Origin of the sequence: Tardiphaga sp. (genome assembly GCF_044336785.1) — a bacterium.
In the GTDB taxonomy this organism is placed as follows: domain Bacteria; phylum Pseudomonadota; class Alphaproteobacteria; order Rhizobiales; family Xanthobacteraceae; genus Tardiphaga.
Window position 1 is genome coordinate 1 of record NZ_JBIIOT010000003.1, and the last position, 115,343, is coordinate 115,343.

100 protein-coding genes and 1 tRNA gene (1 of these 101 running past the window's edge) are annotated in these 115,343 nt (G+C 63.1%); 48 read left to right on the forward strand and 53 right to left on the reverse strand.

Annotated features, from left to right (window positions below; all coding sequences use genetic code 11):
- Positions 1–143: 143 nt before the first annotated feature.
- Positions 144–1,037, forward strand: a complete 894-nt coding sequence (locus ACIQ2A_RS01515) for a YihY/virulence factor BrkB family protein (RefSeq protein WP_398475000.1) — start codon at positions 144–146, stop codon at positions 1,035–1,037.
- Here the strand turns inward: ACIQ2A_RS01515 and ACIQ2A_RS01520 are convergent.
- The 3 genes from ACIQ2A_RS01520 to ACIQ2A_RS01530 all read right to left on the reverse strand — a co-directional run bounded on the left by ACIQ2A_RS01520 (position 961) and on the right by ACIQ2A_RS01530 (position 3,879).
- A complete protein-coding gene (locus tag ACIQ2A_RS01520; protein WP_398475002.1) occupies positions 961–2,223 on the reverse strand; it encodes an ATP-binding protein in 1,263 nt (420 codons plus the stop codon). The genes ACIQ2A_RS01515 and ACIQ2A_RS01520 overlap by 77 nt on opposite strands.
- Before the next feature lie 91 nt (positions 2,224–2,314).
- Positions 2,315–3,202 carry a tRNA glutamyl-Q(34) synthetase GluQRS gene (gene gluQRS / locus ACIQ2A_RS01525; protein WP_398475004.1) on the reverse strand — a complete coding sequence of 296 codons (888 nt, stop codon included), beginning with the start codon at positions 3,200–3,202 and terminating at the stop codon, positions 2,315–2,317.
- A gap of 95 nt (positions 3,203–3,297) precedes the next feature.
- Positions 3,298–3,879, reverse strand: a complete 582-nt coding sequence (locus tag ACIQ2A_RS01530) for a L,D-transpeptidase (RefSeq protein ID WP_398475203.1) — start codon at positions 3,877–3,879, stop codon at positions 3,298–3,300.
- Positions 3,880–4,438: 559 nt separating this feature from the next.
- Between ACIQ2A_RS01530 and ACIQ2A_RS01535 the strand changes: the two genes are divergently transcribed.
- The 4 genes from ACIQ2A_RS01535 to ACIQ2A_RS01550 all read left to right on the forward strand — a co-directional run bounded on the left by ACIQ2A_RS01535 (position 4,439) and on the right by ACIQ2A_RS01550 (position 9,160).
- A complete protein-coding gene (locus tag ACIQ2A_RS01535) occupies positions 4,439–5,326 on the forward strand; it encodes a cation diffusion facilitator family transporter (protein ID WP_398475006.1) in 888 nt (295 codons plus the stop codon).
- A 195-nt stretch (positions 5,327–5,521) separates the two neighbouring features.
- Complete coding sequence (locus ACIQ2A_RS01540; protein ID WP_398475008.1) at positions 5,522–5,902, forward strand: DUF2946 family protein; 381 nt, start codon at positions 5,522–5,524, stop codon at positions 5,900–5,902.
- Positions 5,903–5,972: 70 nt separating this feature from the next.
- Positions 5,973–8,156 (forward strand): TonB-dependent receptor family protein, encoded by a 2,184-nt coding sequence (locus ACIQ2A_RS01545; RefSeq protein WP_398475010.1) that lies wholly within the window; start codon positions 5,973–5,975, stop codon positions 8,154–8,156.
- A 44-nt stretch (positions 8,157–8,200) separates the two neighbouring features.
- Positions 8,201–9,160, forward strand: a complete 960-nt coding sequence (locus ACIQ2A_RS01550) for a DUF1775 domain-containing protein (RefSeq protein ID WP_398475013.1) — start codon at positions 8,201–8,203, stop codon at positions 9,158–9,160.
- A 51-nt stretch (positions 9,161–9,211) separates the two neighbouring features.
- Here the strand turns inward: ACIQ2A_RS01550 and ACIQ2A_RS01555 are convergent, their stop codons facing one another.
- From ACIQ2A_RS01555 to ACIQ2A_RS01565, 3 genes are all read right to left on the reverse strand, one after another.
- Entirely contained in the window at positions 9,212–9,427 is a 216-nt protein-coding gene (locus ACIQ2A_RS01555) for a hypothetical protein (protein ID WP_398475015.1), read from the reverse strand.
- 283 nt (positions 9,428–9,710) lie between these two features.
- On the reverse strand, positions 9,711–10,682 hold the full coding sequence (locus ACIQ2A_RS01560) for a S1C family serine protease (RefSeq protein ID WP_398475017.1): 972 nt from the start codon (positions 10,680–10,682) through the stop codon (positions 9,711–9,713).
- Positions 10,683–10,771: 89 nt separating this feature from the next.
- Complete coding sequence (locus tag ACIQ2A_RS01565) at positions 10,772–11,839, reverse strand: phospholipase (RefSeq protein WP_398475019.1); 1,068 nt, start codon at positions 11,837–11,839, stop codon at positions 10,772–10,774.
- Between the two features lie 209 nt (positions 11,840–12,048).
- Here ACIQ2A_RS01565 and ACIQ2A_RS01570 point away from each other — a divergent pair, with 209 nt between their 5' ends.
- Positions 12,049–13,476: an outer membrane beta-barrel protein gene (locus ACIQ2A_RS01570; RefSeq protein ID WP_398475021.1), complete on the forward strand. Its 1,428-nt coding sequence runs from the start codon at positions 12,049–12,051 to the stop codon at positions 13,474–13,476.
- Between the two features lie 51 nt (positions 13,477–13,527).
- Here the strand turns inward: ACIQ2A_RS01570 and ACIQ2A_RS01575 are convergent, their stop codons facing one another.
- Positions 13,528–15,672, reverse strand: a complete 2,145-nt coding sequence (locus tag ACIQ2A_RS01575) for a hypothetical protein (RefSeq protein WP_398475023.1) — start codon at positions 15,670–15,672, stop codon at positions 13,528–13,530.
- A gap of 302 nt (positions 15,673–15,974) precedes the next feature.
- Positions 15,975–16,532: an HNH endonuclease gene (locus ACIQ2A_RS01580; protein ID WP_398475025.1), complete on the reverse strand. Its 558-nt coding sequence runs from the start codon at positions 16,530–16,532 to the stop codon at positions 15,975–15,977.
- A 225-nt stretch (positions 16,533–16,757) separates the two neighbouring features.
- On the opposite strand from ACIQ2A_RS01580, the gene ACIQ2A_RS01585 reads away from it, so the two are divergent.
- Positions 16,758–18,512, forward strand: a complete 1,755-nt coding sequence (locus ACIQ2A_RS01585) for a chloride channel protein (protein WP_398475027.1) — start codon at positions 16,758–16,760, stop codon at positions 18,510–18,512.
- Between the two features lie 7 nt (positions 18,513–18,519).
- On the opposite strand, the gene ACIQ2A_RS01590 is transcribed toward ACIQ2A_RS01585, so the two are convergent.
- Together ACIQ2A_RS01590 and ACIQ2A_RS01595 are read right to left on the reverse strand one after the other, a co-directional pair.
- Positions 18,520–19,614, reverse strand: coding sequence for a DUF2855 family protein (locus ACIQ2A_RS01590; RefSeq protein WP_398475029.1), 1,095 nt, complete (start codon positions 19,612–19,614; stop codon positions 18,520–18,522).
- 93 nt (positions 19,615–19,707) lie between these two features.
- Positions 19,708–20,358: a DNA-3-methyladenine glycosylase family protein gene (locus tag ACIQ2A_RS01595; RefSeq protein ID WP_398475031.1), complete on the reverse strand. Its 651-nt coding sequence runs from the start codon at positions 20,356–20,358 to the stop codon at positions 19,708–19,710.
- A 242-nt stretch (positions 20,359–20,600) separates the two neighbouring features.
- On the opposite strand from ACIQ2A_RS01595, the gene ACIQ2A_RS01600 reads away from it, so the two are divergent.
- Positions 20,601–20,816 (forward strand): hypothetical protein, encoded by a 216-nt coding sequence (locus tag ACIQ2A_RS01600; protein ID WP_398475033.1) that lies wholly within the window; start codon positions 20,601–20,603, stop codon positions 20,814–20,816.
- A gap of 96 nt (positions 20,817–20,912) precedes the next feature.
- On the opposite strand, the gene ACIQ2A_RS01605 is transcribed toward ACIQ2A_RS01600, so the two are convergent.
- From ACIQ2A_RS01605 to ACIQ2A_RS01625, 5 genes are all read right to left on the reverse strand, one after another.
- Positions 20,913–21,584 (reverse strand): DsbA family protein, encoded by a 672-nt coding sequence (locus ACIQ2A_RS01605; protein ID WP_398475035.1) that lies wholly within the window; start codon positions 21,582–21,584, stop codon positions 20,913–20,915.
- Positions 21,585–21,617: 33 nt separating this feature from the next.
- Positions 21,618–22,397, reverse strand: coding sequence for a sulfite exporter TauE/SafE family protein (locus ACIQ2A_RS01610; RefSeq protein ID WP_398475037.1), 780 nt, complete (start codon positions 22,395–22,397; stop codon positions 21,618–21,620).
- Between the two features lie 106 nt (positions 22,398–22,503).
- Positions 22,504–23,226: an LrgB family protein gene (locus ACIQ2A_RS01615; RefSeq protein ID WP_398475039.1), complete on the reverse strand. Its 723-nt coding sequence runs from the start codon at positions 23,224–23,226 to the stop codon at positions 22,504–22,506.
- The gene (locus tag ACIQ2A_RS01620) at positions 23,223–23,609 is read right to left on the reverse strand and encodes a CidA/LrgA family protein (RefSeq protein WP_398475041.1); all 387 of its coding nucleotides are present in this window, start codon (positions 23,607–23,609) and stop codon (positions 23,223–23,225) included. Before ACIQ2A_RS01620 ends, ACIQ2A_RS01615 begins: the two co-directional genes overlap by 4 nt.
- Positions 23,610–23,690: 81 nt before the next feature.
- Entirely contained in the window at positions 23,691–24,173 is a 483-nt protein-coding gene (locus ACIQ2A_RS01625) for a hypothetical protein (RefSeq protein WP_398475043.1), read from the reverse strand.
- A gap of 223 nt (positions 24,174–24,396) precedes the next feature.
- On the opposite strand from ACIQ2A_RS01625, the gene ACIQ2A_RS01630 reads away from it, so the two are divergent.
- Together ACIQ2A_RS01630 and ACIQ2A_RS01635 are read left to right on the forward strand one after the other, a co-directional pair.
- Positions 24,397–25,467 (forward strand): AbrB family transcriptional regulator, encoded by a 1,071-nt coding sequence (locus ACIQ2A_RS01630; RefSeq protein ID WP_398475045.1) that lies wholly within the window; start codon positions 24,397–24,399, stop codon positions 25,465–25,467.
- 205 nt (positions 25,468–25,672) lie between these two features.
- Positions 25,673–27,946, forward strand: coding sequence for a TonB-dependent siderophore receptor (locus ACIQ2A_RS01635; protein ID WP_398475047.1), 2,274 nt, complete (start codon positions 25,673–25,675; stop codon positions 27,944–27,946).
- A 29-nt stretch (positions 27,947–27,975) separates the two neighbouring features.
- Here the strand turns inward: ACIQ2A_RS01635 and ACIQ2A_RS01640 are convergent, their stop codons facing one another.
- Entirely contained in the window at positions 27,976–28,530 is a 555-nt protein-coding gene (locus ACIQ2A_RS01640; protein ID WP_398475049.1) for a disulfide bond formation protein B, read from the reverse strand.
- Positions 28,531–28,695: 165 nt separating this feature from the next.
- Between ACIQ2A_RS01640 and ACIQ2A_RS01645 the strand changes: the two genes are divergently transcribed.
- A tRNA-Leu gene (locus tag ACIQ2A_RS01645) sits at positions 28,696–28,780 on the forward strand.
- Positions 28,781–28,969: 189 nt separating this feature from the next.
- Here ACIQ2A_RS01645 and ACIQ2A_RS01650 read toward each other — a convergent pair.
- Positions 28,970–29,179: a cold-shock protein gene (locus ACIQ2A_RS01650; RefSeq protein WP_398475051.1), complete on the reverse strand. Its 210-nt coding sequence runs from the start codon at positions 29,177–29,179 to the stop codon at positions 28,970–28,972.
- Between the two features lie 317 nt (positions 29,180–29,496).
- Between ACIQ2A_RS01650 and ACIQ2A_RS01655 the strand changes: the two genes are divergently transcribed.
- Both ACIQ2A_RS01655 and ACIQ2A_RS01660 read left to right on the forward strand, forming a co-directional pair.
- The gene (locus ACIQ2A_RS01655; RefSeq protein ID WP_398475053.1) at positions 29,497–30,771 is read left to right on the forward strand and encodes a hypothetical protein; all 1,275 of its coding nucleotides are present in this window, start codon (positions 29,497–29,499) and stop codon (positions 30,769–30,771) included.
- 62 nt (positions 30,772–30,833) lie between these two features.
- Positions 30,834–31,757 carry an alpha/beta fold hydrolase gene (locus ACIQ2A_RS01660; RefSeq protein ID WP_398475055.1) on the forward strand — a complete coding sequence of 308 codons (924 nt, stop codon included), beginning with the start codon at positions 30,834–30,836 and terminating at the stop codon, positions 31,755–31,757.
- Between the two features lie 130 nt (positions 31,758–31,887).
- Here ACIQ2A_RS01660 and zigA read toward each other — a convergent pair whose 3' ends face one another.
- Positions 31,888–33,099 (reverse strand): zinc metallochaperone GTPase ZigA, encoded by a 1,212-nt coding sequence (gene zigA, locus ACIQ2A_RS01665; protein ID WP_398475057.1) that lies wholly within the window; start codon positions 33,097–33,099, stop codon positions 31,888–31,890.
- Between the two features lie 187 nt (positions 33,100–33,286).
- On the opposite strand from zigA, the gene ACIQ2A_RS01670 reads away from it, so the two are divergent.
- Positions 33,287–34,297, forward strand: a complete 1,011-nt coding sequence (locus ACIQ2A_RS01670) for an LLM class flavin-dependent oxidoreductase (protein WP_398475059.1) — start codon at positions 33,287–33,289, stop codon at positions 34,295–34,297.
- 175 nt (positions 34,298–34,472) lie between these two features.
- Here the strand turns inward: ACIQ2A_RS01670 and ACIQ2A_RS01675 are convergent, their stop codons facing one another.
- From ACIQ2A_RS01675 to ACIQ2A_RS01735, 13 genes are all read right to left on the reverse strand, one after another.
- Positions 34,473–35,834 (reverse strand): carbohydrate porin, encoded by a 1,362-nt coding sequence (locus tag ACIQ2A_RS01675; RefSeq protein WP_398475061.1) that lies wholly within the window; start codon positions 35,832–35,834, stop codon positions 34,473–34,475.
- 5 nt (positions 35,835–35,839) lie between these two features.
- Entirely contained in the window at positions 35,840–36,868 is a 1,029-nt protein-coding gene (locus tag ACIQ2A_RS01680; protein ID WP_398475063.1) for a transporter, read from the reverse strand.
- Between the two features lie 128 nt (positions 36,869–36,996).
- Positions 36,997–38,625, reverse strand: a complete 1,629-nt coding sequence (locus ACIQ2A_RS01685; RefSeq protein ID WP_398475065.1) for an inorganic phosphate transporter — start codon at positions 38,623–38,625, stop codon at positions 36,997–36,999.
- 122 nt (positions 38,626–38,747) lie between these two features.
- A complete protein-coding gene (locus ACIQ2A_RS01690) occupies positions 38,748–39,410 on the reverse strand; it encodes a hypothetical protein (RefSeq protein WP_398475067.1) in 663 nt (220 codons plus the stop codon).
- A 116-nt stretch (positions 39,411–39,526) separates the two neighbouring features.
- Positions 39,527–39,796 carry a hypothetical protein gene (locus tag ACIQ2A_RS01695; RefSeq protein ID WP_398475069.1) on the reverse strand — a complete coding sequence of 90 codons (270 nt, stop codon included), beginning with the start codon at positions 39,794–39,796 and terminating at the stop codon, positions 39,527–39,529.
- Positions 39,797–39,983: 187 nt separating this feature from the next.
- Complete coding sequence (locus tag ACIQ2A_RS01700) at positions 39,984–42,041, reverse strand: ATP-binding protein (protein WP_398475071.1); 2,058 nt, start codon at positions 42,039–42,041, stop codon at positions 39,984–39,986.
- Entirely contained in the window at positions 42,038–43,519 is a 1,482-nt protein-coding gene (locus tag ACIQ2A_RS01705) for an ATPase domain-containing protein (protein WP_398475073.1), read from the reverse strand. The genes ACIQ2A_RS01700 and ACIQ2A_RS01705 overlap by 4 nt, the downstream gene beginning before the upstream one ends.
- 93 nt (positions 43,520–43,612) lie before the next feature.
- Positions 43,613–44,386, reverse strand: coding sequence for a thioesterase family protein (locus ACIQ2A_RS01710; protein WP_398475075.1), 774 nt, complete (start codon positions 44,384–44,386; stop codon positions 43,613–43,615).
- A 110-nt stretch (positions 44,387–44,496) separates the two neighbouring features.
- Entirely contained in the window at positions 44,497–45,465 is a 969-nt protein-coding gene (locus tag ACIQ2A_RS01715; RefSeq protein ID WP_398475077.1) for an NAD(P)H-dependent flavin oxidoreductase, read from the reverse strand.
- A 150-nt stretch (positions 45,466–45,615) separates the two neighbouring features.
- Positions 45,616–46,176 (reverse strand): hypothetical protein, encoded by a 561-nt coding sequence (locus tag ACIQ2A_RS01720; RefSeq protein ID WP_398475079.1) that lies wholly within the window; start codon positions 46,174–46,176, stop codon positions 45,616–45,618.
- 54 nt (positions 46,177–46,230) lie between these two features.
- Entirely contained in the window at positions 46,231–46,812 is a 582-nt protein-coding gene (locus ACIQ2A_RS01725) for a YqaA family protein (RefSeq protein ID WP_398475081.1), read from the reverse strand.
- A gap of 78 nt (positions 46,813–46,890) precedes the next feature.
- Entirely contained in the window at positions 46,891–47,280 is a 390-nt protein-coding gene (gene hisE / locus ACIQ2A_RS01730; protein ID WP_398475083.1) for a phosphoribosyl-ATP diphosphatase, read from the reverse strand.
- A gap of 95 nt (positions 47,281–47,375) precedes the next feature.
- Positions 47,376–47,798 (reverse strand): hypothetical protein, encoded by a 423-nt coding sequence (locus ACIQ2A_RS01735; protein WP_398475085.1) that lies wholly within the window; start codon positions 47,796–47,798, stop codon positions 47,376–47,378.
- A gap of 236 nt (positions 47,799–48,034) precedes the next feature.
- Here ACIQ2A_RS01735 and ACIQ2A_RS01740 point away from each other — a divergent pair, with 236 nt between their 5' ends.
- From ACIQ2A_RS01740 to ACIQ2A_RS01765, 6 genes are all read left to right on the forward strand, one after another.
- Positions 48,035–49,087: an ABC transporter substrate-binding protein gene (locus tag ACIQ2A_RS01740; protein WP_398475087.1), complete on the forward strand. Its 1,053-nt coding sequence runs from the start codon at positions 48,035–48,037 to the stop codon at positions 49,085–49,087.
- Positions 49,088–49,250: 163 nt separating this feature from the next.
- A complete protein-coding gene (locus ACIQ2A_RS01745) occupies positions 49,251–51,017 on the forward strand; it encodes a glucan ABC transporter ATP-binding protein/ permease (RefSeq protein ID WP_398475090.1) in 1,767 nt (588 codons plus the stop codon).
- A gap of 353 nt (positions 51,018–51,370) precedes the next feature.
- Positions 51,371–52,822: a D-alanyl-D-alanine carboxypeptidase family protein gene (locus ACIQ2A_RS01750; protein WP_398475092.1), complete on the forward strand. Its 1,452-nt coding sequence runs from the start codon at positions 51,371–51,373 to the stop codon at positions 52,820–52,822.
- A 289-nt stretch (positions 52,823–53,111) separates the two neighbouring features.
- Complete coding sequence (locus tag ACIQ2A_RS01755; RefSeq protein ID WP_398475094.1) at positions 53,112–54,800, forward strand: long-chain fatty acid--CoA ligase; 1,689 nt, start codon at positions 53,112–53,114, stop codon at positions 54,798–54,800.
- Between the two features lie 104 nt (positions 54,801–54,904).
- A complete protein-coding gene (locus ACIQ2A_RS01760) occupies positions 54,905–55,444 on the forward strand; it encodes a DUF924 family protein (protein WP_398475096.1) in 540 nt (179 codons plus the stop codon).
- Positions 55,445–55,659: 215 nt separating this feature from the next.
- Positions 55,660–56,145: a peroxiredoxin gene (locus ACIQ2A_RS01765; protein ID WP_211910427.1), complete on the forward strand. Its 486-nt coding sequence runs from the start codon at positions 55,660–55,662 to the stop codon at positions 56,143–56,145.
- Positions 56,146–56,324: 179 nt separating this feature from the next.
- Here ACIQ2A_RS01765 and rnhA read toward each other — a convergent pair whose 3' ends face one another.
- Genes rnhA through ispH form a run of 3 tightly spaced genes read right to left on the reverse strand, consistent with a single transcriptional unit; the run spans position 56,325 to position 58,718 of the window.
- Complete coding sequence (gene rnhA, locus ACIQ2A_RS01770; protein ID WP_398475099.1) at positions 56,325–56,774, reverse strand: ribonuclease HI; 450 nt, start codon at positions 56,772–56,774, stop codon at positions 56,325–56,327.
- A complete protein-coding gene (locus tag ACIQ2A_RS01775) occupies positions 56,771–57,751 on the reverse strand; it encodes a homoserine kinase (RefSeq protein WP_398475101.1) in 981 nt (326 codons plus the stop codon). Before ACIQ2A_RS01775 ends, rnhA begins: the two co-directional genes overlap by 4 nt.
- A 4-nt stretch (positions 57,752–57,755) precedes the next feature.
- Entirely contained in the window at positions 57,756–58,718 is a 963-nt protein-coding gene (ispH, locus tag ACIQ2A_RS01780; protein ID WP_398475103.1) for a 4-hydroxy-3-methylbut-2-enyl diphosphate reductase, read from the reverse strand.
- Positions 58,719–58,977: 259 nt separating this feature from the next.
- Between ispH and ACIQ2A_RS01785 the strand changes: the two genes are divergently transcribed.
- The 3 genes from ACIQ2A_RS01785 (at position 58,978) to ACIQ2A_RS01795 (ending at position 60,227) form a co-directional block, all read left to right on the forward strand.
- Complete coding sequence (locus ACIQ2A_RS01785) at positions 58,978–59,676, forward strand: DUF1013 domain-containing protein (RefSeq protein ID WP_398475105.1); 699 nt, start codon at positions 58,978–58,980, stop codon at positions 59,674–59,676.
- A gap of 150 nt (positions 59,677–59,826) precedes the next feature.
- Entirely contained in the window at positions 59,827–60,021 is a 195-nt protein-coding gene (locus ACIQ2A_RS01790) for a type II toxin-antitoxin system HicA family toxin (protein WP_398475107.1), read from the forward strand.
- A complete protein-coding gene (locus tag ACIQ2A_RS01795; RefSeq protein WP_398475109.1) occupies positions 60,021–60,227 on the forward strand; it encodes a type II toxin-antitoxin system HicB family antitoxin in 207 nt (68 codons plus the stop codon). The genes ACIQ2A_RS01790 and ACIQ2A_RS01795 overlap by 1 nt, the downstream gene beginning before the upstream one ends.
- 185 nt (positions 60,228–60,412) lie before the next feature.
- Here the strand turns inward: ACIQ2A_RS01795 and ACIQ2A_RS01800 are convergent, their stop codons facing one another.
- The 6 genes from ACIQ2A_RS01800 to ACIQ2A_RS01825 all read right to left on the reverse strand — a co-directional run bounded on the left by ACIQ2A_RS01800 (position 60,413) and on the right by ACIQ2A_RS01825 (position 65,615).
- Positions 60,413–60,631 (reverse strand): alkylphosphonate utilization protein, encoded by a 219-nt coding sequence (locus ACIQ2A_RS01800; protein ID WP_299806192.1) that lies wholly within the window; start codon positions 60,629–60,631, stop codon positions 60,413–60,415.
- 129 nt (positions 60,632–60,760) lie between these two features.
- Positions 60,761–61,432 (reverse strand): OmpW family protein, encoded by a 672-nt coding sequence (locus ACIQ2A_RS01805; RefSeq protein WP_398475205.1) that lies wholly within the window; start codon positions 61,430–61,432, stop codon positions 60,761–60,763.
- A 327-nt stretch (positions 61,433–61,759) separates the two neighbouring features.
- A complete protein-coding gene (locus ACIQ2A_RS01810; protein WP_398475112.1) occupies positions 61,760–62,026 on the reverse strand; it encodes a hypothetical protein in 267 nt (88 codons plus the stop codon).
- 152 nt (positions 62,027–62,178) lie between these two features.
- Positions 62,179–64,080 (reverse strand): propionyl-CoA synthetase, encoded by a 1,902-nt coding sequence (locus ACIQ2A_RS01815; protein ID WP_398475114.1) that lies wholly within the window; start codon positions 64,078–64,080, stop codon positions 62,179–62,181.
- 66 nt (positions 64,081–64,146) lie between these two features.
- Positions 64,147–64,659, reverse strand: coding sequence for a tetratricopeptide repeat protein (locus ACIQ2A_RS01820; protein WP_398475116.1), 513 nt, complete (start codon positions 64,657–64,659; stop codon positions 64,147–64,149).
- Positions 64,659–65,615 (reverse strand): TAXI family TRAP transporter solute-binding subunit, encoded by a 957-nt coding sequence (locus ACIQ2A_RS01825; RefSeq protein ID WP_398475118.1) that lies wholly within the window; start codon positions 65,613–65,615, stop codon positions 64,659–64,661. Before ACIQ2A_RS01825 ends, ACIQ2A_RS01820 begins: the two co-directional genes overlap by 1 nt.
- Before the next feature lie 192 nt (positions 65,616–65,807).
- On the opposite strand from ACIQ2A_RS01825, the gene ACIQ2A_RS01830 reads away from it, so the two are divergent.
- From ACIQ2A_RS01830 to ACIQ2A_RS01860, 7 genes are all read left to right on the forward strand, one after another.
- On the forward strand, positions 65,808–67,838 hold the full coding sequence (locus ACIQ2A_RS01830; RefSeq protein ID WP_398475120.1) for a TRAP transporter permease: 2,031 nt from the start codon (positions 65,808–65,810) through the stop codon (positions 67,836–67,838).
- 71 nt (positions 67,839–67,909) lie between these two features.
- Complete coding sequence (locus tag ACIQ2A_RS01835; protein WP_398475122.1) at positions 67,910–68,866, forward strand: TAXI family TRAP transporter solute-binding subunit; 957 nt, start codon at positions 67,910–67,912, stop codon at positions 68,864–68,866.
- A 40-nt stretch (positions 68,867–68,906) separates the two neighbouring features.
- Positions 68,907–69,878: a TAXI family TRAP transporter solute-binding subunit gene (locus ACIQ2A_RS01840; RefSeq protein WP_398475124.1), complete on the forward strand. Its 972-nt coding sequence runs from the start codon at positions 68,907–68,909 to the stop codon at positions 69,876–69,878.
- A 226-nt stretch (positions 69,879–70,104) separates the two neighbouring features.
- A complete protein-coding gene (locus ACIQ2A_RS01845; RefSeq protein ID WP_398475207.1) occupies positions 70,105–71,358 on the forward strand; it encodes an MFS transporter in 1,254 nt (417 codons plus the stop codon).
- A 109-nt stretch (positions 71,359–71,467) separates the two neighbouring features.
- The gene (locus ACIQ2A_RS01850) at positions 71,468–72,469 is read left to right on the forward strand and encodes a Bug family tripartite tricarboxylate transporter substrate binding protein (RefSeq protein ID WP_398475126.1); all 1,002 of its coding nucleotides are present in this window, start codon (positions 71,468–71,470) and stop codon (positions 72,467–72,469) included.
- Positions 72,470–72,473: 4 nt separating this feature from the next.
- A complete protein-coding gene (locus ACIQ2A_RS01855) occupies positions 72,474–73,454 on the forward strand; it encodes an NADPH:quinone oxidoreductase family protein (protein ID WP_398475128.1) in 981 nt (326 codons plus the stop codon).
- 364 nt (positions 73,455–73,818) lie between these two features.
- A complete protein-coding gene (locus ACIQ2A_RS01860) occupies positions 73,819–74,820 on the forward strand; it encodes a Bug family tripartite tricarboxylate transporter substrate binding protein (protein WP_398475130.1) in 1,002 nt (333 codons plus the stop codon).
- Between the two features lie 106 nt (positions 74,821–74,926).
- Here ACIQ2A_RS01860 and ACIQ2A_RS01865 read toward each other — a convergent pair whose 3' ends face one another.
- The gene (locus tag ACIQ2A_RS01865) at positions 74,927–75,412 is read right to left on the reverse strand and encodes a hypothetical protein (protein ID WP_398475132.1); all 486 of its coding nucleotides are present in this window, start codon (positions 75,410–75,412) and stop codon (positions 74,927–74,929) included.
- A gap of 190 nt (positions 75,413–75,602) precedes the next feature.
- Here ACIQ2A_RS01865 and ACIQ2A_RS01870 point away from each other — a divergent pair, with 190 nt between their 5' ends.
- The 3 genes from ACIQ2A_RS01870 to ACIQ2A_RS01880 all read left to right on the forward strand — a co-directional run bounded on the left by ACIQ2A_RS01870 (position 75,603) and on the right by ACIQ2A_RS01880 (position 77,807).
- The gene (locus ACIQ2A_RS01870; RefSeq protein WP_398475134.1) at positions 75,603–75,917 is read left to right on the forward strand and encodes a hypothetical protein; all 315 of its coding nucleotides are present in this window, start codon (positions 75,603–75,605) and stop codon (positions 75,915–75,917) included.
- 247 nt (positions 75,918–76,164) lie between these two features.
- Positions 76,165–77,412 (forward strand): bifunctional glutamate N-acetyltransferase/amino-acid acetyltransferase ArgJ, encoded by a 1,248-nt coding sequence (gene argJ, locus ACIQ2A_RS01875; protein ID WP_398475136.1) that lies wholly within the window; start codon positions 76,165–76,167, stop codon positions 77,410–77,412.
- Positions 77,409–77,807, forward strand: coding sequence for a (deoxy)nucleoside triphosphate pyrophosphohydrolase (locus ACIQ2A_RS01880; protein WP_398475138.1), 399 nt, complete (start codon positions 77,409–77,411; stop codon positions 77,805–77,807). The genes argJ and ACIQ2A_RS01880 overlap by 4 nt, the downstream gene beginning before the upstream one ends.
- A 122-nt stretch (positions 77,808–77,929) precedes the next feature.
- Here ACIQ2A_RS01880 and ACIQ2A_RS01885 read toward each other — a convergent pair whose 3' ends face one another.
- Positions 77,930–78,802 (reverse strand): methyltransferase domain-containing protein, encoded by an 873-nt coding sequence (locus tag ACIQ2A_RS01885; RefSeq protein ID WP_398475140.1) that lies wholly within the window; start codon positions 78,800–78,802, stop codon positions 77,930–77,932.
- A 177-nt stretch (positions 78,803–78,979) separates the two neighbouring features.
- Here ACIQ2A_RS01885 and ACIQ2A_RS01890 point away from each other — a divergent pair, with 177 nt between their 5' ends.
- The 9 genes from ACIQ2A_RS01890 to ACIQ2A_RS01930 all read left to right on the forward strand — a co-directional run bounded on the left by ACIQ2A_RS01890 (position 78,980) and on the right by ACIQ2A_RS01930 (position 89,397).
- Positions 78,980–79,789 carry a ComF family protein gene (locus tag ACIQ2A_RS01890; protein ID WP_398475142.1) on the forward strand — a complete coding sequence of 270 codons (810 nt, stop codon included), beginning with the start codon at positions 78,980–78,982 and terminating at the stop codon, positions 79,787–79,789.
- 40 nt (positions 79,790–79,829) lie between these two features.
- Positions 79,830–80,105: a glutaredoxin 3 gene (gene grxC, locus ACIQ2A_RS01895; protein WP_398475144.1), complete on the forward strand. Its 276-nt coding sequence runs from the start codon at positions 79,830–79,832 to the stop codon at positions 80,103–80,105.
- Complete coding sequence (locus tag ACIQ2A_RS01900) at positions 80,102–80,986, forward strand: carbon-nitrogen hydrolase family protein (protein ID WP_398475146.1); 885 nt, start codon at positions 80,102–80,104, stop codon at positions 80,984–80,986. Before grxC ends, ACIQ2A_RS01900 begins: the two co-directional genes overlap by 4 nt.
- Positions 80,983–81,444: a DUF1178 family protein gene (locus tag ACIQ2A_RS01905; RefSeq protein WP_398475148.1), complete on the forward strand. Its 462-nt coding sequence runs from the start codon at positions 80,983–80,985 to the stop codon at positions 81,442–81,444. The genes ACIQ2A_RS01900 and ACIQ2A_RS01905 overlap by 4 nt, the downstream gene beginning before the upstream one ends.
- Positions 81,445–81,787: 343 nt before the next feature.
- Positions 81,788–83,731, forward strand: a complete 1,944-nt coding sequence (locus ACIQ2A_RS01910; RefSeq protein ID WP_398475150.1) for a PrkA family serine protein kinase — start codon at positions 81,788–81,790, stop codon at positions 83,729–83,731.
- 138 nt (positions 83,732–83,869) lie between these two features.
- A complete protein-coding gene (locus ACIQ2A_RS01915; protein WP_398475152.1) occupies positions 83,870–85,138 on the forward strand; it encodes a YeaH/YhbH family protein in 1,269 nt (422 codons plus the stop codon).
- Entirely contained in the window at positions 85,135–86,685 is a 1,551-nt protein-coding gene (locus ACIQ2A_RS01920; protein WP_398475154.1) for a SpoVR family protein, read from the forward strand. The genes ACIQ2A_RS01915 and ACIQ2A_RS01920 overlap by 4 nt, the downstream gene beginning before the upstream one ends.
- Before the next feature lie 117 nt (positions 86,686–86,802).
- Positions 86,803–87,726: a CDF family Co(II)/Ni(II) efflux transporter DmeF gene (gene dmeF / locus ACIQ2A_RS01925; RefSeq protein ID WP_398475157.1), complete on the forward strand. Its 924-nt coding sequence runs from the start codon at positions 86,803–86,805 to the stop codon at positions 87,724–87,726.
- Between the two features lie 93 nt (positions 87,727–87,819).
- Entirely contained in the window at positions 87,820–89,397 is a 1,578-nt protein-coding gene (locus tag ACIQ2A_RS01930) for a class I adenylate-forming enzyme family protein (protein ID WP_398475159.1), read from the forward strand.
- Between the two features lie 134 nt (positions 89,398–89,531).
- Here ACIQ2A_RS01930 and ACIQ2A_RS01935 read toward each other — a convergent pair whose 3' ends face one another.
- From ACIQ2A_RS01935 to ACIQ2A_RS01970, 8 genes are all read right to left on the reverse strand, one after another.
- Positions 89,532–91,121, reverse strand: coding sequence for a gamma-glutamyltransferase family protein (locus tag ACIQ2A_RS01935; RefSeq protein WP_398475161.1), 1,590 nt, complete (start codon positions 91,119–91,121; stop codon positions 89,532–89,534).
- 190 nt (positions 91,122–91,311) lie between these two features.
- On the reverse strand, positions 91,312–92,508 hold the full coding sequence (locus tag ACIQ2A_RS01940) for an amidohydrolase family protein (protein WP_398475163.1): 1,197 nt from the start codon (positions 92,506–92,508) through the stop codon (positions 91,312–91,314).
- A gap of 134 nt (positions 92,509–92,642) precedes the next feature.
- The gene (locus ACIQ2A_RS01945; RefSeq protein ID WP_398475165.1) at positions 92,643–94,040 is read right to left on the reverse strand and encodes a VWA domain-containing protein; all 1,398 of its coding nucleotides are present in this window, start codon (positions 94,038–94,040) and stop codon (positions 92,643–92,645) included.
- A 114-nt stretch (positions 94,041–94,154) separates the two neighbouring features.
- The gene (locus tag ACIQ2A_RS01950; protein ID WP_398475167.1) at positions 94,155–95,105 is read right to left on the reverse strand and encodes an AAA family ATPase; all 951 of its coding nucleotides are present in this window, start codon (positions 95,103–95,105) and stop codon (positions 94,155–94,157) included.
- A gap of 202 nt (positions 95,106–95,307) precedes the next feature.
- A complete protein-coding gene (locus ACIQ2A_RS01955) occupies positions 95,308–96,066 on the reverse strand; it encodes a thermonuclease family protein (RefSeq protein WP_398475169.1) in 759 nt (252 codons plus the stop codon).
- A 34-nt stretch (positions 96,067–96,100) separates the two neighbouring features.
- A complete protein-coding gene (locus ACIQ2A_RS01960) occupies positions 96,101–97,000 on the reverse strand; it encodes a DMT family transporter (RefSeq protein ID WP_398475171.1) in 900 nt (299 codons plus the stop codon).
- Positions 97,001–97,095: 95 nt separating this feature from the next.
- Entirely contained in the window at positions 97,096–103,125 is a 6,030-nt protein-coding gene (locus tag ACIQ2A_RS01965; RefSeq protein WP_398475173.1) for an autotransporter-associated beta strand repeat-containing protein, read from the reverse strand.
- Positions 103,126–103,427: 302 nt separating this feature from the next.
- Positions 103,428–104,351, reverse strand: coding sequence for a LytTR family transcriptional regulator DNA-binding domain-containing protein (locus tag ACIQ2A_RS01970; RefSeq protein ID WP_398475175.1), 924 nt, complete (start codon positions 104,349–104,351; stop codon positions 103,428–103,430).
- 209 nt (positions 104,352–104,560) lie between these two features.
- On the opposite strand from ACIQ2A_RS01970, the gene ACIQ2A_RS01975 reads away from it, so the two are divergent.
- On the forward strand, positions 104,561–105,379 hold the full coding sequence (locus tag ACIQ2A_RS01975) for an MBL fold metallo-hydrolase (RefSeq protein WP_398475177.1): 819 nt from the start codon (positions 104,561–104,563) through the stop codon (positions 105,377–105,379).
- 846 nt (positions 105,380–106,225) lie between these two features.
- Here the strand turns inward: ACIQ2A_RS01975 and ubiG are convergent.
- Positions 106,226–106,984: a bifunctional 2-polyprenyl-6-hydroxyphenol methylase/3-demethylubiquinol 3-O-methyltransferase UbiG gene (ubiG, locus tag ACIQ2A_RS01980; protein WP_398475180.1), complete on the reverse strand. Its 759-nt coding sequence runs from the start codon at positions 106,982–106,984 to the stop codon at positions 106,226–106,228.
- Between the two features lie 9 nt (positions 106,985–106,993).
- Positions 106,994–107,455, reverse strand: coding sequence for a PH domain-containing protein (locus ACIQ2A_RS01985; RefSeq protein ID WP_398475182.1), 462 nt, complete (start codon positions 107,453–107,455; stop codon positions 106,994–106,996).
- A 155-nt stretch (positions 107,456–107,610) separates the two neighbouring features.
- On the opposite strand from ACIQ2A_RS01985, the gene ACIQ2A_RS01990 reads away from it, so the two are divergent.
- From ACIQ2A_RS01990 to ACIQ2A_RS02010, 5 genes are all read left to right on the forward strand, one after another.
- On the forward strand, positions 107,611–108,864 hold the full coding sequence (locus ACIQ2A_RS01990) for an aspartate kinase (RefSeq protein WP_398475184.1): 1,254 nt from the start codon (positions 107,611–107,613) through the stop codon (positions 108,862–108,864).
- Positions 108,865–109,129: 265 nt separating this feature from the next.
- Positions 109,130–111,397, forward strand: a complete 2,268-nt coding sequence (gene ptsP, locus ACIQ2A_RS01995) for a phosphoenolpyruvate--protein phosphotransferase (RefSeq protein WP_398475186.1) — start codon at positions 109,130–109,132, stop codon at positions 111,395–111,397.
- A 55-nt stretch (positions 111,398–111,452) separates the two neighbouring features.
- Entirely contained in the window at positions 111,453–112,535 is a 1,083-nt protein-coding gene (gene prfA, locus ACIQ2A_RS02000) for a peptide chain release factor 1 (RefSeq protein WP_398475188.1), read from the forward strand.
- Complete coding sequence (prmC, locus tag ACIQ2A_RS02005; protein ID WP_398475190.1) at positions 112,532–113,425, forward strand: peptide chain release factor N(5)-glutamine methyltransferase; 894 nt, start codon at positions 112,532–112,534, stop codon at positions 113,423–113,425. Before prfA ends, prmC begins: the two co-directional genes overlap by 4 nt.
- Positions 113,426–113,975: 550 nt before the next feature.
- The gene (locus tag ACIQ2A_RS02010; RefSeq protein ID WP_398475192.1) at positions 113,976–114,740 is read left to right on the forward strand and encodes a DUF4167 domain-containing protein; all 765 of its coding nucleotides are present in this window, start codon (positions 113,976–113,978) and stop codon (positions 114,738–114,740) included.
- 38 nt (positions 114,741–114,778) lie between these two features.
- Here the strand turns inward: ACIQ2A_RS02010 and ACIQ2A_RS02015 are convergent, their stop codons facing one another.
- Positions 114,779–115,343 carry the final stretch of a hypothetical protein gene (locus tag ACIQ2A_RS02015; protein ID WP_398475194.1) on the reverse strand. The gene runs 659 nt beyond the window's last position, so 565 of the gene's 1,224 nt are visible here — the last part of the coding sequence; its start codon lies off the right edge, out of view; it ends in the stop codon at positions 114,779–114,781.

Genomic DNA, 115,343 nt, shown 5'->3' on the forward strand with positions numbered 1-115,343 from the left:
CCGGGCGCTGGTGGTGATGGGTATCGCTGCGCTCAACCCATCCTACGCGACAGCGCTTATGCAACGTTCTGGCTTTTGCGCGTTATATATCCGAAGCTCGCGCGCGGCCGGCCGATGTGGCGAAGGCTCTGACCAGGTGGACTGTGAGGCAGATACGCATCGCCTTCGATATCGGCCTCGACGCCTTTTACCGCTTCCTGGCCGATGACGGCTGGGCAATCGCCAGCCATATTGCGCTCTCCACGCTGATGGCGCTGTTTCCGTTCCTGATCGTGCTGGCTTCCCTCGCCGGCTTTTTCGGCTCCAAGGATCTCGCCGACCAGGCGGTAAACCTGCTGCTTGAGGTCTGGCCGGATCAGGTCGCCGGCGCGCTGTCATCCCAGATTCACGATGTGCTGACGACCACGCGCGGCGATGCGTTAACCATTGGCCTCGTCCTCGCCGTCTATTTCGCCTCCAACGGCGTCGAGAGTCTTCGCGTGGCCTTGAACCGCGCTTATTCGGTGGTGGAGCCGCGACGCTGGTATTGGCTGCGGCTGGAATCCATCGGCTATACGCTGATCGCTGCCGTCACCGCGCTGCTGCTCGCCTTCCTGATCGTGCTCGGCCCGCTGGTGCTGGAAATCGTGCGCCGCTATGTGCCACTCGTGATCGAGAGCAACGAGCGGCTGCTGACGGTGGCGCGCTACGGCATCACCATCGTGGCGATGATCATCGCGCTGGTGATCCTGCACACCTGGCTGCCGGCGGGGCGACGCACATTGCTGCAGATCCTGCCGGGCATCATCTTCACGATGCTGGCCTCATTGGCTTCGGGCATCGGCTTCGGTCTCTATCTCGCGCGCTTCGCCACCAATTACGTGACGATGTATGCGGGCCTCGCCTCGGTCATCATCGCGCTGGTGTTTCTGTATTTCATCTCAGCGATCTTCGTGTTCGGCGGCGCGCTGAATGCTGCAATCATTCGCTCGAAACTGCCACACGGCGTTTCGCAGCAAGAAGCGCAGTCGCTAGAGCCCGCGGGGAAACCGGCTTGACCAGGAAACTATCAGCGCCGGCCTGACGCGCTGCCGCCTCGTCCTCGCCACGTCCGGAGACGCCGATGATGGCGATCTTGCCATGTGGCTTCTTCAGCGCGCGGATCTGCCGGATCGCTTCGACGCCGCTGATATCGGGCAGCACCATATCCATCAGTACCGCATCGAATTCGCCCTGCGACACGCGCGTAGCGGCATCCTCGCCGCGGCCGATGAATTCGGCGTTGTGGCCGAGCTCGGTGAGAATGGCGTTCAGCACCACACGGCCGAACGGATTATCCTCGACGCTGAGGATCCGCAGCGCCTCGGCCGCCGCCATTTCCTCCACCGATTGCGCCATCAGCGCAATCTCACCGCGCACCTGATCCAACGCCACAGTGAGCGTAAAGGTGGTGCCGCCACCGCGGCGCTGGGTGGCCGCGACATCACCGCCCATGGCCTTGGCCAATTGCCGGACCGAGAACAAGCCGAGCCCGGCGCCGCCGAAACGCGCGGCGATGGAAACATTCGCCTGCGAGAATGGCCGGAACAGTTTTTTGGTTTCCGCCAGCGTCAGGCCTATGCCCGAATCGGACACCGCGAAGGACACACCAATCTTGCCGGCGATGCGGGCCGGCGCGACCTTCAGCATGACATTGCCGCGCTCGGTGAATTTCACCGCATTGTCGATCAGGTTTTCCAGCGCCGCACGCAGCCGAACGGGATCACCGACGGCGAAATTCGGCAGCTTGTCTGAAATGGTAACGACAGCCTGCAGCCCCTTCGCCGTCGCGCGGCCAGCCAGCGAATCACCAACGGCCCGCGTCAGCGTGCGCAGGTCGAAGAAATCCTGCCGCAGGTCGAGCCCGGCCTTGTGGCTTCGCGCGGCATCGACGAACAGGGTCGCGAGGCCGGCGAGATGTTCGGCGCCGGTCTTGATGGTTTCGACCCAGCGCCGCTCGCGTTCGGAGAGTTCGGAGGTGGCGAGCAGATCGCTGACCGCGAGAATGCCGGTGAGCGGCGTGCGTACCTCATGGGCGAACATCGCCAGCGCCTGCTCGACCATGGCATCCGCGCGCATCGCCGCCGGCGCAATGCGTGGCTTGCGCGCAACCTTCTTGGCAACGCGCCCCTTCACGGTCTTCGGCTTTGCGATTGTCGTGCTACGCTTCCGCGGTTTGCGCGGTGCGCGCGATGTCAGCGCCATTGGATGCCCACTCGTCTTGCGCAGCATGGCATGCTGGGCGGGCCGGAGTCACGCCACCGGCCCCAGCGACGTCTGGATAACCTTACCGGGGTCACGGATGTGACGGCAGTCCGACCAGACGGCGAATATCGACAGGCGTGGCACCTTCCGCGCGCAGTTCGCGCAGGCTGGTGGAGGCGAGTGATTTCGCGAGTTTCGCCCCCGTCTCGTCGCGCAGCAGCCCATGGTGACGATAGGCGGGCACCGGCAGGCCGAGCAGCTCCTGCAACAAGCGATGCACACTGGTGGACCAGAACAGGTCCTGACCGCGCACCACATCGGTCACGCCCTGCAACGCGTCGTCGATCACCACCGAGAGGTGATAGCTGGTGGGCACTTCCTTGCGGGCAAGGATGACATCACCCCAGACTTCCGGATGCGCGGCAACAGCGCCGGTCTCGCCGTCCGGCCCGGTGCCGCGTTCCTGCCAGAACAGCGCGCCGACACGCCTGATGGCTTCGGCCATATCGAGCCGCAGCGCCATCGGCGCGCCGGATCGCTTCAGCGCCGTGACCTCTGTCGCCGACAAAGACTTCCCCGCGCCTGGATAGATCGGCGCGCCATCAGGATCGCGCGGCCACGAGCCTTTCGCTTCCTCTGCCGCAACCAGCCGCGCGATCTCGGCGCGGCTTTCGAAACTGGGATAAAGCACCCCCATCGCCGCCAACCGGTCGCATGCAGCAATATAAACATCGAGATGGTCGGACTGCCGGCGTACCGGTGTTTCCCAAGCGATACCGAGCCAGGCGAGATCGTCATAGATCGCCTGTTCGTATTCCGGCCGGCACCGCGTGACATCGATATCTTCGATTCGCAGCAGCAGGCGGCCATCGGCCTGCCGGGCGAGATCGAAGTTCAGCAACGCCGAATAGGCATGGCCGAGATGGAGATAGCCATTCGGGCTGGGCGCGAAGCGGAAGACAGGGTGTGCGGATATCATCGTTCAAGCAGTTGATGGCTCGAACGGACAATTATCAATAAAAATCCCGATCGGGAACAAATCCCGGGATCGTCCCGATCGGGAATATTCTGCTCTTACGACTCCGCCGCGCGGCCGCCCTGGATCACCACCACGCGGCTGCCGATCTTCACGCGGTTGTAGAGATCGACGACGTCCTGGTTCATCAGCCGGATGCAGCCGCTGGAGACGGCGGTGCCGATGGTCTCGGGCTCCGTCGTGCCGTGGATGCGGAACATGGTGTCGCGGTCGCCCTGATAGAGATACATCGCGCGCGGACCGAGCGGATTCTCGATGCCGCCGGCCATGCCGCTGGCGAGATGGCGATAACGTGCCGGCTCGCGGTTCATCATGTTTTCGGTCGGGCTCCAGTGCGGCCATTCCGCCTTGCGCTTGATGGTGGCGCTGCCCGCGAAAGCGAGGCCGGCCTTGCCGACGCCGATGCCATAGCGCATCGCCTTGCCATCGCCTTCGACGAGATAGAGATGACGCGCGGCCGTATCGACCACGACGGTGCCGGCCGGCTCGCGCGTGCGATAATCGACGCGCTGGCGCAGCATGGCCGGATCGATGCCGGAGACATCGATGGCCGGCAGCGTGTGGCCACCGTCGATCACTTCGGCATATTTCGAGGACGAACCACCAAGGCCCGCAGACATCATTCCGCCGCTGCCGGCGCAACCCGCCAGCAAAGCCGGCAAAACCAAGAGCGCCACGAGACGCGGCCAGCGCGCTCCACCCAAACCTGTCATTTCCATTCCCGTCTTCACCTCGCCCGATCGGGGCGACGCATTGGTCATACAGGGCGCGTTTGGCATTCCGGGCTCAACAGCGCGTCATCTGGCGATGGAACCGGTCAGGAAGGGCATTTTGCTGATGGCTGTGACGAGAGCGCCACAGAGGCGGGGCGATCTCAGGCTGTGAATGGAGGCAGGGGGTCAGATGACGCGAGCGAGCGTCATCAATGCGCAGCCGTAGGATGGGTTGAGCGGAGCGAAAACCCATGCAGACCATCGCCCGCCGCAACCTCCGCAGATGGGTTGTCGCTCCGGCGCTGCCGCGCCTCCGCTCAACCCATCCTACGGCTACTACACTTCTGTCTTGCGCATCATAATGCGAGGCACTTGCAGCTGCTTGTCATGACTTGCATCAACCCGGCGCGCAGTCTAGAGGACAGCCGCGCCGCCGCCGCACTTCCAATCACAACGAGACTTTCACATGACAAGCGTTCGCAATCTTGCGCAAGGCAGCATTGCTATTGGCTTGATCGTGCTCGGTTTGAAATACTGGGCCTATCATCTCACCGGCAGCGTGGCGCTGCTGTCGGATGCGATCGAGAGCATCGTCAATGTGGTGACGGCGATCGTCGCCTATCTGGCGATCAGCCTGAGCGCGAAACCGGCCGACGACGAACATCCCTACGGGCACCACAAGGCCGAGTATTTCTCGGCCGTGCTCGAAGGCGTGCTGATCGTGCTCGCGGCGATCCTCATTTTGCGCGAGGCTTATTTCTCCTATCTCGCGCCGCGCCAGCTCGATACGCCCTGGCTCGGGCTTGCCATCAATGGCGTGGCCACCGTGATCAATCTGAGCTGGGCCTCGCTGCTCATCAATCGCGGCCGGGCGCGACGCTCACCGGCGCTGATCGCCGATGGCCGCCATCTCATGACCGATGTGGTGTCCTCGCTCGGCGTGCTGGCCGGTGTTGCGGTCGCGGCACTCTCGGGCATCGCGGTGCTTGATCCGATCCTCGCGGCCCTCGTGGCGCTCAACATCCTGTGGGCCGGCTGGGGGCTGATGAAGGAGTCGCTCAGCGGATTGATGGACGAAGCGTTGGAGCCGGCGATGCTGGCCACCATCAAGCAGACCATTTCGGCCCATGCGGTCGGCGCCATCGAGGCGCATGACCTGCGCACCCGCCGTGCCGGCAGCATGACCTTTATCGATTTCCACCTCGTGGTGGCAGGATCCACCACCGTGAGCGCCGCCCACGACATCTGCGACAATCTGGAACAGGCGATCCGTGCCGAGATCGGCGAGGCGCTGATCACCATCCATGTGGAGCCGGATGACAAGGCGAAGCATTCCGGGATCGTGGTGCTGTGACATTCCGCCCTCATCCTGAAGAGCCGCGCAGCGGCGTCTCGAAGGATGGCCACAAGCTGGGAGCCAAGCCATCTCATGGTTCGAGACGGCGCTGCCGCGCCTCCTCACCATGAGGGACGCGTTCTCGGCCGCATTTGATCCACCACCTTTGACAGTTCCCTCCCTCATGCTAACCATGGGGTGAGGATTGCACCCGTGACACATGGATCGCGCAAAGGCTGGTTCGGCGCCGTGGCTTCTTTGGCCGCGGTCTACGCGCTTGTGCTCAATGTGGTGCTGTCGAGCCTGTTGCTGGCGTCGATCCCGCCAGCGGCGCAGGCTGCGGCTCTCGAGCTGTGTCTCACCCATCCCGATCTCGCCGCCACGCCGGACGGCAGCGGCAAGACCACTGCGCCGGCGGTGCATTGCCCGATTTGCGTGGGCACCCACGCGCCGGGCGCGCCGCCCTCTGTCGCAATTATCTCCATCTCGCGCGTCGCGATTGCGATCGCGCCGATTGCCACGCCTGATGCGCGCGTCGTCGCCAAACAGGCAGCTTCCGACCACCGGGCCCGCGCACCGCCGCAACTGAGCTGACGTCCCTACGACGCCTGACGCAGCGCATTGCGCCTGCGTGCTCAGTTCAATCCCGGTGGAGTTTCACCTCATGCACTCCGTTTCCATGCGGCTGCGCGGCGCTATGCTCGCATCCGCGGCCACGCTCTTGCCGAGCGTGGTGTCGGCCCAATCGGCCCCGTTCACGTCGCTGCCCGCAGTCACTGTTGACGCGCCCGCACAACAGCGCACAACCCCACGCAAGCCGCGCCAGACCACGCCCAATGCCCGCGCGGCACGCAGCATCGCCGCGTCTGTCGCAACGCCGGCAGCCAGCGCGGCCGCTGTGCCGGGCTCCCTGACGGTGCTCACCGCGCAACAGGCGCTGCGCCAGATCCAGCAGACGCCGGGTGGCGTTGCACTGGTGACCGCGGATCAATGGAAGAATTCGACGCCGTCGAACACTATCAAGGATATCCTCGATTACGTGCCCGGCGTGATCGCGCAGCCGAAATGGGGCGATGACACCCGTCTGTCGATCCGCGGCTCCGGACTGTCGCGCAACACCCACCTGCGCGGCCTGCAGCTCTATATGGACGGAATCCCGATCAACACCGCCGACGGCTACGGCGATTTCCAGGAGATCGACCCCACCGCCTATAAATATGTCGAGGTGTTCAAGGGCGGCAACGCGCTGCGCTTTGGCGCCAATTCGCTGGGCGGCGCCATCAATTTCGTGACGCCGACCGGGCGTGATCCCTGGTTGAACGCCGTCTCGCTCGACATGGGCGCGTTCGGTTTCCGCCGCCTGCAGGCATCGACGGGCGGCGCCAACGGGCCGTGGGATGGTTTCATCACCGCATCGACCCAATCGTCGGACGGCTATCGTGATCACAGCTATGGCAATGCCACCCGCGTGAGCGGCAATGTCGGCTACCAGTTCTCGCCGGATTTCGAGACCCGCTTCTATCTCAACGCCAACACCGTGCAGCAGCGCATCCCCGGTTCGGTGAGCAAGACCTCCGCACTGAATTCGCCGCAGACAGCCGCAGCGGGCAACCTGACCAACGACTACCAGCGCAATATCGATACCGTGCGCCTTGCCAACAAGACGACGATCCGGCTCGACAACACCACCATCGATATCGGCGTGTTCGGCGTCGACCGGCATTTGATGCATCCGATCTTCGCCTATCTCGACTACAGCTATCAGGACTATGGCGGCTTCGCGCGCGCCACCGACGATCGCGAGATCGGCGGCTATCGCAACGTCTTCGTCGCTGGCGTCAACCTCATCAACGGCCGCATCGACAACAAGCAGTATGTCAATCTGGCCGGGCAGCGTGGCGCGCTCACTTATTCGTCGATCGACCGTTCAGAGAACACCTCGGTCTATGCCGAGAACTCGCTCTATGTGCTGCCGAATGTCGCGCTGATCGGCGGCACGCAGTTCCTCTATGCCACGCGTAAGCGGGAGGTGTTGCTGGGCACCGGCTCCGGCGAAACGGAGTTCAACCTGTGGAGCCCGAAGGGCGGCGTGTTGTGGAATATCGATCCGACCTGGCAGGCCTATGCGAATGTCTCGCGTAGCGCCGAATTGCCGAGTTTCGGTGAAAGCGTCTCCGGTACCGGCAATCCGGTTATTCCCTTCACCAGCATCCGCCCGCAGCGCGCGACGACCTATGAGATCGGCACCCGCGGGCGACGTCCCGACCTGACCTGGGAACTCACCGGCTACCGCGCCAATATCTCCGACGAATTGCAGTGCCTGTATAGTTCGAATGGCAGCTGCAACGTCTCGAATGCCGACCGCACGATTCATCAGGGCATCGAGGCCGGTCTCGGCATCGCGGTACTGAAGGGCATGTTCGATGCGGGGCCGCAGCCGGACCGGCTGTGGCTCAACATGGCCTATACGCTGAACGACTTCCGCTTCGACAATGATGCGATCTATGGCAACAACGTGCTGCCGGGCGCGCCGCGGCACTATCTGCGCGCGGAGCTGCTCTACAAGCATGCCAATGGTTTCTATCTCGGCCCGAATGTCGAATGGGTGCCGGAATCCTATTATGTCGACAGCGCCAACACGCTGAAGACCGAGCCTTACGCACTGCTCGGCCTGAAAGCCGGCGTCGACAATGGCGGCACTTATTCCGGCTATATCGAGGCGCGCAACATTTTCGATACCCGCTACATCGCCTCGGCCAGCATCATCAACCAGGCGGCGGCAAACGCGACACTGTTTGAACCCGGCACCGGCCGCGCCATCTATGCCGGCATCAAAGCGAGGTGGTGACCATGACGATTCACGCTAGACTGCCATTCGCGAAAGGACATTCCATGATCGATCACTCGCTGTTGCTCGTTGCTGCACTCGGCACGGCCGCCATGCCCGCCTCCGCTCATGTCTTCGTGCAGAGCGGCACGGCCACCGTCGGCGGTTCCTATCGCGCTGTGCTCGCCGTGCCGCATGGCTGCGGCGCCTCGCCGACGACCAAGATCACCGTGCAGATTCCCGAAGGGATGATCGCGGTGAAGCCGATGCCGAAGCCGGGCTGGCTGATCGAGACCAAGAAGGGGCCGTATGCACAGAGCTACGACTTCATGCATGGCAAGAAGGCGTCCGAAGGAATCAAGCAGATTTCGTGGACAGGCAAGCTCGACAACGATTTCTATGACGAGTTCGTGTTCTCGGCCTATCTGCCGGCATCGCTGAAAGCCGATGCGCCGCTCTATCTGCCGACGCTGCAGACCTGCGAGAACGGCTCCGAGGACTGGGCGCAGATCCCGGCCGCAGGGCAGGATTCGCACAGCCTGAAATCACCGGCGCCGGCGGTGCGCCTTGCCGCCGCGTCGCCGAAGGATGCGATGGCGCAAATGGCCGGCATGGTGCATGCGGGCGACCTGATGATCTCTGTGCCATGGACGCGCGCGACGCCGCCAGCCGCCAAGGTCGCCGGCGGCTATCTCACCATCACCAATAACGGCAAGACGAGCGACAAGCTCCTTGGCGGCTCGTTCGCCGGCGGCAGCCGCATCGAGGTGCATGAGATGAGCGTGACCGATGGCGTGATGCGCATGCGCCCGCTCAATGACGGGTTGGAGATCAAGCCCGGCGCCACCGTGAAGCTGGAGCCCGGCGGCTATCACCTGATGCTGATGGACCTGAAGAAGCCGTTCACCAAAGGCGACAAGGTGAAGGCGCAGCTGCAATTCGAAAAGGCGGGGAAGGTCGATATCGATCTCGACGTCAACGCGGTCGGTGCGTCGGCCCCGGCGGGCGGAGGTCACGCACACTAATCGCGTGCTGATCGGGATCGCGGCGGCGCGGTCCCGATCGACTGATGCCGGTCAGCAGCTGGTGTGATCGCCAACCCGCTGCTGCCACAGCGGCAATGGCTGGTCGACGCGGACAAGTTTGACAGCACCGCAATGATCGCATGAGAACGAACGCGTCTCGAAGCCGTCGAACTGATCGATCGCCTTGAGTTTGATACGCGTGCGGCAGCGATCGCATTTGAGATGGCTGGTGCGGATATTGTCATTGCCGTGCCGACGATGCGACATCTTAGACCTCTATAGAGCATGGCGCTCTTCCGGCGACCATGAAGACGAAATAGCTCGTTGCGAAATTCAAGAACGCGGACTCAAATACGAATCACAGGCACGTCTGTTTCAAACTATTTGTCTTTTCTCGATAGCTTGCAACGATAGCTAACTGCAGTGCAGTCACAATCGCTTCATCCGCCACGCGAACGGCCGTCGATGGTACCGATGCTGCACGAAATCCGATCAATTAGCTACACAACAAAAGGCTGATCGGTCACTTTCGAACAGCCCCCTGCCAGCCTCAATGTAGCCGCGGCGCCTTTAACATTCGGACACGATCGGTCGAGACGAGTTCCACATCGAAGGTATCACCGCCCCGATAGAGCGTGAGCGGGACGTCGCAGCCGGCCGTGCCGAGATCCCACAGCGCGCGGTAGAATTCGGCGGAGTCACGCACCTCCTCGCCATTGACGGCGAGAATGACGTCGCCGGTCCTGAGCTCGGCGCGTGCCGCCGGGCCTCTCTTGGCAATGCCGACCACCACCACCTTGTCCTCGACCTCGGCTGCATAGAGCCCCAGCCATGGCCGTGGCGGCTTGTTGACGCGGCCGAATTTGCGGAGGTCTTCGAGCACCGGCTTCAGCAAATCGATGGGCACGATCATGTTGAGATGCTCGTTCTGCCCGGCATGCTCGCGCTCGATCTGCAGCGAGCCGATGCCGATCAATTCACCCTTGCTGTCGATGAGTGCCGCACCGCCCCAGTTCGGATGCGCCGGGTGCGTAAAGAAGGCGTCGTCGATGAGATATTCCCAATAGCCGGCAAATTCCTGCACCGCGGCGATCTTGCCTGCGACCGAGCGGGTCCGCCCGCCGGCGCCGCCGATCAGGACCCGATCGCCGAATTTCGCCGCGCTGGAACTGCCGAGCTTGAGAGGGGCGACATCGATATCGCCAAGCACCTGGACCAGGCCGAAACCGGATTCCTGATCGACGCCAAGCACGGTGCCCGGCACGACATTGCCATCGCCGAGATGAACCCAGATGGTCTCGGCTTCGGTAATCAGATAGCCGATGGTGAGGATGAGCCCGTCATCGATCAGCACGCCGTTGCCGGCGCGCTCGGTGCCCAGCGTTTCCGCCGTGAAGGCATCTTCGGGAATGATGCAATGGAGGCCGACCACCGCATCGAGCGCGCGATCGAGATCGAAACCGAAATCCTCCGCGCGCGGCTGCACGCCCTGCGGCACTTTCCATTCGGTCAATGACGGCATCCAAATCTCCTCGTCCGTATCGCCCGCCTTGCGAGCATATAGGAACCGATCGGCGATGCAAAAGTCCGGCGCTGGACCCGAATCACAGTCTAACCACCATCCAGCCAATCGAGCAGCACGGAATTGATCTCGCGCGGGTAGCAGTGGCTGAGATCGTCGAGCTCGCGATAGGTGACATTTGCGCCCGCCACGGTGAGCGCATCTCGCGCGTCGCGTGCAGTCTGCACCGGAAACATCCAATCCAGACGCCCGTGGGTGAGATGGATCGGCAGGCCGCGCAGGCGATCGGCATCGGCGAACTGCGCCATGAGGGGATGAAAGGTCGCGGAGACCGGGGCGAGATGCGTGAAGGGCGAATCAGCGCGCAGGCCGCTGACATGGCAGAAGGTGCCGCCATCGCTCATGCCGGTGAGGAGTTGGCGCGAGGTATCGATATTGTAGCGCGACTGTACGATGTCGAGGACGCGCGCAATATTGGGCGTGTCGGGATCGTCGCCCATTAGCGCCCATGTATTGCCGACGGCGGTCGGCGCAATCAGGATCGCGCCGCGGGCGCGGGCATCGGCGAGCCAGCTCCAGAGAAACGCGCGGCCATTGCCGCTGCCGCCATGCAGCGCGACCACCAGCGGCCAGGCGCGATCGGGCGTGTAGGTTTCGGGCACATAAAGCGCGAAGCTGCCGCGCGCACCGGGCTCGCCGCCATGAATGACGCCGGTGCCTTCCGCGGCCGGCTGAGCCAGCCGCTCGGCCAACGCAACATCCTCGCGTAGCTCCGGCGGAAGAAAGAAGCTGCTGACCGGCGGCAGCCGCGCCACCGTCGCATAGAGCGCCTCCTGCGCGCGCGGTGCATGGCGCAATGCGCGGAACACCGTCGTGATATCGCCACCGGGTTGCTGCGCGATGCGAAGGCCTGCGATGCCGGCGAGAACTGCATCACTTGCCGCATCGAGATGATGGCGCAGCTCAGCAAAGTCTTCCGGCCATGCGCCGACATTTTCGCGCGCCGCTTGCAGCGCGAGCTCCGGCTGGCCGACGGCTTCCATCACGGCATCGAAGGCCGGCGGATGCAGATTACGCGCGACGAATTGCAGTGCTTCCAGCCCCTGCAGCAATGGCGGCAGCACAGCCACGATGTCATCGACCATTCTGTCGCTCATCATTTCCTCCGGTCCGGTCGCTTGTCGCATGGCATAGGTAGTTGCGCACGCCTGCGAGCGAATTCTGATCGATCCATAAAATTATTCGCAAATTGGCGAAAGGCTTCATTGGCTTTGATTCTGTTTTCTGGTGCTCGCATCAGTGAGTACTGCTGCGGCGCCTGGCGGATGACGCGGCAGCCGCGGCGCAGCGGCGTGGAGTATCAGTCATGCGTTCGGCCTTGTTCGTATTGTCGTTGGCCGTGGTCGTCACCCCCGCGCTCGCACAAAGCATCGACAATTCCGCCGCACTCGGCCTGCGCGGCAGCGACAGCAGCATTGCCGGACAAGGCCGCCAGCAACCCAACATGCAGCCGAGCGCCGCATCGCGGCCATTCGATGGCACGGTGATCGCCACGCCGGCAGCGACGGCGCCCTATAAGGGGCACGACTTCGCCGACGGCACGCTGCGGCTCGGAATCACAGCAGCAACCTTGTATGACGACAACGTGTTTGCGGGACGGACCCAACGACTTTCCGATACTGTTTTCATCGGGCGTCCGGAGTTCTCCTGGGTCAAGCAAGGCAGCGGCTATGGCGTCGGCATCGATGGCTATGTCGAAGGGCGGCGCTACGTGAAATACAATTCCGAAGACCAGCTGAACGGCTCGGTCGGCGGCACCTTTACTGTCATGCCTGACAGTGACACGCAGGTGATCGGCAATGCCCGCTACATTCGCGGCCATCTCGAACGTGGCACGTCCGAGATCGTCGGGCCCGGCGGCTTTCTGCTCAGCACCGCATTCGATGCGCCGATCGCTTATGACCAAGGCGCGGGCTCGCTCGCGCTCAACAAGCGTTTTGATCGCTGGTGGACATCGGTCGGGGTCGCCGGCTCTGCGGTGGCCTATAAGGATCCGACCATCGGCGACGTCAATATCGACCTCAGCTATGCCGAGGGCGTCATCAGCGTCGTCAATGGCCGACTCGGCTATGTCGTGGCACCGCAGACCAGCGTGTTCATGGAGGCTGCGGGCAATCGGCGCGACTGGAAAGTCGGCATCTTCGATTCGACCGGCTATCGCACGGTCGGCGGCGTGCTTTTCGAGCAGGGGCCGAATGCGCGGATCAAGGGCGAGGTCTGGGCCGGCTATATGAGCCAGGCCTATAGCGGCATCAGCTTCCAGAACATCTCGAGCTGGACCTATGGCGCGTCGCTGGCTTTCCTGTTTACCGACCAACTCACCGGCACCATCGAAGGCCGGCGCGAGGCGAAGGAATCCGCGCTCAGTCTCGGCGTGATCGGCCCGACGACGCTTGGCGTCAATGCAGCGGCGTGCTCGTCGGGCGCATCCTGCGTCAGCGCGATCCAGTCGTCGGTGAGCGGGAGGCTGGATTACAGGCTGATGCCCAATCTCGTCATCGGTGCCGGCGCGTCCTTCGTGGTGGATGAATATCTCGGCACAGCCGCAGGCGGACGCATCGATCGCACGATCAGCCCGCTCGCCTCGGTGAAATATTTCCCGACCGACCAGTTGAGCTTCGGCTTCGACTATCGCCGCGTGAACTACGACCCGACCGGCGGCTGGTCTGCAGGCGTCGGTGCGCTGTCTTACTATCGCAACCTGTATCTGGTCTCGGCGAACGGCAAGTTCTGATCGCGCAAAGAGAAGGCCGCTCGACAGCGGCCTTCTCGCGCAGTTGTCTACTCAGCGCGTCGATGCCGCCTGTTTGCCACGGATGCGATCAACCAGCTTGCGACACTGGGTGAGAATGCTGCGGCGATAGAGGGCTGGCTCGCGCAGGATGACGACACAGCGATTGGCGGCAGCATCACTGTTACCATCACCGGCGATCAGCGAGGTGAAGCCGCCGATGGCGATGCTGCCACCACCGCCGCCGCCACCACCATTTCCGTTATTGTTCGCGATGTTGCTGCCTCCGTTGCCCGGATCACCGGCGGTCGGGCCACCATCGCCCGGCGAACCGCCGGGCGGATTGTTACCGGGCGGATTGGTGCCAGGAGGGTTGCTGCCCGGCGGATTCCCACCCGGAGGATTGCCCCCGGGAGGATTGCCACCCGGTGGATTGCTGCCTCCACCTCCGCCGCCATTGAGAATATTCAACGTCGCCAACGTACCGGACGGACCAGAGCCCGCATTCAGCACATTGGCAGCCACGCCGCCGCCCGAGGCCGGTGTTCCCGACGTCGTTCCACCGCCCGCATTGCCATTGCCGATATTGACGGTGCCGAGCGTCCCCGACGGGCCAGACCCGGCATTCAGCACATTCGCCGCGAGCGCTCCGCCATCGCCACTTATCCCGCCCGATGGCGAGCCGGCAGCCGGCGCCGCGCCGTTCAGCGCATTGACGCTTGCCAGACCGCCCGATGATCCCGGCGTTGCGTTCAGCACGCTGGCCGAGACGAGACTGCGCGATCCCGTGCCGCTGCCGGTCCCCGTCGAGGGGGTGCTCGCCCCGGCACCATTCAAGGCGTTCACCGTGGCGAGTCCACCGGATGGACCGGGCGTTGCGTTCAGGACATTGGCGGCGACTGCTCCGCTGCTGCCTGCGCTCGTGGACGGCGTGCCAGCGCCCGCCCCATTCAGCGCATTCACCGTCGCAATCCCGCCGGACGGGCCAGGTGTCGCGTTCAACACATTGGCCGTGATCGCACTTCTGCTGCCGCCCGTGCCGGCGGATGGTGTGCCAGATCCGGTGCCTGCACCATTCAATGCGTTCACCGTTGCCACACCGCCCGACGGCCCCGGGGTCGCATTCAGAATATTGGCCGTCACGGCGCTACCGCTGCCCGTGCCGGCAGATGGTGTGCCCGCGCCATTCAGCGCGTTCACCGTGGCAAGCCCGCCTGACGGACCAGGTTTTGCGTTCAGCACATTGGCGGTGACAGCGCTTTGCCCACCAGCTCCCGAAGAGGCCCGTTGACCATTGAGCGCATTCACTGTCGCGAGCGATCCCCGCGATCCCGGCGCCGCATTGCCGACATTGACTGCGGCCAGCGGCGCGCGACTGCCCTCCGGCGCTGCCTTGCTGCCGTTACGGTTCAGGACATTGACATTGGCGAGACGGCCGCGCGTGGTGGAACCTGCGCTCAGCGCATTGGCCCCGACGAGCGGACGTTCGCCGCGGGCGCTGGTCGTGCGCGATCGCCCCACCGAGATCTCGGCCGCACGCGCCGCGCGCGCTGCCGCGCGTGCCTGGCGTGGACTGAGATAGATCGATTCGCCTGCATAGAGACCCGTTTGCGGCCGGGCTCCGCCGCCATCGCCCATCTGGGCGCCGCCCGAAAAGAAACCGGCACCGCCGCCAAATCCGCTGCCGCTGCTGACCGGACCTGCGCCGACGCGAACACCCGTTGCATCGACGCCGCTGCCGCCGACGCCGGCGCCGAGGCTGCCAGCCTGGACCGCCACACCACTGACACCGATGCCAGAAGCACCGACACCGACATTGCCGACACCAACGCCCACGCTGCCGACATTCGCGCCCACGCCACCGACACCAACGCCGCCCGCGCCGACACCCACATTGCCAACACCCACACCGACACTGCCCGCATTGACGCCGACACCACCGACACTGACACCGCCCGCACCGATGCCAACACTGCCGACACCAACATTGGCGCCGCCGACGGCCACGCCGGTCGAGCCGACACTCACGCCACCCGGCCCGACACCCACGCTGCCGACATTGACGCCAAGGCTCCCGGCATTGATGCCGATCGACGGCAGGCGAATGCCTTGCGCACTCGCGCCTGTCGCTGCGCCGAGCGCCGCCAGGGCCACGCCTGCGAGAAATGCGCGATGAATGTTATGAATGCTGGACCGCATGGCCTCGCTCCGAACCCGATCGCATGAGTGCGACAGGCGGATTAAAGCGCGCGAGATTATCGACGTTCCTAACGCGAAGAGATCACCGACAATCGGTATCAATGCTTCGTTACTTATGGCGATTATTTACCGCACAAAGACAAATCGATGTGGACTGGTAGTTAGCTGCGCGCTTTCATTTTAGCGATAAACGCATGCGCAAGCTTCTGCATCAGTTATTCGGTAGATGCGTATTCGCGCAAAGACTTCGATTCGAAGTAGGCAGCGTAGCGCACATCGGTAGATGGCAACGCATCACGCTGCTACGGATCGAGCTCCGTATCCCAATAGAGATAATCCAGCCAGCTTTCATGCAGGTAGTTCGGCGGAAACAGCCGGCCATTGCGATGCAGTTGATGCACCGTGGGCGCGAACGCCGTCTGGCGCGGGAACATGCCGGCCTGGTGCGTGGTCAGGTTGCCCTTGCGCAGATTGCACGGCGAGCAGGCTGCGACGACATTCTCCCACGTCGTCTGGCCACCCTTGGAGCGCGGAATGATGTGATCGAAGGTGAGATCATCCCGCGAGTTGCAATACTGGCAAGAGAAGCGATCGCGCAGGAACACATTGAAGCGCGTGAAGGCGGGATGAGTCGTCGGCTTCACGAACGACTTCAGCGACACCACACTGGGCAGCTGAAAATCGGCCGACGGGCTTCGTACCGCGTGATCGTAGAGCGCTACGATATTCACACGGTCGAGAAACACCGCCTTGACCGCGTCCTGCCACGACCAAAGCGATAAAGGATAATAGCTCAGCGGCCGGAAGTCCGCATTGAGTACAAGAACCGGCCAGCCGCCTTGCGAGACATGTGCGTTCAAGTAACGCTCCTGACTCCACAATTCGACTGCGCGAAGCAGCCTGTGTTTCACATACTACAGGCAGCGTGACAGGGTTGTGAAGGGCATAGCTCTGGTCTATCCCCTCCGCAAAAGCATGCCGCAATCCCGGCTTTTTCCGCTACATCGGGTGGCCTCACGAGAGGGCTGCCGCTAGGCGCGGGACGCGTGCCTTGCTCGAGGCTTGCCACGTCCGGACGCTGCCTGATGGTCACTTCGTCACGATATCTTGAGGCCCCGCAATGGCTGCGCGTCTTCGTCCGCGCGCATGAAACCAGCCTTGCGCTGCTGGCGGCGATGATCGGCGTGATCGGGGGCCTCGTGGTGGCGGCCATGAGCGCCATGGTGAGCGTGCTGCACGCCCTTTTGTTCAATCTGGAATGGGGCCAGCGGCTGTCGAGCCAGTACTGGATCGATCCGGTCCGGGCTCTTCTGGTTCCCACCCTTGGCGGGCTGGTGCTCGGCATCGCCTTTTTGCTGCTGATGCGCTGGCGGCCGGCGCGCGAGATCGATCCGATCGAGGCCAATGCGCTGTATGGCGGCCGCATGTCGTTTCGCGGCAGCATCATCGTCTCGCTGCAGACGGTGTGGTCGAGCGGTGTCGGTGCCTCGGTGGGGCTGGAGGCCGGTTACACCCAGCTCGCCAGCGGGCTCGGCGCCTCCATCGGCCGCGCGTTTCATCTGCGCCGGGCGGACCAGCGCGTGCTGGTGGGCTGCGGTGCCGCCGCAGCCATTGCCGGCGCCTTTGGCGCGCCTCTCGCGGGTGCCTTCTACGCCTTCGAGCTGGTGATCGGCGCCTACAGTTCCGCCAGCCTGATGCCGGTCGGAGTTGCCGCCGTGACCGGCTATTTCGTGGCGCACTCCTTCTCGCCGCTGACGCTTGGCGTCGTCGCCGGCCGGTTCGGCGATGTGCAGGGGCAGGACCTCGCCGTCGCCGCTTTGCTCGGCATCTGCGCGGCGACCTATGGCATCGGCATCATGCGCGTGGTCACCTGGTGCGAATGGCTCCTCGCCAAGATCAAGCTGTGGCCGCCTTTGCGCCCGGCGCTCGGCGGGCTGGGCGTCGGCGCGCTGGCGCTGCTGACACCCCAGGTGATGGCATCCGGCCATGGCGCGCTGCATTTCGGCGGCATGACGGCCTATCCGATCGCGCTGGTCGCCTTCGTGATGATCCTGAAAACCATTGCCTCGATCATCTCGCTGGGCACAGGTTTCCGCGGCGGCCTGTTCTTCGCCTCGCTGTTCATCGGCGCGCTGGGCGGCCATCTGTTCGCCACCGGCCTGAACATCCTGTGGCCGGAGCTCAATCTCGATCCGAACATCTATACGATCATCGGCATGAGCGCCCTCTCCGCCTCGGTGATCGGCGGCCCGCTGACCATGAGCTTCATCGCGCTGGAATCCACCGGCAATCTCTGGCTCACGACGGCGGTGCTGGTGGCCGTGATCATCTCCACGCAGATCACCCGCGAATTGTTCGGCTATTCCTTCGCCACCTGGCGACTGCATCTGCGCGGCGAGACCATACGTTCCGCCGCCGATATCGGTTGGATCCGCGATCTCACCGTGCAGCGCCTGATGCGGCCGGATATTTCCATGGTGGAATCCACCATGCCGCTCGATGAATTCCGCGCGAAATTTCCACTGGGATCGAAGAACCAAGTCGTCGTCGTGGATTCTGAAGGCAGCTATGTCGGCCTCGCCAACGTACCGGAGGCGCATTCGCCTGACGTCGCCGCCTTCCGGCTCGACAGCCTGCTGCATTGCCGCAACGTGGTGCTGCATCCCGAAATGAACATCCGCGACGCCATGGTGGTGTTCGAAGGCAACGAAGCGGAATCGCTGGCCGTTGTTGAAGCCGAGAGCCATCGCGTGGTCGGCACGCTGTCGGAAGCACATGCCACGCGCCGCTATGCGGAAGAATCCGAACAGCGGCGGCGCGAAGCCCTCGGCGAAATGTGAGCGCGTATCAGCGCGCGAACAGCGACAGCATATGGCCCTCGCTTGGCGAGACTCGCCCGGCCAGCGTTTCGCGATAGATCCGCTCGACGGCGTCCACGCCAAATCCCTCGACGATGGTGAGGGATGTCTCGAGCATCGGCACGAAGCCGGCCCAGGCCGCGCCAAACCGCTGGTCGATGCCGCCGGGGCCCCACTCCTTGGCGCGCTTGCGGATCTGATCCGGCGCGAAGAACCATGATGGTTTTGCACCGGGAAGATCGCCGGCGTCGGTCATGTCCTGATGGGTCATGCCGACACGGCCGCTATAGACGAGACGATCGCCGAAATGCCGATGCAGCCGACCACGCAGATCGGCATTGCCGGCCATATCGACAAAGGCCGTCACCTGTTCCTGCGGCAGAGTGTCGATGCAATCATAGGGCACGACCTCGTGGTAGCAGCCAAGCGAGGCCGTGAAGTCGGCATTGCCCGGCGACGTCAGGCCGATGACACGGACCGGTTGGCGCTTGCTGTGCAGCAGATGCGCAAGACCGAACGCCGTTTTGCTGGAGGCGCTCGACAGGATCACTTGCCTGGCGCCGAAGAACTCCGCCTCAGCCAGATAATCATCGACGAGGAAGGACAACATGAACAGCGCGCGCAGCAGCGCCTGGTAGTCGCCATTCCGACCTGTGAAGGCAGGATTGTCGCTCACGCGCGCATAGGCATTGTAAACAGGCGCGACGTTTTGCCGATGCACGGCACGATCGCGCAGGCCACGTTTGCTGACATCCCCGGCCTCGATCACCAGATGCGTCGCCATCGGGAAATAGCCGAACAGGCGTTCTCCTTCCTCCATTTGCGGATGTCTCGAGGCGACGACCTCGCCAAAGCCCCAGACCGGGATATTGCCGAAGCCGTCCGGCGCAGGAAACAGCTGCCAGTATTTCATGGCATCGCCGAGCATGGCGTAAGTGATATTGTTGGCGGTGAAAGCGAAGCGATCGACTTTCACCAACAGCCCATCTTCCGGCAACGTGTCGCGCGATGGCAGCGGCGCTTCCATCAGCGATGTTGTCGCAAGATCGGCTTTGCTGACATTGAATTGCTTGATCGTGTCCATCCCTGGCTCCTCTTTGCGAGAAGTCTCGCCACAGGCGATGTCGGTTTTGCGACAGGCGCAGTGTTTAAAACGACGTTCGTTTCAAACCGCGTTTCATGCGCCCGCGATCACGCCCTCGCGCTTCTTGATCGCGTGATAATAGGCCCACCACAGATGCGCGGCTGCGCCACGCAGCGGACGCCAGGGTTCGGCGAGCGGCGCCATTTGCTTGACGGTCGGGCGTTCCTCCAGTCCGAGGCCGACCTTGATCGCTTCCTGCAAGGCGACATCGCCGGCCGGCCAGGCATCGCCATGGCCGAGGCAGAAGAGGAGATACACATCCGCCGTCCACGGCCCGATGCCGTGCAGCGCGATGAGCGTGTTATGCGCGGCATCGGCGTCTTCTTCGGCGAGCACATCGAGATTGAGGCGCTCATCGACCAGCTCCCTGGCGATCGCCTTCAGGGTCTTGATCTTTGCCGCGGACAAACCGAGCCGGCCGAGCCGATCGGTGCGCGCCTTGCGGATCGCGTGATGATCGAACGGCACATAGGCGGCCGACACCCGTCCCCAGATGGCAGCCGCCGCGGCGACGGAGACCTGCTGTCCACACACGATCTGCGCCAGCCCCTCAAAACCCGGCGCGCGCTGGCGCAGCGCCGGCATGCCGGCCTTGGCGAGGACCGGCTTCAGGCGCGGATCGTCCTTCACCAATTGCCGGATGGCGTCTTCGAGAACGGATTGATCGGAGAGATGGATGGTCATGGTGATTGAAGGATCATCATGAGGACAGTCCGAGATCAATCCCACCCATTCTCCGTCCCTCATGGTGAGGAGGCGCGAAGCGCCGTCTCGAACCATGAGATGAGACGCGCCGGCGCTTGCGGCCATCCTTCGAGACGCGGCCGAAGGCCGCTCCTCAGGATGAGGGGTGGAGTATGTGGCTGCCTCCCGCGGAACCAAAGCCTTTCCTACCGCGTTGTCGGGGCTCAATGGAGATTTTTGTCATGCGGACGTTGTTCGGAATGATCTTGGGTGCGCTGATCCTGGGCATTGGCGTCTATATGCACGACTCGATGGCAACGTCGACGGTGGCCAATGGCCAGACCGCGCAGGAGCGTCGCACCATCGTGAACTGGGATGTGGCCCAGACCAATTGGGAAGCCCTGAAGACGCGGACCAAGGAAGACTGGGCCAAGCTGACGGCACAGATGAAGTCGTAAGCCGGGCTGCGGAGGAAACGTAAGAGGGATCAATCAGACCGGTTCAAGCCGGCTTTCAAAAACGCTCCCGTTTTCGAACGGAAGCGTTTTTCTTTGTTACTTCTTCTCGGCCGCCGCCTTGCGCGCATCGGCGATCGCGAGCTTGAAATGCTCCTTGCTGATCGGGCCGGGAATGCGGAATTTGCCGACGATGAAGGATGGCGTGCCGCGGAAACCGAACGCGGTCGCCTGCTTGTCGATCTGCTTGAGCTTGGCGGCGATGGTGTCCTTGTTGGTCGCCAGATCCGCCAGCATGCGATCGACATCGATGCCGGCCTTGGCCAGCGTGTCGCGCGCGACCTGTTCGGTCAGCTTGGTGTTGAGGCTGATCAGCGCGTCCTGCGCCTCGATGAACTTGTTCTGGTAGCGCGTGGCCAGCACGAGGCCGGCGGCATAGACCGAGACCGGTCCGAGGATCGCCCAGTCTTTCGAGACGAGCCGGACATTGCCGTCTTCTTTCACCACGGCGCGAAGATCCGGCGCCAGCTTGCGGCAATACGGGCACTGATAGTCGAAATATTCAATGATGGTGACATCGCCCTTGGGATTGCCCGAGGCCGGAATATCGGGATCGCGCAGCACCAGGGATTCCTTGAGAACTTCGTCGTCCTCATCGGCGCCCGCTGCCGCCATGGCACGACCATTGGCGCCAAGCAGCATGGCGCCGCCAAACAGGCCAAGCGCGGCCCGGCGCGTCGGCTGGAACGTGGGGAAGTTAGGGTGGCTCATGATGTTCTCCGCAGACGCATCATGCGCCAATCGTCACGTCACATAGATATTGCGGGCCAACATATAGAGCGCCACGAGGATAATGATAATCGCAAAAACGACGTTCAGCGCCCCGCGCCGGACCGACAGCGACCGCGCCGTTGCGGTTCCGGCCAGCCCGCCGACGATGCCGCCGATGATGAACACCAGCGCCAGCGTCCAGGAAATCAGCCCCGACCACGCATAACTCAGCGCCGTCGTGAGGCCGAAGGCGGTGACGGCCACGAGGGACGACGAAATCGCGCTCATGATCGACATACCAGTCGCCAGCATCAGGGCCGGCACGATCAGGAAGCCGCCGCCGATGCCGAAAAAGCCGGACAAGGTGCCGGTCACCAGCCCGAGCCCCAGCAGCGCCGGTGTATTGGCCGAGCTGATCGCCACGCGATGTTCGCCGAGGCGCGACCGGGTCTTCAGCATCAGAAGCGCGATCATCAGCATCAGCACGGCGAACCACGCCAGCAGGTTCTGCCCGTCCATCTGCTTGCCGAGGATGGAGCCGCCGAGCGCACCGACGATGCCCGCCCCCGCAAACACCAGCGCGCAGGACCAGTGCACATTGCCACCGCGCGCGTGATTGCCGAGATTGATCGCCGCATTGGCAGCGACCGCGATGGCGCTGGTGCCGATGGCCACATGCGGATTGTTGACGCCGACCACATAGACCATCAACGGCACGGCGAGGATCGACCCGCCGCCACCGACGAGGCCGAGTGAAAACCCCACCAGTGCACCGGAGCCCAGCCCCAGCACGCCTTGCATCACCGTGATCATGATCCGCCGATTCGCGATTGCTACGGCCGCGACCTTAGTGGCGTTTTTCCCGCACCTCCATGCAGGGAAGCGCATGGTTCAGCGGTTTGTGAATTTTCGTGTGCACTCAACGCACCAGCAGCGTGACCGCAATCGGCACCAGCAGCGAGGTGACGAGCGCATTCAGGCTCATGGCGATGCCGGCGAATACGCCGGCCATGGCATCGACCTGAAACGCCCGTGCAACGCCGATGCCATGCGAGGCAAGGCCCACCGCAAAGCCGCGAGCACGATAATCGGTGATGCGCATCCGGTTCATCATCGGCGTGACGATGATGGCGCCCATGATGCCGGTGAGCACCACGGAGACGGCCGTCAGCGATGCATCGGCGCCGAGGGATTCGCTGATGCCCATGGCCACGCCGGCAGTGACCGATTTGGGCGCCAGCGACAGCGTGATCTTGTCGGGCAGGCCGAACGCCTTCGCCAGCGCCACCACCGAGACAATGGCGGTGATACAGCCGACCACCAGCGCCCCGAGCATCGGCACGATGGCGGCCAGCACCGTCTTGCGGTTCTCATAAAGCGGGACAGCCAGCGCCACCGTAGCCGGGCCGAGCAGGAAATGCACGAATTGCGCACCGCTGAAATAGGTGGTGTAGGACGTGCCCGTCAGCAGCAGGAAGACGGCGAGTATCCACATGGAGTGGAAGACGGGATTGGCGAAGGGATGCCGGCCTGTCGCCAGCGATAGCGCGTCCGCCGAGGCATAGACGAACAACGTCACCGTCAGCCACAGCAGCGGTTGCTGGGAGAGATAGACCCAGAGCGCGAACGGATTGCCGGTCATGACGCCTGCCGGCCCCGCGTCATCATCCGGCTGATGACCAGAAACGTGCCGACGGTGACCAGCAGCGTGATGACGACGGAGATCACCAGCACGCCCGCGATGGCGGCGCCATGCTCGGCGAGCAGATCGAGACGCTGCACCACGCCGACGCCCGCGGGAATGAACATCAGCGACAGATGCGCGAGCAACCCCTTCGACGCCGTCTCGACGCCGCCGCCTTGCAGCGGGCCGATCGCGAACAGAGCCGCACGGTCGCGCAGCAGCAACAGGATGAACAGCAGCAACATCCCGAAAACGGGACCGGGGATCGGCCAGGCCAAGCTACGCACGACGATCTCGCCGGCAAGCTGGCACAGCAGGATCAGACAAAGACTGGCAATCATGATGGCTCCGCGGGGGGTAACGAGGCGTTATCGCCCGCGGAGCGGAATATGTCGATCAGCCGAGCTGCACAGCAGGTCTGATTACGCGGCGCCCTTCAAGCGCTTGGTGCATTCGCTGTAATAGCCGCCACCCTTCTGGATCCACTTCAGGCCGCCATTGGCATTGCCGGTCTTGTTGGCGTTGTACTGGTCCACGCAAGTGTGCAGCCGCTGCTTGCCGGCGGTCTCCTTGGCGTATTTCGGATCGATCGCCGTTGGGAAAGTCGCGGGGACGGACGGAGCGGCGGGTGCCGCTGCCGGAGCTGCGGCAGCCTTGGGCGCGGCTGCCGGTTTGGCTTCGGCGGGAGCCGCAGCCGCTGTCGTGGCAGGTGGTGCGGCCGCGGCCGTAGCGCCGCATTCGGCCTTGCGGAAGTCATTCCATTTCTGGCCATTGAGCGTGCCGGCGGTCTTTGCCGCCTGATATTTTGCACTGCATTCTGCGGCGGTGAGCGCGCTGGCCGGCGAGGCCAACAGCGCCATTCCGCATATTACGAAGGCACTGGCAATTGCGGTGTGTTTGGTCATGTCGTGTTCTCCCTGGATACGAGAATGACGGAACTATCCTAGCCCAGCGGCCGCCCATCGCAATGACATCGCGGTGTCCGGCGAAAATTTTATCGTGACAGTCAAGTGTAGTTCATTCACGTCCCGTTCAGCCGCCGCGCCGGGCGAAGGACAGGTAGACCGAGTTGCATTTGTCGTCAGCCACGGACTTTGCCATAAAGCGAATTCCTCGAGCCGCCGCCGAATGTCCCCGCACATCGCTTTTCCCAGCCTCCTCCAGATCCGCACCACCATCGAAACGCTGATCGTCGGCACGATCGGCGGTGCGCTGTTCTATTGGGCAGAGTTGCCGGGCGGGCTGATCTCCGGCGCGATGGTGGCGGTCGCCGCCTATGGCATTGGCGGCCGTCCCGTCGGCCTGCCCCAGCCGCTTGCCCATGTGATCCTGATGACGCTGGGCCTGTCGCTGGGCTCGATGGTGTCGCCGGAGATGGTGCATAATCTCGCCGCCTATCCGGTGACCATCGCATTGCTGGCGCTGGCGACGTTCTGCGCCACCTTCGGCAGCAGCATCTATCTGCAGCGCGTCCATGGCTGGGATCGCACGTCGGCGCTGCTGGCGGGCAGCCCCGGCGCGCTGTCGCAGATCATCATGCTGGCCACCGAGCGCAATGCCGACGTGGCGGGCATCGCCGTGGTGCAGATTTTTCGCGTCATCATCCTCACCGGCATGGTGCCGCTGCTGCTCGCCGCCACCGGGCTTATGGGGCACGGCCCGCTGCCGTCGCGGGGACCGGAGGCGACACCGCTGGCTTTGCTCGAACTCGCCGCAGCGGCCGTCGTCGTTTCGCTGGTCATGAAGTGGATCCGGTTCCCGGCCAGCTGGATGTTCGGCGCGATGATGGCGTCGTCGGTGCTGCACGGCACCGGCGCCATCCATGGCACGCTGCCGCAATGGGCCTATATCGCGGCGCTGGTCGGCATCGGCACCCTGATCGGTTCGCGCTTCGGCAAGATCTCGCCGCGCACGATCCTCAGCCATGTCTGGGCTGCGCTTGGATCGTTCTCGGTCGCCATCGTCATCTCGGCAGTGTTCGTGACCATCATTGCACTGACAACCAATGTGAAACTCAGCGATGTCGTGGTCGCTTTCGCGCCGGGTGCGATGGACGCCATGCTGGCCTTGGCGCTGACACTACACATCGATCCGATCTTCGTCGGCGCGCATCATCTGTCGCGTTTCATCTATGTGTCGATCGTTACACCCGGCATCGTGCATCTGTTCGGCAAGGCACAGGACGACATCGACGACTAGGTCAGTCGCCTGATCACGGCGGCCGCAGACACATCGCGACATGATCGCGGCGCCATCCACAGCTCGCTGTGTGAAATGCGCAACGCCGTCGGCGAAATATCGCCCTCACAATGCAGCTTAGACCAATTCCATGGTCCGCGGTGTCGCGATACCAAATCGATCCAGCTAGACGCTCCGAGATCCAGACTCGCATTAAGGAACGGTCATGAATCTCGCCATCGGAAAAGCCACCAAGCAGGCTACGCTGCTTTGTACGGTCAGCCTCATCGCTTTGGCGATCGACCTTCCGCAGCAGGCATCAGCGCAGTCGACTCTGCCCGCCGTCACCGTCGATGCACCCAAGCCGCAGCAGCGTGCACGCAACACCACGACGACGTCCTCACGCACGGCCACGCGTGCACCCCGACGCGCTGCCGCGCGTCCCGCCGCAGTTCAGCCTGCGCCCGTCCCCTCCATCAATGAGCGCGCCTATGCCGGCAATTACGGTTATGTGGCCGGCACCGCGAGTTCGGGATCGAAGACCGATACCCCTTTGATCGATACGCCACGCTCGATCAGCGTGATCGATCGAAAGGAGCTCGATGATCGCGGCGTCAGCAATGTCGTCGAAGCCGTGCGTTACACCGCGGGCGTCGCCACCGGCACCTTCGGCTTCGATCCGCGCTTCGACTCGATCATGCTGCGCGGCTTTCCGGCCGTCACTTTCGGCGACTACCGCGACGGACTGCGCCAGCACGCCAGCAGCTTCGCGGCCTATCGCACCGAGCCATTCCAGTTGAGCAGCATCGAGGTGATCAAGGGGCCGGCTGCCGTGCTCTACGGTCAGTCGGTGCCCGGCGGCCTCATCGATCGCCGCTCCAAACTGCCTGTCGACAACCAGGTCAACGAAATCCATCTGCAGGCCGGCACCTATGGCCGCATGCAAACCGCGTTCGATGTCGGCGGCACCAATCCCGACAAGTCGCTGCTGTTCCGCCTGGTCGGCCTCGGCCGCGGTGGCGACACCAATTATGATATCGCCGACCAGCGTCTGATGCTCGCCCCCTCGATCACCTGGCGACCGAATCTCGACACCACCTTCACCGCCTATGCGCTGGTGCAGAAGGACGAGACTGACGGCAGCGTGGCGATGATCAATCGCGACAATGCGTTGCTGAAGATCAATGGCGAGACGGTGAAGCTGCGCACCAGCGATCCGAAATACGACTATATGCGCGTCGAGCAGGCCCAGGTCGGCTACAAGCTGGAACATCATCTCAACGACGTCTTCACGTTCCGCCAGCACACGCGCTTCAACACGCTGCATGCGGAGACCCGCTATCTCGCCGGCAGCTTTGCGACCCCCACCGCGACGACCTTCGACCGCTATGCGGTTTCGATCGGCGACGACCAGCACAGCATCCAGACCGACAACACCTTGCAGGCGGATTTCACCACCGGCCCGATCGTTCACAAGACCCTGTTCGGCGTGAACTACGACCAGAATACGTATAATTTCAAGCTGGGCTTCGGCAGCGTGGATCCGAGCTATGCCCTCAACATTCTCAACCCGGTCTACGGCCTGACCGGCACGACCCCCGCCTATGCGTCCGACACGCGTACCAAGCAGGACCAGGTGGGTGTCTATCTGCAGGACCAGATGCGCCTCGGAAACTGGCACCTGTCGATCAGCGGCCGCCAGGACTGGGCCGATCGCACACAGACCAATGCCTTGACGGGCGCCGTCACCGGCACTCAAAATGACAGTGCATTCACCTACAGCGCCGGCCTGCTCTATCACTTCGACAACGGCATCGCGCCCTATGTGAGCTACGCCACCTCGTTCCAGCCCGTCACCAATCTCGGCATCAACAACACCTTGCTGGCACCTGCCGAGGGCGAGCAGATCGAAGGCGGCATCAAGTATCAGCCGCAGCCGGACGTGCTGCTCACCGCATCGGTCTATGACCTCAAGGAGAAGAACGCCGCCAAGCTGGCCGGCGTCTTCAACGGCGTCCAATACTACGCTTCGGTGGGCGAGATCCGCGTCCAGGGCTTCGAGTTCGAAGGCCGTGCGCGCATCACGCCGGAGCTCGAGACGGTCACGACCTACACCTATTCCGACGCGCAAATCACCCAGACGACCATCGCTTCGGAACTTGGCAAGACGCCCGCAGTGACGCCGAAGAACATGGCATCGAGCTGGATCAACTACACCTTCCTGAACGGCCCGCTCGAAGGCCTCGGTCTCGGCGCCGGTGTCCGCTTCGTCGATTCGACCTGGACCACGAACGACAACACCTCACGCAACAGCGGCTATACGCTGTTCGATCTCGCGGCGCGTTACGATTTCGCCAAGCTGGGACCGAAGTTTGCGGGCTATCAGGCGTCGATCAATGCCAACAATGTTGCCGACGAGCAGGTTGCCGTCTGCAATGCCGGGTATTGCTATCTCAGCCAGGGACGCACGGTGATCGGCACGCTGCGCTATCGCTGGTAAGCCAAGCGACGGGCGGGGCCGCCGGCGGATCAGCGCCGCGCGGCCTTGCCCGCGCCCCACAGGGCGATGGCAGCCATCAATAGCGAGATCAGCACATTGTAGCCGGCCAGCGACAGGCCGAGAAAACGCCACTGCACATCGTCGCAGCGAATCACCTTCACGGTGTCGAGCTGTTGCAGCAGGCCACCGGCCTTGCCGAAATCGACGATCGGCCCGGAGCAATCCGTCGGCCCCTGCCAGAATTTCCACTCCACACCGGCGTGGTAGCCGCCAAGCACAGCATTGGCGAGCGCCGCTAGCGCCAGGATCACAAGACCCGCGACCAGCACGCCGCGCGGCGCACCGCGCGCGGCGGCGATCGCCACCAGCACGGCCAGCGGGATCGACAGATAATAGGCATAACGCTGTTCGAGGCAGAGCGGGCACGGGCGGATATCGAGCACCAGCTGGAAGAACCAGGCGCCTGCGATCGTGGCAATGGCGATGACAGCCACTGCAACCGCTGAGGTCAATGCGGGGTTCGAGCCGGACAACGAAGCGGGTGAGGAGGAAACGGCGGTCACATGGCTCTCCAGGGTGGTCATCGCCTCCTATCGCGGGCCCGCAGGACTGTCGAGACATCAGGGATCACACTGGCGGCATCACACCGGCTGTGCGGAGCGCCTTCTCCCGCCCATTCATCGGTTGACCCGCGGATCGTCCCGGTTATATTCCGCCCACTTCGCGGCGCCGGCATCCGGCGTCCGATGGCCCCTGTGGTGGAATTGGTAGACGCGCTCGACTCAAAATCGAGTTCCGAAAGGAGTGCTGGTTCGATCCCGGCCAGGGGCACCAATTCAGGCTTGTAAGCCCCTGAATGTCGGTGGCTATCGTCATTTCCATCGTGCGGCCCTACACAATCCACGACGTGGTGGCCTACACGCATGTCGTTCAGCGCTTGCGCCGACCAAAGAAAAACCCGCCAGTTAAGGCGGGCTTTCATAAAACGGTGCAGCCGTTTGTATGCTTTGTAGCTTCGTCCGCTTACATCGCGCGGAGATTATCGGCAGACGACTTGCCCGAACGGCGGTCGGCGACGATTTCGTAGCTGATCTTCTGGTTTTCGTTCAGCGTACCGAGGCCAGCGCGTTCAACTGCGCTGATGTGAACGAATACGTCAGCACCACCTTCATCCGGTGCGATGAAGCCGAAACCCTTGGTGCTGTTGAACCACTTAACTGTGCCGATAGCCATCTTCAGTTTCCCTTTGAACTGGGATCAGCGTTATCACGCGTTTGCGATTAAGCAAATGCATAATCGCTGCCGGGGAGGTCGAAAGCGGCTTAAACCGCGCGGATTGTGCTGATGGCGCCTGGCATGGCGGCGAAAAAGCCGTCAAATCAACGGCGAGCGGTTCCGCAGGGAGCGAGACGCGCCAGCCAAGGGTACCAATTCACGGCAGGCAGCCGCATCGCGCGTCCCGCCGTTAACAGCAATCCCTACCACGCCTTGATTGCACTGCCCGTTTCTGATGCGTTGGCCCGACGAGACCGACCCATCGGGAGGCCGAGATGACCATGCTCGATCGGCGAGCATTTCTTGCAAATGGTGCTGCGGCCGTGCTGCTGCAGCCATGGTCGGCCGCCGCCGCACCGCTTCCCGGACCATCGGATCTGTTTACCGACAGCGTAGGTGTCAATGTCCATATCAGCAGCGAGCCCTACGCTTCCAATTTCGATCGCTTTCACGATCTGCTGGCGACATCAGGCATCCGCCATCTCCGCGACGAATTGCGGCCGAGCAATGACCTCGCCCGCTGGCGGCTGCTGAACGAGCGCTCGAATATCCTGTTCAATATTCTGGTATCGCCCGCCACCAACACGGTGCCGGAGATGATGGCCTATATCGATGCGCTCGGCATCCAGCGCATCACCAGCATCGAGGGACAGAACGAAGGCGACAGCCCGTGGTTCATGTCGCTGCCGCTGGCAAAGCCCGGCTGGAGCAATGTTGTCGTCGACTATCAGCGCGAGGTGCATCGCGCGCTGCGTTCACGCTACAGCGTCGAGCAATTGCCGCTGATATCGCCGAGCGTGCTGAACTGGAAGCCCGCAGATGTGGCGCTGATACGCGGCGCTGCGCAATATAGCGATGCCGTCGCGATCCACTCCTATGTACAGAAGGCACAGGAGCCGGAAACGACCGACGACTACGCCGCCGTCTCCTGGTATCTTCAGAACATGCGCGACGCCTTCAAGGCCGGCGCGCCCGCGCTCGTCACCGAAATCGGCTATTGCAATGTGGTGAAGCCCGGCATTGCCGGTGTCGGCGAGGTCGCCGCGGGCATCTATTTTCCGCGCATGCTGCTCAACAATTTCCGTCTCGGTATTCTGCGTACCTTCATCTACGAATTCTGGGACGGCGGCACCGATCCCAATGAAGGCGAGCATCACTGGGGGCTGCTCCGCAATGACGGCACGCCGAAGCCGAGCTATCACGCGATCCGCAGCCTGCTGATTGCCCTGCAGGGCGCACGGCGCACCAATGACAGCCAGCTTCTGCGCGTGGCGACGCGCTCGCTCGAACTGAAACATCTCGCACTTCAGGATGCCCAGGGGCGGCCGATCCTCGTGGTCTGGCGCGCCGTGCGCTGCTGGGATGTCGCCGCGGCGGAAGACATCAATGTCCCGATGCTTCCGGTGGAAATTGCCGTCGATAGCCGCATCGCCTCGCTTACGCTCAACCGCCCCAATGACGGCAATGGTTCGCAGCGCATACCGGTGACGAATGGCATTGCCACGATCCCGCTCGATGGCCGTGTCGCCATCCTGCGCCCGACGGCTTGAACCGCACTGCCGCGCTAGGTAAGACGGCCCGTCTCTCCCCGAAATGACGGACTCTCCGGTAAATGACTGACGCGCCAACGGCCCCGGCCCTCCCCGCCGCGAAGCATGCATTCGACGTTCAGCTCGAAGATGGCGCCACCGCCAGCGTCCGTGTCTATGGCCAAAAATCCGGCAACAACCCGCGCGTGATCAGCAGCCACGGCAACGGCCTTGCGGCGGACGCTTTCCAGAGCTTCTGGCGGCTATTCATTCCGGATTACGAGACGGTCGTGTTCGACTTCCGCCATCACGGCCGCAGCAGCCCGTTCACCAAGCCGGTTGCAAACGTCTGGCCCCAACTGGTCCGCGACTATGATGCGATCATGCAGGGCATCACGCGCGAGCTCGGCGCAGCTCCGAGTCTCGGCGCCTTTCACTCCATGAGCGCACTGACGACGCTGCTGCACGCCTCCGAATATGAATCGCCCTGGATCGGCATCGTCGGCTTCGAGCCGCCGGCCACACCGCCCAGCCACTATCCGGAGTTCCAGCTCTTCCGCGCCGACAACAACCGGCTGGCCGATCGCACCATCAAACGCCGCTTCGAGTTCAACGCCGTCGAAGAGCTGTTCGACTCCTATCGCCGCAGCTCGGCGTTCGCCGGCGTGGACGATGCAGGCCTGCAGGCGCTCGCGGCATCGACGCTGCGCTGGAACGCTGACAAGCAGCTCTATGAACTCGCCTGTGCACGCGAATTCGAAGCGAGCATTTTCGCGATGCAGGATCTTCAAGGCGCGTGGGAGCGGATGTGCAAGATCGAGATTCCCGTGCAGCTCGTGGCCGGGCAACCGATGACCGGCACCAGCCCGTTCATCGCGATTGAAAGCGCTTTTGCGCGCGATGGCGGCTTCGATTTCGCAACCATCGATGACGCATCGCATTTCATGCAGATGGAAAAACCTGAAGAATGCGCAGCGATCGTGCGCAACTTTCACGCCGGGCTTTGATCGTCGGGCGGATGAGCCGAAGGCGTAATCCGCCGGCCGAGGTTCATAGCCGAAACTCCGCGGCGGATTACGCGAAGTTTATCATCGGGCGCGCTTCGCGCGAGCCGTCGGCTCATCCGCCCGACAAGTCTCACGCCAGTTCCATCTCGTCTGCACGTTTCCACGTCGGAAACGGATCAGGCAGCTTGGCCCAATCGTTGATCGCCATGCCGGGCTTGCCGTCCACCAGGCATGCATCAAGTCGGCTGCGTAGACCAGCTTCGTCCATTCCCGTGCCGATGAAGACGATCTCCTGGCGGCGATCGCCATAGATGTCGTTCCAGTTCTTCTTCAGCGACTGCCGCCAGGTGGGATCGTTCGGCCAGCGCTCCGCCGGGATATTGGCCCACCAGAAGCCCATGCCTTCGGTGCGCACGATGGCGCCGGCCTGGCTGAGTTCGCCGACCCATTGCGGTCGCGTCGCCAGCCAGAAATGGCCTTTGCTGCGGATCACCCCGCCCCAGCTCTCGCGCAGGAACGCCTGGAACTTCACGGGATCGAACGGCCGCCGCGCGCGATAGACGAAATTGCTGACGCCGTATTCTTCGGTCTCCGGCACATGATCGGCAAAGCCATAGAGTTCCTTGTACCAGAGCGGATGCTGTTGCGCCCGCTCGAAGTCGAACAGCCCGGTATCGAGCACGCGATCGAACGGCACATCGGCAAATTGCGCCTCGATGATCTCCGCTTCCGGATTCAGTGCGCAGATAATCTTTCGCGCGGCATCGCATTGGGCGGGGGTCGCGTCATTGACCTTGTTGAGCACGACGACATCCGCAAACTCGATCTGCTCCACCAGCAGATCGACCAACCGTCGCTGATCATTGTCGAGCGCTTCGCCGCGGTCCTCGAGCAAATCCGTCGACGAATAGTCCTTCAGCAGATTCACGGCATCTACCACGGTCACCATGGTGTCGAGCTTCGCCACATCGGAGAGACTGTCGCCGTTCTCGTCACGAAAATCGAAGGTCGCCGCCACTGGCAGCGGCTCGGCGATGCCCGTGGATTCGATCAGCAGGTAGTCGTAGCGTCCGCCTTCGGCCAGCGCGCGCACTTCCTTCAGCAGGTCATCGCGCAGCGTGCAGCAGATGCAGCCATTGGTCATCTCGACCAGTTTCTCATCCGTCCGCGAAAGATTGGCACCGCCATCCCTCACCAGATCCGCATCGATGTTCACTTCGCTCATGTCGTTCACAATCACTGCCACTTTCAGCCCGTGGCGATTGTTCAGGATGTGATTGAGCAAAGTGGTCTTTCCAGCCCCGAGGAAGCCGGACAGCACTGTGACGGGGAGTTTTCGCATCGAGATCAAACAGCCTGTTGAGGGCGGCGAAGCAGTGGGGTGTGTCGATTTCCATGAGCGCCGTCGATTTATGTTATGTTATAACGTTACATATTTGACGATCGCTTTGTCAAGGCGGTCCTGCGTCCTGCGCGGTGGCGCAAATAGATGCGAATGCATAGATGTCGGGTCCAACTGGAGCCTGCCCATGACCGCCTTGTCGATCCTCGATCTCGTCCGCGTCACCGAAGACACCAATGCGCGCAGCGCGCTGGACAATTCGAGGGATCTGGCCGGCCATGCGGAGCAATGGGGCTACCAGCGCTTCTGGGTGGCCGAGCATCACAACATGATCGGCATTGCCTCTGCCGCCACATCGGTGGTCATCGCCCATATCGCGGCAGGGACGAAGACAATCCGTGTCGGCGCCGGCGGCATCATGCTGCCGAACCATGCGCCGATCGTGATCGCCGAGCAGTTCGGCACGCTGGATCGGCTGTTCCCCGGCCGTATCGATCTCGGCCTCGGCCGCGCCCCCGGCACCGACCAGATGACCATGCGGGCGCTGCGCCGCTCGCTGCAGAATTCCGACAATTTTCCGCAGGATGTGCAGGAGCTGCAGGCCTATTTTGCAGAGGCCGGCCCCAACCAGCGACTGCAAGCCGTGCCCGCCGCCGGCACCAATGTGCCGCTGTGGATTCTCGGCTCCAGCAATTATGGCGCCCAGCTTGCCGCCGTGCTCGGCCTGCCCTATGCGTTTGCCTCGCATTTTGCGCCCGAGATGCTGCTGCAGGCGCTCGAGATCTATCGCACGCATTTCGAGCCGTCGGAGCAGTTGGCCAAACCGCACACGATGGTCGGCGTGAACATCATCGCGGCCGATACCGATGCGGAGGCCAAGCGACTTTGGACCACGCAGCAAATGTCCTTCACCAACATGTTCCGCGGCACCCGCGGCCTGAGCCAGCCGCCCATCGACGATATCGAGACCTATTGGTCGCCGGCCGAGAAGATGCAGGCCATGGGCATGCTGCGGCGTGCCATCATCGGCTCGAAGGAGACGGTCCGCGCAGGCATCGCGGCGCTGGTGGAAGAAACGAAGGCGGACGAGTTGATGATCGTGTCGGACGTCTATGAGCATCCGAAGCGGCTGAAGTCGTATCAGATGATTGCAGAGGCGGCCGCTGGCCTCGTCGAAGCGCCTGCAGCGGTGGCGTGAAGTAAGAGCCCCCTCACCCGCCGCGAAGACGCGGCGACCTCTCCCCGGTGGGGAGAGGTGAAGATCGAGCGTCAAATTAAACCCAGTGTTTGATAGTCGCATCGACGCTCAGATCACCTCTCCCCACCGGGGAGAGGTCGGATCGCCCTTGCGATCCGGGTGAGGGGGCTCTGCGCTAGAATGTGATCGTCGTGCGGACGCCAAACACTGCAGCGTCCTTGATTCGTTGCGTCTGTGTCGGATCGTTCGGATTCACGACACCGCCGCCGGGATGGATCACATATTGAAACACCGGCTGCACCGCGACGCCCGGCGCTGCCATGGCGATGTAGGTCGCCTCGAACACGGCTTCGAAATCGCGGATCGGCGTTTGAATGCCAGTAAAGCGCTGCACATCGCGATCGAACCCGCGGGCGCCGTCCGAGATCCGTCCATAGGTCATGGCGATGCCGAAACGGTCATCGGGGCGCGCGGCCGAGAAGCCCGAGACCTGGATGCCACCATCGAGATAGAAGCTGATCAGGTTGCGATCCGACGGGCTGAACGACGCCCGCGCGAAGAAACCGATCCCCTTGTCGCGGCCGAGGTCGCTGAAAGCGAGCCGCTGTTCGTAGACAGCGAAGATGCCGCGATTGCCACGCCGCATCAGCGGCTCGCCTGACCCCAGCGGATCGGCCTGGGAGAGGCCCTGCGCCGTCCAGCGCTCGTCGTCGAACTCATCGAAATGATACCAGCCGCCACCAGTGATCGCGCCGGGCAAGCCGGATGCGCCGATGCGATAATTGTAACGCAGCTGCCCGATTACCCATGGCGGATCATTGACGCGAAAAGCGAGACCGTTCGGATTGGTCCGCTGCGGATCGTCCGGCCCCGGCGCGCCCGCGCTGCCATTGAACACCGCGAGATAGGCGGTGAAGGCATCGGACAACAGTGCCTTCACGCGCACGCCCGGCACCGCGAGCGGCGGGGACGGTCCGCCCGCCGGCAGGATCACGCCGGTGATGCCGGGCCAGCCGAGGGCGGAATTGACGAAGATGTCATCATATTTGCTGTCGATGAATTCCGTGTCCGACGGTTGCTGGCCGACCTTCACGAAGAGTCGTCCGCCGAGCAGCGACTGCTCGATCCAGAATTCGTAGAGCCGCGTCGATGGCAGCGCCTCGATGCCGCTGACCAGCATGAGATTGCCGATATAGTCGCGCGACAGGCCCTGACCGTGAATCTGGAAAACGTTGCCGTGGAAGGTCGCGCCCTGCCAGCCCACAGCGCGGTCGAGATCGACATCCACGCCGAGATCGAGGCGCCCGTCATAAATGGTACCGCGCCGGATGCCGCCCGACGCATTCCCCAGCGTCTCGCCGATATAGGCCGCAGAGAATGCCACGCCCCAGTCATCAAGGCGTTCGTTGAGCGCTTTGAGCCCGCCATCGCGCCAGTCGCCGCCATGCGCGGAGGACAGCTGCATGCTGCAGCAGACCGCAAGGCCAGCAACGGCTTTCACAACGCGCGGCATCCAGCTTCGCAACACGCTGAGCATGACGCTTACCTGATGATGCCGATGCGCTTCATGATGAAATAGGCGGTCGCCGAGGACAGCATCAGAATTGCACACACCCAGATGAAGCCATTGTCGCCATCGACCAGCGGCATTGCCTTAATGTTCATGCCGAAGATGCCGGCCGCCAGCGTCGGCGGCATCAGCAGGGCCGTGAGCACGGACAGCACCCGCAGTGCTTCATTGCCGCTTTCGGCGATCTGCAGATGCAGCTCTTCCTGCAGCAACCGGCTGCGCTCGCGCAGTTCGACGATAATGCGATCGAGACCGTCCAGGCGCTGTGCCAGCTTGCCCGCACGCAGCTGCAGCGTCGGTTTGAGATCGACGCCCCCCTTTTGCTCGAAGCGCTGGAAGACAAGTCGCAGGCCCGACAGCTGACGATGCAGACGCACGCAGGTGCGGCGCTGCCGGCCGAGCGTTTGCAGCAGGTGGCGGGACTCGCCGGACACGACCTGTTCCTCGACTTCGTCGAGCGCAAGTGCAAGCTTATCGGCGACGCCGTCCATGGTATCGGCGACATTCTCGATGATGGTCTCGAACAGCGCCGCCATGCTGTCGATCTTCAGGCCCTGTTCGAGCGAGCGCCGCGTGGCATCCACCGCGCACAGCGCATGATGCCGACCACTGATCAGCAGGTGCTCGGTCATGGCGAAGCGCAGATAACCGGTGTCGTCATCGACGTCATGGATCTCGCGCAGCAGGTCCGAGATGACGCCATAGACGGTGTCATCGGCCGTATGCAGTTGCTGAAAACTGTCTTTCGACAACAGCAAGGCGCGCGCTGCGTCCGGCGCCTGCAGCGGCGCGTGCGTGATCCACTTCAAGGCACGCGCATCGGCGAGATTGAAATGCAGCCAGAGCAGCCCGTCGCGGGTAACGTCGATGCCCCGATCGATCGGCAGCGCCTCGGGCCGGCCATCCGCATGGATGCGAAAAGCCCAGACAAGGCCGGGAATGGCATCGTCCGGCGCCGGGGCAGCAATCTGCGTCGTGAAAATCGGCGTGTCTAACGACATCGGTAAATCAACAAAATTGCGAGTGAAAGGACGCCGATCTCTGCACGACGGATTTGAAGGCCGGATGACAGCGATCCCGCGTCATGCGCGGATGCGCCGCCACAAGGCGACGCATCCGCACGCACGGCTCAGAAGATGTGGGCGAAGATGAAATACAGCGCCGCCGACAGCGCGATGGCGCAAGGCAGCGTCAGCACCCAGGCCATCAGCAGGTTGCGGATGGTCGCCATCTGAAGGCCCGAACCATTGGCCGCCATGGTGCCGGCAACGCCCGACGACAGCACATGCGTGGTCGAGACCGGCAGACCGAACACATCGGCCGCACCAATGGTCGCAGCGGCCACGAGTTCGGCGGACGCACCCTGCGCATAAGTGAGATGCGTCTTGCCAATCTTTTCGCCGACGGTGACGACGATGCGCTTCCAGCCCACCATGGTGCCAAGGCCGAGAGCGATGGCGACAGCGATCTTCACCCAGTCCGGGATGAATTTGGTCGCCGCATCGAGCGAGCCTTTATAGGCATTGAGAGTTGCGACATCGTCCTTGCTGAGGTCGTTCTCCTTGTCCTTCATCAGAAAGCGGATGGCTTCCGATGTCAGATACATGTCGTTGCGGGTGTTGCCGACCTTCTCCGCCGGGACCTTGTCGAGGGTGCCATAGGTGCGGACCTGATCGCCGACATCCTTCACCAGCACCGCCAGCGATGGATAGGTACCCTCGGTGATCTTGCGAGCAGCCACATATTGCGTCACGGCCGGACGGGGATCGCCGATCACGCTGTGGCCAGCGCCCTTGGCGGCGATCACCTGCGACGCCTTCAGCGACGTCTGCTGGAATTGCTCGATGCGCGATTCCGGCAGCGCCCGGTTCAGCGCATAGGCGGTCGGCACGGTGCCGATCAGCACCAGCATGATCAGGCCCATGCCCTTCTGGCCGTCATTCGAACCATGCGCGAAGGACACGCCGGTGCAGGTGGCGATCAGAATGCCGCGGATCCACAGCGGCGGCGCCTTGTTGCCTTCCGGCGCTTCGTAAAGCGCTTTGTTGCGCACCAGGAATTTCAGCACCAGCAACAGGATTGCGGCACAGGCGAAGCCGAAGAGCGGCGACAGCAGCAGCGCGTAGCCGATTTCGGTCGCCTTGCTCCAGTCCACGCCCGACGTACCATCGCGGCCACGCATCAACGCATTGGCAATGCCGACGCCGATAATCGAACCGATCAGCGTATGCGAGGAGGATGCCGGCAAGCCGAGATACCAGGTGCCAAGATTCCAGATGATCGCGGCAATGAGCAGAGCGAACACCATCGCAAAGCCGGCGGATGAGCCAACCTGCAGAATGAGCTCGACCGGCAGCAGCGAGACGATGCCGAAGGCGACCGCGCCCGAGGAGAACAGCACGCCGAGGAAATTGAAGAAGCCCGACCAGACCACCGCGATCTCGGGCTTCAGCGAGTGGGTGTAAATCACCGTCGCCACCGCATTAGCGGTGTCGTGAAAGCCGTTAACGAATTCGAAGCCGAGCGCGATCAGCAGCGCCACGAACAGCAGGATGTAGGGCAGATAGCTGGTGACGCGCGTGCCGGTCGCCGCGACATCCGCATAGATGCTGTAGGCAACGAACAGCAGGCCGCCGGCCAGAACACCCAGAAACAGGATCAGGGCGAGCGGATTGAAGCCCTTGTCGAGATTGGGCCGCGATGCCGGCTCGATCGAACCGGATCCTGAAATAGGTTGGTTGAGTGTGAAATCGGTCATGCAACGCCCCTGCAGTTAACAGGCGTTAAGTTCTGCATGCCGTGTGCGAAGCGCGGATGACATCCGCGACAATCTGTCATGTCGCGACCGAAGCGCACATATAATTGGTAATTTGGTAGCGCCTAGATGGCCGCTGCGACCTTTTCCAGCCCGATGATCCGGGCCAGCGCACGCACTTCGCGCTTCTGGTCTTCACGCAGCTTGAACAGCAACGGCATTGCGGCCGCCTTCAGCTGCTGAACCTCGGTGCTGTCCGGGTCGATCGGCGGCGCATTGCCGGCGGCAGGCTTGCTGTCATGCATCTTCCGGGCGATGGCCCGCAGCGCGATCTCGATATCCGGCCAATGCGGCTCCTGCGACGCCGTCAGGTTAAGACGGCCCTTGATCGCTGCAATCTGCGCATCGCTGAGCAGCGTGTAGTTCTTGTGGCCGGCATTCTTGGCTGCAGCCGCCTTGGCCCGTGGATTCGGCTGCGGCACCACGATCGGCGGCAGGGCGGTCGCATTCTGCGGCAGGTCGACCGTTCCTTCGGTGGCGAAGGCCTGGCGCAACTGGTCCGCGGCCGGCCCCGCGTCGGCGGGCGCCAGCGATGCCATCATCGCAGCGGGCAGCCGATCCTTCTTGCCCTCGCGATTGGCGACGGGCCCGCGTGATACCGGCACCGTGCTCTGCGCGACATCGGATGACGACAACATCGGCACGCTGTCGCGGCCCAGAATGCTGGCCACGGCGACGCCGGTCAGCAACAGGCAGCCCAGGACCAGAAAGGTCAGCGTGCGCGTCAAGCCAGTCTCCGTTTGCGATGTCCCGGGGGGCTGTTCCAGCCCCCGTGGCCATCCTCCTCACAAATGGAGATTAATTAAGGCCTAACCATACCGCCCGAAGACGGCCGACCACCGGTTCAGGCGGCGTGTGACAGAATGCTGTATTTGTCCAGGAGGTAATAGGCGTCCTGAATATCGGACACGATCTCGGAAGCTTCCCACAGCGCATCCGGCCCCACCTGCTGCATGCTGATGGTCCAGTTGGCGCCCTGGCCGAGGCGTGGCGTCGAGATCACGTCGAACTGGACGCCGCGGCAGAGAAAACTGCGGCTGAAAGCCGTGGCGACGCGGGCGCGAATGTCGTCGAGCGTGGACGGAGTCCGGGGCAAACGGATGTCGCTATTCATGGTCGGTCCCGCAATTGGGTCGAATCAGCTGCTCCCAATGGTGCGTTAACGCCAGTTAGCGGAACGTTAATCTGCTGCAATTGCGATTAACGATTCCCGGAGGGAGCAGACACCGGGCTGGCATAGTCAGAATATGCCGACCGGGATTGTGCGAAGCTGACTATGCACAATCCGTCCTCGCTTCCGATCAGCCCAGCAATTGCTCCAGCCGATCTCGCAACTGGTCCTGATGATAGGGCTTCGCCAGCCGCGGCAGATCGAGATGGGCGCCTTCCGGCAGATCGGCATAGCCGGTCGCCAGCAGGATCGGCAGCATCGGTCGCACTTCACGCGATTGCGCCGCGAGTTCGATCCCGGTCATGCCCGGCATCATGTGATCGGTCATCATCAGGTCGATCGGCTGCGCGCTGCGCAGGATGTCCAGCGCATCGCGGCCGGAATTGGCGGGAATGACCTTGTGCCCGAGATCCTCCAGCATTTCTGCCGTGGACATGGCGATCAGCGGATCGTCGTCGACGAACAGGATCACGGCCGACCGTGCTTCCTGCCGTTCCGGCTCGACCTCCTCGGTGATGACAGGCGCGGCCGTCGTGGCCGGCACGATCAGCGTGGCCGTGGTGCCCTGCCCGACCTTGCTGGTGAGTTCGAGCGTGCCGCCGAGTTGCTCGGCGAGGCCGTGCACCATCGACAGGCCGAGCCCGGTGCCCTTGCCGACTGGCTTGGTCGAGAAGAATGGCTCGATGGCCTTTTTCAAGGTCTCCGGCGACATGCCTTCACCATTGTCGATGATCGAGACCTTGAGATAGTCACCCGCTTTCAAGGCGCCGACACTGCGCTTGATGGAGTGGCTGGCGAGCTTGATGGCGATGGCGCCGCCATCTTCCATCGCGTCACGTGCATTGATGACGAGATTGAGGATCGCCAATTCGAGCTGATTGGCGTCGATCCGCGCGGGCGGCAGGCCTTCCGGTATATCGAATTCAAGCGCAATGCGCGGCCCGAGCGAACGGTCGAGCAGATCGCTCATGCCACGCACCAGCGTACCGAGATCGACAGCTTCTGCACGCAAATCCTGCTGGCGCGCGAAAGCGAGCAGGCGTTGCGTCAGCGAAGCGCCACGTTCGGCGCCTTGCATGGCCCCATCCACCAGACGCTTCAGGCGCGGATCATCCGGCATGCGCTTGCGCAGCAATTCGAGATTGCCCATCACAGCCATCAGCAGATTGTTGAAGTCATGGGCCACGCCGCCGGTGAGCTGGCCGATGGTCTCCATCTTCTGTGCCTGGCGCAGCTGTTCCTGTGCACGTTCGCGTGCTGCGGATTCCTTCACCAGCTCGACAGTGCGTTCCTCGACGCGCTGTTCCAGCGTCGCGGTCAGTTCGGCCAGTGCGGCGCGCTCGAAGGTGAGCTGATTGAAGAGCTTGTCACGCTCGATATCGGCGGTCTTGCGGGTGGTGATGTCCACGGACACGCCAACCAGCGTTTTCGGCCGACCATCCGGCCCGCGCACGATGCGCGCCCGCGTCTCCACCCAATGTACCGATCCATCGGCCCAGACGCAGCGATACTCGACATTGTAATCGACACCATCCGTCAGCGTTGCGTCGAGTGCGCGCTGACGCTGCGCGCGATCTTCCGGATGGATGGAGGCCTGCAACTCGGCGAATGTGAAACTGTCATGCGGCTGCCTGCCAAAGCAGGCTTTGGTGGTCTCCGAGACTTCGAGGCGCAATTCGGGCAAATGAAGTTCAAGCGTGCCGAGGCGCCCCGCATCGAGTGCGGTCTGCAACTGCGCTTGGCTGTCGCTCAGATCTTCAAGGATTTCGCGCGTCTGGTACTGGCGACGACGCCCGCGCACGGCAGAGCCGACCAGGCTGATCAGCGTGGTCGGATGAAACGGTCGTTCGAGAAAAGTGACATTACCGAACACCTGGCGCAGCCGGGCAGCATCCGGATTGCGCTCGGGCCCACCGCCCTGCCGCGTCAGCAGCACGATCGGAAAGTCGGACCAGACCGGCTGATTGTGCAGCCAGCGATCGAGGTCGCGCAGATTGACGCTCTTGATCGCTTCATCGGCAATGACGGCGATGCCTGCACCGGACTCAACCTCACTGACGAGCTGGGCAAAGTCAGCACACACCGTCGCGAAATAGCCGGCCTCGCGGATTAGAGCTTCCGCAACGGTCGCGTCTCTTCCATTTGGCGCCAGAATGACCGCTCGTTCGGATGAACGGCCGGGCTTCACGACTTCTCTTCTTCCATCATCAGCGTATTGCCGGAATAACTCGGCACGCCGCGCAGCACCCCATGGAATGACGTCAACGGCTCTCCGATGGTGAGCCCACGATTATCGATCCGATATTCGCGAATGGTCGCTTCATGCGAGCCGGTGCGCTTCTTGATAATGGAAATGGCGCGACGCACGGAGCCGAATGCCTCGAAGTAGCGCAGCAGGATGACGGTATCGGCGAGATAAGTGACATCAACCGGCGCCTTCATGTCGCCGACCAGACCATGCTGCGCGACCGTCACAAAGGTCGATGCGCCGCGGCGGTTCAGATATTGCAGAAGCTCGTGGATATGGAGAACCAGCGAGTTCTCGTGCGGCATGGCCGCCTGGTAGCCGTTGAGGCTGTCGATCACGACGGTCTTGATATCCTTCTCATCGACCTGCCTGCGCACACGATGCGCAAATTCGCCTGGCGACAGTTCGGCCGCATCGACCTGCTCGATGATGAGCTGCCCGCTTTTCTGCAGCGCCGCGAGATCGATGCCCATTTTCAGCATGCGATTGAACAAGAGGCCAAGCTCTTCGTCGAAGGCAAAGAAAGCCGCCTTCCCGCCGCGCTTGATCGCCTCCAACATATTGACGATGGTCAGCAACGACTTGCCTGTGCCGGCCGGGCCAAGCACGAGTGTACTCGATCCGTTTTCGATACCGCCACCGAGCAGAGAGTCGAGTTCATGATTTCCCGTCGATTGCGTGACGCGCACGAGCCCGATTTTATGCTCGGATGCAACAAGGCGCGGAAAGACGTTCAAGCCGCCATGCGTAATCGTCGCATCGTGGAAGCCGCCGCGAAATTTCGAACCGCGATATTTGATCACACGCACCCGGCGGCGTTCGGCGCCATAGTCCGGCGCGAGTTCTTCCAACCGAAACACACCATGGGCAACACTGTGAACGGTTTTGTCGGCGACTTCAGCCGTCAGGTCGTCCAGCAACATCACCGTCGTGGCATAGCGCGCAAAGTAATGTTTGATGGCCAGGATCTGGCGTCGATAGCGCAGCGAACTCTGTGCCAGGAGTCGGATTTCCGACAGACTGTCGAGCACAAGCCGTGCGGGCTTCAGGCGCTCCACGGCGTCGAAGATTTGCCGGGTGGTTTCGCCAAGCTCGAGATCAGATGAATATAGAAGGCTCTGCTGCTGCTCTTCATCGAGCAGGCTTTCCGGCGGCAGCAATTCGAACACGTCGATCTTGCCGTCGATGTCCCAGCCATGGGAGGCAGCGCCATCGCGCAATTCCTCTTCAGTCTCGGACAGGGTGATGTAGAGCCCCTTTTCGCCGTTCCGCGCGCCTTCAAGCAAAAATTGCAGCGCCACGGTGGTCTTACCGGTACCGGGAGCGCCTTCCAGCAGGAATATGTGTCCTTTGGAAAGACCACCGCTAAGGATGTCGTCCAATCCCCAGATGCCGGTTTTCGCCCTATCAACCATCATGATTACCCATACGTCAGCGCAACGAATAATAACCCGGCTGGATCAGCCGGGTTCCAATTGCGCGACTGTAACACGCAAGCAGGTTGCGTCACCCTAACGGCGTTCGATCACGAGCGTCTGTACCGCCCTACCGAAGTAGCCATTTTTATCGGCCAGCTTGGACGCAGCCAATCCGCTGCCGTCCGGGCCGATCCAGCTTTCGGAATCCAGCAGGATCCAGTCGCCGACCGGCTGTCGCGCCAGCGACACCGTGAGATCGGCATTCATGAACATCCAGTCCTTGAAGCTGAGTACCGAGGACGAGCCATTGCTGAAATCCGACGCGATGACCGCGCGCATGGCCTGCGAGATCGGCTGTCCCTCGACGATCGCCCGGTTGGCGCGATACCAGATCGCGCCCGGCCCGAGCTTGAGGAAGCCGCCATGGACGGCGCGGATGCTCATCCCGGAGACGAAGGCGCTGCTGTGGTCTTTCGGCTCTGACAGGCCAGGTGCGTCCGGCAGCGGCACTGTGAGCGGTGCGTCCTGGATATCAGCCGGCAGAGGCTGTTCGTCCACGCGCACCTTGAGCACCGTCGCATTGGTAACCACGGTGCCGTTCGACAGCAGGCGGATGCCGACGAGCTGGATCTTGCGACCCTCGCGCAGCACCTCGATCTCATAAGTGAGCGGCGCCACCGGCACCGGCCGCATCAGGTCGATGGTGACCCGCGACACCGCCATCGGCGATGACGTCGGCAACTGCTCCGCCAGCCACGTCACCAGCGCCGATGGCGCCGAGCCGTGCTGCATATGCGGATTCCACGGGCCGGCGGCATGTGGGCTGGAGATGACGTGATTGCCGTCAATACGGTAGATGGCGTCCATGGGATTTCCCGCAGGGTGTGCAAAGGCGCCCTTGCGCCGTGCCCACCATCAAATTGCTCAGCGCGCGATGGTGGGCACGCTGCGCTTTGCCCACCCTACTAGCCCCAGGCTCACAGCGCCGGATCGATCGCTTCGTCATATTCCTTCTTCAGGCGCGCCACGAGCTCGGCCACCGGCACGATCTTCTTGACGCTGCCGATGCCCTGGCCGCTGCCCCAGATTTCCTTCCAGGCCTTCGGCTTCGCGCGCTCACCCGACGCATCCGTGCCGAAATTCATCGCGGAGGGATCGGAAACCGGCAGATTGTCCGGGTCCATGCCGGCGGCGACGATGGACGGCTTCAGATAGTTGCCATGCACGCCGGTAAAGAGGTTGGAATAGACGATGTCTTCCGCAGCCGAGCCCGCGATCATGTCCTTGTAGCCCTGCACCGCATTGGCTTCTTCGGTGGCGATGAAGGCCGAGCCGATATAGGCGAAGTCGGCCCCCAGCACGCGCGCCGCCTTGACGGCGCGGCCATTGCCGATGGCACCCGAAAGCGCGATCGGGCCATCGAACCACGCGCGCGTTTCGGCAACGAAAGCGAGCGGCGAGAGTTCGCCCGCATGTCCGCCTGCGCCGGCAGCGACGAGGATGAGGCCATCGGCCCCCTTCTCGATGGCCTTGTGCGCGAAGCGCTGGTTGATGACGTCGTGAAACACGATACCGCCCCAGCCATGAGCCGCCTGGTTCAGCTCCTCACGCGCACCGAGCGAGGTGATGATCATCGGCACCTTGTGCTTCTCGCACAGCGCCAGATCCTGATCGAGGCGGTTGTTGGACTTGTGGACGATCTGATTGACCGCGAACGGCGCCGACGGGCGATCCGGATTCGCTTTGTCATGAGCTGCAAGTTCTTCCTTGATCCGGTGCAGCCATTCGTCGAGCAGCGCGGCAGGGCGCGCATTCAGCGCGGGAAACGAGCCGACGATGCCGGCCTTGCACTGCGCGATCACGAGATCGGGCCCCGAAATGATGAACAGCGGGGAGCCAATCACGGGCAGCGACAGGCGGTTCTTGAACAAAGCCGGCATGGACATTGGGGAGAATTCCTCGAACACGTTTCTTATGAAAACGGCCCGCAAAACGGGCCGGTGATGCAGCGCAAACATGCCAGAAAGGACGCCGACAAGGCAAATCTGTTGAGGCAACACGGAGGCAGACTTGCGGCACCATGTGGGGGAATAAGCCTACTGGCACATGGCCTGAGTGACGTAATTATCGGTCCGGCAATCGCCCGGCTCGGGCTGCCGGCCGGGGATCATCGCCTTCGGCGAACAGGTCTGCGCAGCGTCGGTATCGAGGCTCTTGCCTTCTTTATAGCCCTTGCTCTGGCAGAGCTTGTCGGAGGCCGCCTTGCAATCCGGCGCGCCATTGGCGGCCAGCGGGCAGACCACGCGGCCTTTCACCACCGTATTGAGGTTGTTGGTCCCGAGCGAGGGCAGCGACCAGGACGGGACCAGCGACGGCGTATCTTTGAAGAGCTTGTTGATCTCGTTGAAAAGACCGGGATTTTCCCGCTCCACCGGTGCAGGCGGCGGGGCCTGCTGGGCCATCGGGGCCGGCGAGAGGGCTGCCGGAGGTGGCGGCGCCTGGGTTGCCGGGGCCGGCGCGACCTGGATGACGATGGATTTCTGCTGCGGCAAGGTCTGCTGCTGCATGGCTTGCGACCAGGCCGAAGCCGGTAGCAAAGCCAGCGTCATCGCCACGATGGCGACACGCAAATCAGACCGCAGCGGATTCGCAGGCATGGACATGTCCGGAAACGTACCCCGGCACCCTTGCCGGGGGAAGTCCATCGCGGATTAGAACAAGCGGAAAGCGACGATGAAGCCGAGCACGACGAGACCGACCGCGAGGCCGACCCAGAGGCCGAGGCGCTTCTCGATGGTTTCGCGGATCCAGACGCCGTAGCGATTCATCAGGATCGCGACCACGTAGAACCGCGCACCGCGGGCGATGACCGACAGGCCGATGAACATCCAGATGTTGTAATTGGCGAAGCCCGAGGTGATCGTCACCAGCTTGTAAGGGATAGGGGTCAGGCCCTTCAGCAGAATGATCCAGGCGCCATATTCGGCGTAGCCAGCGCGGAAGGCTTCGACCTTGTCGCCATAGCCGTAGAACTGGATCACCCACTGGCCGACGCTGTCATAGAGCAGATGACCGATCAGATATCCGACCACACCACCGGCCACAGACGTGATCGTGCAGATGCCGGCATAGAGCCAGGCCTTGTTCGGCCGCGCCAGTGCCATCGGGATCAGCATCACATCGGGCGGTACCGGAAAGAACGAACTTTCCGCGAACGACACGATGCCCAGAATCCAGAGGGCGTAGGGTTTGTGAGCGGCGTCGATGCACCAATCATACATACGTCTGAGCATGGTCCGCGATGAACCACCCCGACGACGATTTGTCCATGCTTGATTGATGACGGCCCTGCGACAGGAACCCGCGCCCGATCAGCCGAGTTTGCGGATGCGATCTTCCAGCGCGTCAATCGGTCGCCGGCTGCCGCTGCGCGATTTTGCCGCCTTGGGCGGCTTCGGCAATTTCTCGGCGATGCCCATCATGCGCTCACGGCGGTTCATTTCGAACCAGACCTGTTCAGGACGCACACCGGCAGCAGCCCAGAGAACGGTCAGATTGTAGAGGAGATCGGCACTTTCGCGGATCACCGCATCCGGCCGGCCGGCCACGGCGTCGATCACGACTTCGACAGCCTCCTCGGCCAGCTTCTTCGCGATCTTCTCCCGTCCCTGCTGAAACAGCTTTGCCGTACGCGATGTCGCAGGGTCGAGATCCCTGGCCGCGAGGACAGACTGATAAAGCCGGTCGAGCGAATCACTCATGCAACTAAACTAGCGAAAAGCTGCAACAGTTGAGTTAACGCAAATCGCCGGCCGCGTGAGGCGACCGGCGATTGTGAGTTCGGGATGCGACCGTTTTACCAGGTCATGCGGCGCGAATTGTCGTAGCCGTGACCGCCGCCATAGCCGCGATACGGGCCGCCATAATAGCCGCCGCCGTAACCATAGCCGGGGCTGCTATAATAGACGGGGCCGCCACCATAGCCGTAGCTGTCATAGTAGCGCGGGCCGCTATTGGCCGCCGCGATCGCACCAATGGTACCGACGACGGCGCCGAAAGCCGCGAGGCCGGCAGCATTGCCGCCGCCGCGATAATGACGACGACGCGAGCTGAACTCGGTCGCATCGCTGGAGCCGTGATGGGTGGTTACCTTGGCCGGCGTATTATTCGCCGGTGCTGCGAATGCGCCGGTCGGCGCGACAGCTGAAATCGTCATGGCAGCAACGGCCGCGAGTGCGATGGTGCGACCGGTAGTCTTGAGTGAACGACGTGCGAGCATCTGAATGACCTCCGTGGTCTCTGGCCCCTTGGGCCGCTGCATCATCAACCACGCTAGGCATATTGAGTTCCCCAACCCCAACGGGAGCTGAACGACCAGTGTCCAAATCAAGGCGCTCATCTCCTATTCAGGTTGTGAAGCGTCTTTTAGAGGCGCAAGATGTCGCAGCCTGGCGCCTTCAAGCGAACATACCGGGTGGATGAACTGCCCTTCCGTATTGTTAGTTCGATATGCCGATGCCCAGATCAGTGCCCATCTCCCGCCGGACTCTCATTCAGGGGATAGGTGCGCTCGGCGTTACGGCTTTTCACGCACCTTTCCTGCATGCGGCTGAAGAAGCCCCCAATGCGACCATCCAGTTCACGCTGGATCGCCCCGTTGACGCGATCGCCGCGCCCTTCGTGCTGGCCGCGACGCGAGGCCTCTATCGCGCCGAGAATCTCAATGTCGCGCTCCAGGTCGCAACCGGCTCCAAGGACACGATCACGCGCGTCGCTGCCGGCACCACCGACATCGCGGTTGCCGATTTCAATGCGCTGATCCGCTATCGCGCCGATCCCGATGCGCTGCCGATCAAGGCTGCCTTCGTGCTGCTCAACCGCGCGCCCTATGCCGTGGTCGCGCGCAAAAGCCGCGGCGTGATTTCGCTCGGCAGCCTGGAAGGTCGCACGCTCGGTGTCGCCGAAGGCGATCTGACGATCCGGCTGTGGCCGTCGCTGGCCAAGAGAAATGGCATCAAGCTGTCGGCAGTGAAGCAGGAAAAGATCAGCCCCGCGGTGCGTGAGCCGATGCTCTCCGCCGGCCAGGTCGACGCCGTGACCGGCTTCTCCTATCTCTCCGCCGTCAACCTGCGCGACCGCGGCGTGCCGGCCGATGATCTCGCGGTGTTTCGCTTCGCCGAATTCGGCTGCGCCGCCTACGGCCTCGCGGTGATCGTCAATCCGAAATTCGCGGCAGCACGGCCGGATGTGGTGAAGCGCTTCGTCCGCGCCATCACCGAAGGCACGCGACAGACGATCCGCGAGCCGGACAGGGCGATCGACGCGGTAATGACCCAGATGGATGGCGGCACGCGCGAGCTCGAACTGCTTCGGCTGAAGATCGCCATTGGCGACAACATCCTCACCGACGACGTGAAGCGCGACGGCCTCGGCGGCATCGATGCCGCGCGTTTCGACGCCTCGCTGAGTGCAATTGCGGAAGATTTTACGTTCCGCAAGCGGCCGACGGCGGCGGATGTGTTCGATACGGCGTTTCTGCCGGATGCGGACGGGCGCAAAGTCGATTGAATAGGCGCTGCTTGTCATCGCCCGGCTTGACCGGGCGATCCAGTAAACATTGTCGCCTGCGATAATCACGGACGACGGTGTTTACTGGATCACCCGCTTTCGCGGGTGATGACAAAGCCGTAAGATGGGTTGAGCGCAGCGATACCCATCCTACTGGACCTTCATGATCAAAATCTACATCCGCGTGCTGGACCTGCTCGGCAAGGAAAAACGCCTGGCCTGGTTTCTGGCCGTCGCCAATCTGCTGCTGGCCTGCGCGCAATTTGCAGAACCCGTATTGTTCGGCCGCATCATCGATGTGCTGACCAAGAGCTCGGAGCCCGCCTCGGCGCAGAACTCACCATGGCCGCTGCTTGCCGCCTGGGTCGGCTTTGGCCTGTTCACCATTCTCTGCGGCGCCATCGTTGCACTGCATGCCGATCGGCTCGCGCATCGGCAGCGCCAGGCGGTGCTGACCGATTACTTCGAACACATCATGCAACTGCCGCTCACCTTCCACACCGGCACCCATTCCGGCCGCCTGATGAAAGTGATGCTGGCCGGCACCGACGCGCTGTGGCGCGTCTGGCTCAGCTTCTTCCGCGAGCATTTTGCATCGATCGTCTCGCTCGTGGTGCTGTTGCCGCTGTCGGTCTATCTGAACTGGCGGCTGGCTGCGCTTTTGATGATCCTTTGCGTGGTGTTCACCATCCTCACCACATTGGTGGTGCGCAAGACATCGGGCATGCAGACCGAGGTCGAGGAGCATTATGGCGACCTCTCCGCCCGTGCCTCGGATTCGTTAAGCAATGTCGCTTTGGTGCAAAGTTTTACCCGCATCGAAGCGGAGGTCTCGAGCCTGCGCGGTGTCTCCAGCCAGCTCCTCGCCGCCCAGATGCCCGTGCTGTCGTGGTGGGCGATCGTCTCGGTGATGACGCGTGCGTCAACGACGATCACCGTGCTGGCGATTTTCACCGTCGGTATCGCGCTGCATCAGCAGGGCCTCACCACCGTCGGCGAGATCGTGATGTTCGTGTCCTTCGCGACCATGCTGATCCAGCGCCTCGAACAGGTGGTCGCCTTCATCAACAGCGTGTTCATGGAAGCGCCGCGCCTGCGCGAGTTCATGAACGTGCTCGACGCCGTGCCCGCCGTGCGCGACCGCATCGATGCCATGGATCCCGGTCGCCTGCAGGGGCTGGTCGAATTCAAGGATGTGTCGTTCTCCTATGACGGCAAGCGACCGGCGATCGCCGATCTCTCCTTCACCGCCCTCCCCGGCCAGACCATCGCGCTGGTCGGCTCAACCGGCGCCGGCAAATCGACGGCGATTGCGCTGCTGCATCGCGCCTTCGATCCGCAATCCGGCATCATCAGCATCGATGGCATGGATGTGCGGGCGCTGACACTCTCGGGCCTGCGCCGGAACATAGGCGTGGTGTTTCAGGAAGCGCTGCTGTTCAACCGCTCGATCGCGGAGAACCTGCGCGTCGGCAAGCCGGATGCCACCGACGAGGAACTGCGGATCGCCGCCGAGCGCGCCCAGGCGCTGGACTTCATCACCCGCAGCGACAACGGCTTTGACACCAATGCCGGCGAACGCGGCCGCATGCTGTCCGGCGGCGAACGCCAGCGGCTCTCGATCGCGCGGGCATTGCTGAAGGACCCGCCGATCCTGATCCTGGACGAGGCGACATCGGCGTTGGATGCGGTGACCGAGGCGAAACTCAATCTCGCTCTCGATGAAGTGATGAAGGGCCGCACCACCTTCGTGATCGCGCATCGGCTGTCGACCATCCGCAATGCCACGCGCATTCTGGTATTCGAGAACGGCCGCGTGACCGAAGCGGGAACTTTCGATGAACTCGTGGCGCAGGACGGATATTTTGCCTTGCTGGCGAAAGCGCAGTTCATGGTGCAGGAGCAGGCGAAAGCCGATGCAGGGCTGTGATGTTCCTTCTCCCCGCACGCGGGGAGAAGGTGGCCCGGCGTAGCGCAGCGAAGCCGGGTCGGATGAGGGGGACCCTCCACGGACTCGGAGCAAATGGAGAGCCCCCTCACCCGGCGCTACGCGCCGACCTCTCCCCGCAAGCGGGGCGAGGTTAATGAAGAAGCCTGTCGAACTTTGGCCCACTTCCTCACGGATTTAACCTCCTCGCCACTGTTCTGATGCGTCTGGCCGGTATAGGTTTGCTGTCATCACTGCGTGACGGCCAACTGATTGTCGAACGTCCCTCACCTCCAAAACTTGCTGCGCGCGGTGCTCTGGCACGGCAGGCGGCCGCCAAGGACCGGAACCGGATAGTGCAGTTTTCCTTCGCCTCGCCCCGCGCGTTTAAATGTCTGGCCCTCGCGGCGGTACTTGCCGCGCCCATCGCAACGCCGCGCACGGCGAGCGCCGAAGCGACGCTGGTGGTGGAAGTCGACAGCGGTAAGGTGCTGCAGGCCGAGAACGCCACCTATCCGTGGCATCCCGCATCCGTCACCAAGATCATGACCGCCTATGTGACGCTGAAGGCCGTGAAGGAGGGACGTCTTCGTCTCGACTCCGTACTGACCGTGTCGCCGGTCGCTGCCGCCGAGTCCCCTTCCAAGATGGGCTTCAAAGCCGGCACGCAGGTGACCGTCGAGAATGCGCTCACCATGATGATGGTGAAGTCGGCCAATGACATGGCCGTCGTGCTGGCCGAAGGGGTCGGCGGCTCTATCGACGGCTTCTCCGGCATGATGAATTCCAATGCCCAGCGCCTCGGCATGACGCAGACCCACTACGTCAATCCGAACGGCCTGCCCGCCGACGAACAGGTGACCTCGGCGCGCGACCTCGTGATCCTCGCCCGTGCCGTGATCCGCGACCTGCCGGAATACGAATACTTCATGCATATCCCGGCAATGAAGTTCGGCCGCCGCGTCACGCCGAATTTCAACAAGCTGATCGGCCGCTATCCCGGCGCCGACGGTTTCAAGACCGGCTTCATCTGCGCCTCCGGCTATAATCTCGTGGCCTCCGCCACCCGCGGCAACAAGCGCCTGATCGCCGTCGTGCTCGGCTCAACGTCGGGCCATGCCCGCGCCGTGAAGGCAGCCCAACTGCTGGAAGCCGGCTTCGGCACCAGCAATGGCGGCCTGACCTGGCTGAAGCCAGCACTCGGAACCGTCGATGCCATGGCGCCGATCGATGCCGCGCCGCCGAACCTGCGCGACGAGATGTGCGGCCCGAAGCGCAAGCGCCAGGGCCCGATCAGCGACGAGGATGCCGTGGCGAGCAGCGAAGCCTCGAGCTCCGCCGCGCTGTCGTTCTTCGCTGGCGGCCTGCAGCCACCGACGCTGCGCCCCGAAGACATGGTGTCCGCCGCGGCAGCGCCGGCCGAGCCGGTCATCGTCTATACCGGACCGAAGAAAACCGGCGCCGACCTGATCGCCGCCAATGCGGTGGAAGAAGCCAAGCAGACCCCGAAGGCCAAGCCGAAGAAGGGCACCAAGACTGCGGCCAAGAAGCCGGATGCCGCGGCCGAGAAGGATGCCAAGCCGACGGCTGCTGCCGCTGCAAAACCTGCGGCGAAGCCGGCTGCACCGAAGCAGGCGGCAGCCAAGCCTGATGCAGCTGCGCCAAAGCCGGCTGCGAAGCCCGCAGCCAAGCCGGCCGCAGCTGCGGCAACTGCCCCCGCCAAGCCGAAGCCGGCCGCGGCCAAGCCCGCACCGAAGCCCGCCACCACCGGCGAAGCCAAGCCCGCTGCGACAACACCGCGCAGCTGAGGCACACGCCGTCCCTCATGGTGAGGAGGCGCGCAGCGCCGTCTCGAACCATGAGCTAGTGAAGCTCCTGCGTCCGCAGCCATCCTTCGAGACGCCGCTGCGCGGCTCCTCAGGATGAGGATCAGCATGGGGCGAATTCGATACTTTCGTAGCACTAACTTTAACCACTCCCGTGCGTTGATCCCCCGGCGCGCGATGCCTTGCGCATCCGTGCTGCAACGCGACTTGCCTTGGCTGCGTGATCTGCTCAATACTTCGCGCAACCAACAAATGTTCGAGGGGGAATGTCATGGAGCGCATCTGGCTCAAGCACTATCCGGCCGGCGTGCCTGCCGATATCGACACCGCGCAATATCCGTCGCTGGTGGCGCTGCTGGAAGAAAGCTTTGCGAAATTCCGCGACCGCAAGGCTTTCATCTGCATGGACAAGTCGATCACCTATGGTGAGCTCGACGAGCATTCGGTGGCGCTGGGCGCCTATCTGCAGAGCAAGGGCATGGCCAAGGGCGCGCGCGTCGCGCTGATGATGCCCAATGTCTTGAACTATCCGGTCGCCACCTGCGCCGTGCTGCGCGCCGGCTATGCCGCCGTCAATGTGAATCCGCTCTATACGCCGCGCGAGCTCGAGCACCAGCTGAAGGACAGCGGCGCCGAAGCCATCATCGTGCTGGAGAATTTTGCCTCCGTCGTGCAGCAGGTGATCGCGAAGACCCAGGTCAAGCATGTGATCGTCGCCAGCATGGGCGACATGCTCGGCTTCAAGGGCATGATCGTCAATCTGGTGGTTCGCCGCGTCAAGAAGATGGTGCCGGCTTTCAGCCTGCCCGGCGCGGTCGCTTTCAACGATGCGGTCTCGGCCGGCCGCAGCATGAAGCTGAGCAAGCCGACGCTGGGCCCGGACGATGTCGCCTTCCTGCAATATACCGGCGGCACCACCGGCGTCTCCAAGGGTGCAACGCTGCTCCATCGCAACATCATCGCCAACATGCTGCAGAACGACGCCTGGCTGCAGCCGGCGATCCGCAAGCCACCGCATGTGGACCAGCTGTTCATCGTCTGCGCGCTGCCGCTCTACCATATCTTCGCGCTGACGGCCTGCTTCCTGCTCGCGGTGCGCGCCGGCGGCGTCAACCTGCTGATTCCCAATCCGCGCGACATGCCGGGCTTCATCAAGGAATTGAAGAAGTATCAGGTCAACAGCTTTCCGGCGGTCAACACGCTCTATAACGGCCTGCTGAATTCGCCTGGGTTCGACGAAGTGGATTTCTCGAAACTGAAGATCTCCAATGGCGGCGGCATGGCCGTGCAGAAGGCGGTCGCCGAGAAGTGGCAGAAGATGACCGGCTGCCTGGTGGCCGAAGGCTATGGTCTTTCCGAGACCTCGCCGACGCTGACCTGCAACCCCGCCGACATCGATCAGTTCACCGGCACCATCGGCCTGCCGGTGTCCTCGACCTATATCTCGATCCGCGACGATGACGGCAACGCCGTGCCGCTCGGCGAACCCGGCGAGATCTGCGCCAAGGGTCCGCAGGTCATGATCGGCTACTGGAACAGGCCGGATGAGACCGCCAAGGTGATGACCGCCGACGGCTATTTCCGCACCGGCGATATCGGCATCATGGATGCGGATGGTTTCACCAAGATCATCGACCGCAAGAAGGACATGGTGCTGGTCTCCGGCTTCAACGTCTATCCGAACGAGGTCGAGGACGTGATCGCCAGCCATCCCGGCGTGATGGAATGTGCGGTGATCGGCGTAGCCGATGCCAAGACCACCGAAGCCGTGAAGGCCTTCGTGGTGAAGAAGGATCCGAAGCTGACCGCCGAGGAGCTCATCAAGTTCTGCGGCACGCAGCTCACCAACTACAAGGTGCCGAAGCAGATCGAATTCCGCGACGCGCTGCCCAAGACCAATGTCGGCAAGATCCTGCGCCGCGAACTCCGCGACGAGAAGAAGCAGGAGGCTGCGGCTTGACAAGATTGTAGGATGGGTTGAGCGAAGCGATACCCATCACCCCTCGCGCAGACGGTGATGGGTATCGCGAAGACGCTCAACCCATCCTACGCTCCGAGTTTTGCATGACCTCTCCCGCCGACATCATCACCTTCTGGACCGAAGCCGGCTGGGACCGCTGGTACACGAAAGACGACGCCTTCGACGCCGAGATCAAAGCGCGCTTCCTGCCGACCTACGAGGCCGCCCGCGATGGTGCGCTCGCCTCATGGGAAAACAGCGACGACGGCACGCTGGCGCTGATCATCGTGCTCGACCAATTCCCGCGCAATCTGTTCCGCAACGATCCCCGCGCCTTCGCCACCGATGCGGCTGCCTGTGCCCTGGCCAAGCGTGCCATCGCGCGCGGCGTCGGCGATCGCGTCGATCCCTTGCTGCGCCAGTTCGTTTATATGCCACTGATGCATTCGGAGGACCTCGCCGACCAGGAGCATTGCTGCGCCCTCTTCCGCGCCAGCGGCGAGGCCGACAATCTGAAATTCGCGGATATCCATGCGGACATCATCCGCAGGTTCGGGCGTTTCCCGCATCGGAATGCGGTGCTCGGGCGCAAGACGACGGCCGAGGAGCAGGCGTTTCTCGATGCGGGCGGGTTCAAGGGGTAATTGGCGGGCGGCCACCAAACTCAGCCCTCATGGTGAGGAGGCGCGTAGCGCCGTCTCGAACCATGAATGGCCTGGCGCGGAGGCTGCCGCCATCCTTCGAGACGCCGCTGCGCGGCTCCTCAGGATGAGGGCGGAGTATGGTTGAGCACCACCTCATATTGCCCGCGTCATCCGCCCGGTCTAAACATCCCTCTCCACATCCGGAGACAACGACCATGAGCATTCAAGTCGGCGACAAGCTGCCCGAGACCAAGTTTCGCGTGATGACCGAGGAAGGTCCGGTGGTGAAATCCACCGACGACATCTTCAAGGGCAAGAAAGTGGCGCTGTTCGCGGTGCCCGGCGCCTATACCGGCACCTGCCACAAGATGCATCTGCCGAGCATCTTCCTCAACGCCTATGCCATCAAGGGCAAGGGCGTCGACACCATCGCCATCACCTCGGTGAACGATGCCTTCGTGATGAACGCCTGGAAGAAAGACACCGACCTGCGCGACGAAGCCGTGTTCCTGGCCGACGGCAATGCCGAATTCGCCAAGGCCATCGGCCTCGACCTCGACGCTTCCGGCAACGGCCTCGGCATCCGCTCCAAGCGCTATTCGATGCTGGTGGAGGACGGCAAGGTGACCAAGCTCAATCTCGAGCCGGCACCGGGCAAGGTCGAAGTCTCGGGCGGCGATACGCTGCTGGGACAGCTGTAAGCTGAGGTTCACAGCAACGCATTCACTGTCGTCACGCGGCTTGACCGGGTGACCCAGTAGACACCGGCGGCAGTGATAATCTGAGACGATTGAGTTTACTGGATCGCCCGCTTTCGCGGGCGATGACAGTTGAGAGTGATGATGACAGCCAGAGTGATGGACACCTCAGCGTCCCAAACTCACTTCTTCGTCCGAGCTTCCGCCAGGCCATCCCGCGCCAGTTGATCCGCGCGTTCGTTCTCGGCATGGCCGGCATGGCCCTTGACCCAGTGCCAGCGGATTTCATGCGTGTGCAGCGCTGCATCCAGCCGCTGCCAGAGATCGACATTCTTCACCGGCTTCTTGTCGGCGGTCTTCCAGCCATTGCGCTTCCAGCCGTGGATCCAGCTCATGATGCCGTTGCGCAGATACTGGCTGTCGGTGTGGAGATCCACGCTGCAAGGTTTCTTCAGCGCTTCCAGCGCGGAAATGGCCGCCATCAGCTCCATCCGATTATTGGTCGTATGCGCCTCGCCGCCCTTCAGCTCTTTCTCCGCATCGCCGAAACGCAGGATCGCGCCCCAGCCGCCGGGGCCGGGATTTCCTGAACAGGCGCCGTCCGTATAGATCGTAACCGGCTGTGTGCTCACGCAGGCTGTCCCGCAGTCTCAAGGCCGTAATCGGCCATGCTCTTCACCGCCTGATGAAAACGCAGCTTGCGGACATATTCCAGCGGATCCTTCGGCTTCACGAAGGCGCCTTCCGGCACGTTGAGGAAATCCACCAGCCGCGTCAGCAGGAAGCGGATCGCCGAGCCGCGCGCCAGCAGCGGGAAGGCCGCCTGCTCGGCTTCAGTGAGCGGGCGCACCTTGTTATAGGCATTCAGCAGCGCGCGGGCCTTGGTCGCATTGAAGGACAGGTCCGGCTCGAAGCACCAGGCGTTCAGGCAGATCGCCACGTCGTAAGCCAGCATGTCGTTGCAGGAGAACGGGAAGTCGATCAGGCCTGACAGGTTATCGCCGAGGAAGAATACATTGTCCGGAAACAGATCGGCATGGATCACGCCGTCCGGCAGATCGCTCGGCCACTGCGCGGCGAGATCGGCCAGCTCGGTCTCGAGAAAGGCACGCAGACCCGGTTGCACCGTATCGGCGCGTGGGGCTGCGAGATCGAGCAGATGCCGCCAGCCTTCCACCGAGAGATTGTTCGCGCGCCTGAGCGGGAAATCAGCCCCCGCCACATGCATGCGGGCCAGCGCATCGCCCACACCGGCGCAATGCACCGCCGTCGGCCGGCGCGGCCACATGCCTTCGAGAAAGTTGATGATCGCGGCGGGCCGTCCAGCCAGCGATGAATACACCGCCCCGTCATGGGTCTTCTGCGGCTGCGGGCAGTTGACGCCGCGCGCGCACAGATGCGCCATCAGGCCGAGAAAATAAGGCAGATCATCCAGCGCCACGCGCTTCTCATAGAGCGTGAGGATATACGCGCCCTTCGAGGTGTGCAGCAGGTAGTTGGAATTCTCGACGCCTTCGGCGATGCCCTTGTAGGAGAGCAGTTCGCCGATGTCGTATTGCTTCAGGAAGTCCGCGAGATCGTCATTGGCGACGTCGGTGTAGACCGCCATCGCATCAAGCGGCGGCTTCGGGACGCAGCGAGCGCGGCAACGGGAAGAACTCGTTCTCCTCGGCAGCCGACACCGTCTCCACATTCAGCGTGTAGCGCTGCGCGAAGGCGTCCATGATTTCCTCGACGATCACTTCCGGCGCCGAGGCGCCCGCGGTGATGCCAAGGCTGGTGATGCCTTCGAACATGCTCCAGTCGAGATCGCTGGCGCGCTGCGCCAGCACCGACACGCGGCAGCCCTCACGCTCGGCAACTTCGCGCAGGCGCTGGGAATTCGACGAGTTCGGCGCACCGACCACGATCAAGGCGTCCACCACCGGCGCCACCTTCTTCACCGCCAGCTGGCGGTTGGTGGTGGCGTAGCAGATGTCTTCCTTGTGCGGGCCGTTGATGTTCGGGAAGCGCTCCTTGAGCACGGCCACGATTTCGGCGGTGTCGTCGATCGACAGCGTGGTCTGGGTGACGAAAGCCAGGTTGTCCGGATTCTTCGGCTGGAAGGTCTGGGCATCCTCGGCGGTCTCGATCAGCTCGACCGCGCCGGGCGGCAGCTGGCCGACGGTGCCGACCACTTCCGGGTGATGCGAATGACCGATCAGCAGGATCTCGCGGCCGCGCTTGAAGTGGATCGCAGCCTCGCGGTGCACCTTGGTCACCAGCGGGCAGGTCGCATCGAGCGAGAAGAAATTGCGCTGGCGGGCATCCTCGGGAACCGACTTCGGCACGCCATGGGCGGAGAACACGACCGGAGCGGTAGTATTGTCCGGAATCTCCGCAAGTTCCTCGACGAAAATGGCGCCCTTAGTCTTCAGGCTGTCCACGACATATTTGTTATGCACGATCTCGTGGCGGACATAGACCGGCGCACCATGGATGGCCAATGCGCGTTCCACCGTATCGATTGCCCGCACCACACCGGCGCAGAAGCCGCGCGGCGAGCAAAGAACGATTTTCAGGGCCGGTTTGGTCATATCGGGGCGATCCATGTGCCTTGATTTGGAGAATTGGGCGCCTGAAAACAGGCGCGCGCAGTCAAATTGACGAAAATCAGCCAAAGAGCTTGTCTGCATAAGGACTTGGGGCCGGTTTACGGCGCTGTCAAGGCCGAAACGTCCGCCATTGCGCGGTCGGCCCGGCGCAGCTTATATAGAAGGCTAATTCCCCGTCATCACCGATGACCAGACGGCTTCGCCTCCCAAAGAGGTGGGCGAAGCGCAAAGGAGATTTGCCATGAGCAATGCCCCGCTGATGCCAAAGGCGACGGCCGTGTGGCTGGTGGACAACACCGCGCTGACCTTCGAACAGGTCGCCGATTTCACCAAGATGCATGTGCTCGAAGTCCGCGCCATTGCCGATGGCGACGCCGCCCAGGGCATCAAGGGCATGGATCCGATTTCGAACGGCCAGCTGACCCGCGACGAGATCGAGCGCGGCGAAGGCGACGCGAATTACCGCCTGAAGCTCGAAGAGAGCAAGGTGGTGCTGCCGCCCGCCGCCAAGAAGAAGGGCCCACGCTATACCCCTGTGTCGCGCCGCCACGAGCGCCCGAGCGCCATCCTGTGGCTGGTCCGCAACCATCCGGAACTCAAGGACGCCCAGATCATGCGCCTTGTCGGCACCACCAAGACGACGATCGCCTCGATCCGCGACCGCACCCACTGGAACGCGCAGACCCTGACCCCGATGGATCCGGTGACCCTCGGTCTGTGCTCGCAGATCGAACTCGACTTCGAAGTGCAGCGCGCGGCCAAGGAAAAGCCGCTGGACCAGCAGGCCTATGGCGGCGCCACGCTACTGCCGGCCTCGGAAACCACCCGCAAGGAAGAGTACGAAGGCGCCGAACGCGGCGACGACGACCTCAATGTGGATGCCGTGTTCGCCAAGCTGAAGGGCATCGGCGGCGGCAAGCGCGCGGACGACGAAGAATAAGTGCAAGCGATTGCTGGGAATGCAGAACGCGGCGGGGAAACTCGCCGCGTTTTTTGTTTAAGCAGAGTTACTTAAAACACTTATAGGTTGCATAAATCGCCTTTCCTCACGTAAACGACTTCTCATCATCCGTGAGCGGGGGCGGCACTGATGAAAGTCAGGGACGCTATTCAACTGATTGAAAATGACGGCTGGTTTCTCGTCGTCACGCGCGGCAGCCACCGGCAGTTCAAACATGCGGTCAAGCCCGGACGCGTCACGATCGCTGGCAAATTATCGGACGAGATTGCGCCGGGCACATTTGCAAGTATCTTGAAACAGGCGGGCCTGAAGGAGAAACGCTGATGCGTTACGCAGTGGTGATCGAGAAGGCCGAAAATAATTATTCAGCCTATGTGCCGGATTTGCCTGGCTGCATCGCGACCGGCGAAACTGTGCAGGCGGTCGAGAATGAGATTCGTGATGCTATCCGCTTTCATATCGACGGATTGAAGGAAGACGGGCAGCCGGTGCCCGCTCCTACGAGTATTGCCGACTACGTCGAAGCGTAGCGCCGTTCCCTCCCCCAAGCGGCGCAGCCGCGCCGTGGGGCGGGTGGATCGAACGCGCACCGTTCGAGACGGGTGGGGTGTTTCCCCAAGCTCGGACGTCACGTCGGGAGAGTCCCCACCCGGCGCTACGCGCCACCCTCCCCGCTGCGCCGCTTCGCGGCTTGGGGGAGGAAAAGACGCGCTTCTCACGCCTTCTTCAAAAACTCCACGCGCAGCACCAGGCCCTTCACCTTGTCGGTGCGGCCTTCGATTTCGTCTTCGTTGTCCGTCAGGTGAATGTTCTTGATCACCGTGCCGCGCTTCAGCACCGTGGACGAGCCTTTCAGCTTGAGGTCCTTGATGAGCGTGACGGTGTCGCCTTCCGCCAGCAGCGCGCCGTTCGAATCCCTGACCTTGATATCCATAATCTCTTCCTGATGGTGCGATAGTATTGGCGGCGACCCAACAGGATGCGGGCGCGGAAAGCAACCATGTCAGCCACAAAAAGAAGGGCCGACTTGCGTCGGCCCCTCAGTCACACAGAGAACGAAAAATCAGAACTTGTAGGTGATGCCGGTGCCGATCAGCCATGGATCGAGCTTGACCTGACCGGTGATGGGCGTGCCGTTAGCCAGCGTGCCTTCCCAGTTCGGGCGCAGCCACAGCTTCTTGACGTCGACGTTCCAGCCCCAGTGCTTGTCGATCATGTAGTCGAAGCCGAATTGCAGGACGGGCGCTGCCGAATCCTTCAGGTGGCTCTCGATCACCGTGCCGCCGGCAGCCGACTGGCTGAAGAACCAGGTGTAGTTCACACCGGCGCCGATATAGGGCTTGAACGCACCGAGCTCAGTGAAGTGATACTGGAAAGTGAGGGTCGGTGGCAGCAGCCAGGACTTGCCCACATCGACGCCGGCCAGTGCATCGGAGCCTGACACGCTGTGCTTGGTGACGCCAAGGATGATCTCGGCGGCGAGATTCTTGGTGAAGAAATAGGTGATGTCGAGCTCGGGGATGACCTGATCCGAGGTCTTCAGGCTGGAGCCGGCGACCTGATTGACGTGACCGCCATTCTCCGGGACCACGCCGAGCACGCGCAGGCGGATCATCCAGGGATTCCAGGCTTCCACCACCGGCGCCTTGTAGATCGGCTTCACGGCGGCCAGATCGGCTGCGTGGCTAGCTGTGGAAATGCCGGTGATGGCCGTCGCCGCCAGCAGCAGCGACATCGTGGTCCAGATCGTCTTCATGGCAGAGCGCCCCAACTTTCGAATTGACTCGGGTGAATGATCCCACCGTCGGTCTACGCGAAAGACGACACCTGGCTGATGCAGACGTTGATGTCGCTCAAAGCAACGGCGCAGCTCAGCGACTGCGCGCGGAAGCGTTGCAGGAGGGACACACGGAATTGAGGGATATCAAGGAGCAGTTGCCCTTCTCCGCCCCTCATGGTGAGGAGGCGCCTCTTCGGCGCCGTCTCGAACCATGAGATATTGGAGCTCGATGCCATCCTTCGAGACGCGGCCTGCGGCCGCTCCTCAGGATGAGGGGGAGCGTCACGGCCGGTTCGGATTGTTCAGCATGTATTCGCCGAGATCGCGCTGCTTGCGATCGGCGCGGGCGATGGCGTTGCTGCGCTGGACATCGCGATCCTTGCGGCAGGCCGAATATTCCGGCGAGCCAACGGCGACGCCATTGGCGCGGCAGACCGCATCGTCATCATCGCCCATGCTCGACATCGGCACATCGGAGCGCCGCGCGCAGGCGCCCAGCAACGTGGCGGCGAGCGTGAGGGCGATGAGAGATGTCGGGGCGAGGCGCATGGCGAGTCCTGTCGGCAATGTGGCGCCTGTTTAGCGCGAAATGCGGGGATTGTAAGGTGGGGCCGTAGGATGGGTTGAGCGGAGGCGCGAAGCGCCGGAGTGATACCCATCACCGCACGCTCAGGCATTCGGGGCGATGGGTATCGCTTCGCTCAACCCATCCTACCAGCGAGTGCCACGCCGATCTCGTCCAGTGCCTTGGGATCCTCGATGGTCGCCGGCATGGTCCAGGTCTCGCCATCTGCGATCTTCTTGATGGTGCCGCGCAGGATTTTTCCGGACCGCGTCTTCGGCAGACGCGTCACCGCGATGGCGAGCTTGAAGGCGGCGACGGGGCCGAGCTTGTCGCGCACCAGGGCCACGACTTCCTTCTCGATCTCGGCATTGGAGCGATCGACGCCTGCCTTCAGCACCAGGAAACCACAGGGCACCTCGCCCTTGATGTTGTCCTTGATACCCAGCACCGCGCATTCGGCAACGTCGGGATGGGAGGCGAGAATCTCCTCCATGCCGCCGGTGGAAAGCCGATGCCCCGCGACATTGATGATGTCGTCGGTGCGGCCCATCACATAGACATAACCGTCGTCATCGAGATAACCGGCATCGGAGGTTTTGTAGTAGCCGGGGAATTCGTTGAAATAGGCCTCCTTGCAGCGCGCGTCCTGCTCCCACAGTGTGGGCAGACAGGCCGGCGGCATCGGCAGCTTGATGACGATGGAGCCCATGGTGCCCGCAGGCACCGGCTTTGCGGCTTCATCCACCACCTCGATCTTGTAGCCGGGCATCGGCACCGTCGGCGAGCCGTGCTTCACCGGCAACTGACCCAGGCCGACCGGATTGCCGGCGATGCACCAGCCGGTCTCGGTCTGCCACCAGTGATCGATCACCGGCACTTTCAGTTGCTTCTCGGCCCAATCCACGGTCGGCGGATCGGCGCGCTCACCGGCGAGGAACAATGTGCGGAAATGCGACAGATCGTATTTGCGGATGAAAGCGCCGTCGGGATCGTCCTTGCGGATGGCGCGGAAGGCCGTCGGCGCCGTGAAAAAGGCGACGGCCTTGTGCTCGGAGATGACACGCCAGAACGCACCGGCATCGGGCGTGCCCACCGGCTTGCCCTCATACATGATCGAGGTCGCGCCATGAAACAGAGGCGCATAGATGATGTAGCTGTGACCGACCACCCAGCCGATATCGGAGCCGCACCACCAGACCTCGCCGGGTTTCACGCCGTAGAGATTCTGCATCGACCAGGCGAGTGCGACCGCATGTCCGCCATTGTCGCGCACGACGCCTTTCGGTTTGCCGGTGGTGCCTGATGTGTAGAGGATATAGAGCGGATCGGTGGCCTGCACCGGCACGCAATCGGCCGATTTTTTCGCAGCAATCGCCTTCTCGCGCAGCTCCGTCCAATCGTGATCGCGACCCGCGACAAGATCGCAGCGCTGCTGCGGTCGCTGCAGGATGATGCAGCCGCCCGGCTTCGCGCTGGAGAGCGCAATCGCTTCATCGAGCAGCGGCTTGTACTGCACGATGCGGCCGGGCTCGATGCCGCAGCTGGCGGACAGGATCAGTTTCGGCCGCGCATCGTCGATGCGGGTCGCGAGTTCCTTGGCCGCGAAGCCGCCGAACACCACCGAATGCACCGCGCCGATGCGCGCGCAGGCCAGCATGGCGACCACGGCTTCCGGCACCATCGGCATATAGAGAATGACGCGATCGCCCTTGCCGACACCGTGCTCCTGCAGGATCGCACCGAGGACCTGGGTCTCGTGCAGCAATTCGGCATAAGTGAATTTGCGGATCTCGCCGGTCAGCGGCGAATCGTGGATCAGCGCGACCTGATCGGCGCGGCCAGGGATGTGGCGATCCAGGGCATTGTAGCAGGTATTGAGCACGCCACCGGCGAACCAGCGGCCATAGAGGCCCTGCGTGGGATCAAACACCTTATCCGCCGGCTTGATCCAGTCGATCGCCTTTGCCGCCTCGCCCCAGAAGCGCTCCGGATCGGACAGCGACTGGGCGTGCACCTCGTGATAGCGGCTGGTCGTCATGGCGTCTCCCCCGTCCCCGTTATCGATACCGGGGTTATTGCCTCCTGATTGTCACGCGATGCGCAGCTATTTCAAGGGCGCCTTTGGTTGTGGCTGCACCGACATCTTCGCGCCCATCCGCTCGATCTCCTGCGCCAGCGCCTTGTAATTGGCGCGCACCGCCTCATTCTGCGGATCCAATTTCATCGCCGCGCCAAAATCGCGGATGGCGCGCGGGCGGTCCCCCTTCTTGCGCAGCAATTCGCCGCGGGCATTGAGCAGGTCGGGCCGTGACAGATCGATCTTCAGCGCCGAATCGTAGTCGGCGATGGCCGGATCGAGCTGATCCTTGCGCGCATAGGCGGCGCCACGTGCACTCGCTGCCTTTAGGCGGTCGGCCGTTGCCACTTTCTCGTTGCTGATTAGGTCACCACAAATGGCAATGATCCTGTCGTCATCGACGGCCGCGATCGCCGCGAAGCATGGCGCCGTATCGACCTTCGGCACCGGCGGCGTCTCCGGATCGGTATCGACAGCCGCATTGGCATTGAATGAGCTGAGCAGATAGGTGGCAGCGATAAAATAGATCGGCAGTCGCATTACTTGATCAGGCCCTTCTCGCGATAATAGCGCAGCGCGCCCGGATGCAGCGGCACCGGGCTGCGGCTCACCGCCGTGGCGAGCTTGATCTCATGCCCGGCACGATGGGCAACGGCAAGTTCATCCACCGCATCGAACAGGCCTTTCGTCATCTGATAGGCGAGTTCATCGCTCACAGCCGTGCTGGTCACCAGATAGTTCATCACCGATGCGGTCGGCACCGGCTTCGCCTGGCCGCGATAGGTGTCCGCCGGAATGATGGCAGAGCGAAACGGCGCGCCGAGTTTCCTCACCACCGATGACGGGACCGGCACCAGCACCGTGTCGCTGTTGTCAGTCAGTTCCTTGATCGATGTGACCCCGAGGCCGGCGGATTGCAGCGACGCGTCGAGCTTGTTCTCGATCATCTGTTTGGTGGATTCCGCAAAGGGGATCGTCTCGACACGCTTGAGCGATTTGAAGCTCATGCCTGCCGCCTTGAAGATCGCGCGGGCCTCAAGCTCGGTGCCCGACTTCTCCGCCCCGACGGCCAGGCTCTTGCCCTTCAGGTCCGCGAGCGACCGAATGCCGCTCGCCTTGGTCGCGACGATCTGGATGTAGTTCGGATAGAGCGCGCCGATGACGCGCAGGCGATCCAGCTTGCCGGCAAAACCCGCCTCGGCATCGCCGCGCCAGCCAGACATCAGCGCATCACCGAGCGCGAAGGCGACTTGGCCAGTGCCCTGCTGCAGCCGCATCAGGTTCTCGACCGAACCATCGGTTGTTTCCACCAGCACCTTGGCGCCGGGAATATCCGCATAGACCATCGCGATGCTGACGCCGAGCGGATAGTAGACGCCTGAACTGCCGCCGGTCAGTACCGCAATCGGCTCGGCACGCGCCGGCGCCGCCCACAGGGCGAACATAACCGCGAGCGCTGCAATGCAGCGTCGGTTTCCTGTGGTTCGATATGTCATCGTTCAAAGGGTGGACCGTGCACAACGAGTGGTCAATCCGCACATCGCCGCAACGCGCGCGAGGCCCCGCAAGCCGACGAAAGTTTCAGCGGTAAGCCCTTGCGCCAGCCGGTCAAAACGGCATGAATGCGGCGCATTAAAACTAATAAGGCCGGCAAATCCGGCTCGCGGGAAAATCCCGAGGGAAGAAACATGGCTGACGACAAAGCGCACGCGACCGATGTCAACAAGATCGTCGAGGCGGAGATTGTCTCCGACGCGACGATGCAGAAGGTCGAGGAGCTCATCGAAGCCGAGGAAGGCGCGGCCAACCGGCTGATCGGCTGGGCCGGCCTGATCTGCACCGGCATTGCCGTGAGCATGAGCCTGTTCCACCTCTATGCCGCCTATGCGATCGTACCGACGCAGGAACTGCGCTACATCCATGTCGCCTTCACGCTGATCCTCGCCTTCCTGCTGTTCCCCGTCGCCAAGCGGTTCCGTGACCGTCTGCGCTGGTGGGACATCCTGCCCGGCATCATCGCCATTGCCACCATCGTCTATGCGCTGTGGGGCGGCGAGGACTTTACAGACCGCGCCACCCTGCCCGACCGGATGGACGTGATCGTCGGCGTCGTCTTCATCCTCCTGCTGCTGGAAGCGACGCGGCGCACCACCGGCTGGATCATGCCGGTCGTCTCCATCTTCTTCATCGCCTATGCCATGCTCGGCCCGCACCTGCCGGCGCCCTGGACCCATCGCGGCTATGACCTGCCGCGCCTGGTCGGCCATCTCTTCATCACGCTGGAAGGCATCTTTGGCGTTGCGGTGGACGTCTCGGCGACGCTGATCATCCTGTTCACCATCTATGGCGCGTTCCTCGCGCAATCCGGCGCCGGAAAGTTCTTCATCGATTTCTCGCTGGCGCTGATGGGCAACAAGCCCAATGCCGCCGGCCGCACCGTGGTGCTGTCGTCCTTCCTACTCGGCGGCCCGTCGGGCTCCGGCGTCGCCACTACCGTCATGATCGGCACCGTGGCCGCGCCGATGCTGAAAAAGGCTGGTTTCGAGAAGAATGCCGCGGGCGGCCTGCTCGCGGCGGGTGGTCTTGGCGCCATCCTGTCGCCGCCGGTGCTGGGCGCTGCCGCGTTCCTGATCGCTGAATTCCTCAAGATCAGCTATCTCGACGTGATCTGGATGGCGACCATCCCGACCATTCTCTACTACCTGTCACTGCTGATCATGGTGGAGATCGACGCCAAGCGCTTTGGCGCCAAGAACGTCAATTTCACGCCCGAGCTTGGCCTCGGCACCATGACCAGGCGCTACGGCTTCCACTTCATCTCGCTACTCGCCGTCGTCGTCTTCATGATCATCGGCTTCTCGCCGGCGCTGTCGGTGTTCTATGCGATCGTGGTGACGTTTGCGCTCAGCTTCCTGCGCAAGGACACCGCCTTAATGCCGAAGAAGCTGGTGAAGGCACTGTCGGAAGGCTCGATCGGCGCGCTCAATGCAGCCACGACCTGCGCCTGCGCGGGCATCGTTGTCGGCGTCGTTACACTCACCGGGCTTGGCCTGAAATTCTCCTCCATCGTCATCGCCTATGCCGGCGGCAGCCTGCTGCTGACGGCGCTGTATACGGCGCTGATCGTCTGGATCATCGGCCTCGCGGTGCCGGTGACCGCGTCCTACATCATCTGCGCCGTGATCGCGGCCCCTGCGCTGATCAAGCTCGGCGTGCCCGATTACGCCGCGCACATGTTCATCTTCTACTATGCCGTGCTGTCGGAGGTCTCGCCGCCGACCGCATTGTCGCCTTTCGCAGCCGCTGCGATTACCGGCGGCGACCCCTACCGCACCACGCTGCAATCCTGGAAGTACACGCTACCGGCCTTCCTGGTGCCATTCGTCTTCGTCTGCGATCCCCAGGGCGTCGGCCTGCTGCTGTCAATCCCCAAGGGCGGCTCGTGGGTGGACATCGTCGAGATCACCTTCAAGACCACCTGCGGCCTGCTGGCGCTCGCGGCCTGCGCGCAGAACTGGGGTCTGCGACAAAATACGCCGATCGAGCGCGGGTTGCTTCTGCTATCGGGATTGCTGCTGGTGTTTCCGAGCCTGATCGAGGCGATCATCGAAAGCATCATCGGCCGCGACATCAGCTACACATTCTTGCCAGGCCTGATCATCGGTCTCGGCGTCCTGCTCTGGCAGATGCGCACGCGCACCCAGCCAGTGACGGCATAGGAGACGACAAGAAAAACAAGACCAGCGGACGCTGCAGATAAGCAGCGCCGCCAACTTCAGGGAGTGCAACGATGAAATGGACGGCTCTCGGCTTCGCTCTGCTCGGCATCGCCAGCATAGCGAATCCTGCAACGGCGCAAGAAAAGACCATCGCGATTGCGACCGGCGGTACCGGCGGCATCTTCTATCCGCTCGGCGGCGGCCTTGCGAACCTGCTGTCCAAGAAGCTCCCGCACACCCAGGCGACAGGCGAAGTCACGGGCGGCAGCGTCGATAACATCAAGCTGCTGGAAAGCGGACAGGCCGATCTCGGCTTCATGACCGGCGACGTCGCCTCCGACGCCATCAAGGGCGAGCAAAAATTCAAGAAGCCGGTGCCGCTGCGCACCATCGTCGCCGTCTATTCCAGCCCCGTGCATGTGGTGACCATCGCCGGCACCGGGATCGAGACATTCGCCGACCTCAAGGGCAAGCGCATCTCGGGCGGCGCGCCGGGTTCGGCGTCAGAGGCGCAGACTTTCCGCCTGCTGGAAGCGGCCGGCCTCGACAAGGACAAGGACGTCAAGCGTGAGCGCCTGTCGGTCGCGGAATCCGCTGCAGCGTTGAAAGACCGCAAGATCGACGCCTTCTTCTGGGGCGGCGGCGTGCCGACCGCCGCGGTGGTCGATCTCGCAGCCACGCCGGGCGTTCATATCAAGCTGATCGACATCGACTATCTGCTGGAGCCGATCGTCAAGAAATACGGCCAGATCTTTGCACCGAGCGTGATCAAGGCCGGCAGCTATCCCGGCCAGACCACCGACAGCAAGGGCTTTGCCGCCTGGAACCAGATCATGGCCACCGACAAGATGTCGGACGAGACAGCTTACGCGATCACCAAGGCGATCTTCGAGAACAAGGCCGATCTCTTCGCCGTCCATAAAGAAGCCGAGAACATCAATCTCGCCACGCAGACGGCCGCGGAGTCTCCGGCGCCGTATCATCCCGGCACGCTCAAATATCTCAAGGAAGTCGGCGCGGTGAAGTGATCACCGCGACATCATGAAAAACTGGAGGAGAGGAAGAATCATGTTCAAGCGTTTCAAGAAATCGACCATCGCCGTGGCACTGGTCGCCACCGCAGGTCTCGCGGGTGCAGCCATCGCCCAGCAGAAGACCATTGCCATCGGCACCGGCGGCACCGGCGGCGTCTATTATCCGCTCGGCGGCGCCATCGCCAATGTGCTGTCGAAGGCCCTGCCGAACACCCAGGCCACGGCGGAAGTCACCGGCGGTTCCGTCGATAACCTCAAGCTGATCGCCTCGGGCCAGAGCGAACTCGGCTTCAGCATGGCCGATGCGGCACTCGACGCCTTCAAGGGTGAGGACAAGTTCAAGAGCGGCAAGGTGCCATTGCAGACCTTGCTCGTCGTCTATCCGAACCGCATGCATGTGGTGACGGTGGAAGGCACCGGCATCGAGAAATTCTCGGACCTCAAGGGCAAGCGCGTCTCCACGGGCTCGCCCGGCAGCGCCACCGAAGTGATGGCGTTCCGCGTCATCGAGGCCGGCGGCCTCGACAAGGACAAGGACCTGAAGCGCGAGCGTCTTGGCGTCGCCGAGAGCGTCAACGCCATCAAGGACCGCAAGATCGACGCCTTCTTCTGGGTCGGCGGCGTGCCGACAGCAGCGGTGACCGACCTTGCCGCGACGCCGGGCATGAAGATCAAGATGATCGACCACGCCGAACTCGCCGACAAGATGAACGCCAAATATGGCAAGCTGTATTCGGCTTCAACGATCAGCAAGAGCATCTATCCCGGCATGGAGAAGGACAACGCCAATACAGAAGTCTGGAACATCATCGTCACCAACGACAAGATGAAGGACGACGACGCCTACAACATCGTCAAGACGCTGGTGGAAAAGAAGGCCGACATCGTCGCCGTGCACAAGGAAGCCGAGAGCTTCTCGCTCGACAACCAGGTCCAGGAGCGCTCGCCGGTGCCGTTCCATCCGGGTGCCCTGAAATATTTCAAGGAAAAGGGCATCGGCAAGTAAGACCGGCTCATACGACCTGACTGGAAGCCGCGATGTGAAAACATCGCGGCTTTTGTTTCGGCTTGAAGGTTCATTCGGTCGTCAGTGCGAGCGAAGCGAAGCAATCCAGCTCTTCCTTCTCTTGGCTTTCTGGATTGCTTCGTCGCTGCGCTCCTCGCAATGACGGTTGAGTTCGTTTTACCGCGGAACCAGAATCCCCGTGGCCATGTTTCCTGCCGGGCACCTCATGTGCCGCGAGGACCGACCGGTGCCAGCCGCTACAGAGACGACCAAGCATCCGCTCGACGCACTGAACTTCTTTCTCGCCGATGTCCGCGACGGGCTCGGCCCCTATCTCGCGATTTACCTGCTCACCGTGCAGAAATGGGATGAAGCCTCGATCGGCGCCGTGATGTCGGTGGCGGCCATCGCCGGTATCTTGGCGCAGACACCGGCAGGCGCGTTCATTGACAAGACGACGGCCAAGCGCGCCGCCGTGATCATCGCAGCCGTCATCGTCACCATCGGCTCCGTGGTGCTGCCGCTCTATCCCGGCTTCCTGTTCGTCGCGACCACCCAGGCACTGACCGGCATTGCGGCTGCGATTTTCGCACCGGCGCTGGCGGCGATCACGCTCGGCATTGTCGGCCCCCGCGCCTTTGCCCGGCGCATCGGCCGCAACGAGGCGTTCAACCATGCCGGCAATGCCGTCGCTGCCGCATTGGCCGGAGGCCTGGCTTACTTCTTCGGCCCGGTCGTCGTGTTCTGGCTGATGGCGGCGATGGCGCTGGCCAGCGTTGCTGCGATGCTGGCGATCCCTGCCGATGCCATCGACCATCAGGTCGCCCGCGGCCTGCATGACCTCGAACCGCCGGACACTCCGAGCGACGATCAGCCATCAGGCTTTCGCGTGCTGCTCACCTGCAAGCCGCTGCTGGTCTTCGCCGCCGCCACCGTGCTGTTTCATTTCTCCAATGCCGCGATGCTGCCGCTGGTCGGACAGAAACTCGCGCTGGTGAACAACGAACTCGGCACGACGCTGATGTCGATCTGCATCGTCGCGGCGCAGCTCGTGATGGTCCCGGTCGCCATCGTGGTTGGCCGCCAGGCGGACAATTGGGGGCGCAAGCCGATGTTTGCCTGCGCGCTTGCCGTACTGATCCTGCGCGGCGCGCTCTATCCGCTCAGCGACAATCCCTATTGGCTGGTCGGTGTGCAATTGCTCGACGGCGTCGGCGCCGGAATCTATGGCGCGCTGTTTCCGCTGATCGTCGCCGATCTCACGCAAGGCACCGGCCATTTCAATGTCAGCCAGGGCGCCATCGCCACGGCCGCAGGACTCGGCGGCGCGCTTAGTACTTTCGTCGCAGGTGTCATCATCGTCGTTGCAGGCTATAGCGCTGCATTCCTCACGCTCGCCGGCTTCGCAGCGATTGGACTCGTGCTGTTCATCATGCTGATGCCGGAGACGCGGCCGAACGGCGCAGGTCATTCGCGTTAGTACCTAATGCTTAAGGATGGTACGCTATTACTGTAGCAACTTGTGGGACTGCAGCGTAGCTTGCGCGCAAATCGTCCCGCAGGGACTCGATCGCAAAGGACTGTTGGACATGTCGTCTTCGATTCGCTTTCCGTCCCGCCGCTCTGTCATTATCGGCGGCGCTGCTGCTCTCGGCACCCTGCCACTGGTCAGCCGTCGCGCCAGCGCGGCCGAATGGCCCACCAAGCCCGTGAAATTCATCGTGCCGTTTTCCGCCGGCGGCACCACCGACATTCTCGCGCGCCTTGTCGCGCAGAAGATGTCTGAAGAATATGGCCAGCAGTTCATCGTCGAGAACAAGACCGGCGCCGGCGGCAACATTGCCGCGGACTTCGTCGCCAAGGCGGAGGGCGACGGCTACACATTCCTGGTCGGCACGCCGGGCACGCATGCGATCAACAAATTCGTGTTCAAGAACATGACCTATGATCAGGTGAAGGACTTCTCGTCGGTCATCATCATCGCGAAGGTGCCGAACCTGATGTCGGTGACCAATTCGCTGCCCGCCAAATCGGTGCAGGAATTCATCGCGCTCGCGAAAGCAAAACCCGACGAATATTTCTACGGCACACCGGGCCTCGGCTCGACCGCGCATCTGTCCACCGAACTGTTCAAGTCGATGACCGGCGTGAAGCTCACGCATGTGCCGTTCCGCGGCAGTGCACCCGCGCTGACCGACCTGATCGGCGGCCGCGTCCATGTGATGATCGACAACCTGCCGGCCGCGCAGCCTTTCGCTGAGGGCAACCAGATCCGCCCGCTCGCTGTCTCCACCGCCAAGCGCTGGGAGCCGATGAAGGACATCCCGACCATCGCCGAAGCCGGCGTCCCCGGTTACGACGCGGCGTCGTGGTTCACGATCACCTCTCCGGCCAAGACGCCGAAGGACATCGTCGCCAAGCTCAATGCCTCCACCGACAAATACATCAAGTCGGACGACGGCAAGGCGCGCCTGATCAAGCTCGGTGCTGATCCCGTCGGCGGCTCGCCGGCCGAGATGGATGCCTTCGTGCAGTCGGAAACCGAGAAGTGGGGCAAGGTCGCCCAGTTCGCCGGCATCAAGCCGGAGTGACGGCATGCGGGCGATCGTCTGCAATGCCTATGGCGATCCCCGCGATCTGGTCCTGACCGATGTGCCGGCGCCGAGCGCTAGTGCCGGCGAGGTGATCATTCAGGTCGAGGCCGCCGGCCTCGGCTATGTCGATGCGCTGCATGTGCGTGGCGGCTATCAGGTCAAGAAGCCGCTGCCGTTCATTCCCGGCAGCGAGGTCGCCGGATTGATCATCGCGATCGGCAGCAACGTCTCACCCGAACTCATGGGACAGCGTGTCACCGCATTGTCGTCGAACGGCGGACTGGCGGAGCAGATCGCCGTGCCGGCGACGTCCTGCATGCAGCTGCCCGATGGCTTCAGCTCGGACGCCGCCGCGTCGGCATTGCTCAACTACTGCACCGGACTTTACGGGCTGGAGACTTGCGGCCAGTTGCGCGCAGGCGAAACGGTGCTTGTGCTCGGCGCATCCGGCGGCGTCGGCCTCGCGGCGATCGACATCGCCAAGGGGCTCGGTGCGACCGTCGCCGCTGCGGCATCATCCGACGACAAGCTTGCCTCCTGCCGCGCACGCGGCGCCGATCTCACCGTCAATTACAGCCAGCCTGACTGGCGCAAGACCCTCGAAACTGAACTGGCCGGGCGCCCGCTCACCGTCATCTACGATCCCGTCGGCGGCGCCTGGTCGGAGACGGCGTTCCGCTGCCTCTCCCCCGGCGGCCGCCACCTCGTGGTCGGCTTTGCCGGCGGCGAGATCCCGCGCATTCCGCTGAACCTGCCGCTGTTGAAGCGATCGTCCATCGTCGGCGTCGACTGGGGCGGCTATGTGCGCAACAACTCCGCCGATGCAACACCCGTGATGCAGCGTCTGGCCGACCTCGTGAGCAGCGGCAAGATCACCCCGCGGCCGACAGCGACCTATCCGCTCGACGAAGCCCCGTGGGCGCTCGAACAGCTGATGACGCGCGGCAATGTCGGCAAGCCGGTGATCGTGTTTCCGCACTGACGACTATCCGAATGTCATGTCCACGCAGCACGTTCGTCCAGCGGACACTGAGAACGCGACCTTCGGACGCAGTCACGCGCGTGTAGTGCCAATTGCTTAAGGATGGTGTTGCATTGCACTGGTAACATTCCGTGCAGCGGATTACCTTTGCTGCAACGCGTTCTGCAAAGAACGAGCACATGATCGGGAGTTAAGACAGGGCCTGCGCGTTCGGCAGACTTTCAGGGCATCAACTGCGCTTCGCAGCCACATCCCATCGCCGGATGACTACCGATCGCCGGCTGTTGACACCCAGCATCACCACATCGCCTTCCGGATGGCACGCTGACGCATGTGCCAATCCGTCCATGCAGAGGACTTTGAAATGACTTCGCCGACCCGCTTTCCGTCCCGCCGTTCCGTCATTCTCGGCGGCGCTGCCGCTCTCGGCACCCTGCCGCTGATCGGCCGTCGTGCCAGCGCAGCCGAATGGCCGACCAAACCGGTCAAGTTCGTCGTCACCTTCGCCGCTGGCGGCACCACCGACATTCTCGCACGCGTCGTTGCGCAGAAGCTGAGCGAAGAATACGGCCAGCAATTCATCGTCGAGAACAAGGCCGGTGCCGGCGGCAATATCGCGGCCGACTTCGTCGCCAAGGCGGAAGGCGACGGCTACACATTCCTGGTCGGTGCGCCTGGCGTGCACGCGACCAACAAGCTCGTGTTCAAGAACATGCCGTTCGATCCGGGCAAGGACCTCGCATCGGTGTCGGTGCTGGCCAAGGTGCCGAACCTGATGTCGGTGACCAATTCGATGCCGGCGAAGTCGGTGAAGGAATTCATCGACCTGGCCAAGGCCAAGCCGGACGAATATTTCTATGCCTCGCCGGGTCTCGGCACCACCGCGCATCTCGCCACCGAACTGTTCAAGTCGATGACGGGCGTCAAGCTGACCCATGTGCCGTACAAGGGCAGCGCGCCGGCCCTGACCGACCTGATCGGCGGCCGCGTCCATGTGATGATCGACAACCTGCCCGCCGCGCAGACCTTTGCCGAAGGCAACCAGATCCGCGCACTGGCCGTCTCCACCGCCAAGCGCTGGGAGCCGATGAAGGACCTTCCGTCGATCGCCGAAGCCGGCGTCCCCGGCTACGACGCAGCCTCCTGGTTCACCGTCGCAGCACCTGCCAAGACATCGAAGGAGATCGTTGGAAAGCTCAGTGCCTCGATCGACAAGTTCGTCAAGTCGGACGATGGCAAGGCCCGCATGATCAAGCTCGGTGCCGATCCGGTCGGTGGCACGCCGGCCGAGATGGATGCGTTCATCCAGTCGGAAATCGAGAAGTGGACCAAGGTCGCCCAGTTCGCCGGCATCAAGCCGGAGTAAGCGAAAGCTGCGAAACTTTAGGGTGGGCAAAGGCGTTGTTGCGCCGTGCCCACCACTACGTCACCAAGAGAGATGGTGGGCACTGCGCTTTGCCCGCCCTACAGGATCATTCCAGCTTCATATCCACGCAGCGTGACACGTCGGGACCAATACCCGACGGGATCGTCACGCAGCCGCGCAGTTTCCGCGCCTTGTCGTCGCTGACCCACAGCGCCACGCCGCCGGTGCCAAAAAACGAATTCGTGTTCGGCGGCTCGGTTTCCGCGACATCGAAGGAATAGGCGCCATCCGTATCGAAGATCCGCGCCTTCTTGCTGCAGCTGCCATCGGTCTGGACGTTGATGACTTCCTTGGCATCGCGGGTCATCGACAGCGACACGCTGCAGCGGAAATATTCCGACGTCGTGGCATTGAACAGATACGCATAGGAACGGCATGTCGCCGTCGAGAGCTTGCCCGGCGCAAGCCCGCGGCCGCAGGAAATGCGCTGGTTCTGGCTGAGCTTGAACTCGTCGGCCTGCGCGATCCCGGACGCGAGCGCCATCAGGCCAGCGACAACCATTCCTTTGCAGACACCACGCATTCGAATCATCCCCATCGCCGCAGCCATCGCACCGGCATCGCCTTGTGGTGAAAGATAGTCGTGTCGCAGCGCGCGCGAAATGGCAAATTGATCCAGATCACGCGCCTTGTTGACGACGCGCATGCGTTCGTGATTTGTTCAGAGCACAGCTGCAGGATGCATCGACGAGGCCTGCCAGCTCTTTCAATGGAGATTTCGGATGTCTGCGCGCGCTTCCACCTTGCTCGCCATTGCCATGATCGCAGCCGCAGCTTTCACCGTGCCTGCCCACGCACAAGCGCCGGCCTCGGGCGCAGTGCCCTGGGTGCTGACGCCGGACATGGGCTATGGCTATGACGCCACCGGCAAGACCTTCGCCTATCGCATGGGCACCAACAACGCCAAGTTCCTGCTCAAGGGTGCGAAGAAGGTGCCAAAGAACACGCTGTTCTTCATCGGCGAAAACGGCCAGCTCTATATGCGCAGCGGCCCGTTCCTCGAAGACGATGGCCGCTTCAAATTCGGCCCGGGCTGAGCATGTGCATGCCTCGGTCATCCTTCGAGACGCGCTCCTCAGGATGAGGGCAGAGTGTGATGCGATAGAAGACCCTCATGGTGAGGAGCCGCAACGCGGGCGTCTCGAGCCATGCAGGCCGAGCACTATCCATATCGCTCAAACGCCCGATGCAAGATGACAGGGAGATGACGGCAATCGCCTCTCCCACGTGCGTACGAGAGATGATAGAGAGCGCGTCATCTTTGACTGAAAGCTGAAAGCGCCCATGGCCAAACCGTCCCCCGTGTCGCCCCTTGCTCCCACCCATGTTCCGACGCTGCCGCCGATCGCAGGCGTTCGCCTCGGCACCGCTGCCGCTGGCATCCGCTACAAGGGCCGCACCGATGTGCTGCTGGCAGTGATGGACAAGGGCACGACGGCGGCCGGCGTGTTCACCACATCGAAGTGCCCGTCGGCCCCGGTGGAATGGTGCCGTGCGGTGCTGAAGGGCGGCAAGGCGCAAGCGCTGGTGGTGAATTCCGGCAACGCCAATGCCTTCACCGGCAAGACCGGCAAGACTTCGACAAAACTCACCGGCGACATCGCGGCGAAAGCCGTCGGCTGCAAGCCGAACGAGATCTTCCTCGCTTCCACCGGCGTGATCGGCGAACCGCTCGACGCCACCAAGTTCAACGGCGTGCTGGCTGACCTCGCCGAGACGGCGACGCCGGACGCATGGATGGACGCCGCCAAGGCGATCATGACCACCGACACCTATCCGAAGGTCGCCACTGCCACGGTGAAGCTCGGCAAGGCGAAGGTCACCATCAATGGCATCGCCAAGGGCTCGGGCATGATTGCGCCGGACATGGCGACAATGCTGTCCTTCGTCTTCACCGATGCGCCGATCGCCGCGCCGGCCTTGCAGGCACTGCTGAAGGCTGGCGTCACCGATACGTTCAACGCCATCACCGTCGATGGCGATACCTCGACCTCCGACACGCTGATGATGTTCGCCACCGGCGCGGCGGCCGCCCAGGGCGCGCCAAAGATCACCAAGGCCAGCGATATCCGGCTGAAACCGTTCGTGAAGGCGCTGCAGACGCTGCTGGCCGATCTCGCCGAGCAGACCGCGCGTGACGGCGAAGGCGCTCGCAAGCTGATCGAGGTCGTCGTCGAAGGCGCCACCACCAAGGTCGCTGCACGGAAAATCGCCATGTCGATCGCCAATTCGCCGCTGGTGAAGACGGCCGTTGCCGGCGAAGACGCCAATTGGGGCCGCGTGGTGATGGCCGTCGGCAAGGCGGGCGAGCGCGCCGATCGCGACAAGCTGTCGATCTCGTTCAACGGCATCCGCGTCGCCAAATCCGGTGCGCGCGATCCGTCCTATGACGAGACCGAAGTGTCGAATGCGATGAAGAACGACAAGATCCAGATCAAGGTCGCCCTCGGTCTCGGCAAGGCCCGCGACCGCGTGCTGACCTGCGATCTCACCAAGGAATACATCGCCATCAATGGCGACTACCGGTCGTGAAGCTCGTCCTCGTCGTCGCCGCCGCATTGATCGATGCCGACGGCCGCGTGCTCATCGCACAGCGGCCGGAAGGCAAGACGCTGGCCGGCCTCTGGGAATTTCCCGGCGGCAAGCTGGAGCCCGGCGAACGGCCGGAGGCGGCGCTGATCCGCGAACTACACGAGGAGCTCGGCATCACGGTGAAGGAAGCGTGTCTGGCGCCACTGACGTTTGCCAGCCATGCCTATGACGACTTTCATCTGCTGATGCCGCTTTATATCTGCCGGCGCTGGGAAGGCCTTGCAATCTCGAAGGAAGGCCAGAACCTCAAATGGGTGCGGCCGAACCAGCTGCGCGACTATCCGATGCCGGCCGCGGATATTCCGCTGATCCCGCATTTGACGGGGTTGTTGTAGGCGCTTGTAGGATGGGTTGAGCGAAGCGAAAACCCATGCTGTTCCGCGGGCGCGGCAGGCTCCGCTGATGGGTTATCGCTCCGGCGCTAACGCGCCTGCGCTCAACCCATCCTACGACGCAGCTACGGCTTCAGCCCCCTCACCGCATCCGCCAGACTCGCTTTGGCCGATCCCGGCTTCAGCGGCTTCTGCTGGCTTTCATGCGGCGCCCAGCCGGACAGCCAGATGATATCGAAGGTCGCACGGATGCGGCCATCGGGGTCGGCGAACCGCTCGCTGTAGATCTGCGCCATGCGCAGCAATGTCGCGCGGCGCAGCGGCGTGCGGCGGCGCTCGTTGAGGATATTGGTCGCGCCCATGCGGCGGAGATCCTGCATCAGCGCGAAGGCGCTGCTGTAGCGTACCACCACACGATCGACATCGGTGACAGGGAGCGCGAAGCCGGTCCGCTGCAACAGCGCACCGACATCGCGCAGATCGGCCATCGGCGCGATACGCGGCGAGATGCCGCCGTCGAGCTCGGCCTCGGCCGCCGCAAATGATTGCCGCAATTCAGTCAGCGTATCGCCGCCGAGCAGCGCTGCGAGCCAGAAGCCGTCGGGCTTCAACGCGCGCCGCACCTGCGCCATCACGCCGGGCAGATCATTAACGAGATGCAGACCGAGCGCGGACACCGCGAGATCGAGCGAGGCCGGCGCGAGGCCGAGGCCGTGACTTTCATCGTCGGGCACATCGACATGCGCGAGCGAAGCGACGCGATCCTTGAGCGCATCAGCAAGCCCGTAGCCAGGTGTCGCAATATCCGCGCCGTTACTGAACTGCCGCAACACCGCCTGCAGGCGATCGCTCATGTCCTCGGTGACACGATCGAGCAGGAAGGTCTCGGCGCCCTGCCTCAACGCGCGCGCCTGCCGTGCGCGCAGAAGCGTGCGGTCAAACAGGATCGGGGCGGCGTGCGGCTGGTTCATGGCGCGCTTGGTACGCTCTGGCGGCATGAGGGGCAATCCCACACTCCCACCCTCATGGTGAGGAGCGCGCCTGCGCGCGTCTCGAACCATGAGCTGGCCTGGCTCGAGCTTGCGGCCATCCTTCGAGACGCCGCTTCGCGGCTCCTCAGGATGAGGGACGGAGGAGTGCTTGAGCAAAGGAAAGAGCCGAAATAACCTCCATCCATGGACAGCGAAGCATCAGCACCGTGGTCCCTGCCCGCGCGCTTGCGCGGCGCGCTTCACTATTGCCAGCGCGCCATCACCCGATCCGCCCGCCTTGCGCTCGACATCGCGCTCCCCATGCAATGCGTGGCCTGCCGGGAACCGGTCGCCGGCGACGGTGTCTGTGCGGCGTGCTGGAGCCAGCTCTCTTTCATCGCGCCGCCCTTTTGCAGCCGGCTCGGCATTCCCTTCGTCTACGATCCCGGACCCGACATCCTGTCCATGCAGGCGATCGCCGCGCCGCCGGCCTATTTTCGCGCGCGCGCCGCTGTGCGCTATGACGAGGTGGCGCGCACCCTCGTGCATCATCTGAAATATCACGACCGCACCGATCTCGCCCCCACCATGGGCCGCTGGATGGCGCGCGCCGGTCATGAGCTGCTCGATCAAGCCGATGTGATCGTACCGGTCCCGCTGCACTGGCGCCGCGCCTTCAGCAGACGTTTCAACCAGTCCGGCGCGCTGGCGCAGGCGATCGGCCGCGCCAGCGGCGTGCCTGTGGCAAAAGATGCCCTGCGCCGTGTTCGCCCCACCGAGCACCAGATCGGCCTGTCACGCGCACAGCGCGCGACCAATGTGCAAGGCGCGTTCAAGGTGCCGCCGGAGCGCCGGCATCAGGTCCAGGGCCGCCGGGTCGTCCTGATCGATGACGTCCTGACCTCCGGTGCCACGTCCGACGCCTGCGCCCGCGCGCTGCTGCGGGCCAAGGCGTCCCAGGTGGACCTGCTGGTCTTCGCCCGGGTTGTGGAGGCCCATGCCGGTCCCATATAATCTTGTGACACAATTCTGTGACGCATTCGGAGTGCCTGGCATGGCCGCTGCCATCGAGATCTATACCCGCCCCGGCTGTGGCTATTGCAGCGCCGCCATCTCGCTGCTCCAGCGCAAGAAGGTCGAGTTCACCCATTTCGACACCGCGACCGATCCGAACCTGCGGCAGGAGATGTTCGACCGCACCCGCCCCGGCGCGACCTTCCCGCAGATCTTCATCGGCGGCACGCATGTGGGCGGCTGTGACGACCTCTATGCCCTCGACCGCGAAGGCAAGCTGGACGGCATGATCGCAGGCGAAGGAGCAAGCGCATGAGCGAGCAAAAGCAGACATTCGTCGCCGCCATGGTGCAAATGCGCACCGGCCTCGTTCCGCGCGAAAGCCTCGAACAGGGCCGCCACCTGATCCGCGAAGCCGCCCTTGCCGGCGCGAATTACGTGCAGACGCCCGAAGTCACCAACATGATGCAGACCGGCCGCGCCGGGCTGTTCGAACATCTGCGCACGCAAGATGACGACGAGTCGCTGAAGGCCTATCGCGCACTGGCTGCCGAACTCGGCATCTATCTGCATATCGGCTCCATGGCCGTGCAGGCGACGCCCGAGCGCGCCGCCAACCGCGCGTTCTTCATCGCGCCCGATGGCAGTATCCTCGCCACTTACGACAAGATCCACATGTTCGACATCGATCTGCCGAACGGCGAGACCTATCGCGAATCCGCCAACTACCAGCCGGGCGAAACGGCCGTGATCTCCGATCTGCCCTGGGGCCGCATCGGCATTACCATCTGCTACGACGTTCGTTTCCCTGCGCTTTATCGTGCGCTGGCGGAATCCGGCGCGATATTTCTCACCGTGCCTTCGGCCTTCACGCAGAAGACAGGCGAAGCGCATTGGCACACGCTGCTGCGCGCCCGCGCCATCGAGAACGGCGCTTACGTCTTCGCAGCCGCCCAGGGCGGCACGCATGAGAACAAGCGCTCGACCTATGGCCACTCGCTAATCGTCGATCCCTGGGGTGTGGTGATCGCCGAAGCCAAGGGCACCGATCCCGGCTTCATCATCGCCGAGATCGATCCCGCAAAGGTCGCCGAGGCACGCAACACCGTGCCGTCGCTGCAGCATGGCCGCCGCTTCGGCATCCATGATGCCAAGGCCGGCCCCGCCCATCTGCATCTGGTGCGTGACGCGACATGATCCGTTACAATCTGCGCTGCGACAAGGGCCACGCTTTTGAAAGCTGGTTCCAGAGCTCCGGCGCTTACGATTCCCAGGTGAAGCGCAAGCTGGTGACCTGCCCGCAATGCGGCTCGGCGAAGGTCGAGAAGGCCATCATGGCCCCGCAGATCGGCCGCAAGGGTAACCAGCGGCAGCAGGAGGTCGTGACACCGGCGGCGCCAGCCGATAATGCGCCTTTGATGATGGCGCCGCAGGAAGTCGAACTGCGCGCCAAGCTCAAGGAATTGCGCGACCACATCACCAGCAATGCCGACAATGTCGGCGAAAGCTTTCCGACCGAAGCGCGCGCCATGCATTATGGCGACAAGGAGCATCGGCCGATCTATGGCGAGGCCTCGCTCGAGGAAGCGCGCGCTCTGATCGATGAAGGCATCGAGGTTGCACCGATTCCGGTGCTGCCCGGCGACCGGAACTAACCGCGTTCATCTACATTAACGCTTCATTACGCGGCGAATATCGCGCGCCTTCGCACGTCATCAGAAGCATTTTCGACTTGCGACCGTTTTGTGTCGTTCGAGTCACAGCGCGCACAAATGCTTGCGCGGGCCTTGAGAGCCAGCGAATCTCGCCTAACTTATAAGCATGTGCCTGAAGATGAGTCGCGCTTTGCACGCCGATTGCATTGCACGATCTCGGACCAGGATGTGTCCTTGAGACTGATAGTGCTGATGTTGAGTCGCGATCACGAGACGCGTCCCGTTACCACGAAATAGGATCGCGAACAACAGGACGGCCGACGACCAAAGGAGAGAGGGATCAATGTATAACGATTCTCTGTTCAATGCGTTCGCTCGAACCTTCGAGGCCCGGAGCCAGACGGACATGTCGATGTCCGAATATCTGGAGTCCTGCCGCGGCGACCCCATGAAATACGCGAACGCAGCCGAGCGATTACTTGCTGCGATCGGTGAGCCTGAGATGATCGACACGGCCAAGGACTCCCGCCTTGGCCGTATTTTTTTGAACCGTACCATTAGGTCATATCCGGCTTTTGCTGGCTTCCATGGCATGGAAGACACGATCGAGCGCATCGTCGCCTTCTTCCGCCATGCGGCGCAGGGCCTCGAAGAGCGCAAGCAGATCCTCTATCTGCTCGGCCCGGTCGGCGGCGGCAAGTCGTCGCTCGCCGAACGCCTGAAGCAGCTGATGGAAGTGCATCCCATCTATGTGCTGAAGGCCGGCGATGAACTCTCGCCCGTCTTCGAAAGCCCGCTGGCGCTGTTCGATCCCGATCAGCTCGGCCCCATGATCGAAGAGAAATACGGCATTCCGCGCCGGCGTCTCACCGGACTGATGAGCCCGTGGTGCTACAAGCGTCTGGAGGCGTACGGCGGCGACATCTCGCAATTCCGTGTCGCGCGCATTCAGCCGTCGCGGCTGCGTCAGATCGGCATCGCCAAGACTGAACCGGGTGACGAGAACAACCAGGACATCTCCTCGCTGGTCGGCAAGGTGGATATCCGCAAGCTCGAGACCTATGCCCAGAACGATCCCGACGCCTATTCCTATTCCGGCGGCCTCAACCGTGCCAATCAGGGCGTGCTTGAATTCGTCGAAATGTTCAAGGCGCCGATCAAGATGCTGCATCCGCTGCTCACGGCGACGCAGGAAGGCAACTATATCGGCACCGAGAATATCGGCGCGATCCCGTTCACCGGTGTGATCCTCGCGCACTCGAATGAATCCGAGTGGCAGAGTTTCAAGACCAACAAGAACAACGAAGCCTTCATCGACCGTATCTGCGTGATCAAGGTGCCGTATTGCCTGCGCGTCGCCGAAGAACAGAAGATCTACGAGAAGCTGATCTCGAGCTCCGAACTCGCCACCGCGCCTTGCGCGCCGGCAACCTTGGAAACTCTCGCCCGCTTCTCGGTGATGTCGCGCCTGCGCAAGCACGAGAACTCCACCACCTTTGCCAAGATGCGCGTCTATGACGGCGAAAGCCTGAAGGAAAGCGATCCGAAAGCGCGCAGCGTCCAGGAATACAAGGACGCCGCCGGTGTTGACGAAGGCATGGATGGCATCTCGACGCGCTTCGCGTTCAAGATCCTGGCCGCGACCTTCAACCATGACACGCTGGAGGTCGGTGCCGATCCCGTGCATCTGATGTACACGCTGGAACAGGCGATCCGGCGCGAGCAGCTGCCCGACGAAGTCGAGAAGCGCTATCTCGAATTCATCAAGGCAGAGCTGGTGCCGCGCTACGCCGAATTCATCGGCCACGAGATCCAGAAGGCGTATCTGGAATCCTACGCCGATTACGGCCAGAACCTGTTCGACCGTTATGTCGATTATGCCGATGCCTGGATCGAGGATCAGGACTTCAAGGATCCCGACACCGGCCAGATGATGGATCGCGATCTGCTCAATCAGGAACTGAGCAAGATCGAGAAGCCTGCAGGGATCGCCAACCCGAAGGACTTCCGCAACGAGGTCGTCAAGTTCTCGCTGCGCTCGCGGGCGCATAACGGCGGCAAGAACCCGACCTGGACCTCCTACGAGAAGATCCGCGAAGTCATCGAGAAGCGCATCTTCTCCCAGGTCGAGGATCTCTTGCCGGTGATCTCGTTCGGATCGAAGAAGGATGGCGAGACCGAGAAGAAGCATGACGACTTCGTCGCCCGCATGGTCGATCGCGGCTACACCGAACGCCAGGTGCGCCGTCTCGTCGAATGGTACATGCGGGTGAAACAGGCGGGCTAGTGACAACGTAACTCCGTCATTGCGAGGAGCGTAGCGACGAAGCAATCCAGAAGGCCAGAAGTGAAGGAAGACTGGATTGCTTCGCTGCGCTCGCAATGACGGAAATCGACTGAAGGATACACAAGGACCCACGCGGCCATGCATATCGTCGATCGGCGCCTGAACCCACAAGGCAAAAGCCTCGAGAACCGGCAGCGGTTTTTGCGGCGAGCCAAGAATTTGGTGCAGGGTGCGGTGAAGAAAGCCTCCCAGGACCGCGACATCAAGGATGTCCTGGAAGGCGGCGAAGTCTCTATCCCGCTCGACGGCATGAATGAGCCACGTTTCCACACCGAAGGCGGCGTGCGCGACCGGGTCCTCCCCGGCAACAAGAAATTCGTCGAAGGCGATATCCTGCAGCGACCGCAATCGAAGGGCGGCGGCGGCAACGGGGCCGGTGAAGGCGACGGCGAGGACGCCTTCCGCTTCGTGCTCAGCCGCGATGAATTCGTCGATATCTTTCTCGACGATCTCGAACTGCCCGATCTCTCCAAGCGCAAGCTGGCCGAAGTCGAGAACGAAGGCCTGCGCCGCGCCGGCTACACCACATCGGGCTCGCCGGCGAACATCTCCGTCAGCCGCACGGTGCGCCGCGCCATGGCACGGCGCGTGGCGCTGCAGCGGCCGCGGCCGGAGGCGATCGCCGAGCTGGAGGCTGAACTCGAACACTGCAACGACGAGCGCCGTTCCGTTTTGCTGGCGGAGATCGAGCGGCTTCAATCCAAGATCAAGCGCATCCCGTTCATCGATCCCATCGACATCCGCTATCGCCGCTTCGAGACGGTGCCGAAGCCGGTGGCGCAGGCGGTCATGTTCTGCCTGATGGACGTGTCGGGCTCGATGTCCGAGCATATGAAGGATCTCGCCAAGCGGTTCTACATGCTGCTCTATGTCTTCCTCACCCGGCGCTACAAGAAGGTGGAGATCGTCTTCATCCGCCACACCGACCGCGCCGAGGAAGTGGATGAACAGACCTTCTTCCACGGCCCTGCCTCCGGCGGCACGCTGGTGTCGAGCGCGCTGGAGACGATGCACGAGATCGTGCAATCGCGCTTCCGCCCGGCCGACTGGAACATCTATGCCGCGCAGGCCTCGGACGGCGACAACTCCTATGCGGACAGCGACCGCACCGGCGCGCTGCTGCGGGACGCGATCCTGCCGGCATCGCAATTCTTCGCCTATCTCGAAGTCGGCGAGAGCGGCGGCCATCCGTTCGAAATGTCGGAATCCTCGCTCTGGACCCTGTATCAGCGCCTGCGCAACGAGGGCGAGCCGCTGTCCATGCGCAAGGTGAACGACCGCAGCGAGATTTTCCCGGTCTTCCACGATCTGTTCCAGCGCCGCACCGGCAAGGAGGTGGCTCCATGACTTCCTCAAAAGCGAGTGAACGACTATTCGAGGGCGCTGACTGGGACTTCACGACGATCCAGCGCATCCATGATGCCTGCGAGGAGATCGCACTCAAGGATCTCGGCCTCAGCGTCTATCCGAACCAGATCGAGGTGATCACCGCCGAGCAGATGCTGGACGCCTATTCCTCCGTCGGCATGCCGCTCTATTACAAGCACTGGTCGTTCGGCAAACAGTTCGCGCATCAGGAAGCGTCCTATCGCAAGGGCCTGATGGGGCTGGCTTATGAGATCGTGATCAATTCGTCGCCCTGCATCTCCTATCTGATGGAGGAGAACACGGCGACCATGCAGACGCTGGTGATTGCGCATGCCGCCTTCGGCCATAATCACTTCTTCAAGAACAACTACCTGTTCAAGCAGTGGACCGATGCCGACGGCATCCTGGATTATCTCGATTTCGCCAAATCCTATGTGGCGCAATGCGAGGAGAAGCATGGCCGCATCGCCGTCGAGCAGACGCTGGATGCGGCGCACGCGCTGATGTCCCATGGCGTCGATCGCTATCCCGGCAAGCGGTCGCTCGACCTGCGCGCCGAGGAGAAGCGCGCGCGCGAACGCCGTGAACACGAACAGGCCACCTTCAACGATCTCTGGCGCACGGTGCCCACCGGCCCCTCGAAGAACCGCACGGAGCTCAGTGCCGAACGCCGCCGCGCGCTGCTCGGCCTGCCGCAGGAGAACCTGCTCTATTTCCTCGAAAAGGCTGCCCCGCGCCTGCAGACCTGGCAGCGTGAATTGCTGCGCATCGTCCGCAACATCGCGCAGTATTTCTATCCGCAGGGCCAGACCAAGGTGATGAACGAGGGCACGGCGACCTACGTGCACTATCGCATCATGACCGCGCTGCACGAGCGCGGACAGATCACCGACGGCAACTTCCTCGAATTCCTCGGCTCGCACACCAATGTGGTGTTCCAGCCGGATTTCGACAGCAAGTATTTTTCGGGCTTCAACCCCTACGCCCTCGGCTTCGCCATGATGCAGGATATCGAGCGCATCGTGACCTCGCCCGAGGACGAGGACCGCGAATGGTTTCCGGACATTGCCGGCAAGGGTGACGTCATGGGCGTGCTGCGCGACGTCTGGGCCAATTACCGCGACGAGAGTTTTATCAGCCAGTTCCTCTCGCCACGCCTGATGCGCCAGATGCGCATGTTCCATTTGCACGACGATCCTGCCGACACGTCCGGCATCCTGGTCGAGGCGATCCATAACGAGCGCGGCTATCGCAGCGTGCGCCGTGCGCTGTCGCGGCAATATGATGTCGGCCTGATCGACGCCAATATCGAGGTGATGGATGTCGATCTCGCCGGCGACCGGCGGCTGATGCTGAAACACTCGGTGCTCAACGGCGCCCTGCTGAACGAAGCCGATGCGAAGCGCGTGTTGCAGCATCTCGCCGATCTCTGGAGCTATGACGTGTCGCTCACCGAGGTCGATGCCACGGGTTCGGTGCTCAAGGAGCACATCGTCCATCCCCGCGTGATGGCCGCTGCGGCCTGATCGCCATTCCGCCTCTCCCGTAAACTTCCCCGCCCGGCTTTGTCCGGGTGGGGGCTTTCGGTTGACCCAAATATAGGGTAGGGGGTTATTTTATAATTCCGTTCGACTGGACCCGTCATGACCATGCCCCGCGACATCGACGCCCTCGCCCATGACCACGTGTTCCTGGGCGACGATCACGATGCCAATGCGCGCCGCACGCTGTGGGTCGTGGGGCTCACGGCTTTGATGATGGTCGGCGAGATTGTTGCCGGCACGATCTTCAACTCCATGGCGCTGCTGGCCGACGGTTTCCATATGGCGACCCATGCCGTAGCCCTTGCCGTGGCCGCCGGTGCCTATGCCTTTGCCCGGCGCAATGCGCATAATCGCCGCTTCACCTTCGGCACCGGGAAGGTCGGTGACCTCGCCGGCTTCGCCTCGGCGCTCGTTCTGGCAATCATCGCCATCGGCATCGCCTGGGAATCCATACAGCGGCTGTTCAATCCATCCACCGTTGCATTCGGTGAAGCGACGGTCATCGCCGTCATCGGCCTGATCGTGAACATCGCCAGCGCGATCCTGCTCAGCGGCGGCCACCATCACGGGCATCATGACCACGGACATGGTCACGACCATCACCATGGCGCGCATCACCACGACAACAATATGCGCTCGGCCTTCATGCATGTGCTGGCGGATGCGCTGACCTCGGTGCTGGCCATCGCCGCCCTGCTCGCGGGCAGCATGCTCGGCTGGGTCTGGCTCGATCCGGTCATGGGCATTGTCGGCGGCATCGTGATCGCCGTCTGGTCGTGGAATCTGCTGCGCGACACCGCCAGCGTGCTGCTCGACACCTCGGACCCCCATCTCGAGCAGGAGATCCGCGACGAGGTGGAGCGCCCGGGCGATGCCCGCATTTTCGACCTGCATGTCTGGCGCGTCGGCCCCGGCGCGCATGCCGCAATCGTCGCCTTTGCCGGCGCTGCAAGCGCCGAAACGGTGCGCCAGCGCCTCGCCGCCGTGCATGAATTGCAGCATGTGACGGTGGAAGCCCGCTAGGCGCTTCCGGCTGTTGGCAACGGGCTGATGCCTGATTAACCTGACCTCTCCACCGCCAGCATAATGGCGGAAGAAGAATGTCAGGGAATGGATATGCCAGAACACATCGCACCCGTGATCCGCCATGAGGTGCTGTATGGCGACCGCGTCGTCGGTTGCTTCGCCGATCGTCCGCCAAATCTCGATGCGATGCTGCGCGCCGCCGTCGCGCGCAAGCCGGACGGCATCGCACTGGTGCTCGGCACACGCCGTATCAGCTATGCCGAGCTGGATCGCACCGCTGACAACATCGCACGCAACTTGATCGCCACCGGTTTCCAAAAGGGCGAGCGCATCGCGATGCTGCTCGGCAACTGCCTGGAATTCGTCTTCTGCGCGCTCGGTGCCACCCGCGCCGGCATGATCGTTGTCCCGCTCAATACACGGCAACGCGCACCGGAAATCGACTATGTGCTGCAGCAATGCGGGGCATCGGCACTGGTCTATGACGGTGATTGCGAGGCCAACCTGCCTGCACCGCGCGCCGATCTCCGTAAGCAGTGGGTCGTTGGAAGCGGTCGTGCTGCGTCATTCACCGAACTGACGAATGACGCGTCTCCTGCGGCCTTTCCCGCGCTTGATCAGGCCGACACCGCCTATCTGCTCTACACCTCCGGCACGACGGGACACCCGAAAGGCGCGATGCTGACCCATGCGAGCATCATCCATTCGGTGCTGAACTTCCAGCATGGCTACAGCCTGCGCGATGGCGACGTCACGATGCTGGCGGTGCCGGCCTCGCATGTCACCGGCCTCGTGGCGCTGATCCTGGCGACCATCAATGTCGCCGGGACGCTGGTGATCCTGCCCGCCTTCAAGGCACCGGAATTTCTTGCCATCGCGGCGCGCGAGCGCATGACCTACACGCTGATGGTGCCGGCGATGTATAATCTGTGCCTGCTGCAGCCGGATTTCGAGCGCCACGACCTGTCGGCCTGGCGCATCGCCGGATTCGGCGGCGCGCCGATGCCGGAGGCGACCATCCAGCGTCTCGCTCAGGCGCTGCCAAAACTCAATCTCTGCAATGCCTATGGATCGACCGAAACCACATCCCCCGCGACGATGTTTCCGCCGGGCTCGCCCGCCGACAAGATCAACACTGTCGGCCGCCCCGTAACCGGCGCGCATATCATCATCGCCGATGATGACGGCCGCGAAGTGCCACGCGGACAGGACGGCGAATTGCTGATTGCCGCCGCGATGGTCGTGCCCGGCTATTGGGACAATCCCGATGCGACGCGATCAGGCTTCGTCGCAGGCTATTGGCGTTCCGGCGATATCGGCCGCATGGATGCGGAGGGCTATGTCAGCGTGGTCGATCGCAAGAAGGACATGATCAACCGTGCCGGCTTCAAGATCTACTGCACCGAGGTCGAGAATGTGATGTCGCATCATCCCGCGATCGTCGAGAGCGCGGTGGTGGGCAAGCCCGATCCGGTGCTGGGCGAGCGCGTCCATGCGTTCGCCTATAGTCCCGATGGCGGCGACGAGGCAGCGATCAGGAGCTACTGCGCGGAGCGGCTGTCCGACTACAAGGTGCCGGACAGCATCACGTTCTTGACGGAACCGCTGCCGAGGAATGCCAATGGCAAAATCCTCAAGACGGAGCTGCGGAAGATGATGGTCGTTTAAGACGACCGAAGCGCACCTCGCGCTCACTTGTCATCACCCGCGAAAGCGGGTGATCCAGTAAACGCAGGCGCCTGTGATGATCTGATAGGTCCGTGTCTACTGGGTCGCCGGGTCAAGCCGGGCAACGACAGACCTTACCACGCCGCCACCGCGCCATCCGACCTTGGATCCGTCGCGCCTTCCAGCACGCCGTTCTCGTGCAGCACGATGGCGCCGGCATGGCCCATGGTGCCGGTATAGCTGCCGAGCACCTCGACCACATGGCCGGCATCGCGAAGCTGCTGGATCAGCGTGGGATCGAAGCGATCCTCCACCTTCAGCGTGACGCTCTCATCGCCCCAGGTCTTGCCGAGCAGCCAGCGCGGCGCCGTAACCGCCTGCTGCAGCGGAATGCCGAACATGCCATAGCGCGAGAATACCGCCGACTGCGTCTGCGGCTGCCCCTCGCCGCCCATATTTCCATAGACCATGCGGCGGCCATCGTCGAAGATCGCCATCGCCGGATTAAGCGTGTGGAACGGCTTGCGTCCGGGCTTCAGCGCATTCCAGCCGCCATCGGCGAGCCGGAACGAGGCGCCGCGATTTTGCCAGCAGATGCCGGTCTCGGGTAGCACGACTCCGGAGCCGAATTCGAAATAGACCGACTGGATGAAGGACACCGAGCGGCCCTGCCCGTCGATGACGCCGAGCCAGATCGTGTCGCCGGGCTTGCGCACATGCGGCCAGGGTAGCGCGACCTTGCGATCGATGTGGCGCGCCAACTCATCGAGCTTGGCATCGTCGAGGAAGGTCGCGGGATCGACGGTCATGTGATCGGGATCGCCGACATGCTCGTCACGCACGATGAAGGCCTGCTTGGTGGCCTCCACGAGGCCGTGGATGTGATCGAAACCCTCGGCTTGCGTCACGCCGAGACGATCGAACATCGCAAGAATCATCAGCGACGACAGACCTTGCGTCGGCGGCGCCATGTTGAACAGCTGCGCGCCGCGCACGGTGGTGGTCAGCGGCGGGCGTTCGCTGGCCTCATGGTTCTGCAGATCGGCGGCCGTCACTGGCGACTCAACCTTGGCCAGATCGGCGGCAATGCTGTCCGCCAACTTGCCCTTGTAGAAGCTCTCGAAGCCATCGGCGGCGAGACGCTTCAGCGTGGCGCCGAGCGCCGGCAGTTTCAGCACATCGCCTTCGGCCGGCGCCTGGCCATTCGGCATGAAAGTGGCCGCAAAATTCGGCTGGCCTTTCAGCTCCGCGGATTTCTCGGCGGTAAGTTCGGCCTGGCTGCGCGTGACGACGATGCCACTTTCCGCATAATAGATCGCGCTTTCCAGCAGGCGCTCACGCGACAGCGGCGTCTGCCAATGCTTTGAGACATCCAGCGCCTTCTGCCAGCCGGAGACCGTGCCAGCCACGGTGTTGGCGGCCAGCGGTCCGCGGAACGGGATCGTCGCAACACCGTGCTTCGCATAATAAGCGAGATCCACGGTCGCACCGGCGCGGCCACAGGCATCCACCGTCACCGGCGCCTTGCCGGGCTCGGCGATCAGCCAGAAACCGTCACCACCGATACCGGTCATATGCGGATAGACCACCGCCAGCGTCGCCGCCGTGGCAATCGCGGCTTCCACGGCGGTGCCGCCGTCCTTGAGCACATCGAGGCCGGCCTGCGACGCCAGATGATGCGGCGAGGTCACCATGCCCCGGCGCGCGCGCGGTGTTTCAAGCATTTTGGGTCTCCAACGTCTCTGGCATGCCAGCAAATTCCGGCCGCAGTCCTAGCGCGTCTGGCCGATGATTCAAGCCTTCTCACTCGCATGTCGCCACCCGCGAAAGCGGGTGGCCCAGTAGACACCGCTGCCTGTGCGTATCACTCACGTGAGAGCTTACTGGGTCACCCGGTCAAGCCGGGTGACGACATCAGAGAATCACCCCGTCCCGCGCCACCAGCCGGCCGTTCTTGTAGACGGCGCGGCGCTTCGGCAAATCGACCACCGCCTGCGGCACATGCGGCGCGTCGATGGCGACGAAATCGGCCCTGGCACCGACGCGCAGGCCGTGATCATCCAGTCGCAAAGCCCTGGCGCCACCGGCCGTCACGATATCGAATGCCAGCGTCAGGTCTTCGTCGGTGTTGAAGCCCGAGCGATAGCCGATCATCATCGCGCGGCCGAGCATGTCGCCATCGCCGTAAGGCCACCAGGAGTCACGAATATTGTCGCAGCCGCCGAACACCGTGACGCCGGCCGCGCGCAGAAGCTTCACCGGCGGAAACGGCCGCGCACCCGGCGCATTGGTCATGATGGCGACGCCGCTCCTGGCCAGCAGCTCAGCCGTTCGCTGCACCACATCCGCCGCGACATCGCCGAGCGAATAGGCGTGGCTGATGGCCACATGCCCCTGCATGCCGAGCGCCTGCGTCCGCGCGCAGATCTGTTCGATCTCGAAAATGCCGAGCATGGAGGGATCATGCAGATGGATATCCACATCGACGCCGCGGCGCCCGGCGATACCGAACACGACATCGAGATGCTTCTCGACATCGCGATCAAAGCCGCCGGGATCGAGACCGCCAATGACATCCGCGCCGAGATCGAAGGCAGCATCGAGCAGATCCGGCGTACCGGCGCTGCGCAGGATGCCGCTCTGGGGAAATGCAACGAGCTGGATGTCGATGACATCGCGATGTGCCTCGCGCACGGCGAGGATGGTTTCGAGGGACTTGAGCCCCACCGACCCATCCACCATCACATGGCTGCGCATCCGCGTGCTGCCATGACCGAGGCAGAGCTCGAGCTGGCTTTTTGCCCGCTCTGCCATTGGTGCAGCCTTCGCCATGTTGTCGGCCTGGATGGCGACGCGCTCCTGCACGTTGAAACCGTTGGAATACGGCACATGCGGGCGCCAGACATCGCCATAAAAACTTGTGTCGAGATGGATGTGGCCCTCGACAAAGGACGGGATGACGAGGGTGCCGGCGAGATCGATGGTCTCGGCTGCTGCTGAAGCGCCGCCGCTCGGCGTAATCGCACTGATGCGGCCGGTGGTGACGGCGATGTCGTGCAATGTGCCGTCAGCGAATTTTGCGGATGTGAAGAGTGTGTCGATGGCGGTCATGTGAAGCTCTCTCCGGAAACTTGGACTGTCACCACCCGCGAAAGCGGGTGGTCCAGTAGACACAGGCGCCCGCGATCATCACTATCGTCAATGTGTACTGGATCGCCCGGTCGAGCCGGGCGATGACAATTGAGTTACTGATACGTCGCCACGATATCCGCCACCGCGCGCTCCAGCTGCTGCGCCGTCGCACATTGGCGCACCACATTGCAGAAGGTCGCATAGCGCGGCATCTCGGAATCGCCAAAGCCCCAGCTGACGCGCCCCTCCGGATTGAGCCAGACCAGCCGCTTCGAGCGCTCGCCGATCCGTTTCAGGATATCGGCGCGGGGATCGAGATTGTTGCTGCGGGCGTCGCCAAGCACGATCACCGTGGTCTGCGGCGTCACCGCGCTCATAAAATCCTTTTCGAAATCGGCGAAGGAGCGGCCATAGTCCGACGAGCCATAGCCCACGGAGGACATGATTTGCTTCATCGCCTCTTCCGGCTTGTTGTTCTCCAGCATGGCGCTGACCTCGATCAGGTTGCCGGAGAAGGCGAAGGAGCGCACATCCGACACTACCTCATGCAGGCTGTGGATCAGCAGCAGGAAGAAGTCCGACACCTGCGCCACCGAGCCGGAGACGTCGCAGATCGCCACGATCTTAGGCTTGTCGCGATGACGGCGCTTCCAGGCTGTCAGAAACGGCACGCCGCCCCAGGCGGCATTGCGGCGGATGGTGCGGCGGACATCGAGATGGCCGCGGCGCTGGCGCTTGCGCGGCTTGCTGAAACGCTCGCGCAGGCGGCGCGCGATCTGCCGGATCAGCACGCGCATCTGCGCGATCTGGCGCTGCTCCAGCCGGGCCATCGGCGCACTGCGCAGGATCTCGTTGCGCAGCGCCTCGGTCTCCTCGCGGCCGTAAAGCAGCAGCGCCTGCGCCACCATTTCGCTGACGGTCTCGCGCAAACTGCCGAGGCCTGCCGTCAGCCGTTCGGCATCAGCGGAATTACGAGCATTGAGCGCGTCGATATCGTCGCGCAATCGGGTGATGCCGATCTGCTCCAGCACGCGGCTCGCAAACAGGCCGCGCTGGGTGAAGACACGGATATTGCTGAGGCCGGAGGCGTTGGCCGCATCCGACAAAGCGGCCGTGATCGCCGCGCGGTCCTGCGCCAGCAACATCTGCGCGAGCGCGCCGAGTTCGACAGTGGTCTGCGCGAGCGGCTCGCCTGAGGCAGGCGTTGCCGGGCTGTCCGCAGCCCCGTCGCCCTCGTCGCCACTGCCATCGCCGGCATCGCCATCGTCGTCATTCGCCGCCGGCGGCGCCTCGAAATCGGGATGCGTGAAGAATGCATCGAAGCAGGCCGCGAGCGCCGCCTTCTCCTCGCCGGATTTCGCCATGGTCAGCAGCAGCACATCGCGCAGGATGGCACGATCACCCGGCCCCACTTCGGCAGCAGCCCGCATCGCATCGATGCTTTCGGCAGGCGAGATTCTCACCCCGGCGCCCCGCGCCGCCCGAAAGAAGCGATGCAGCACTTCGCGCATCAGACCCGATCCCTCTCAGCCGTCATTGCGAGGAGCGTAGCGACGAAGCAATCCAGCTCTTGGCTTTGTGGATTGCTTCTCTGCGCTCGCAATGACGGAGATGATCGCATCATCTTACCCGAACACGCCCTGTCGCCCCGACTGGGCGACAAAGGTGGAGACATTCGGCAGCGCCGCTTCGATATCGCCCTCATATTTCAGCAGGACATTCAGCGTGTCCTTCACCATCTCGGAACCAAGTTCGGAGGCGCCGAGCAGCACCAGCACCTTGGCCCAGTCGATGGTCTCGCTCACCGATGGCAGCTTCTTCAGGTCCAGCGTACGCAACTGACTGACAAAGCCGACAAGCTGCTTGCGCAGCGTCGCGGACGCGTCGGGCACACGGGTTTCGACGATTCGCTCTTCCAGCTTTGGCTCGGGGAAGCCGATATGCAGATGCAGGCAGCGGCGTTTCAAGGCATCGCCGAGATCGCGCTCGCCATTGGAGGTGAGGATCACCGTGGGCGGCACGATGGCGGCAATGGTGCCGAGCTCGGGAATCGTGACCTGGAAGTCGGACAGGATTTCCAGCAACAGCGATTCGAATTCGGCATCGGACTTATCGATCTCGTCGATCAGCAGCACGCAGCCTTTCGGCTGCTCGAGCGCGCGCAACAGCGGTCGCGGCTCGACGAACTCTTTCGAGAAGAACACGTCCCCGAAGGCATGCAACTGATCCAGCGCCTTGGCGAGCGTATCGGCATCGCCCAGCACTTCGCCGAGCTTGTCCTTCAGGATCTGCGTGTAAAGCAGCTGCTTGGCGTATTTCCACTCATACAGCGCCTTGGCCTCGTCGAGGCCCTCATAGCATTGCATGCGGATCATCTCGAGGCCGCGCGAGGCAGCGATGGCTTTTGCCAATTCGGTCTTGCCGACGCCGGCCGGCCCTTCGACCAGGATCGGCTTCTCGATCTTCTCGGCGAGATAGACCGCGGTGGAGATCTGCCGGCTGGCGATATAGCCGGCCGAGGCGAGATCGCGTTCAACGGCTTCGATCGATGCGGACGAACTGGTGGTCACGGCCAAGCGCTTCACTCCGGATTTCGCATGCTGGAATAAGCGGCCTAGCCGTGATCAAACCAGCTTTCCGTTGTGCTACGTGGTTCAGGCGGGAACGTCCAGCGCCCTTGTAGGATGGGTTGAGCGCAGCGAAAACCCATCACGGCCGGGCGCTTGAGGTGATGGGTTTTCGCTACGCTCAACCCATCCTACGGCCGCGGCGCATCGCTCACTTGCGGCTGCTGGATGCCTGGCAATTGAGCGCCTTGCGGTAACCGGCCGCGCGGGCGTCGTCCTCGCTGCAGAACCAGCGATCCGGTTTCGGCTGGGTGGCATAGTTCTGACATTGCGGGATCAGATAGACGCCGACATTGCCCGTGAGCTTGGCACGGCGCACCTGCTTTGCGCGGATATTGCAGCCGGACGGCATCGGCAGATCGGCCGGGAACAGGGCTGCACGCAGCGCCTTCTCATTGGCCGGCGGACAGGAGGCGCCTTGCAGTTTGGCATCCGCCGTCTTGGCGCGGAAATCAGCGGGCGTAACGAAACAGCCGCGCCACAGCCCCTGCCGCTTGTCGCGGGCTGCGGCTTCATCCGCCTGGAAACTCGCTTTGGCGCCCGCCTTGGCCGGCGCTTCGATGCTGATGCCATAACCCGACTGGATCATCGCCTGATTGAGGCTGAGCGTTTCACCCGCGACCGTGCAGATGCCGGCGCGGCGGTTCTGGTAGATCTTGTCCTCGCCAAAATCCTCGCAACGCACCTCGCGTTTGTTGATCAGCTTGGCCAGCCGGTCGCGCGCATCGGCGCCGCAGGTCCAGTTGTCGGCGTGCTCATCCACACAGGGCTGATCCATCTCCGGCGCATCCACGCCCGCGAGCTTGTAGGCGACACTGCCGATCTGGATGGTGTCGCCATCCTTGACGATGGCCTCGGCAGCGATTGCGGGAGTGGTCAACAGCAGGAACAGCAGAGGCAGGATGCGCATCGATCTCGTCTCATGAGGAACAAGACCAGTCCTATCAGGCCGCCACCAGCAGCGCCACGCCCATGACGATCAGGACCACGCCGGCAAGTTCGCGCGCCGAGGGCGTCTGCTTGAACGAATAATAAGCCACCGCCTGCGCGAAAAGCACCTCGACCAGCGCCAGCGTGCGCACATTGGCCGCCGCGGTGAGCGCGAAAGCCAGGAACCAGAATTGCGACGCCGCGGCACCTGCGAAGCCCGCCAGCATCGACGGACGCCACAGGCCGAGAATATTGCGCAGGATCACCGGTTCGCGCAGCAGCAGATAGGCGGTCAGGATCGCCGTCTGCACGAACAGCGACCAGGCCAGCGCATAGGACGCCGCGGTGACGAAGCTCACATCGGGCACCGTGATGATGGCGCCGCGAAAACCGACGGCCGACAGAGCGAAGCCCGCAGCGGCAACGAGTCCCAGCATGATCGGGCGCAGATGACCGAGATCGCGCGTGGCGCGGGGACGCAACGCCGTCACGACAACGCCGGCAGTCGCGATCAGGATCGCGACCACCCGCAGCACCGTGAGATGATCGCCGAGAAACACGAAGCCGAAGATCGCGGTCTGGATCGCTTCGGTCTTGAGATAGGCCGTGGTGACCACGAAGGAGCGTTCGTTCATCGCCGCCAGCATCAGGCCGGTGGCAAAGATCTGGCTGAGCGCGCCGAGCAGCAGCCATGGCCAGAATTCCGTCGTGGGCCAGCCGACTTTATCGCCGGTGGCGACAATGATCACCGCGAAAAAGACCAGCGAGAACGGGAAGCCGAACAGGAAGCGGATATTGGTCGCGCCCCAGGTGCCGAGCGGCCCGGTCAGCGAGCGCTGCATGGCATTGCGCGCCACCTGCCCCAGCGAGGCAATGATGGTGAAGGGTATCCAAAGCGAGGCGATGGTGAACATGAGTCCGAAAGGGTCCGCGGGCGATGGCGCGGAACCTGACTGCGCCGCGCCGCAGGGTCAAGCCGCCTGCGCCCATGCCTGCGATGCGCCGCCGCTTACCAGACGAAGCGGACGACGCCCTTGCCGGCATGGCTGCGGGTGAGGCTGGAGAACTCGCCCTCATAGGTCACGGCGAAAGATAGACCGCTGCCAAGCATGACCTCTGCACTTGCACTGGTCAGCGCGGCATCAGGCGCCATCGCCGCACCGTTTACGATAAAGCTCGCGCCAGGCAGCGACTGGAACGACGCCTGCGCGACGCGGTCGCGGTTGAAGTCATGCGCCCAGGCGGCGCGCCCGCGCAGTGTCAGCAGCGCCCGGTCGAGGGCGAAGGATTGATCCATGCGCAGGCCAAGCTCGCTGCGGGTGGCGGTGACATTGCGCGCGGCATAGGCCAGCGCGAAATTATTGCCGCCGGAGACCAGCGTCTCCGCATAAGCAGGCAGATCGATATTGGTCGCCTGTCCTGCCGCGTAAGGCGTGACACCAACGCCGCCCAGCCACGACAGCATGCTGCGATGGCCGACCTCCACGCGCGCCGAAAGCGCATGCGCGGTGAAATTGGCGCGCAGCCGGTCCGCATCGATGATCGTCACGAGTCGTTCAGTGGTGACATTCTGCCAGCCATAAGCGAGCGCAGCCGAGATATAGGCCGGTCCCTCGTGATGCCTGACGAAGCCGCCGATCTGGAACAGATCGGAATGGCCGGTACCGAGATTGTCGGAGAGGCCGAAACTGGTGCCGCCGCCCGCCATCGCGAATCCGGCGAGGGTCTGCGGCGACAGCCAGCTATCGGCACCGACGGCAACGCCGCCGATCCGGCTGTTGCTGTGATGCGAGCCGACAACGCTGTTGCCATCGGTCGATTGCCCGCCGCCGAACCCGGCCGCCCAGACATTCCAGCGCGACTCGAAGACAGGCGCTGCCGGCGCCGCCTTGGTGATTGCGCCATAGGCGTCACGCCATGATGCAGCCGGACGCTCCGCAGATGCAAAGGCGCTGGATGCATTGCCGGATATCGCAAGCCCGCGATTGGCAGCGAATGGATCGGTCAGCACGCCCATGAACTGGGTCATCGCCTGCACCGTATTCTGCTGCACACCGGTCGAGAGTTCACCCGACGACTGGGTGAGGTCTTCCGGCGCCATGGCACCCAACGCATAGGGAATGCCGCCATGGGTGCCGAAATACGTGTTCAGCGACGCGGCGATGTTGTTCTGGTTGATGTTGAGTCCTGTCAGCTTCAGATCGACATTGAGATAGACGTTGTTGGCGTCATAGCTTAGCGTCGAGACGAAGGACGGCGGCTCGTCGCTATAGACACCGCTGCGGAACGTGCCGGACACGCCGCCTGCCGCATTCAAGATCGTATAGCGCTCGCGTACAAAGGCCGCGGGATCGAAACTGACACGCACCGTCGCATTGCCGAGCGTCGCGACGCCGGTGATATTGGTGCGATCCGCCGACGCGCCGGACACTTCCACCATGTAGCTCGCAGCCGATGCAAAAGTGAGATTGCCCTGCACGGTGAGCAGCCCGACTGAATTGCCGGGCGACAGCATGCCGCCATCAGCGACCTGCGTCGTGCTGACGACGCCATTGCCGCCCAGCGTCGCACCGCGCTCCACACTCACGAGCGACGACGATGCGATCGAGCCGTTGACACTGAGCGTGCCGGCGGTGACGTCCGTCGCGCCCGTATAGGTGTTGAGGCCATCCAGCCGCGTGATGCCGACGCCCGACTGCGTGAACGAACCGACGCCCGAGATCGCCCCGGCCAATGTGAGCAGGCCGTCACGCCTGGCGATCAGCGCGCCATTATTGATGACATCGCCGATGATGGAGCCTGCCAGCCCGCCATCGCCGATCTGCAGGGCGCCCTGGGTGATCATGGTGCCGCCGCTATAATGATTATCGCCGGTCAGGATCGTGGTGCCGGGACCGACATTGCGGAACTGGCCGGTGCCGCTGATCGTGCCGCCGAATGTGTAGACGTCGGAGCGCTGCACCTGCAGTGTTCCGTTATTGACGACATCGCCGAGGATCGAGCCGCCATTGCTCAGCTGCAATGTGCCATTCGCGATCAGCGTGCCGCCGCTATAGGTGTTGGTGTTGGTGAGCACGGTGATGCCGCCGCCCATGTGAACCAGCGCACCGGAGCCTGAAATGATATCGGTGTAGCTCCAGGTGTCCGCGCGGTTGAACGCCAGCACACCATTGTTGATGACATTGCCCGACAGCGTGCCCGTCACGCCGCCATTACCGACCTGCAGCGTGCCGGCAGTGATCACCGTGCCGCCGCCGGGAACCGACGCCCCGGCCAGCACCAGTGTGCCCGCGCCGTCCTTGGTCAGGGTGCCGGGTCCGAGAACATTGCCCGTGGTCGAGAATGTGGTGCCGAACAGCGTGTCGATCGTGCCGCTGCCGGCCAGCTGGATCGCGCGCGACGATGCGATATCGCCCAGCGTGAACAGTCGGCCGCCGGAGAGCGTGAGAGTCCCGGTCCCGAGATTGGCATCCGCAGAGATGGCAACGGTGCCGCCGGCAACCGTCGTGCCGCCCGTATATGTATTCGTGCCCGACAGCAGCAGCGTGCCGCTGCCGGTTTTCACGACACTGCCACCGATCCCGCTGATGGTGCTTGCGATCACCGTATCGCCGGCCTGATCGAGCGTCAGCTTTGCACTGCTGAGCGCGATCTCGCCGCCGAAGCCGATCAGGGACCGCGTCGTCGTATCATAGCCATTGAGATCGAGCTTGCCGCCATAGACGACGACGTCGCTGCCATTGGGGAGCGCACCGAAATTGCCAAGCTGCAGCGTGCCGGCTTCGAGCACCGTGCCGCCGGTCCAGCCGTTGACCTGGGTCAGCACCAGCGCACCGGCACCGGTTTTGATCAGGCTGCCTGCGCCTGACACTGTATTGGTGAAGATCAGCGACGTCCCCGCATCGGTGTCGATTTCACCGATCCCGAGCAGCGACACATTGCGCGTCCAGCTGATATTGCCGGTCGTATGCAGGATGCCGTTGTCGAAGGTCAGACTACCGCTGCTGCCGAGATTGGCGTCCGACGAAATCTGCAGCGTGCCGCCGCTGATGGTCGTGCCGCCGGTATAGGTGCTGGTGCCCGCGAGCACGAGCGTGCCGCCGCCGGTCTTGTTGATGCCGCCCGCACCCACGATCGGCGCCGAGATCGTCGCGCTCTCATTGGCCAGCACGCGGAGTTCGCCGATCCCGTCGCTGCCATCGAAGGCGGTCGGCCGCAACACGCCGCCGGCCCCCGCCACGAGGCTGTATGTGCCGCCGGCAAATTGCAGTCCGGCGAAGGACTGGCTGCCCTCGATGCTTACCGTGTCGCCGATGCCGCGGAACACGCCGTATTTGCTGCCCCACGGCGCAGGCACGATGCCGCCGATCGTGTTGAACCAGCTGTTGCTCGTGCTGGTCCAGGGCCCGGCGCCATGGACCCAGGTCTGCAGCACATTCACGCCATCCGGAATGACCACGAGATCGACCGCCTGGGCGATCTGGGTATCGACGGCATAGATCACGTCGAACGGCCCCGAATCCGGCGGCGTCCGTCCCAGCACCATCGTATCTCCGGGCGCAGGACCAGCCCCCGTATAGGTCATCATGCGGTAGTAGCCGATGGCCGGCTCGCCCGACGCATCGACATTCAACGTCGCTCCGGCCAGGGCGAGATCGCCATTGACCCTCACCGTCGCCGATGTGGTGGAGCCGCCGATCGATGAATGGCCGAGATGAAAGTCAAAGGCGCCGCCGGGCGACAGCGTGAGATTGCCGTTCACCGTCAGCTCACCGCTGCCATTCGGCGCCAGCGTGCCGCCCTGCGCGACGGTGACATGGCCCACCGTTCCGTTGCCGCCGAGCCTGCCATTGTCGCCCACCGTGGTGGTGCCACCGGTCAGCCCCGCGACCTGCAAACTCGCATTGCGGATCGTCGTGTCCCCGGTGAAGCCGGCGCTGCGGCCGGACAGCACCGTGGTGCCGCCGAGCACATTGATCACGCCGTTGCCGCTGATCACATTGTTGAAGAGATAGTCGCTGCCGGTGTGGTTGAAATTCAGTGCGCCCTGATGTGCCAGCACAACGGTGCCGCTGATACTGCCGGCCGCCCGTGCAGCCGTGCCCGCATCCGCGCCGATGGTGAGTGCACCGCCGATGCCGAGATCGCCGACATAGACCGTGCCCGCTTTGGCCACGCCGCCATTGCTCACCGAGAGCGCGCCGAAGGATTGCGCGCCGATTTTCAGGACCCGCGCATCGAGCACGGCGCCGGCGCCATCGATCTCCACGCGGCCGGTCGCGACGCGTGTTGAGTCATTGCCGATCGAGGCCGTCGCCGCCGTCACGTGGCCGCCTGCGACCAGCAGCGTGCCATTGCCGCGATAGCCGATGAAGAGATTGGTGTTGAGCCACGAGGCGCCTCCGCCCAGCACGGTCACAAAGGCATTGCTGCCGTCGCTATAGCCGACATAGCCATTGGCCGTGGTGAGTTTCGTCGCGCCGCTGAAAACCAGCCCGCCGCCATTGGCCTGCAGGTCCCCGGTAAACGCCGTCGGCGTTCCCGACACGGTCCAGTCACCCGGCCCGTTCTTTTCGAAGATGCCGAACCCCTGATACTGCGCACCCACGCCCGACAGGTCGAATGTCCCGTTCGTCGAACCGCCGAGGGCGAGTGTATCCGGCCGCCCGCGATTGCCGGCGGCGATGACATTGCCGCTGATCTGCGATCCCGCTTGCAATTCGAGCCGGTTGCCGCCGCTGGCGAACAGGATCGCCGCAGCGGTTGCCGCGCCGTCGCCGCTCGTCCCGCCGGCAATGCTGCCCGCATTGACGATGGTGACGCCGCCGGACAGATTCCCGGCATTGATGCCCGCGCCGCCGGCGCCGGCCGCCGCATCATTGGCGCCCACGCCGCCATTGCCGCCCTGGATCACGGCGCCATGGTCGATGGTGATCCGTTGCGATCCACCGAGCTGCAAACCATCGCCGCCGACACCGCCACGGCCATCCGCACCGGAACGTCCGGGATCATTGGGCGGCAGCGAATAGCCGTAATCATCGCCCGGCTGACCGCCCGCGCCGCCGGCCCCGCCATTGCCGCCAGTGCCACCGGCGATGCGCATCCCCGACCCGATCTGGGTCGATACATTGAAGCCCAGCCACGCACCCGCGCCACCGGCGCCGCCCTGTCCACCGCCGCCGCCATTGCCGCCCGCGCCGGGATAATAATTGATGCCGGAGCACACCCCATGCTCGTCGCAGGTCTGCGTCGAATAGGCGCGCGATCCCTGGCCGCCGTCACCACCATTGCCGCCGTTGCCGCCATTGCCACCGACGACGCTGCCCTGGGTCCAGACATGGATACCCGCGGCATTCGTCACCACGCCATATCCGCCGCCGCCACCGCCGCCGCCGCCACCGCCGGCTGCACCATCCGACGTGAACGGAATCGGCGGGAAGATCGGCGCCAGCGTGCTCCAGCCGCCCGTGCCGCCATGGCCGCCCTTGCCACCGGCGACACCTGACACGGACAGATTGTTCACCGTCCCCGGCGTCGTGATGATCAGACCGGTGGCGCCGCCGCCCCCGCCGCCACCGCTGCCGCCGTCGTGGCCGGGCGGATCGAATTCGGCAACGCCATGCGCTCCGTTGCAGCCATCATTGCCGTCCCGATGAGCGACCGCGTGACGCTTGGCCGAACCGCATTGATGAGTCTGGAAAGGCGCATCGCTGGTGCCGCCATCGCCACCGCCCTTCTTGTGGGCGCCGCTACCGCCTTTGCCCCCCGTACTGCCCGCGGCAGAGGATTGATTGCTGCCGGCTTCCGCGCCGCCACCGCCACCACCTCCGCCGCCATTCGTCAGAGTGCCATAGGCTGCCACGCCGCCTGCGATGGGCTTGCTGATTCCGTGCGCGCCACCGGCGCCGCCCTGGCCAGATACTTGCTGCTGCGCATGGAGGGCTTGCGGCATCAGCAGCGGCGCAAGCATGAAGGCCGATCCGGCCAACATGCGCAGGATCGCAAGATCGGATGCAGATGCGCGCAGCCGGCGCGTCATGATCGCGCGATCCCGCTCATGGCCCGGTCAGCCACGACGCAAGCGACATGTGATTCGCCAATCTTCATTCCCGGAGCCCCGGCCCGCGCAACGATGCGCATCCCGCCCCAACAGGCACGCGATCACACGGGTGTTCGCAATGATGGATCGACGAAACGACGCGCGGGTTCGACGAACGTCCTGCGCGTTTTGCAGCTATTGAATCGCAACAACACCTCGCGCCTGAAATCCGTCACCCGCGAGCGATCGTAATGATTTCTTAACTATACATTGAGCGCTGATCGAAGTGTAGCTGCACGACGTCAGATGCCCAGACGCGCGCGCAATTCGGCGCGTCCGGCACGCGACACCGGCCAGAGATCGCTGACCTCATGCACACGCAATTGCCACGCGCCACTGTCGCGCCGCTCGACATCGCGCACGAATTGATGATTGACCACCGCCGTGCGATGGATGCGCACGAAGCCGCTAGCCGGCAGCAGGCCGAGCCATTGCGTCAGCGTACGCAGATCGAGTGCCATCGTCCCGTCGGTGAGCCACACTTCGGTATAGTCCTTCGACGATCGCAAACCGACGATCTCCGCCAGCGGCGTGCCACGCACGCCATTCGCACGGCGAAGATAGATCAGCGCCCCCGGTGCCGATGACAGTTCACCGCTGACCAAATCAAGCCGCGGCGTCGCATAGCGCGCAGCCGCAATCAGCTCCGCGCAGTCGAACAGCTCGGCGATCTCCGCGCGCCATCGCCGTGGAGCCTCCACCGCATCGAAGCCGATGCAGGCCATCAGCCGGCCATCATGAAACATGGGCACGCTGAGCACGCTCTTGTTGCTCTGGCGCATGAACTCGGCGCGCAGTGGCCCGGCGCTGCGCGGCAGCGCCTCGATATCGTTGATCATGACAGCCTGTCCCGCCACCAGATGCTGGTGCAGCCAGCCGATCATGGTGAGAGGCACATTCTGCAGATCCTGCACGAACGAGCCCGCGCTGCCGCGACTCCATTCATGGGTGTTGCGAAAGCGCAGATGATCGGCGTCGTATTCGAACATCCAGGCGCGATCAGCACCGGCGCTGGTACCGATCGCCTGCAGGATCATTGCGATGGCCGCATCGAGCGGCTGGGTGAGCAGAGCGCGCGCCGCCTCGAACACCCAGCGCCGTGACGACGCCAACGCGCCGTCATCGCGGCTGACGAATTCCCAGGGCGGCGTTGGATCGAACGACAATTGCAATGCTCACAGCGAGGCTCGGCAAAAATTATCCGAGCGCGGCGGTATCAGCAACGGACCAATCCGGGTGAAGGTGCAGCCATTCCCGCATATCCATGAACGCTTTCATCTTGGGCAGATGCCTGCGGATCGACCGCACAAGTCGCATTGCGGCGCGCGCATTTGACGATACAGTCATGCCAGGTGCATTCGGAGACTGCCGGATCATGCTGCGATTACTGCCTGTCGTCCTCGCCACGCTCGGCTGGCTTGCCACGCCCGCGCTCGCACAGACCGCGCCGCGCGGCAGCGAGTGTCTGGCAATGGCCACACGGCCACCACTCGCCATTCCCGTCAGCCTGCGGCGTACGGCCGCCAAGGCGGATGAAGTCACCATCACCTATGCCGGGCACTCCACCTATTACATCGACACGCCCGGCGGCGAGACCATCGCCACAGATTACAACGGTGTCTACAAGCTCGATCGCGTCCCCACCGTCGTGACGATGAACCGTGCGCACAGCACGCATTACACGCTGCATCCCGACCCGCGCATCAAGACGGTGCTGCATGGCTGGGGCGAAGGCGCACAGCCCGCACAGATCCACGAGCGTATCGGCGACGTGCTGATCCGCAATGTCACCACCGACATCCGCCGTTATGTGGGCGACGACTCCGGCGGCGAGATGATGAAGGACGGCAATTCGATCTTCATCTTCGAGGTCGCCGGCCTGTGCATCGGCCATCTCGGCCACCTCCACCACAAGCTCGATGAAAGCCATTTTGCCGCGATCGGCCGGCTCGACATCGTGATGGTGCCGATCGACGGCAGCTATACGATGTCGCTCGACGGCGTCTCCGACATCACCAAGCGCCTGCGCGCCTCCGTCGTGCTGCCGATGCACCGCTTCATGACGCCGCTCAGCGATTTCATGCAGAAGATCGGCCAGAGTTTTGCCATCGACCAGCGCAGCGCAAGGACGCTGACCATGTCGCTGAACGCACTGCCGAGAGCGCCGACGGTGATCATCTTGGATGGGGTGTAGTCAGGGCGGATGCTCCAGACTGTGTCGTTGCCCGGCTTGACCGGGCAACCCAGTACACACTGGCGTCTCGGATAAAGCTGCCCGGCGCGTGTCTACTGGATCGCCCGCTTTCGCGGGCGATGACAGTTGGAGTGGATTTGTTCTATCTTTGTTCTTGACAAAATTCCCATAGCCACCATTATCCCTCCCGTCTCGTTCGCGAGGGGCGCTCTCATGAGGCGTCTTTTGGGCGGAACGTGGATGCGGCGCCTGCGGGCTTGAGGCAAACGCAGCCTCTCGCACTCGGGTGGTCGAGGGTCACCGTCCGGCCCCACTACGGGGGTCTGCCGCTAGCGCGGCTGGACGTGGTGCGGGTGAAGGCGGAGAAATCCGTCGGATGGCTTCAATGGAAGCGCCCAGTACCCGGAAGAACGGTCCTTCGGCTAGCAAGACGTCGCGGTGGCGCGCCGTAAGGCGTTGCGCGGCTCAGGTTTGCTGGCGATCCAGCAGGCAGGAGCAGCGTCCAGTCCCACCCAGTGCGCCTTGCGGCGTGCCACCTCCCCTCATGTCTCGGGGGGAGACCTGCTCACACCTCGGACGCCACAGGCGCCGCGAGAACGCGGACTCATGATTTCAGGAATGACGGGGCTGTTTGACAGGTTGATCAGGACGTCCCGCACCGGCAGGAGTGCTCCCTCCCCCAAGCGGCGCAGCGGCGCAGCGGGGAGGGCCGGGGTGGGGTCTATCCCCACGTGACGTCGGAGTTTGCGGAAGCACCCCACCCGTCTCGAAGCTCGCTGAACGCTCGCGTCTCACCACCCTCCCCGCTGCGCCGCGTCGCGGCTTGGGGGAGAGCGAAGAAGCGCGTCACACCTCTTCCGCCACCACCATGTAATTCACACCCATATCGCCTGAGATCGACCAGCGATCCGCAAGCGGATTGTAGCTCACACCGGCCTGCTCGGTGATCCCCAACTTGTTGCGCTCGAGATGCTTCGCCAGTTCGTCCGGCGTCACGAACTTCTCCCACTGATGCGTGCCGCGCGGCAGCCAGCGCAGGACATATTCGGCAGCGACGATGCCGAGCGCAAAGCTCTTGAAATTGCGGTTCAGCGTCGAGACGACCATCAAGCCGCCGGGCTTCATCATCGACGCACAGCGATCGAGGAAGGCGCCGACATCCACCACATGCTCGACGACTTCCATCGCCAGCACGATATCGAAACGCTCGTTCGGATCGAGTTCTTCCACGGTGGTGCAGCGATAGTCGATCGCCAGCTTGCTCTTTTCCGCATGCAAATTGGCCGCGGCGATATTGGTTGCCGATGGATCGATACCCGTCACCTGTGCGCCGAGCCGGGTAAACGGCTCACACAGCAAACCCGCACCACAGCCGATATCGAGCAGGCGCAAGCCATCAAGGCAATTCAGGCTGCGCGCATTGCGGTCGAACTTGCGGCAGGCGGCGTCGCGGATGAAGGACAGCCGCAGCGGATTGATCTTGTGCAGCGGCGCCATTTTGCCGCGCGGATCCCACCACTGCTCGGAGAGTTTTGAAAATTTTTCGATCTCCGCCGCATCGACGGAAGCGGCGGAGGCATCGGCGAAAGGGGTGTCTGTGGTCATGATAAAAGTCTATCGCGCTGTGATGTGGCTGCGGAATGCGAGCGGCGAAGCGATCAGTTCGATCTTCTGCTCGTCGTCGCCCATATTCTCGATGATGACATTGCCATAGTTCAGAATGCGTCCGGGGATGCTTTGATCCACGCTGACGCTGGCAACCTTGTCGATACTGATCTCAAAGGTGCGGCGGGTGATGAATCCTTCCTTGTGAACCACCCGCAAAGTGGTCACATCGGTCTCCGTGGTCCAGCGGCGGAACCAGGCGACGACCGTAAAGTAAAACGCCACCACGGCGATCACGCCCGCAGCGACAAGCCCCGCCAGCGTCAGTGCCGGATTCACCCCGGAGCCCACGAACAGCACGGCAGCCACGATCCAGCCCAGAATGCCCTTCCAGTACACGACCCAGTGCAGGTTGCTGGAATACAGCACCTTTTCGCCCGGCTGCAGGATATCGTCGATATAGCGTCCCATATGCCGTCCGAACTGCCTATCTTGGGGCTTTCTAAGCGGGTTCGGGGCGGGTTGCTTGCCCCCACACGCGCCGCTATGTATACGCGCCTTTTCGCCCGCTCGCGTCGCGCGCGCGGTATCTTTACCCACTGTCGCCAGGGAATGCACCACTCGTCATGGGCCGTCTCGTAATGAAGTTCGGCGGTACGTCCGTCGCCAATATCGATCGCATCCGCAACGTCGCGCAGCACGTCAAACGCGAAGTCGATGCCGGTCACGAGGTTGCGGTCGTGGTGTCGGCGATGTCGGGCAAGACCAATGAGCTGGTCGCCTGGTGCACCGATGTCTCGCCGATGTATGACGCGCGGGAATATGACGCCATCGTCGCCTCCGGCGAATTGGTGACCGCGGGCCTGCTGGCGATCGCGCTGCAGACCATCGGCATCGAGGCGCGCTCCTGGCAGGGCTGGCAGATCCCGATCAAGACCTCCGACGCCCATGCCTCGGCCCGGATCGACGAGATCGACGGCGAGAAACTCATCACCCGCTTCAAGGAGCGCAAGGAAGTGGCCGTCATCGCCGGCTTCCAGGGTATCCACGAAGCCACCGGCCGCGTCACCACGCTCGGCCGCGGCGGTTCCGACACCTCGGCCGTGGCCATTGCCGCCGCCATCAAGGCGGATCGCTGCGACATCTATACGGACGTCGATGGCGTCTACACCACCGACCCCCGCGTCGTGCCCAAGGCGCAGCGCATGAACAAGGTGGCATTCGAAGAAATGCTGGAACTGGCCTCGCAGGGCGCCAAGGTGCTGCAGGTCCGCTCCGTCGAGCTCGGCATGACCCACAATATGCCGATCTTCGTCCGCTCCAGCTTTGACAAACCCGAAGATATCGACCCGCACGGCACGCCGCCGGGCACGCTGATCTGCAGCGAGGAGGAAATCATGGAAAGCCACGTCGTCACCGGAATCGCCTTTTCCAAGGACGAGGCCCAGATTTCCGTCCGCCAGATCGAAGACAAGCCGGGCGTCGCCGCCTCGATCTTCGTGCCGCTGGCCGATGCGAACATCAATGTGGACATGATCGTCCAGAACGTCTCGGAAGACGGCAAGACCACGGACCTCACCTTCACCGTGCCGGCCACCGATTATGCCCGCGCCAAGGAGACCATCACGGCCGCCAAGGGCAAGATCGGCTTCGCCCGCATCGACAGCGCCACCGATGTCGCCAAGGTGTCGGTGATCGGCTCGGGCATGCGCAGCCATGCCGGCGTCGCGGCCCAGGCTTTTGCCGCGCTCTCCGAGAAGCAGATCAATATCCGTGCGATCACCACGTCGGAAATCAAGTTCTCGGTGCTGATCGATGCCGCTTACACGGAACTGGCGGTGCGCACGCTGCACACGCTGTACGGTCTCGATAAAGCGTAGAAAATTTTTCCTGAAACATCCCGCTTTTTAATGTGAACGGGATGTTTCTCGTCTGGCAGGCGTTTTGCTTGGCAAAACAAGCCTCAAACCGGTATACGCCCTTATTAGGGGCAACCGTATCGGTTGAGGGCGCCGTTTCGGACAATCTGATTCGGTTTCCACGGTCGCGCCTGTTTGCGCAGCCGCGCAAATGCTATTGATTTCTGAGGTTTAGCGCCAGCGCACGATTGTCCGCGCACTGGCCTCGCGGGGAGGGTGTCGGCACATGCGGAGCGCGTCGGGCGGCCCCCGAGTCTTGCTGAGACGGCTCCGTGAAGTCATGGCGGAGCAGGTCAGCGCTCAGGAGCGTCTCGACAAGATCGTGGTGCTGATCGCCGCCAATATGGTGGCCGAAGTCTGCTCCACTTACGTGCTGCGCGTCGATAACACGCTCGAACTCTACGCCACCGAAGGCCTCAACCGCGAAGCCGTGCATCGCACGGTGCTGAACGCGCATGAAGGCCTCGTCGGCCTGGTGTCGTCGGAAGCGACGCCGCTCAATCTCAACGACGCGCAAAGCCATCCGGCCTTCGCCTTCCGCCCGGAAACCGGCGAAGAAATCTATCACTCGTTCCTCGGTGTGCCGATCCTGCGCGCGGGCAACACGCTCGGCGTGCTGGTGGTGCAGAACCGCGCCAAGCGCACTTATGTCGAGGAAGAAGTCGAGGCACTGCAGACCACGGCGATGGTGCTGGCGGAGATGATCGCCTCGGGCGAACTCTCGGCATTGGCACAGCCCGGCGCAGAGCCTGCCGCACGGCATTCGATCCACAAGACCGGCGCCATTCTCTCCGACGGCATCGCACTCGGCCACGTCGTGCTGCACGAGCCACGCGTCGTCATCACCAATTACATCGCCGAAGACCTGCCGAAGGAAATCAAGCGGCTCGATACGGCGCTGACGAAACTGCGCGCCGATCTCGACCGCATGCTGGAGCGCGGCGACGTCGCCGAGAGCGGCGAGCATCGCGATGTGCTCGAAGCCTATCGCATGTTCGCCAATGACCACGGCTGGTCGCACAAGCTGCATGAAGCCGTGGCCACTGGTCTCACTGCGGAAGCAGCCGTCGAGCGCGTGCAGTCCGACACCCGTGCGCGCATGCTGCGCTCGACCGATCCCTATCTGCGCGACCGCCTGCATGATCTCGAGGATCTCGGCCATCGCCTGATGCGCCAGCTGGTCGGCCAGGATCATGCGCCGTCGCGCGAACAGATGCCGGACAATGCGATCCTGATCGCCCGTGCGATGGGCCCTGCCGCATTGCTCGACTACGACCGCAAGAAGCTACGCGGCCTTGTGCTGGAAGAAGGCACCGCGAATTCGCACGTCTCCATCGTGGCGCGCGCGCTCGGCATTCCAGCCCTTGGCGAAGTCGCCAATGCGCCGGGCATTGCCGATCCCGGCGATGCGATCATCGTCGATGGCACATCCGGCTCGATCTATATCCGCCCGTCGCAGGAAATCGAATCCGCCTATGCCGAGCGCGTGCGCTTTCGCGCCCGACGACAGGCGCAGTATTCGGCGCTGCGCGACAAGCCCTGCGTGACAAGGGACGGCGTGAAGGTCGATCTGCACATCAATGCGGGCCTGATCATCGATCTCCCGCATATCGACGACACCGGTTCGGCCGGCATCGGCCTGTTCCGCACCGAATTGCAGTTCATGGTGGGCGAAAGCCTGCCGCGCTCCAGCGATCAGTTGCAGCTCTATCGCGCCGTGCTCGACGCTGCCGGCTCGAAGCCCGTGACCTTCCGCACGCTCGATATCGGCGGCGACAAGGCGCTGCCTTACATGGAGACCGTGGTCGAGGAAAACCCCGCGCTCGGCTGGCGCGCGATCCGTCTCGGCCTCGATCGTCCGGGCCTTTTGCGCGGCCAGATCCGCGCGCTGCTGCGCGCCGGTGGCGGCCGCGCGTTGCGCATCATGTTCCCGATGATTTCGGAAGTCGCCGAATTCGATCAGGCCAAAGCGATCATCGAGCGCGAGCTGACCTATCTGCGCCAGCACGGTCATGCGCTGCCGGAGCGCATCGATGTCGGCACCATGATCGAGGTGCCCGCGCTGGTCTATCAGCTGGATGAGCTGCTGAAGAAGGTCGATTTCGTCTCGGTCGGCTCGAACGACCTGTTCCAGTTCCTGTTCGCGGTCGATCGCGGCAACTCGAAGGTCTCTGATCGCTTCGACACGCTGTCGGCGCCGATCCTGCGCGTGCTGCGCGAGATCGTGCAGAAGGGCGACGCCGCCAAGCGCCATGTCTCGCTGTGCGGCGAGATGGCCTCGCAGCCGATCGGCGCGCTCGCACTGGTGGGGCTTGGCTATCGCACGCTGTCGCTGTCGGCGACGGCGCATGGTCCGGTCAAGGCGCTGATCCTCGATCTGGATGCGAAGAAGATTCAAACCGAGATAACCAAGTGGCTCGACGCACCGTCGGGCAGCATTTCGATCCGGCAGAAGCTGACCGAATTTGCCGACGCAGAAGGCCTGTCGTTGTAGCGAGGCTCAGCCCGACGACGTCACCCTGCCCTTCTGCGCTATCCGAGAATCCAGCATGTCTAATCTTCCCGAAACCAAACTCGACGTTCTTCTCGCCCATCATGCCTCGCTCGAAGCAGCCGTGCTCGGCCAGCTCGCGGCCGAAGACTATGTGAAGACGACGCGTGAGCTTGCCGAGCTCAATCCGCTGATCGATGCCGTCAAAACCTATCGCGCCGCCGTCAGCGAGCTGAAAGACATCGACGCGATGATCGTTGATGCCTCCACCGATGCCGAGATGCGCGAGATGGCGGAGATGGAACGCCCGGCACTGGAAGAGCGCATCGAGACCCTCGCCCAGGAAATCCGCGTGGCGCTGCTGCCCAAGGATGCCATGGACGACCGCAACGTCATGCTGGAAATCCGCGCGGGCACGGGCGGCGACGAAGCCTCGCTGTTCGCCGGCGACCTGTTCCGCATGTATGAGCGCTTTGCGTCGCTGCAGGGCTGGAAGGTCGAGGTCGTGTCTGCTTCGGAAGGCACGGCCGGCGGCTACAAGGAAATCATCGCCGAGGTGAAAGGCCGCGGCGCCTTCGCCAAGCTGAAATTCGAATCCGGCGTCCATCGCGTACAGCGCGTGCCCGATACGGAAACGCAAGGCCGCATTCACACTTCAGCTGCGACTGTCGCTGTTCTGCCCGAGGTCGAAGAGGTCGATATCGACATCAAGCAGGATGATCTGCGTATCGACACCATGCGCGCGCAGGGCGCTGGCGGTCAGCATGTCAACAAGACCGAATCGGCGATCCGCATCACGCATATCCCCACCGGCATCGTTGTCATGATGCAGGACAGCCGCTCGCAGCATAAGAACCGCGCCTCGGCCATGAACATCCTGCGCTCGCGCATCTATGATGCCGAGCAGCAGCGCCTCGATGCCGCGCGCTCGGCGGAGCGCAAGGAAAAGGTCGGCTCGGGCGACCGTTCCGAGCGCATCCGCACCTATAATTTCCCGCAGGGCCGTGTCACCGATCATCGCATCAACCTGACGCTCTACAAGCTGCCGCAGGTGATCGCCGGCGAAGCACTGCATGAATTGACCGATGCGCTGACCACCGAGCACCAAGCCGCACAGCTCGCGGCCCAGGGCGACGCGTGAGCGCCGACGACAACGACTTCACTGGCCAAAGCGTCGAAGCCGCTCGGCGCTCGCTCACAAACCTGCTCCGCGCCAGCGATATCGACTCGCCTGAACTCGATGCCCGGCTGCTGGCCGGCGCCGCGCTGGGTCTCGATCTCACCGGCCTGATCTCCGCCGCGAAACGCACGCTCTCCCCGGATGAAGCTGCGCAACTCGCGCAATTCGCTGCCCGTCGCCTCTATGGCGAACCGGTCGCGCGCATCACCGGAAGCAAGGAGTTCTGGGGGCTACAATTCACCCTCTCGGCCGACACATTGGTGCCGCGCCCCGACACGGAAACCATCGTCGAAGCCGCACTCGACTGTCTGGACACGAGCGGGCCTCGATCACGCGCCTTGCGGATCGCCGATCTCGGCACCGGCTCTGGCGCGATCATGCTGGCGCTTCTTTCCGAATTCCCCAACGCGACTGGCATTGCGACCGATATCAATCTCGCTGCATTGCGAGCTGCGCGCGGCAATGCAGAACGCAACGGCTTGGCTCGGCGCGCGCATTTCGTAGCCTGCGACTATGCGTCGGCCCTGTTGGGCGGCTTCGATCTCATCGTTTCGAACCCGCCCTATATTCCGTCGTCTGATATCGCGGCGCTCGACATCGAAGTCCGCGACCATGATCCCCTGCGTGCGCTCGATGGCGGAAGCGATGGCTACGACGCCTATCGCATCATTGCTCCCGAAGCTGCGCGGCTGCTGACGCCCGGCGGCTTCCTGGTGGTCGAGGTCGGGTATGATCAAAGCGATACAGTCGCCGACTTGATCGCGGCTGCCGGGCTGGTATCTGTCGGACCCGCTAAAACCGACCTGGGAGGCGTCAAACGGGCGGTTATGGGGCGAAAAAAGCCGCGATAAAGCCTTCTTAAATCGAAAAAAACCGCTTGGAATATCCGTTGGGAGCGACTACCTTCCCAGCAGCATCGGAACAGGGTTGGTTCGCCCCAGAGGTATGTGGGTGGCCAGTAATCTCGGAAGAGAGCCCGGCCGGATACAGGTTCCACAGGCAGGTTAGATTGAGCGCGAAGGCTGAAAGTGCTGCGCAGCTCACGACCGCAGAGCGAACGAAAGCCTGATTGTTGAGCTTCGAATTTCACGGACAAGCGCCGCGCCGGGACACGCCCCCGGGTTTGGCAGGAGTCTGACTTGGCCGGATTGACGGGATCAATCGGCGATTGGGGAACGCGTCTTTGCTGAACGCGACTTTGGGCAAAATCGATGCAGCGATGATCTGCACGAGTAACCGGACGCATGCCTCGCATAGGCCTGTCCGAATCCTGCGGAATGCTGCCGCAGCACAAGAATCCAGCGTCATGAATTTCAGCGCCAAGAGTTTTAGGGCGTAGCCACTCAGTAGACAGCACTCAGTTAGTAGCTCTGTGACAAATCTCAGTAACGAAAGCGACACATGAGAAACGGTCAGAATAACAACAACAAGCGGATGCGTAATAACAACAACCGCAGCAATAATAACAACCACAACAACAATAATAACAATCGGCGCGGCCAGAACCCGATGACCCGGGTCTACGAATCCAACGGCCCCGATATCAAGATCCGCGGCACCGCTTCTCACATCGCCGAGAAATATCTGCAGCTCGCCCGCGATTCGCGCTCGTCGAGCGATCCGGTCGCCGCCGAGAACTACTATCAGCACGCCGAGCACTATTTCCGCCTGATCGCCGCGGCGCAGGAGCAATTCCGCCAGAACCAGCCGCAGCAGCAGCCGCGCGCCGATAATGGCGGCAATAGCGATGCGCAGATGGAAGACGGCGAGGACGAGAGCGAGAACTTCTCGAACTTCGGCGCCGAGCCCGGCTTCGTGCCGCAGCAGCGCGAGCAGCATCAGCCGCGCGAAAACTTCCAGCCGCGCCACGAGCGCAACGAGCAGCCGCGTGGTGAACAGCCCTATCCGCGCGAGGCCCGTCAGCCGCAGCCGCAATATCAGCCACAGCCGCAGCCTGTGGTGCAGCCAGCCGACAATATCGGCCTGCCCTCCTTTATCACCGGCGGCGCTCCGCAGCCTGTGGCTGGCGCGCCGGTCGAGGCGAATGGCGCAACCGGCGAACCGCGCTTCCCGCCGCGTCGTCGTCGCCGCCCGCATGGTCCGCGTGCCGAGGCCGGTGCAGCACCTGCCGCTGTCGGCGAAGACTTCAATCCGGGCAATTCATAAGATCGCCCGCTGCAATAGCGTCGCTTTACGCAGCGACGTTATCTGAGATCATTGCTGGCCGTGGCCGATCCAAAGGCCGCGGCCAATTCTTTTGCGCCGGGCAGATTGCTGTTCGCATCCATGCGGCTGTTGGTGATCGCCAGCAGCTTGGCCACCGTGTTATGGCGGATCGCCACCGGATTGCGCTCATAGCCGCCGCGCTGGAAGAAGTTCGCGGTCGGCACCTGCTCGCGCATCGCCTGCGGCATGGTCACCATGTCGAAGCCATTGCCATCGCCGGTGAGATTCATCATTTCGAGTTCGGCTGCGCTGAGCTGACGATCGACACCGCGGGCACGCGCGAAATTCACCGATGTCAGCAGCTTGTGCACCTGCAATTGCGGGCCGACATCCATGTCCAGCACCAGCGCATGCATGGCCCAGCCCTGCGGCGTGGTGCCGAGCTTCTCGAAGGCACTCCAGCTCTGCGGGCTGTTCTTGACGGCCGCGTGCATACGCTTGAGCACTGCGATCTTGTGATCCATCGCCTTGCGTTGCGGGCCCTGGAGCATTGCCGCGCGGTCGTTCAGAACCTTCAGGAGCTGCGGCCCCTTCTCGGCAATG

Bases quoted from the DNA above. Each gene is read 5' to 3' on its own strand.
- ACIQ2A_RS01905 (WP_398475148.1), top strand. From the start codon at position 80,983: ATGATCCGTTACAATCTGCGCTGCGACAAGGGCCACGCTTTTGAAAGC.
- ACIQ2A_RS01640 (WP_398475049.1), bottom strand. From the start codon at position 28,530: ATGACCACCCTGGAGAGCCATGTGACCGCCGTTTCCTCCTCACCCGCT.
- ACIQ2A_RS01670 (WP_398475059.1), top strand. From the start codon at position 33,287: ATGACCGCCTTGTCGATCCTCGATCTCGTCCGCGTCACCGAAGACACC.
- ACIQ2A_RS01655 (WP_398475053.1), top strand. From the start codon at position 29,497: ATGACCATGCTCGATCGGCGAGCATTTCTTGCAAATGGTGCTGCGGCC.
- ACIQ2A_RS01845 (WP_398475207.1), top strand. From the start codon at position 70,105: ATGTGCCGCGAGGACCGACCGGTGCCAGCCGCTACAGAGACGACCAAG.
- ACIQ2A_RS01975 (WP_398475177.1), top strand. From the start codon at position 104,561: ATGCTGCGATTACTGCCTGTCGTCCTCGCCACGCTCGGCTGGCTTGCC.
- ACIQ2A_RS01630 (WP_398475045.1), top strand. From the start codon at position 24,397: ATGTCCCCGCACATCGCTTTTCCCAGCCTCCTCCAGATCCGCACCACC.
- ACIQ2A_RS01785 (WP_398475105.1), top strand. From the start codon at position 58,978: ATGAGCAATGCCCCGCTGATGCCAAAGGCGACGGCCGTGTGGCTGGTG.
- ACIQ2A_RS01830 (WP_398475120.1), top strand. From the start codon at position 65,808: ATGGCTGACGACAAAGCGCACGCGACCGATGTCAACAAGATCGTCGAG.
- ACIQ2A_RS01560 (WP_398475017.1), bottom strand. From the start codon at position 10,682: ATGCCGTCATTGACCGAATGGAAAGTGCCGCAGGGCGTGCAGCCGCGC.
- ACIQ2A_RS01715 (WP_398475077.1), bottom strand. From the start codon at position 45,465: ATGTCCATGCCGGCTTTGTTCAAGAACCGCCTGTCGCTGCCCGTGATT.
- ACIQ2A_RS01600 (WP_398475033.1), top strand. From the start codon at position 20,601: ATGCGGACGTTGTTCGGAATGATCTTGGGTGCGCTGATCCTGGGCATT.
- ACIQ2A_RS01705 (WP_398475073.1), bottom strand. From the start codon at position 43,519: ATGATGGTTGATAGGGCGAAAACCGGCATCTGGGGATTGGACGACATC.
- ACIQ2A_RS01855 (WP_398475128.1), top strand. From the start codon at position 72,474: ATGCGGGCGATCGTCTGCAATGCCTATGGCGATCCCCGCGATCTGGTC.
- ACIQ2A_RS01810 (WP_398475112.1), bottom strand. From the start codon at position 62,026: ATGCGCCTCGCCCCGACATCTCTCATCGCCCTCACGCTCGCCGCCACG.
- ACIQ2A_RS01935 (WP_398475161.1), bottom strand. From the start codon at position 91,121: ATGCTTGAAACACCGCGCGCGCGCCGGGGCATGGTGACCTCGCCGCAT.
- ACIQ2A_RS01550 (WP_398475013.1), top strand. From the start codon at position 8,201: ATGATCGATCACTCGCTGTTGCTCGTTGCTGCACTCGGCACGGCCGCC.
- ACIQ2A_RS01740 (WP_398475087.1), top strand. From the start codon at position 48,035: ATGCCCAGATCAGTGCCCATCTCCCGCCGGACTCTCATTCAGGGGATA.
- grxC (WP_398475144.1), top strand. From the start codon at position 79,830: ATGGCCGCTGCCATCGAGATCTATACCCGCCCCGGCTGTGGCTATTGC.
- ACIQ2A_RS01940 (WP_398475163.1), bottom strand. From the start codon at position 92,508: ATGACCGCCATCGACACACTCTTCACATCCGCAAAATTCGCTGACGGC.
- argJ (WP_398475136.1), top strand. From the start codon at position 76,165: ATGGCCAAACCGTCCCCCGTGTCGCCCCTTGCTCCCACCCATGTTCCG.
- ACIQ2A_RS01650 (WP_398475051.1), bottom strand. From the start codon at position 29,179: ATGGCTATCGGCACAGTTAAGTGGTTCAACAGCACCAAGGGTTTCGGC.
- ACIQ2A_RS01520 (WP_398475002.1), bottom strand. From the start codon at position 2,223: ATGGCGCTGACATCGCGCGCACCGCGCAAACCGCGGAAGCGTAGCACG.
- ACIQ2A_RS01535 (WP_398475006.1), top strand. From the start codon at position 4,439: ATGACAAGCGTTCGCAATCTTGCGCAAGGCAGCATTGCTATTGGCTTG.
- ACIQ2A_RS01605 (WP_398475035.1), bottom strand. From the start codon at position 21,584: ATGAGCCACCCTAACTTCCCCACGTTCCAGCCGACGCGCCGGGCCGCG.
- ACIQ2A_RS01545 (WP_398475010.1), top strand. From the start codon at position 5,973: ATGCACTCCGTTTCCATGCGGCTGCGCGGCGCTATGCTCGCATCCGCG.
- ACIQ2A_RS01955 (WP_398475169.1), bottom strand. From the start codon at position 96,066: ATGCGCATCCTGCCTCTGCTGTTCCTGCTGTTGACCACTCCCGCAATC.
- ACIQ2A_RS01920 (WP_398475154.1), top strand. From the start codon at position 85,135: ATGACTTCCTCAAAAGCGAGTGAACGACTATTCGAGGGCGCTGACTGG.
- ACIQ2A_RS01795 (WP_398475109.1), top strand. From the start codon at position 60,021: ATGCGTTACGCAGTGGTGATCGAGAAGGCCGAAAATAATTATTCAGCC.
- ACIQ2A_RS01635 (WP_398475047.1), top strand. From the start codon at position 25,673: ATGAATCTCGCCATCGGAAAAGCCACCAAGCAGGCTACGCTGCTTTGT.
- ptsP (WP_398475186.1), top strand. From the start codon at position 109,130: ATGCGGAGCGCGTCGGGCGGCCCCCGAGTCTTGCTGAGACGGCTCCGT.
- zigA (WP_398475057.1), bottom strand. From the start codon at position 33,099: ATGCGAAAACTCCCCGTCACAGTGCTGTCCGGCTTCCTCGGGGCTGGA.
- dmeF (WP_398475157.1), top strand. From the start codon at position 86,803: ATGACCATGCCCCGCGACATCGACGCCCTCGCCCATGACCACGTGTTC.
- ACIQ2A_RS01570 (WP_398475021.1), top strand. From the start codon at position 12,049: ATGCGTTCGGCCTTGTTCGTATTGTCGTTGGCCGTGGTCGTCACCCCC.
- ACIQ2A_RS01765 (WP_211910427.1), top strand. From the start codon at position 55,660: ATGAGCATTCAAGTCGGCGACAAGCTGCCCGAGACCAAGTTTCGCGTG.
- ACIQ2A_RS01760 (WP_398475096.1), top strand. From the start codon at position 54,905: ATGACCTCTCCCGCCGACATCATCACCTTCTGGACCGAAGCCGGCTGG.
- ACIQ2A_RS01815 (WP_398475114.1), bottom strand. From the start codon at position 64,080: ATGACGACCAGCCGCTATCACGAGGTGCACGCCCAGTCGCTGTCCGAT.
- ACIQ2A_RS01710 (WP_398475075.1), bottom strand. From the start codon at position 44,386: ATGGACGCCATCTACCGTATTGACGGCAATCACGTCATCTCCAGCCCA.
- ACIQ2A_RS01990 (WP_398475184.1), top strand. From the start codon at position 107,611: ATGGGCCGTCTCGTAATGAAGTTCGGCGGTACGTCCGTCGCCAATATC.
- ACIQ2A_RS01575 (WP_398475023.1), bottom strand. From the start codon at position 15,672: ATGCGGTCCAGCATTCATAACATTCATCGCGCATTTCTCGCAGGCGTG.
- ACIQ2A_RS01725 (WP_398475081.1), bottom strand. From the start codon at position 46,812: ATGCTCAGACGTATGTATGATTGGTGCATCGACGCCGCTCACAAACCC.
- ACIQ2A_RS01610 (WP_398475037.1), bottom strand. From the start codon at position 22,397: ATGATCACGGTGATGCAAGGCGTGCTGGGGCTGGGCTCCGGTGCACTG.
- ACIQ2A_RS01985 (WP_398475182.1), bottom strand. From the start codon at position 107,455: ATGGGACGCTATATCGACGATATCCTGCAGCCGGGCGAAAAGGTGCTG.
- ACIQ2A_RS01585 (WP_398475027.1), top strand. From the start codon at position 16,758: ATGGTCACTTCGTCACGATATCTTGAGGCCCCGCAATGGCTGCGCGTC.
- ACIQ2A_RS01675 (WP_398475061.1), bottom strand. From the start codon at position 35,834: ATGCTCAGCGTGTTGCGAAGCTGGATGCCGCGCGTTGTGAAAGCCGTT.
- ACIQ2A_RS01835 (WP_398475122.1), top strand. From the start codon at position 67,910: ATGAAATGGACGGCTCTCGGCTTCGCTCTGCTCGGCATCGCCAGCATA.
- ACIQ2A_RS01595 (WP_398475031.1), bottom strand. From the start codon at position 20,358: ATGACCATCCATCTCTCCGATCAATCCGTTCTCGAAGACGCCATCCGG.
- ACIQ2A_RS01620 (WP_398475041.1), bottom strand. From the start codon at position 23,609: ATGATTGCCAGTCTTTGTCTGATCCTGCTGTGCCAGCTTGCCGGCGAG.
- ACIQ2A_RS01860 (WP_398475130.1), top strand. From the start codon at position 73,819: ATGACTTCGCCGACCCGCTTTCCGTCCCGCCGTTCCGTCATTCTCGGC.
- ACIQ2A_RS01775 (WP_398475101.1), bottom strand. From the start codon at position 57,751: ATGGCGGTCTACACCGACGTCGCCAATGACGATCTCGCGGACTTCCTG.
- ACIQ2A_RS01720 (WP_398475079.1), bottom strand. From the start codon at position 46,176: ATGCCTGCGAATCCGCTGCGGTCTGATTTGCGTGTCGCCATCGTGGCG.
- ACIQ2A_RS01865 (WP_398475132.1), bottom strand. From the start codon at position 75,412: ATGATTCGAATGCGTGGTGTCTGCAAAGGAATGGTTGTCGCTGGCCTG.
- ACIQ2A_RS01910 (WP_398475150.1), top strand. From the start codon at position 81,788: ATGTATAACGATTCTCTGTTCAATGCGTTCGCTCGAACCTTCGAGGCC.
- ACIQ2A_RS01960 (WP_398475171.1), bottom strand. From the start codon at position 97,000: ATGTTCACCATCGCCTCGCTTTGGATACCCTTCACCATCATTGCCTCG.
- ACIQ2A_RS01885 (WP_398475140.1), bottom strand. From the start codon at position 78,802: ATGCCGCCAGAGCGTACCAAGCGCGCCATGAACCAGCCGCACGCCGCC.
- ubiG (WP_398475180.1), bottom strand. From the start codon at position 106,984: ATGACCACAGACACCCCTTTCGCCGATGCCTCCGCCGCTTCCGTCGAT.
- ACIQ2A_RS01850 (WP_398475126.1), top strand. From the start codon at position 71,468: ATGTCGTCTTCGATTCGCTTTCCGTCCCGCCGCTCTGTCATTATCGGC.
- ACIQ2A_RS01820 (WP_398475116.1), bottom strand. From the start codon at position 64,659: ATGCGACTGCCGATCTATTTTATCGCTGCCACCTATCTGCTCAGCTCA.
- ACIQ2A_RS01755 (WP_398475094.1), top strand. From the start codon at position 53,112: ATGGAGCGCATCTGGCTCAAGCACTATCCGGCCGGCGTGCCTGCCGAT.
- ACIQ2A_RS01615 (WP_398475039.1), bottom strand. From the start codon at position 23,226: ATGACCGGCAATCCGTTCGCGCTCTGGGTCTATCTCTCCCAGCAACCG.
- ACIQ2A_RS01870 (WP_398475134.1), top strand. From the start codon at position 75,603: ATGTCTGCGCGCGCTTCCACCTTGCTCGCCATTGCCATGATCGCAGCC.
- ACIQ2A_RS01625 (WP_398475043.1), bottom strand. From the start codon at position 24,173: ATGACCAAACACACCGCAATTGCCAGTGCCTTCGTAATATGCGGAATG.
- ACIQ2A_RS01945 (WP_398475165.1), bottom strand. From the start codon at position 94,040: ATGCGCGAAGTGCTGCATCGCTTCTTTCGGGCGGCGCGGGGCGCCGGG.
- ACIQ2A_RS01915 (WP_398475152.1), top strand. From the start codon at position 83,870: ATGCATATCGTCGATCGGCGCCTGAACCCACAAGGCAAAAGCCTCGAG.
- ACIQ2A_RS01555 (WP_398475015.1), bottom strand. From the start codon at position 9,427: ATGTCGCATCGTCGGCACGGCAATGACAATATCCGCACCAGCCATCTC.
- ACIQ2A_RS01745 (WP_398475090.1), top strand. From the start codon at position 49,251: ATGATCAAAATCTACATCCGCGTGCTGGACCTGCTCGGCAAGGAAAAA.
- ACIQ2A_RS01590 (WP_398475029.1), bottom strand. From the start codon at position 19,614: ATGGACACGATCAAGCAATTCAATGTCAGCAAAGCCGATCTTGCGACA.
- hisE (WP_398475083.1), bottom strand. From the start codon at position 47,280: ATGAGTGATTCGCTCGACCGGCTTTATCAGTCTGTCCTCGCGGCCAGG.
- ACIQ2A_RS01965 (WP_398475173.1), bottom strand. From the start codon at position 103,125: ATGACGCGCCGGCTGCGCGCATCTGCATCCGATCTTGCGATCCTGCGC.
- ACIQ2A_RS01840 (WP_398475124.1), top strand. From the start codon at position 68,907: ATGTTCAAGCGTTTCAAGAAATCGACCATCGCCGTGGCACTGGTCGCC.
- ACIQ2A_RS01695 (WP_398475069.1), bottom strand. From the start codon at position 39,796: ATGAATAGCGACATCCGTTTGCCCCGGACTCCGTCCACGCTCGACGAC.
- ACIQ2A_RS01735 (WP_398475085.1), bottom strand. From the start codon at position 47,798: ATGCTCGCACGTCGTTCACTCAAGACTACCGGTCGCACCATCGCACTC.
- ACIQ2A_RS01805 (WP_398475205.1), bottom strand. From the start codon at position 61,432: ATGTCGCTGCTGCTGGCGGCGACGGCCATCACCGGCATTTCCACAGCT.
- ACIQ2A_RS01680 (WP_398475063.1), bottom strand. From the start codon at position 36,868: ATGTCGTTAGACACGCCGATTTTCACGACGCAGATTGCTGCCCCGGCG.
- ACIQ2A_RS01825 (WP_398475118.1), bottom strand. From the start codon at position 65,615: ATGACATATCGAACCACAGGAAACCGACGCTGCATTGCAGCGCTCGCG.
- gluQRS (WP_398475004.1), bottom strand. From the start codon at position 3,202: ATGATATCCGCACACCCTGTCTTCCGCTTCGCGCCCAGCCCGAATGGC.
- ACIQ2A_RS01800 (WP_299806192.1), bottom strand. From the start codon at position 60,631: ATGGATATCAAGGTCAGGGATTCGAACGGCGCGCTGCTGGCGGAAGGC.
- ispH (WP_398475103.1), bottom strand. From the start codon at position 58,718: ATGACCAAACCGGCCCTGAAAATCGTTCTTTGCTCGCCGCGCGGCTTC.
- ACIQ2A_RS01660 (WP_398475055.1), top strand. From the start codon at position 30,834: ATGACTGACGCGCCAACGGCCCCGGCCCTCCCCGCCGCGAAGCATGCA.
- prfA (WP_398475188.1), top strand. From the start codon at position 111,453: ATGTCTAATCTTCCCGAAACCAAACTCGACGTTCTTCTCGCCCATCAT.
- ACIQ2A_RS01530 (WP_398475203.1), bottom strand. From the start codon at position 3,879: ATGTCTGCGGGCCTTGGTGGTTCGTCCTCGAAATATGCCGAAGTGATC.
- ACIQ2A_RS01565 (WP_398475019.1), bottom strand. From the start codon at position 11,839: ATGAGCGACAGAATGGTCGATGACATCGTGGCTGTGCTGCCGCCATTG.
- ACIQ2A_RS01685 (WP_398475065.1), bottom strand. From the start codon at position 38,625: ATGACCGATTTCACACTCAACCAACCTATTTCAGGATCCGGTTCGATC.
- ACIQ2A_RS01900 (WP_398475146.1), top strand. From the start codon at position 80,102: ATGAGCGAGCAAAAGCAGACATTCGTCGCCGCCATGGTGCAAATGCGC.
- ACIQ2A_RS01930 (WP_398475159.1), top strand. From the start codon at position 87,820: ATGCCAGAACACATCGCACCCGTGATCCGCCATGAGGTGCTGTATGGC.
- ACIQ2A_RS02010 (WP_398475192.1), top strand. From the start codon at position 113,976: ATGAGAAACGGTCAGAATAACAACAACAAGCGGATGCGTAATAACAAC.
- ACIQ2A_RS01790 (WP_398475107.1), top strand. From the start codon at position 59,827: ATGAAAGTCAGGGACGCTATTCAACTGATTGAAAATGACGGCTGGTTT.
- ACIQ2A_RS01890 (WP_398475142.1), top strand. From the start codon at position 78,980: ATGGACAGCGAAGCATCAGCACCGTGGTCCCTGCCCGCGCGCTTGCGC.